General features: G+C 68.9%; 108 protein-coding genes, 1 tRNA gene, 2 pseudogenes and 1 riboswitch (1 of these 112 cut by a window edge). Of the genes and pseudogenes, 56 read left to right on the top strand and 55 right to left on the bottom strand.

Annotated elements, in window-relative coordinates; translation table 11 throughout:
* Positions 1–784 carry the 3' portion of a methionine synthase gene (metH, locus tag HNR51_RS00550; protein WP_182553669.1) on the top strand. It extends 2,969 nt beyond the left edge of the window, so the window shows 784 of its 3,753 coding nt (coding positions 2,970–3,753); its start codon lies beyond the left edge, outside the window; it ends in the stop codon at positions 782–784.
* 146 nt (positions 785–930) lie between these two features.
* Positions 931–1,146, top strand: a complete 216-nt coding sequence (locus HNR51_RS00545) for a hypothetical protein (protein ID WP_141951029.1) — start codon at positions 931–933, stop codon at positions 1,144–1,146.
* A gap of 231 nt (positions 1,147–1,377) precedes the next feature.
* On the opposite strand, the gene HNR51_RS00540 is transcribed toward HNR51_RS00545, so the two are convergent.
* Complete coding sequence (locus HNR51_RS00540; protein WP_182553668.1) at positions 1,378–2,571, bottom strand: GNAT family N-acetyltransferase; 1,194 nt, start codon at positions 2,569–2,571, stop codon at positions 1,378–1,380.
* 202 nt (positions 2,572–2,773) lie between these two features.
* Here HNR51_RS00540 and HNR51_RS00535 point away from each other — a divergent pair, with 202 nt between their 5' ends.
* Positions 2,774–3,826 (top strand): polysaccharide deacetylase family protein, encoded by a 1,053-nt coding sequence (locus HNR51_RS00535; protein WP_182553667.1) that lies wholly within the window; start codon positions 2,774–2,776, stop codon positions 3,824–3,826.
* 15 nt (positions 3,827–3,841) lie between these two features.
* Here HNR51_RS00535 and HNR51_RS00530 read toward each other — a convergent pair whose 3' ends face one another.
* Complete coding sequence (locus HNR51_RS00530; RefSeq protein WP_182553666.1) at positions 3,842–4,291, bottom strand: hypothetical protein; 450 nt, start codon at positions 4,289–4,291, stop codon at positions 3,842–3,844.
* Between the two features lie 117 nt (positions 4,292–4,408).
* Positions 4,409–4,615, bottom strand: a complete 207-nt coding sequence (locus tag HNR51_RS00525; RefSeq protein WP_012453544.1) for a DUF2842 domain-containing protein — start codon at positions 4,613–4,615, stop codon at positions 4,409–4,411.
* A 232-nt stretch (positions 4,616–4,847) separates the two neighbouring features.
* Between HNR51_RS00525 and HNR51_RS00520 the strand changes: the two genes are divergently transcribed.
* Complete coding sequence (locus tag HNR51_RS00520) at positions 4,848–5,993, top strand: COX15/CtaA family protein (protein ID WP_182553665.1); 1,146 nt, start codon at positions 4,848–4,850, stop codon at positions 5,991–5,993.
* A gap of 267 nt (positions 5,994–6,260) precedes the next feature.
* A complete protein-coding gene (gene trhA / locus HNR51_RS00515) occupies positions 6,261–6,941 on the top strand; it encodes a PAQR family membrane homeostasis protein TrhA (protein ID WP_012453542.1) in 681 nt (226 codons plus the stop codon).
* A gap of 140 nt (positions 6,942–7,081) precedes the next feature.
* Here the strand turns inward: trhA and HNR51_RS00510 are convergent, their stop codons facing one another.
* Positions 7,082–7,342, bottom strand: a complete 261-nt coding sequence (locus HNR51_RS00510; protein WP_012453541.1) for a hypothetical protein — start codon at positions 7,340–7,342, stop codon at positions 7,082–7,084.
* Between HNR51_RS00510 and HNR51_RS00505 the strand changes: the two genes are divergently transcribed.
* From HNR51_RS00505 to HNR51_RS00485, 5 genes are all read left to right on the top strand, one after another.
* Entirely contained in the window at positions 7,323–7,508 is a 186-nt protein-coding gene (locus tag HNR51_RS00505) for a hypothetical protein (protein WP_141951024.1), read from the top strand. The genes HNR51_RS00510 and HNR51_RS00505 overlap by 20 nt on opposite strands.
* Positions 7,509–7,600: 92 nt before the next feature.
* Positions 7,601–7,705: riboswitch (TPP riboswitch) on the top strand.
* Positions 7,706–7,778: 73 nt separating this feature from the next.
* Positions 7,779–9,671 carry a phosphomethylpyrimidine synthase ThiC gene (thiC, locus tag HNR51_RS00500; protein WP_182553664.1) on the top strand — a complete coding sequence of 631 codons (1,893 nt, stop codon included), beginning with the start codon at positions 7,779–7,781 and terminating at the stop codon, positions 9,669–9,671.
* Between the two features lie 97 nt (positions 9,672–9,768).
* The gene (locus HNR51_RS00495) at positions 9,769–10,101 is read left to right on the top strand and encodes a hypothetical protein (protein WP_182553663.1); all 333 of its coding nucleotides are present in this window, start codon (positions 9,769–9,771) and stop codon (positions 10,099–10,101) included.
* Entirely contained in the window at positions 10,080–10,709 is a 630-nt protein-coding gene (locus HNR51_RS00490; protein WP_012453538.1) for a nucleotidyl transferase AbiEii/AbiGii toxin family protein, read from the top strand. Before HNR51_RS00495 ends, HNR51_RS00490 begins: the two co-directional genes overlap by 22 nt.
* Before the next feature lie 165 nt (positions 10,710–10,874).
* Positions 10,875–11,222, top strand: coding sequence for a flagellar protein FlaG (locus HNR51_RS00485; protein WP_012453537.1), 348 nt, complete (start codon positions 10,875–10,877; stop codon positions 11,220–11,222).
* 138 nt (positions 11,223–11,360) lie between these two features.
* Here HNR51_RS00485 and flaF read toward each other — a convergent pair whose 3' ends face one another.
* Positions 11,361–11,735 carry a flagellar biosynthesis regulator FlaF gene (gene flaF / locus HNR51_RS00480; protein ID WP_141954766.1) on the bottom strand — a complete coding sequence of 125 codons (375 nt, stop codon included), beginning with the start codon at positions 11,733–11,735 and terminating at the stop codon, positions 11,361–11,363.
* Positions 11,736–11,912: 177 nt separating this feature from the next.
* Between flaF and HNR51_RS00475 the strand changes: the two genes are divergently transcribed.
* A complete protein-coding gene (locus HNR51_RS00475) occupies positions 11,913–12,152 on the top strand; it encodes a hypothetical protein (protein WP_012453535.1) in 240 nt (79 codons plus the stop codon).
* 37 nt (positions 12,153–12,189) lie between these two features.
* Here the strand turns inward: HNR51_RS00475 and HNR51_RS00470 are convergent, their stop codons facing one another.
* The 7 genes and pseudogenes from HNR51_RS00470 to HNR51_RS00440 all read right to left on the bottom strand — a co-directional run bounded on the left by HNR51_RS00470 (position 12,190) and on the right by HNR51_RS00440 (position 16,745).
* Positions 12,190–12,330 (bottom strand): hypothetical protein, encoded by a 141-nt coding sequence (locus HNR51_RS00470; RefSeq protein WP_012453534.1) that lies wholly within the window; start codon positions 12,328–12,330, stop codon positions 12,190–12,192.
* A gap of 191 nt (positions 12,331–12,521) precedes the next feature.
* Positions 12,522–12,848 carry a hypothetical protein gene (locus HNR51_RS00465; protein WP_141951022.1) on the bottom strand — a complete coding sequence of 109 codons (327 nt, stop codon included), beginning with the start codon at positions 12,846–12,848 and terminating at the stop codon, positions 12,522–12,524.
* A gap of 221 nt (positions 12,849–13,069) precedes the next feature.
* Positions 13,070–13,603: pseudogene (locus HNR51_RS00460) on the bottom strand (metallophosphoesterase family protein); the annotation flags it as partial.
* Positions 13,604–13,708: 105 nt separating this feature from the next.
* A complete protein-coding gene (locus HNR51_RS00455) occupies positions 13,709–14,869 on the bottom strand; it encodes an energy transducer TonB family protein (protein ID WP_182554002.1) in 1,161 nt (386 codons plus the stop codon).
* A gap of 52 nt (positions 14,870–14,921) precedes the next feature.
* Positions 14,922–15,383: a protein TolR gene (gene tolR / locus HNR51_RS00450; RefSeq protein WP_012453530.1), complete on the bottom strand. Its 462-nt coding sequence runs from the start codon at positions 15,381–15,383 to the stop codon at positions 14,922–14,924.
* Positions 15,384–15,469: 86 nt separating this feature from the next.
* Positions 15,470–16,171, bottom strand: coding sequence for a MotA/TolQ/ExbB proton channel family protein (locus HNR51_RS00445; RefSeq protein ID WP_141951019.1), 702 nt, complete (start codon positions 16,169–16,171; stop codon positions 15,470–15,472).
* 70 nt (positions 16,172–16,241) lie between these two features.
* Positions 16,242–16,745: a Tat pathway signal protein gene (locus HNR51_RS00440; protein WP_141951018.1), complete on the bottom strand. Its 504-nt coding sequence runs from the start codon at positions 16,743–16,745 to the stop codon at positions 16,242–16,244.
* Positions 16,746–17,380: 635 nt separating this feature from the next.
* On the opposite strand from HNR51_RS00440, the gene HNR51_RS00435 reads away from it, so the two are divergent.
* Together HNR51_RS00435 and HNR51_RS00430 are read left to right on the top strand one after the other, a co-directional pair.
* Positions 17,381–17,812 (top strand): Hsp20 family protein, encoded by a 432-nt coding sequence (locus tag HNR51_RS00435; protein WP_012453527.1) that lies wholly within the window; start codon positions 17,381–17,383, stop codon positions 17,810–17,812.
* Positions 17,813–17,967: 155 nt separating this feature from the next.
* The gene (locus HNR51_RS00430; RefSeq protein ID WP_052300104.1) at positions 17,968–18,252 is read left to right on the top strand and encodes a BQ00720 family protein; all 285 of its coding nucleotides are present in this window, start codon (positions 17,968–17,970) and stop codon (positions 18,250–18,252) included.
* A 44-nt stretch (positions 18,253–18,296) separates the two neighbouring features.
* Here the strand turns inward: HNR51_RS00430 and HNR51_RS00425 are convergent, their stop codons facing one another.
* Positions 18,297–19,094, bottom strand: coding sequence for an alpha/beta hydrolase (locus tag HNR51_RS00425; protein ID WP_182553661.1), 798 nt, complete (start codon positions 19,092–19,094; stop codon positions 18,297–18,299).
* Between the two features lie 125 nt (positions 19,095–19,219).
* Between HNR51_RS00425 and HNR51_RS00420 the strand changes: the two genes are divergently transcribed.
* Positions 19,220–20,449 (top strand): glycosyltransferase family 4 protein, encoded by a 1,230-nt coding sequence (locus HNR51_RS00420; protein ID WP_182553660.1) that lies wholly within the window; start codon positions 19,220–19,222, stop codon positions 20,447–20,449.
* 177 nt (positions 20,450–20,626) lie between these two features.
* A complete protein-coding gene (infC, locus tag HNR51_RS00415) occupies positions 20,627–21,148 on the top strand; it encodes a translation initiation factor IF-3 (protein WP_012453523.1) in 522 nt (173 codons plus the stop codon).
* Between the two features lie 144 nt (positions 21,149–21,292).
* On the opposite strand, the gene HNR51_RS00410 is transcribed toward infC, so the two are convergent.
* Positions 21,293–23,629, bottom strand: coding sequence for an amylo-alpha-1,6-glucosidase (locus HNR51_RS00410; RefSeq protein ID WP_182553659.1), 2,337 nt, complete (start codon positions 23,627–23,629; stop codon positions 21,293–21,295).
* 159 nt (positions 23,630–23,788) lie between these two features.
* On the bottom strand, positions 23,789–24,922 hold the full coding sequence (locus HNR51_RS00405; protein WP_012453521.1) for a glycosyltransferase family 4 protein: 1,134 nt from the start codon (positions 24,920–24,922) through the stop codon (positions 23,789–23,791).
* 438 nt (positions 24,923–25,360) lie between these two features.
* Here HNR51_RS00405 and rpmI point away from each other — a divergent pair, with 438 nt between their 5' ends.
* From rpmI to HNR51_RS00370, 7 genes are all read left to right on the top strand, one after another.
* Positions 25,361–25,564 carry a 50S ribosomal protein L35 gene (rpmI, locus tag HNR51_RS00400; protein ID WP_009863555.1) on the top strand — a complete coding sequence of 68 codons (204 nt, stop codon included), beginning with the start codon at positions 25,361–25,363 and terminating at the stop codon, positions 25,562–25,564.
* A gap of 53 nt (positions 25,565–25,617) precedes the next feature.
* On the top strand, positions 25,618–25,983 hold the full coding sequence (gene rplT, locus HNR51_RS00395; protein WP_012453520.1) for a 50S ribosomal protein L20: 366 nt from the start codon (positions 25,618–25,620) through the stop codon (positions 25,981–25,983).
* 191 nt (positions 25,984–26,174) lie between these two features.
* Entirely contained in the window at positions 26,175–27,254 is a 1,080-nt protein-coding gene (pheS, locus tag HNR51_RS00390; protein WP_182553658.1) for a phenylalanine--tRNA ligase subunit alpha, read from the top strand.
* A 20-nt stretch (positions 27,255–27,274) separates the two neighbouring features.
* On the top strand, positions 27,275–27,592 hold the full coding sequence (locus HNR51_RS00385) for a hypothetical protein (RefSeq protein ID WP_012453518.1): 318 nt from the start codon (positions 27,275–27,277) through the stop codon (positions 27,590–27,592).
* Complete coding sequence (locus HNR51_RS00380) at positions 27,589–28,095, top strand: hypothetical protein (protein ID WP_012453517.1); 507 nt, start codon at positions 27,589–27,591, stop codon at positions 28,093–28,095. Before HNR51_RS00385 ends, HNR51_RS00380 begins: the two co-directional genes overlap by 4 nt.
* A 24-nt stretch (positions 28,096–28,119) precedes the next feature.
* Positions 28,120–30,543 (top strand): phenylalanine--tRNA ligase subunit beta, encoded by a 2,424-nt coding sequence (gene pheT, locus HNR51_RS00375; protein WP_182553657.1) that lies wholly within the window; start codon positions 28,120–28,122, stop codon positions 30,541–30,543.
* A 17-nt stretch (positions 30,544–30,560) separates the two neighbouring features.
* Positions 30,561–31,436: a DUF1186 domain-containing protein gene (locus HNR51_RS00370; protein WP_182553656.1), complete on the top strand. Its 876-nt coding sequence runs from the start codon at positions 30,561–30,563 to the stop codon at positions 31,434–31,436.
* Here the strand turns inward: HNR51_RS00370 and HNR51_RS00365 are convergent.
* Complete coding sequence (locus tag HNR51_RS00365; protein WP_182554001.1) at positions 31,384–32,208, bottom strand: HesA/MoeB/ThiF family protein; 825 nt, start codon at positions 32,206–32,208, stop codon at positions 31,384–31,386. The two genes, HNR51_RS00370 and HNR51_RS00365, sit on opposite strands and share 53 nt — an antisense overlap.
* Positions 32,209–32,472: 264 nt before the next feature.
* Between HNR51_RS00365 and dapE the strand changes: the two genes are divergently transcribed.
* On the top strand, positions 32,473–33,636 hold the full coding sequence (gene dapE / locus HNR51_RS00360) for a succinyl-diaminopimelate desuccinylase (protein ID WP_182553655.1): 1,164 nt from the start codon (positions 32,473–32,475) through the stop codon (positions 33,634–33,636).
* Here the strand turns inward: dapE and truA are convergent.
* From truA to recR, 7 genes are all read right to left on the bottom strand, one after another.
* Positions 33,621–34,379, bottom strand: coding sequence for a tRNA pseudouridine(38-40) synthase TruA (truA, locus tag HNR51_RS00355; protein WP_182553654.1), 759 nt, complete (start codon positions 34,377–34,379; stop codon positions 33,621–33,623). The two genes, dapE and truA, sit on opposite strands and share 16 nt — an antisense overlap.
* A gap of 13 nt (positions 34,380–34,392) precedes the next feature.
* Positions 34,393–35,322 carry a methionyl-tRNA formyltransferase gene (gene fmt, locus HNR51_RS00350; RefSeq protein WP_182553653.1) on the bottom strand — a complete coding sequence of 310 codons (930 nt, stop codon included), beginning with the start codon at positions 35,320–35,322 and terminating at the stop codon, positions 34,393–34,395.
* Positions 35,323–35,331: 9 nt separating this feature from the next.
* Positions 35,332–35,847 (bottom strand): peptide deformylase, encoded by a 516-nt coding sequence (locus tag HNR51_RS00345; protein ID WP_182553652.1) that lies wholly within the window; start codon positions 35,845–35,847, stop codon positions 35,332–35,334.
* Between the two features lie 116 nt (positions 35,848–35,963).
* Positions 35,964–36,701, bottom strand: coding sequence for an SDR family oxidoreductase (locus tag HNR51_RS00340; protein WP_182553651.1), 738 nt, complete (start codon positions 36,699–36,701; stop codon positions 35,964–35,966).
* On the bottom strand, positions 36,701–37,978 hold the full coding sequence (locus HNR51_RS00335; protein ID WP_239681653.1) for an FAD-binding oxidoreductase: 1,278 nt from the start codon (positions 37,976–37,978) through the stop codon (positions 36,701–36,703). The genes HNR51_RS00340 and HNR51_RS00335 overlap by 1 nt, the downstream gene beginning before the upstream one ends.
* A gap of 138 nt (positions 37,979–38,116) precedes the next feature.
* Positions 38,117–39,307, bottom strand: coding sequence for a glycosyltransferase family 87 protein (locus HNR51_RS00330; protein ID WP_182553649.1), 1,191 nt, complete (start codon positions 39,305–39,307; stop codon positions 38,117–38,119).
* Between the two features lie 245 nt (positions 39,308–39,552).
* Positions 39,553–40,158, bottom strand: a complete 606-nt coding sequence (recR, locus tag HNR51_RS00325) for a recombination mediator RecR (RefSeq protein ID WP_012453506.1) — start codon at positions 40,156–40,158, stop codon at positions 39,553–39,555.
* A 313-nt stretch (positions 40,159–40,471) separates the two neighbouring features.
* Here recR and HNR51_RS00320 point away from each other — a divergent pair, with 313 nt between their 5' ends.
* Positions 40,472–42,091, top strand: coding sequence for a phosphoenolpyruvate carboxykinase (locus tag HNR51_RS00320; protein ID WP_182553648.1), 1,620 nt, complete (start codon positions 40,472–40,474; stop codon positions 42,089–42,091).
* Positions 42,092–42,136: 45 nt separating this feature from the next.
* Here the strand turns inward: HNR51_RS00320 and rlmN are convergent, their stop codons facing one another.
* Positions 42,137–43,414, bottom strand: a complete 1,278-nt coding sequence (rlmN, locus tag HNR51_RS00315) for a dual-specificity RNA methyltransferase RlmN (protein ID WP_182553647.1) — start codon at positions 43,412–43,414, stop codon at positions 42,137–42,139.
* Between the two features lie 116 nt (positions 43,415–43,530).
* On the bottom strand, positions 43,531–45,270 hold the full coding sequence (aroB, locus tag HNR51_RS00310) for a 3-dehydroquinate synthase (protein WP_182553646.1): 1,740 nt from the start codon (positions 45,268–45,270) through the stop codon (positions 43,531–43,533).
* Between the two features lie 251 nt (positions 45,271–45,521).
* Here aroB and HNR51_RS00305 point away from each other — a divergent pair, with 251 nt between their 5' ends.
* From HNR51_RS00305 to HNR51_RS00265, 9 genes are all read left to right on the top strand, one after another.
* A complete protein-coding gene (locus tag HNR51_RS00305) occupies positions 45,522–46,253 on the top strand; it encodes a TetR family transcriptional regulator (protein ID WP_012453500.1) in 732 nt (243 codons plus the stop codon).
* Positions 46,254–46,604: 351 nt separating this feature from the next.
* On the top strand, positions 46,605–47,567 hold the full coding sequence (gene mdh / locus HNR51_RS00300; RefSeq protein WP_012453499.1) for a malate dehydrogenase: 963 nt from the start codon (positions 46,605–46,607) through the stop codon (positions 47,565–47,567).
* A 135-nt stretch (positions 47,568–47,702) separates the two neighbouring features.
* Complete coding sequence (gene sucC, locus HNR51_RS00295; RefSeq protein ID WP_012453498.1) at positions 47,703–48,899, top strand: ADP-forming succinate--CoA ligase subunit beta; 1,197 nt, start codon at positions 47,703–47,705, stop codon at positions 48,897–48,899.
* A gap of 8 nt (positions 48,900–48,907) precedes the next feature.
* Complete coding sequence (gene sucD / locus HNR51_RS00290; protein WP_141951001.1) at positions 48,908–49,792, top strand: succinate--CoA ligase subunit alpha; 885 nt, start codon at positions 48,908–48,910, stop codon at positions 49,790–49,792.
* 242 nt (positions 49,793–50,034) lie between these two features.
* Positions 50,035–53,025 (top strand): 2-oxoglutarate dehydrogenase E1 component, encoded by a 2,991-nt coding sequence (locus HNR51_RS00285; protein WP_041371183.1) that lies wholly within the window; start codon positions 50,035–50,037, stop codon positions 53,023–53,025.
* 83 nt (positions 53,026–53,108) lie between these two features.
* Positions 53,109–54,446: a 2-oxoglutarate dehydrogenase complex dihydrolipoyllysine-residue succinyltransferase gene (gene odhB, locus HNR51_RS00280; RefSeq protein WP_182553645.1), complete on the top strand. Its 1,338-nt coding sequence runs from the start codon at positions 53,109–53,111 to the stop codon at positions 54,444–54,446.
* Between the two features lie 82 nt (positions 54,447–54,528).
* Entirely contained in the window at positions 54,529–55,731 is a 1,203-nt protein-coding gene (locus tag HNR51_RS00275; RefSeq protein WP_182553644.1) for a DUF4241 domain-containing protein, read from the top strand.
* Entirely contained in the window at positions 55,728–57,131 is a 1,404-nt protein-coding gene (gene lpdA / locus HNR51_RS00270) for a dihydrolipoyl dehydrogenase (RefSeq protein ID WP_182553643.1), read from the top strand. Before HNR51_RS00275 ends, lpdA begins: the two co-directional genes overlap by 4 nt.
* A gap of 223 nt (positions 57,132–57,354) precedes the next feature.
* A complete protein-coding gene (locus tag HNR51_RS00265) occupies positions 57,355–58,980 on the top strand; it encodes a hybrid sensor histidine kinase/response regulator (RefSeq protein WP_012453493.1) in 1,626 nt (541 codons plus the stop codon).
* A gap of 17 nt (positions 58,981–58,997) precedes the next feature.
* Here HNR51_RS00265 and HNR51_RS00260 read toward each other — a convergent pair whose 3' ends face one another.
* The 4 genes from HNR51_RS00260 to HNR51_RS00245 all read right to left on the bottom strand — a co-directional run bounded on the left by HNR51_RS00260 (position 58,998) and on the right by HNR51_RS00245 (position 64,298).
* Entirely contained in the window at positions 58,998–59,627 is a 630-nt protein-coding gene (locus tag HNR51_RS00260; protein ID WP_182553642.1) for a sarcosine oxidase subunit gamma, read from the bottom strand.
* Positions 59,620–62,649, bottom strand: a complete 3,030-nt coding sequence (locus HNR51_RS00255; RefSeq protein ID WP_182553641.1) for a sarcosine oxidase subunit alpha family protein — start codon at positions 62,647–62,649, stop codon at positions 59,620–59,622. The genes HNR51_RS00260 and HNR51_RS00255 overlap by 8 nt, the downstream gene beginning before the upstream one ends.
* Complete coding sequence (locus HNR51_RS00250; protein WP_182553640.1) at positions 62,646–62,933, bottom strand: sarcosine oxidase subunit delta; 288 nt, start codon at positions 62,931–62,933, stop codon at positions 62,646–62,648. The genes HNR51_RS00255 and HNR51_RS00250 overlap by 4 nt, the downstream gene beginning before the upstream one ends.
* A 114-nt stretch (positions 62,934–63,047) precedes the next feature.
* Entirely contained in the window at positions 63,048–64,298 is a 1,251-nt protein-coding gene (locus tag HNR51_RS00245) for a sarcosine oxidase subunit beta family protein (protein ID WP_141950995.1), read from the bottom strand.
* Positions 64,299–64,407: 109 nt separating this feature from the next.
* Here HNR51_RS00245 and HNR51_RS00240 point away from each other — a divergent pair, with 109 nt between their 5' ends.
* The 7 genes from HNR51_RS00240 to HNR51_RS00210 all read left to right on the top strand — a co-directional run bounded on the left by HNR51_RS00240 (position 64,408) and on the right by HNR51_RS00210 (position 71,041).
* Entirely contained in the window at positions 64,408–65,403 is a 996-nt protein-coding gene (locus HNR51_RS00240; protein WP_152276489.1) for a GlxA family transcriptional regulator, read from the top strand.
* 224 nt (positions 65,404–65,627) lie between these two features.
* The gene (locus HNR51_RS00235; protein ID WP_152276488.1) at positions 65,628–66,578 is read left to right on the top strand and encodes a class II glutamine amidotransferase; all 951 of its coding nucleotides are present in this window, start codon (positions 65,628–65,630) and stop codon (positions 66,576–66,578) included.
* Entirely contained in the window at positions 66,578–67,267 is a 690-nt protein-coding gene (locus HNR51_RS00230; RefSeq protein WP_182553639.1) for a GltB/FmdC/FwdC-like GXGXG domain-containing protein, read from the top strand. Before HNR51_RS00235 ends, HNR51_RS00230 begins: the two co-directional genes overlap by 1 nt.
* Positions 67,267–68,613 carry an FMN-binding glutamate synthase family protein gene (locus tag HNR51_RS00225; RefSeq protein ID WP_182553638.1) on the top strand — a complete coding sequence of 449 codons (1,347 nt, stop codon included), beginning with the start codon at positions 67,267–67,269 and terminating at the stop codon, positions 68,611–68,613. The genes HNR51_RS00230 and HNR51_RS00225 overlap by 1 nt, the downstream gene beginning before the upstream one ends.
* A gap of 118 nt (positions 68,614–68,731) precedes the next feature.
* Positions 68,732–70,030: a type III glutamate--ammonia ligase gene (gene glnT, locus HNR51_RS00220; protein WP_012453484.1), complete on the top strand. Its 1,299-nt coding sequence runs from the start codon at positions 68,732–68,734 to the stop codon at positions 70,028–70,030.
* Between the two features lie 285 nt (positions 70,031–70,315).
* Positions 70,316–70,822 (top strand): hypothetical protein, encoded by a 507-nt coding sequence (locus HNR51_RS00215; protein WP_012453483.1) that lies wholly within the window; start codon positions 70,316–70,318, stop codon positions 70,820–70,822.
* A 144-nt stretch (positions 70,823–70,966) separates the two neighbouring features.
* Positions 70,967–71,041, top strand: a tRNA-Gly gene (locus HNR51_RS00210).
* Positions 71,042–71,114: 73 nt separating this feature from the next.
* Here the strand turns inward: HNR51_RS00210 and HNR51_RS00205 are convergent.
* The gene (locus HNR51_RS00205; protein ID WP_182553637.1) at positions 71,115–71,801 is read right to left on the bottom strand and encodes a YehS family protein; all 687 of its coding nucleotides are present in this window, start codon (positions 71,799–71,801) and stop codon (positions 71,115–71,117) included.
* A gap of 21 nt (positions 71,802–71,822) precedes the next feature.
* Positions 71,823–72,263 (bottom strand): hypothetical protein, encoded by a 441-nt coding sequence (locus tag HNR51_RS00200; protein ID WP_182553636.1) that lies wholly within the window; start codon positions 72,261–72,263, stop codon positions 71,823–71,825.
* 302 nt (positions 72,264–72,565) lie between these two features.
* On the opposite strand from HNR51_RS00200, the gene HNR51_RS00195 reads away from it, so the two are divergent.
* Positions 72,566–72,781, top strand: a complete 216-nt coding sequence (locus HNR51_RS00195; RefSeq protein WP_182553635.1) for a hypothetical protein — start codon at positions 72,566–72,568, stop codon at positions 72,779–72,781.
* Here the strand turns inward: HNR51_RS00195 and HNR51_RS00190 are convergent.
* The 3 genes from HNR51_RS00190 to HNR51_RS00180 form a co-directional block, all read right to left on the bottom strand.
* Positions 72,778–73,029, bottom strand: a complete 252-nt coding sequence (locus HNR51_RS00190; RefSeq protein ID WP_182553634.1) for a hypothetical protein — start codon at positions 73,027–73,029, stop codon at positions 72,778–72,780. The two genes, HNR51_RS00195 and HNR51_RS00190, sit on opposite strands and share 4 nt — an antisense overlap.
* A gap of 111 nt (positions 73,030–73,140) precedes the next feature.
* A complete protein-coding gene (locus tag HNR51_RS00185; RefSeq protein ID WP_182553633.1) occupies positions 73,141–73,338 on the bottom strand; it encodes a hypothetical protein in 198 nt (65 codons plus the stop codon).
* A gap of 70 nt (positions 73,339–73,408) precedes the next feature.
* A complete protein-coding gene (locus HNR51_RS00180; RefSeq protein WP_239681654.1) occupies positions 73,409–73,810 on the bottom strand; it encodes a hypothetical protein in 402 nt (133 codons plus the stop codon).
* A gap of 370 nt (positions 73,811–74,180) precedes the next feature.
* Here HNR51_RS00180 and HNR51_RS00175 point away from each other — a divergent pair, with 370 nt between their 5' ends.
* The 7 genes from HNR51_RS00175 to HNR51_RS00145 all read left to right on the top strand — a co-directional run bounded on the left by HNR51_RS00175 (position 74,181) and on the right by HNR51_RS00145 (position 78,455).
* Positions 74,181–74,783: a hypothetical protein gene (locus HNR51_RS00175; protein WP_239681656.1), complete on the top strand. Its 603-nt coding sequence runs from the start codon at positions 74,181–74,183 to the stop codon at positions 74,781–74,783.
* A 69-nt stretch (positions 74,784–74,852) separates the two neighbouring features.
* Positions 74,853–76,463, top strand: a complete 1,611-nt coding sequence (locus HNR51_RS00170) for an AAA family ATPase (RefSeq protein ID WP_182553631.1) — start codon at positions 74,853–74,855, stop codon at positions 76,461–76,463.
* A gap of 14 nt (positions 76,464–76,477) precedes the next feature.
* Positions 76,478–76,708, top strand: a complete 231-nt coding sequence (locus tag HNR51_RS00165; protein ID WP_182553630.1) for a hypothetical protein — start codon at positions 76,478–76,480, stop codon at positions 76,706–76,708.
* Positions 76,695–76,916, top strand: coding sequence for a hypothetical protein (locus HNR51_RS00160; RefSeq protein ID WP_182553629.1), 222 nt, complete (start codon positions 76,695–76,697; stop codon positions 76,914–76,916). Before HNR51_RS00165 ends, HNR51_RS00160 begins: the two co-directional genes overlap by 14 nt.
* Positions 76,913–77,248 carry a L5-gp82 domain-containing phage-derived protein gene (locus HNR51_RS00155; RefSeq protein ID WP_182553628.1) on the top strand — a complete coding sequence of 112 codons (336 nt, stop codon included), beginning with the start codon at positions 76,913–76,915 and terminating at the stop codon, positions 77,246–77,248. Before HNR51_RS00160 ends, HNR51_RS00155 begins: the two co-directional genes overlap by 4 nt.
* Positions 77,249–77,270: 22 nt before the next feature.
* Complete coding sequence (locus HNR51_RS00150; protein ID WP_182553627.1) at positions 77,271–78,089, top strand: metallophosphoesterase; 819 nt, start codon at positions 77,271–77,273, stop codon at positions 78,087–78,089.
* Between the two features lie 108 nt (positions 78,090–78,197).
* A complete protein-coding gene (locus tag HNR51_RS00145; protein ID WP_239681655.1) occupies positions 78,198–78,455 on the top strand; it encodes a hypothetical protein in 258 nt (85 codons plus the stop codon).
* 58 nt (positions 78,456–78,513) lie between these two features.
* Here the strand turns inward: HNR51_RS00145 and HNR51_RS00140 are convergent, their stop codons facing one another.
* Positions 78,514–79,194: a hypothetical protein gene (locus HNR51_RS00140; protein ID WP_182553626.1), complete on the bottom strand. Its 681-nt coding sequence runs from the start codon at positions 79,192–79,194 to the stop codon at positions 78,514–78,516.
* A gap of 564 nt (positions 79,195–79,758) precedes the next feature.
* Here HNR51_RS00140 and HNR51_RS00135 point away from each other — a divergent pair.
* The 3 genes from HNR51_RS00135 (at position 79,759) to HNR51_RS26905 (ending at position 86,350) form a co-directional block, all read left to right on the top strand.
* Positions 79,759–81,750, top strand: a complete 1,992-nt coding sequence (locus HNR51_RS00135; protein WP_182553625.1) for a helix-turn-helix domain-containing protein — start codon at positions 79,759–79,761, stop codon at positions 81,748–81,750.
* A gap of 144 nt (positions 81,751–81,894) precedes the next feature.
* A complete protein-coding gene (locus HNR51_RS00130; protein WP_182553624.1) occupies positions 81,895–82,230 on the top strand; it encodes a hypothetical protein in 336 nt (111 codons plus the stop codon).
* 913 nt (positions 82,231–83,143) lie between these two features.
* Positions 83,144–86,350, top strand: coding sequence for a DEAD/DEAH box helicase (locus tag HNR51_RS26905; protein WP_182553623.1), 3,207 nt, complete (start codon positions 83,144–83,146; stop codon positions 86,348–86,350).
* Positions 86,351–86,387: 37 nt separating this feature from the next.
* Here HNR51_RS26905 and HNR51_RS00120 read toward each other — a convergent pair whose 3' ends face one another.
* The 6 genes from HNR51_RS00120 to HNR51_RS00095 form a co-directional block, all read right to left on the bottom strand.
* Entirely contained in the window at positions 86,388–86,591 is a 204-nt protein-coding gene (locus tag HNR51_RS00120; protein WP_182553622.1) for a hypothetical protein, read from the bottom strand.
* A 19-nt stretch (positions 86,592–86,610) separates the two neighbouring features.
* Positions 86,611–87,624: a CBASS cGAMP-activated phospholipase gene (locus HNR51_RS00115; protein ID WP_182553621.1), complete on the bottom strand. Its 1,014-nt coding sequence runs from the start codon at positions 87,622–87,624 to the stop codon at positions 86,611–86,613.
* Positions 87,624–88,121 carry a type II CBASS E2 protein gene (locus tag HNR51_RS00110; RefSeq protein ID WP_182553620.1) on the bottom strand — a complete coding sequence of 166 codons (498 nt, stop codon included), beginning with the start codon at positions 88,119–88,121 and terminating at the stop codon, positions 87,624–87,626. Before HNR51_RS00110 ends, HNR51_RS00115 begins: the two co-directional genes overlap by 1 nt.
* The gene (locus HNR51_RS00105) at positions 88,118–89,317 is read right to left on the bottom strand and encodes a nucleotidyltransferase domain-containing protein (RefSeq protein WP_182553619.1); all 1,200 of its coding nucleotides are present in this window, start codon (positions 89,315–89,317) and stop codon (positions 88,118–88,120) included. Before HNR51_RS00105 ends, HNR51_RS00110 begins: the two co-directional genes overlap by 4 nt.
* A gap of 108 nt (positions 89,318–89,425) precedes the next feature.
* On the bottom strand, positions 89,426–89,959 hold the full coding sequence (locus tag HNR51_RS00100; protein ID WP_182553618.1) for a hypothetical protein: 534 nt from the start codon (positions 89,957–89,959) through the stop codon (positions 89,426–89,428).
* A 45-nt stretch (positions 89,960–90,004) separates the two neighbouring features.
* Positions 90,005–90,781: a hypothetical protein gene (locus tag HNR51_RS00095; protein ID WP_182553617.1), complete on the bottom strand. Its 777-nt coding sequence runs from the start codon at positions 90,779–90,781 to the stop codon at positions 90,005–90,007.
* A 250-nt stretch (positions 90,782–91,031) separates the two neighbouring features.
* Between HNR51_RS00095 and HNR51_RS26615 the strand changes: the two genes are divergently transcribed.
* Together HNR51_RS26615 and HNR51_RS26610 are read left to right on the top strand one after the other, a co-directional pair.
* Positions 91,032–91,619, top strand: coding sequence for a hypothetical protein (locus tag HNR51_RS26615; protein WP_239681693.1), 588 nt, complete (start codon positions 91,032–91,034; stop codon positions 91,617–91,619).
* A gap of 12 nt (positions 91,620–91,631) precedes the next feature.
* Positions 91,632–91,964 carry a protein NO VEIN domain-containing protein gene (locus HNR51_RS26610; protein ID WP_306424272.1) on the top strand — a complete coding sequence of 111 codons (333 nt, stop codon included), beginning with the start codon at positions 91,632–91,634 and terminating at the stop codon, positions 91,962–91,964.
* Positions 91,965–92,272: 308 nt separating this feature from the next.
* On the opposite strand, the gene HNR51_RS00085 is transcribed toward HNR51_RS26610, so the two are convergent.
* The 7 genes and pseudogenes from HNR51_RS00085 to HNR51_RS00055 form a co-directional block, all read right to left on the bottom strand.
* Positions 92,273–93,301, bottom strand: a complete 1,029-nt coding sequence (locus HNR51_RS00085) for an IS110-like element ISMmg2 family transposase (protein ID WP_009867220.1) — start codon at positions 93,299–93,301, stop codon at positions 92,273–92,275.
* A 225-nt stretch (positions 93,302–93,526) separates the two neighbouring features.
* A complete protein-coding gene (locus HNR51_RS00080; protein WP_182553616.1) occupies positions 93,527–94,222 on the bottom strand; it encodes a VIT1/CCC1 transporter family protein in 696 nt (231 codons plus the stop codon).
* 5 nt (positions 94,223–94,227) lie between these two features.
* Positions 94,228–94,782, bottom strand: coding sequence for a cytochrome b (locus tag HNR51_RS00075; RefSeq protein ID WP_182553615.1), 555 nt, complete (start codon positions 94,780–94,782; stop codon positions 94,228–94,230).
* A gap of 64 nt (positions 94,783–94,846) precedes the next feature.
* Positions 94,847–95,650 (bottom strand): Dps family protein, encoded by an 804-nt coding sequence (locus tag HNR51_RS00070; RefSeq protein ID WP_182553614.1) that lies wholly within the window; start codon positions 95,648–95,650, stop codon positions 94,847–94,849.
* 204 nt (positions 95,651–95,854) lie between these two features.
* A pseudogene (locus HNR51_RS26900) lies at positions 95,855–96,612 on the bottom strand (peroxidase family protein); the annotation flags it as partial.
* A 504-nt stretch (positions 96,613–97,116) separates the two neighbouring features.
* Positions 97,117–98,499: a sensor histidine kinase gene (locus HNR51_RS00060; protein ID WP_182553613.1), complete on the bottom strand. Its 1,383-nt coding sequence runs from the start codon at positions 98,497–98,499 to the stop codon at positions 97,117–97,119.
* Positions 98,492–99,169, bottom strand: a complete 678-nt coding sequence (locus HNR51_RS00055; protein WP_182553612.1) for a response regulator transcription factor — start codon at positions 99,167–99,169, stop codon at positions 98,492–98,494. Before HNR51_RS00055 ends, HNR51_RS00060 begins: the two co-directional genes overlap by 8 nt.
* A 317-nt stretch (positions 99,170–99,486) precedes the next feature.
* On the opposite strand from HNR51_RS00055, the gene HNR51_RS00050 reads away from it, so the two are divergent.
* The 3 genes from HNR51_RS00050 to HNR51_RS00040 all read left to right on the top strand — a co-directional run bounded on the left by HNR51_RS00050 (position 99,487) and on the right by HNR51_RS00040 (position 104,207).
* Complete coding sequence (locus HNR51_RS00050) at positions 99,487–100,725, top strand: efflux RND transporter periplasmic adaptor subunit (RefSeq protein WP_239681638.1); 1,239 nt, start codon at positions 99,487–99,489, stop codon at positions 100,723–100,725.
* 7 nt (positions 100,726–100,732) lie between these two features.
* Positions 100,733–103,873, top strand: a complete 3,141-nt coding sequence (locus HNR51_RS00045) for an efflux RND transporter permease subunit (RefSeq protein ID WP_182553610.1) — start codon at positions 100,733–100,735, stop codon at positions 103,871–103,873.
* Between the two features lie 118 nt (positions 103,874–103,991).
* Positions 103,992–104,207, top strand: a complete 216-nt coding sequence (locus tag HNR51_RS00040) for a hypothetical protein (RefSeq protein WP_182554026.1) — start codon at positions 103,992–103,994, stop codon at positions 104,205–104,207.
* Positions 104,208–104,270: 63 nt separating this feature from the next.
* On the opposite strand, the gene HNR51_RS00035 is transcribed toward HNR51_RS00040, so the two are convergent.
* The 7 genes from HNR51_RS00035 to HNR51_RS00005 all read right to left on the bottom strand — a co-directional run bounded on the left by HNR51_RS00035 (position 104,271) and on the right by HNR51_RS00005 (position 111,407).
* Complete coding sequence (locus HNR51_RS00035; protein WP_182553609.1) at positions 104,271–104,972, bottom strand: sigma-70 family RNA polymerase sigma factor; 702 nt, start codon at positions 104,970–104,972, stop codon at positions 104,271–104,273.
* A gap of 539 nt (positions 104,973–105,511) precedes the next feature.
* On the bottom strand, positions 105,512–106,381 hold the full coding sequence (locus HNR51_RS00030) for a LysR family transcriptional regulator (RefSeq protein ID WP_182553608.1): 870 nt from the start codon (positions 106,379–106,381) through the stop codon (positions 105,512–105,514).
* Positions 106,382–106,406: 25 nt separating this feature from the next.
* Entirely contained in the window at positions 106,407–107,426 is a 1,020-nt protein-coding gene (locus tag HNR51_RS00025; RefSeq protein ID WP_182553607.1) for a phosphonate dehydrogenase, read from the bottom strand.
* An 8-nt stretch (positions 107,427–107,434) separates the two neighbouring features.
* Complete coding sequence (gene phnE, locus HNR51_RS00020) at positions 107,435–108,268, bottom strand: phosphonate ABC transporter, permease protein PhnE (RefSeq protein WP_182553606.1); 834 nt, start codon at positions 108,266–108,268, stop codon at positions 107,435–107,437.
* Between the two features lie 3 nt (positions 108,269–108,271).
* Complete coding sequence (phnD, locus tag HNR51_RS00015; RefSeq protein WP_182553605.1) at positions 108,272–109,144, bottom strand: phosphate/phosphite/phosphonate ABC transporter substrate-binding protein; 873 nt, start codon at positions 109,142–109,144, stop codon at positions 108,272–108,274.
* Positions 109,145–109,156: 12 nt separating this feature from the next.
* Positions 109,157–109,966 (bottom strand): phosphonate ABC transporter ATP-binding protein, encoded by an 810-nt coding sequence (phnC, locus tag HNR51_RS00010; protein WP_182553604.1) that lies wholly within the window; start codon positions 109,964–109,966, stop codon positions 109,157–109,159.
* A gap of 412 nt (positions 109,967–110,378) precedes the next feature.
* Entirely contained in the window at positions 110,379–111,407 is a 1,029-nt protein-coding gene (locus HNR51_RS00005) for an IS110-like element ISMmg2 family transposase (RefSeq protein ID WP_009867220.1), read from the bottom strand.
* Between the last annotated feature and the right edge of the window lie 365 nt (positions 111,408–111,772).

Genomic DNA, 111,772 nt, shown 5'->3' with positions numbered 1-111,772 from the left:
GTTCGAGGATGCGCAGGTGATGCTCAAGCAGATCGTGGAGGAGCGCTGGTTCAACCCGAAGGCGGTGATCGGCTTCTGGCCGGCCAACAGCGTCGGCGACGACATCCGGCTCTTCACCGGCGAGAGCCGGCAGGAGACGCTCGCGACCTTCCACGGCCTGCGCCAGCAGCTGTCGAAGCGCGATGGGCGCGCCAACACCTGCATCTCCGACTTCGTGGCGCCGACGGAGACCGGCATCGCCGATTATGTCGGTGCCTTCGTAGTGACCGCGGGGCTCGAAGAGGTGCGTATCGCCGAGCGCTTCGAGCGGGCGAACGACGATTACCGCTCGATCCTCGTCAAGGCGCTGGCCGACCGCATCGCCGAGGCCTTCGCCGAGCGCATGCACGAGCGCGTCCGCAAGGAGTTCTGGGGCTACGCGCCCGACGAGAGCTTCACCGCGGACGAACTGGTCCACGAGAAGTATGACGGCATCCGGCCCGCGCCGGGCTACCCGGCCCAGCCCGACCACACGGAAAAGGTCACGCTGTTCGATCTGCTCAAGGCAGAGAGCCGCATCGGCGTGAAGCTCACCGAGTCCTACGCCATGTGGCCGGGCTCCTCGGTGTCGGGCCTCTACCTCGCCCACCCGGAGGCGCACTATTTCGGCGTCGCCAAGGTCGAGCGCGATCAGGTCGAGGATTACGCCCTGCGCAAGGGCATGGACATCACGGAAGTCGAGCGCTGGCTCGGGCCGATCCTCAACTACGACCCGGCCCGCTACCTCAAGGCCGCGGCCGAGTAGTCGGGCCGAATCGGTTACGCCGAATAGGTCACACCCGGCGCGGGAACGCTCCCGCGCCGCCACTTTTCCCTTGCCGAGGGATGGCGGGGCACGGCACGCCTGCCGTCCGACCCGCGGGGCTGCCCCGCCTTCGACAGGAAGTCCCGATGCGCCCCACGCTCCTCGTCCTCGCCGCCGCGCTCCTCGCCAGCGGGCTGTCGGCCTGCAACAGCACCGATTCCGGCGGCCCCGGCCTGGCCTCGGCCTTCGAGACCAGCAACTACCGCCACTCGTCCGATACCAACGGCACCCAGACCCGCCGGGACGTGAACCGCGCCTACACCCAGCCCTCGCTGCCTTCGATCGCCAACCGCGGCTTCTGATTTCGAGCGCATCGTCCCGAAAGGCGGTTGCCGGCTTTCGGAGAAAGATGATGCGAAAACAGAGCGCTAGAGCATCGTCCCGAAAGGTGGCTGCCGGCTTTCGGAGAAAGATGATGCGAAAACAGAGCGCTAGAGCATCGTCCCGAGAGGTGGCTGCCGGCTTTCGGAAAAAGACGATGCAAAAACAAGAACCTAGAGCATCGTCCCGGATCCGATATCCGGGACGATGCTCTAGCGCAGCCGCCGCAGGTTCTGGGCCGCCGCCCAGAGCCGCGGCGAGCGCTTGATCCGGTGCTTGAGCCGCACCGCGACCCGTGAGGCGAGGACGAGGGCGTGGCTCGCTGGGCTCACCGGCACGGTCTGCTCCACGAGTTCGATGGTTTCGTCGCAGGTCTTGGCCTTGTAGCCCGCCTCGCCGACGCCGAGGTCGAGGGCACGCCGCCCCTGCGCCGCCTGATGGCCGACGAGCCGGTGCAGCAGGATCTCGCCGGGGCTGAACCGGCCGAGATCCGGGTCGGTGTCGAACGACGTCCACATCCCGCAGAAACGGGCACCGTCCACCGCGCCGCCGAAGGTCGCCAGGATGCGCCCGCTCTCGCTCGCCACCAGGGCGTGGACCTCGATCGCCGGGCGGCCCGTCGCATCCGGCGCGGTCGCGGCGGCGATGAAGCGGCGGACCGCCCCGTCGGCGTAAGGGTCGGCAATGCCGAGACCGGCGAAGCGCGCCGCCTTCTGCGCGTAGAACGCCGCCTGGATTTCGGCCGCCGCCTCCGCTGTCCCGGCGACGCGGTGCTCGACCGGCCCTAGGAACTCCACGAGCTTGCGCTCCTTGGCCCGCAGCTTCTTGCGGGTGTCGCCGCTGAACACCCGGCGCAGGGTGGCTTCGGCATCGGGGCCGAGCAGCATGCCGTAGGCGTCGCTCGGCGCCGGCAGGCCGCCCGCGGCCAGAGGGTTCGGGGTTCCGTCCCAGAAGCGCGGCTGGTTGCGGAACGTGAAGGCGTCGATCCCCGCCGCGCGGCCGGCCTCGACCAGGGCCGCGGTCAGATCCTCGGCCGGCATCGCCGCCGCCTCGCGGGAGGCGAAGAGCGGCATGTGGAAGTTGGCGTGCCGGTCGCCGACCACCCGCGCCACCCGCAAGGGGCCGCGGCGCCCGATCGTGAGCGGGAGAAGCACCCGCGCCCGCCCATGCGCGTCGCGCAGCACGAGGATGCGGATCGCCTCGCCCGCATCGATCCCGGCGCCGCGATAGGCGGAAACCCAGTCGAAGCGCTGGTAGGGCGTCATCAGCACGGCCGGATCGGCCTCCAGCCCCCGCCACAGCCCCTCGACCGCGGCAAGCTCCGAAAACACCTCCGCGGTGAGGCCGTCGCGGCCCCGCGAAACCGCCTGTGCGGCGCGCCCCAGATCCTCGGCGAGAACCGCCATGCCCGTCTCCCCCGGCGCGGGCGCCCGCCACGGGCGAGCCGGCCGCGCGAAAATCGCTGCGGGCGATCCTCGCCGCCGCGTCCTCAAGCTCCGGTTGACGCGGGGGGCCCGACCTTCGGGGATGGGTAACGAAAGCTTTTCGCGTCCGCCGCTAGTCTCCGCCCCGGCCGGGGCCGCCCGGTGCTTCGAGCCGAGACGGGTCATGCTGTCGCCCCGCACCCGACACCGCCTGTTCCGCGCCGGCTTCCGAGTCGTCGCCGCCACGGGCGCCGACCGCTGGCTCGCCCCCGCCACCCGCGGGCGCGGGGTGATCCTCACCTTCCACCACGTGCGTCCCGAGCCGGTGCCGGCCTTCGCGCCGAACGCCCTGCTGACGATCACCCCGGCCTTCCTCGAGCGGACGCTGGCGGGGCTGGCCGCCCGCGGCTTCGAACTCATCGGCCTCGACCGCGTGCCCGAGCGGCTCGCGGCCCCGGCGAGCGGGAAACCCTTCGCGGTCCTGACCTTCGACGACGGCTACCGCGACAATGTCGAGCACGCCCGCCCGGTGCTCGCCCGGCACGGCGCGCCCTGGACGCTGTTCGTGACCAGCGACTTCGCCGACGGGCGCGGGCGGCTGTGGTGGCTCGAACTGGAGCGGGCGATCGCGCGGCTCGACGCGGTGCGGCTCGGCTCAGGACCCCTCCTGCCGGCCCGCACCGACGCGGAGAAGACCGCCGCCTTCGAGACCGTCTACCGCATCCTGCGCGCCGGCCCGGAGGCGGTGCTACTGGAAGCCATTGCCCGGCTGTGCCGCGAGGCCGGGTTCGAGCCGGGCGGGATCGTCCGCGAGCTGTGCCTGACCTGGGACGGCTTGCGCGACCTCGTCCGCGACCCGGCCGTCACCATCGGCGCGCACACGCTCACGCACCCGATGCTCGCCAAGCACGACCCCGCCTTCGCGGAACGGGAGATCGCCGGGAGCCGCGCGCGGATCGAATCGGAGCTGGGCCGCCCGGTGCGCCACCTGTCCTATCCGGTCGGCGACCCGACCTCGGCGGGACCGCGCGAGTTCGAACTCGCAAAGAAACTCGGCTTCGCCACCGCGGTGACGACCCGGCCGGGCCACCTCTTCGCGGAGCATGCGCAGCATGCCCACGCCCTGCCGCGGGTCTCGGTGAACGGACTGCACCAGACCGATGCGGCGCTGGCGAGCTTTCTCTCGGGCGTGCCGTTCCTGGCCTGGAACCGCGGGCGGCGCCTCAACGTGGCATGAGCGGCAGTTGCCGCTTCAGCGGCGCCGGCGGCGCGCGCGCGACGAGCCGCCCTCCGATTCACCCGCACCGGTCTCGGCGCTGCCGACATCGAAGCTGGCGCTCGCCCGTCCGCGGCGGCCGGAGCGGCGGCCCCGGCGCCGCACCGGCTCGACATCGGGCTCCTCGACCGAGGGGATGCCCGGAATCGTCGCGGTCGAGGCGACGGAGGCGGTGCTGGAGGCCGCATCGTTGCCGCCGCTCACGTAGCCGCCGCCGCTGGCGACGTTGCGGGCCGGCGGGCCGAACATCGCGAGGCACTGATTGTAGGCGAGGTCGTTCTTCAGCCGCTCGCACTCGGCCATCGAGCGCGGCGTCCCCTGGGCGGCGGCCGTCCGGGCGGCGAAGGGCGCGGCGAGCATCAGCGAGACGGCAAGGAGGAGGTGCGGCCGGAACGGAGTCGCGGGACGGCACAAGGGTGGGCGCATGGGCGGCGGGCGACCTTCGGAACGAACCTTGAGCATAGGATGTCCCGCCTTCTCGCCGGGGAGTGCGGCGAAAAAAGGGGCCTTGCATGTCCAGGCGGTTCGGCCGTGCCCGAATGCCTAATCGTCCGCCCGGTCCATCCAGCGGATCAGCGGCATCAGCGGGAAGATCCAGGCGATGCCGAGGATGGAGTAGATCACCGTCTGCACCGCCGGATGGGTTTCCGAGATGCGGCTGTCGGCCAGCGCCATGGCGAGCGGCGCGTAGACGATGACGAACGCCAGGATGCCGAAGGTTCCGAGCAGGGTGCGCGTGCGGCGGCGCATGGACCGGGATCTCTCGTGACGGGACGGGCGTGAGGGGGCGCCGCTTCGACGCCGAAACAGGCTCGTACCGATCCGTTCCCCCGCCCGCAACGCGGTGGACCTGCGTCATACGCCGCGTTGCGTGCAGGCTACCGCTTCCCGTAAGCCAGCCTCGATCTTTTCCGCGATCTTTCCGGCCGCCGCACACGGCACCGGGCGATCCCGGCACTCAGAGACCTTGGCACGCGAGACCATGAGACTGTCGAAAGCCCCGCCCGCCGACCGCTTCGATGCCGTCCCGGCGGCGCCCGACCGCCCCGGCCGCGGCGCCGTGCGCGCGTGGCTCTACCTCCTGGCCGTGCTCGTGGTCGCGATGGTCGCGGTCGGCGGCGCGACCCGGCTCACCGGGTCGGGATTGTCGATCACCGAGTGGCGGCCGGTGACCGGCGTGGTGCCGCCGCTCAACGCCGCCGACTGGGCGGTGGAGTTCGACAAGTACCGCGACACGCCGCAATACCGCATCCTCAACCAGGGCATCGGGCTCGACGGCTTCAAGACCCTCTACTGGTGGGAATGGGGCCACCGCCTGCTCGGGCGGATCGTCGGCCTCGTGTTCTTCCTGCCCTTCGCGTGGTTCTGGTGGCGGGGCTGGCTCGGGCGGCGCCTCCTGCTCGGGCTGCTCGGCCTCGGCCTGCTCGGCGGGCTCCAGGGCGCGATCGGCTGGATCATGGTCGCCTCGGGCCTCCAGCCCGGCATGACGGCGGTGGCGCCGCTCAAGCTGGCGCTCCACCTCACCACCGCGAGCCTGATCCTCGCCGGCCTCGTCTGGCTCGCCGCCGGCACCCGCGCCCTGGCGCTCGCCCCGGCGCCCGAGCCGGTGCGGCGCGTGGCCGGCCTGCTGCCGGTGCTGGTGCTGATCCAGATCTGGCTCGGCGGCCTCGTCGCCGGCTCGAAGGCCGGCCTCCTCTACAACACCTGGCCCGACATGGACGGCATGCTCGTGCCGCCGGCCCGGATGCTGTTCGACAAGGTGCCCTTCATCGAGAACTTCGTCGACAACCTCGCCCTGGTGCAGTTCAACCACCGCCTCTTCGCCTATCTTGTCGTGCTGGTGGCGCTGGCCCACGCGGTCCAGGCCGTCCGCATGGCGCCGGGCGCCGCCGCCGGCCGGGCCATGGGCGTGGCGGCGCTGGCGCTGGCGCAGATGGGCCTCGGCATCGTCACCCTGCTGCTGCAGGTGCCGCTCTGGGCGGGGCTCGCGCATCAGGTCTTCGCCATGGCGGTGCTGATCATGGCGACCGTCCACGCCCGCCTCAGCGTCGGCGTGCCGGCGGCCTCCGCGCCGACCGGTGCGGCGGTGCCGATCGGCCTGGAAGCGCTCGCCGGCCGCGGGGTCTGACCCCTCGGCCCCCTCCCGCCCGACTGGCGTGAAACCTGCCTCGCTTGCGGGGCAGGGTCACGAAACCGTCGCCATCCGTCCTATGCTGGGAATGGCACCTTGGCCGACGGCGGTGCAGCATAAAATTGGGCTTATCTTGCGGCGCAATCGATGGAGGCCAGTCGTCGCAGAGGCAATTTCGGTGGAAGACCCTTCGCTCCGTAGTTCGACGATGGAACGACTCGCCGCTCTATAGAATTAAATACCTCGCCAACACAGGGGCAGAGGATGTTTCTGGCCGAGGACGGACGCCCGCTTGCGCTGACCTGGAACTACACGCCGCGGGAGTTGCGGGCGGACGGCGCGGTCCACATCGCGGGCTTGATCCTCGGGGTTTTCGGCGCGGTCTGCTTGGTCGTGACCGCCACTTTGACGCATCTCGGCTGGATCGAGCGCGCCTCTCTGCTAGTCTACGCCACCGCGATGCTGGCGATGCTCGGCGCGTCGGCGGCCTACAACATGTGGCCGGTGAGCCCGCGCAAGTGGATCCTGCGCCGGTTCGACCACGCCTTCATCTACCTGATGATCGCGGGCACCTACACGCCGGTGGTGGCGCTGGTGGGATCGGGCCCCGTCGCCTGGACCCTGCTCGCCCTGATCTGGACCGTGGCGCTGGCCGGCATCGCCATCAAGATCCTGATGCCGGGCCGCTGGGACCGGGTCTCGATCGTGCTCTACCTGATGCTGGGCTGGAGCGGCGTGCTCGCATACGAGTCGGTGATTTCGGGGCTTACCCCCTCAGCCCTCGGCTTCCTCGCCGTCGGCGGCCTGCTCTACTCGGGGGGCGTGGTGTTCCACGTCTGGCGCAGCCTGCCGTTCCAAAACGCCATCTGGCACGCCTTCGTCCTGGCCGCGACCGCCTGTCATTACGGGACGATCATGGCGAGCGTGCTGCACGCCGGGGGGTGAGCCCCCGGGGCCGCCATTCCGGACCCGCGCCGCGGAATCCGGAAACCCTTCGTGATGCACGGCTCTGTGAGAGGTCGCGCTTGGACGTGGATTGCGGGCTCGCCTCCGGCGCTCCGGAATGACGATCCCCGCCGCTCGCCTCAGGCCGGCTCGGAGATGCTGCTGCCCTCGCCCAGGGTGTCCGAGGCGCGCTCGACGGCGCTGATCGCGTCGAGCAGGTGTTGCACGCTGCGCTCCACCTCGATCCGCGGCCGGTCCATGCTGGCCGCCCGCGCCACCAGCCCTTCGAGCTGGTCGAGCACGACCAGGAGGTCGCCCGCGACGGCCGCCACGTCGCAGCCGGTGCGGGCCGGCGTCGCGGGGGCAGGGCGGCGGAAAGGGATGATCGTGCTCATCGCCATCGTGTGTCGCGAAAAGGCGGGCGCATGGCCACCCGCCGACCGGGCGTCATCCACACCCAAGCCGCACCTCGCGGTCGCCAAAGGGGAGTTCGTGCCGCAATTGGTGAGTTTTTCGTCGAAAGCGTGGCTCGCATCCGCGGCAAACGGTCAAGCTTTCCCGCCGTGAGGGCCGAATCCGTACGAATCGGAAAAATCTCTCCTGCGAATCCACCCGTTCCGGCAATGGATTGACAAGGCGTGCGCCGAGGCAGAGGTTGGAATCGTTCCGAGGGGGGCCCCGTGTGGGGCTGAGAGTGGGCAGGCGCCCTGACCCTTGAACCTGATCCGGCTCGTACCGGCGGAGGGACGGGAACCAGTGGCCACTGCTCACGGGCAGTCTGGCCTTCCGCACCATCGTCGGGACCACGGGTCGCCTCCCATGTCAGGAGCGACAGCGATGAACGCACCCGTCCGTCCCAAAGATCTCCCCAACGGCAACCCTGCCAGCGTCACCACCGGCCCCGTCCAAGGCTCGCGGAAAGTCTACGCTGAGGCCCCCGGCCGCCCCGACATCCGCGTGCCCTACCGTGAGATCGCCCTGTCCGATCCGAAGGAGGAGGCGGTGCGGGTCTACGACCCGTCCGGCCCCTATACCGAGACGGATGCGGCGATCGACCTCGAAAAGGGCCTCAGCCCCGTCCGCGAGCCCTGGATCGTCGGCCGCGGCTATGCGGCGGTGAAGCCCCGTGACGTGAAGCCCGAAGACAACGGCTTCGCCTCCGCCGACAAGCTCGTCGCGCCCTGCCCGGCCGAGCGCACGATCCGCCGGGCCGAGGCCGGGCAGATGGTCACGCAGTACGAGTTCGCCCGCGCCGGGATCATCACCGAAGAGATGATCTACGTCGCGCATCGCGAGAATGCCTGCCGCGCGCAGATGCTGGAGCGCGCGGACGCCGCGCTGGCCGACGGTCAGAGCTTCGGCGCGGCGGTGCCGCCCTTCATCACCCCCGAATTCGTGCGCGAGGAGGTGGCTAGGGGCCGCGCCATCATCCCGGCCAACATCAACCACCTCGAACTCGAGCCGATGGCGATCGGCCGCAACTTCCTGGTGAAGATCAACGCCAATATCGGCAACTCGGCCGTGACCTCCTCGGCGGCGGAAGAGGTGGAGAAGCTGGTCTGGTCGATCCGCTGGGGCGCGGACACGGTCATGGACCTCTCCACGGGGCGCAACATCCACAACATCCGCTCCTGGATCGTGCGCAACTCCCCCGTTCCGATCGGCACCGTGCCGATCTACCAGGCGCTCGAGAAGGTCGGCGGCGACCCGCTGAAGCTCGACTGGGAGGTGTTCAAGGACACCCTGATCGAGCAGGCCGAGCAGGGGATCGACTACTTCACGATCCATGCCGGCGTGCGGCTCGCCCACGTGCCGCTCACCGCGCGGCGCACCACCGGCATCGTCTCGCGCGGCGGCTCGATCATGGCGCGCTGGTGCCTCGCCGGGCACCGCGAATCGTTCCTCTACGAGCGGTTCGACGAGATCTGCGACATCATGCGGGCCTACGACGTGTCGTTCTCACTCGGCGACGGCCTGCGTCCCGGCTCGATCGCCGACGCCAACGACGCGGCCCAGTTCGCCGAGCTGGAGACGCTCGGCGAACTCACCAAGATCGCCTGGGACAAGGGCTGCCAAGTGATGATCGAGGGCCCCGGCCACGTGCCGATGCACAAGATCAAGGTCAACATGGAGAAGCAGCTGCGCGAATGCGGCGAGGCGCCGTTCTACACGCTCGGCCCGCTGACCACCGACATCGCCCCGGGCTACGATCACATCACGTCGGGCATCGGCGCGGCGATGATCGGCTGGTTCGGCACGGCGATGCTCTGCTACGTCACGCCGAAGGAGCATCTCGGCCTGCCGAACCGCGACGACGTGAAGACGGGCGTCATCACCTACAAGATCGCCGCGCATGCCGCCGACCTCGCCAAGGGCCACCCCGCCGCGCAGCTGCGCGACGACGCCCTCAGCCGCGCCCGGTTCGACTTCCGCTGGGAGGACCAGTTCAACCTCTCGCTCGATCCCGACACGGCGCGCAGCTACCACGACGAGACCCTGCCGAAGGACGCGCACAAGGTCGCGCACTTCTGCTCGATGTGCGGCCCGAAATTCTGCTCGATGAAGATCACGCAGGATCTGCGCGCCGACGTGCTCGCCATGGAGGAGGCCGGCGTGGTGCTGGGCCAAGCCAAGCCCCTCTCCGAGGAGGAGCGCAACGCCGGCATGGCGGCCAAATCGCAGGAGTTCCTGGCGGAGGGCGGCAAGCTCTACGTCGACGCGGCGGAGTAGCGCGCGGCAATGGCACGCCCTTCGAGCGTGCCCCCACGTGACGCGAGCGGGGCAGTGCGCGAGGCACTGCCCCGCCTCATGCCTGCACGGCGCGTTGATGCCGATCACCGGATATGCGTATGACTCCGTCTCAGATCGAGCGGAGGACGCGATGCAGCGGAGAACGGCGCTGGAATCCGCCGCGGCCCATGGCGGGGTCAGCTACGGCTCGCTGCCGGCGCAGCGCCTGCGCGCGGTCCTCCTCGGCGATGAACCCTCGGACGCCGAGCGGGCGCGGATCCATCAAGCGCTATCCGAAACCCCCCTTGATCGGCTAGCCACGCTCGCCCGGGAGATCGGGCTCCCCTTCGCGGCTCTCGACAAACGATTTTCCGACCTGTTCGGAAGCAGCTTGGAGGATGCGCAGCAGTGGAAGCTTGGCGGTCATTGATACGCCGCGCCGTTGCCCGCCTTCAGGCGATCGGACTCGACACTCGCGATTGGACGTGGGGCGGGGGGACGGTCCTGATGCTTCGGTATCAGCACCGGCAGAGCCGCGACGTCGATATCTTCATCAACGACGTTCAGTATCTTTCCTATCTCTCGCCCCGCCTCGATGACCGCGAGACGGACGATCTGTTGGAGTATCACGAGCAGGCCAACCACCTGCGTCTCGAATATCCTGAAGGCGAGGTGGATTTTCTAACCGTCGCGCCGGTGTTTCCCGGCCTGAATCCGCAGACGATGAGCCTGGAAGGTCTGCCGGGGGACATCCAACTCATGCAGGACAAGGAGATCCTGGGCCAGAAGCTCCATTATCGGGCAGCGGGCTTCACCGGCCGCGACCTCTACGACTTCGTGGCGGTGACGCGAGGCGACCCGGATCTTCTGCGCGATCGAGAGTTGCAACACATCGCCGAACGGCGCCGGGATGCTCTGGAAGTGGCCCTCGCCTCCCCGAATTGCGAGAGAGGTTATGACGGCATCGACCAGCCGTCGTTGAACATTCCCTTTTCCGCGGCTCGCTCCACCCTGCTCGATTGGATCGGATCCCGCTGAACCGGTCTCCGGACACGATTCGCGAAAACCCTTCAGGCAATCTTTACGGATCGGTGAGGCTGGCGGCCGTTCCCGGGGGACAAGACCCGACGGTTAAGACTCCGGTAGCGACGCGCGCAATTTCCTGGAGTCCGGCCTCGTGCCGGAACCCGAAGGAATGCAGCCATGGACCCGATCAGGGCCGCGGCCCCGACGCCGCCCGTCTCGACCTCTCCCGTCACGCCCATCCGCCCGGTGGCCGAGCCCGTCCGCAGCGAGGCTCCGGCCTCCCGCGCGCTCGACCCCGCCGTCTCCGTCGAGGTGAAGCCCGAGGCTGCGGAGGCGAAGCCGCGGGAGCCGGAACGCCGCGCCTATATGCGCGACGCGGACACTCAGAGCCTCGTCTTCCGGGTCACCGACCCGCAGACCGGCGACGTGGTCATGCAGATCCCTGACGAGGTGATCCTCAAGGCGCGGGCCTATGCCCGGGAAGCGGCCCCGCCGCCTGGCGAGCGCGTCGCTAAAACCGCTTGATCGAAGAGGCTGAGCCTCCCTCCGGCAGAGGCTTCGTCCGAAAGCCTCGGCCCGTCTTCGCGCGCCCCATGACTTGAGCGGCGGCGCGGCCGAAGGGGCGCGGCCAACGATCGGCGATGTCGTGCGTGAAGCCGGCGCCTACGCGCCGGGCCCCGCATCGCCCTGAAGGCCCGCGGCGATGTGGTTGTTGAGCGAGACCAGGGACTCGATCTTCTCCCGGGTCGGCTCGATCATCGTGTCCATGATCGTGTGGAACACGTAGGCCGAGAGCTGGGCCATGCCGTGGCGCACCTCGACGGGAAGCGGGTTGGCGGGATCGGTGGCGGCGGAAGCCAGGATCGTCCAGACCCGCTGATTGAAGCCCAGGGCCTCGTTGAGGGCCGGCCCCGCCTCGACCCCGGTACCGAGGGCCTGGAGACGGCCGGCGGCCTTCAGGAGAACGGCGGCCTCGGCCTCCCGGGGAGAGAGCGCCACGCGCGCGACTTTCGCGTAGGCATTGGCCGCATACTGCATCGTCGGAACTCTCCCTGCGCCGTCCTCGGCCGGACGCAGGCGAATCATGCATTGGCTTTGTTAATAGCGGGTATGCGAAGGTTCTGCCGCATTGGCGCCCCGAAAAGGGGGGAGTGCTTCGCCGTGGCCGGCCCTTGTCGCCAATCCGCGCCGCACCGGGTTCGGAACCCGCCTCAGATGACGAACTTCTTCCTCGGATTGATGGCCGGCTGCATCATCGCCGGCGTCGTTACCATCACCGCTGCGCGGCATCCGGCGGTGCAGTTGCGGCTCGGTCTCGTGCCGCAGGCCCAGGCGGCGGTCGCTCCGCCTTCCCGTCCCGAGATACCCCGCTGCCCGGAGCCGAAGACGGCGGCCCAGGTGGGCAGGCCGGAAATGCTGTTCTCGCGCAATCGCCTCTGGTCGGTCGCGCCTTGACGAGACGTGCCGAAGCGACGTCGCGTTCTACGCCGCGTCAGACGCTGCTGCTGAGCAGGAACATCACCATCGTCGTCGCGACCGTGCTGCCGAGAAACCCGCAGAGGGCGGCAGCGAAGGACGGACCGGTCCGCATCTCGGCGGCGGGCTGACGGAGGGCGGTGTCGGTGGAGATCATGGCAGGACCCTGAGCGAGAGGTTTTTCCGGCGCGAAGCGGTTGGTTTCGTTGCGATGAACGTGCGCCTCACGGCGACGCTTGGCGGTGCGGGACCACACCCCGTCCCCGGGACGGTTTCCCGCTTTCGCCGCATCGGGTTAGGCGGTGCCATACCGACTGAGGCGGCACCGCGTTCGGATCCGGTTTCGGATCAGTCGCAGCGGTTGACGTGCTTGGCGACGCGCAGGGAGCGGAGTTCGCTGCGCAGGTCGATCGAGACGATGTCGGCTCCGCAATCCTCGAACGCGTCCTGCGCCTCGTGGTAGCGGTCGCCGATCTCGTCGAGGGTATCGCAGACGCGGTCGTGGTTGCCGAGCCGCGCCTCCTGACGAGCCTGATACCGCAGGGCGCTGGCCTCCTGGATCTTGCGGCGGCCGTCGATGCAGCCGGGCGCGGCGAGTGCCGAGGAGACGAGCGAGATGCCGACGAGGGAGGCCGTGAGGCCGGCGAGAGCGGTGTGTCGCATGAAGTGACGCATGGGCAGACCGACGCTGATTTGACCGAAGTCATGAAAAGGTTAAGGAGCGCTCGATGCGCGGGGCTCACAGTGCCGTCACTGCTCATGCCCTTGCATCGTCGTCCGTGTCGGTCTTTTGAACGGTGACGCTAAGCCGTTGGTTCCGACAACCCTTGAGCGGATCTGCGCCGTTTCTTGGCTGAACCTTCGGCAGGACCGGATTCGATCACCTCGCCCTGCGCCTCTGCCGCCTCCGCCCGCCCGAGAGCTTTTCCGACGCGGCGGCGTGAAACCAAGATCTCATCGAGGGTGACCGGCGCGAGGCCCTGCGCATCGACGCCGACATCGTACTGGCGTGGAATCGGCTTGAGCCGGCCGTGCGAATGGCCGTGCAGGTTGATCGCACCCCGGCCGAGGCCGTTCCAGGTCCGGAAGGCGTAGTGGCAAAGAACGAGCCGACGGCCCTCGACCTCGGTCTCGGCGTAATGCGCCACCGAAGTCCAGCCGGGCGCCGCCAGGGTGGCGGGACCGTCATTGTTGCCGACGATGAGGTGCTTGTGGCCGCGCAGGTCGCCGAGCAGGGCGGCGACGCACTCCGGCGGGGGCCCGAGGGCGAAATCGCCGAGATGCCAGACGGTGTCGTCCGGCCCGACGACCGCGTTCCAGGCCGCGACCAGCGCCGCGTCGTGCGACGGCAGGTCCGGGAAGGGGCGCCGGTCGATCCGGAGGATCCGGGGATCCCCGAAATGCGTGTCGCTCGTGAAGAAGACCGTCATCCGCCGCGCCGTCCGCTTGTGAGCGGGACAACGCGGCGGACGGGAGAATGATGCGGGCTTCGGCGCCCGCATTCAACGTTCGCGTTCAGCGCCCGTCAGCGCTCGTCATCGTCCCGGGCTGAAGCGCAGCGGGACGGTGACCGCGAGGCTCGACTGCGTCACCCCGGCCGGGGCCGGCGGCAGGCTGCCGCGCACCGCGGCGAGCGCGGCGCCGTCGATGGCGCCGACCCCGCTGCTGCCGACCAGAGCCGCGCCGCTCACCGCACCGGAGCGGCTCACGGTGAACCGCACGGTGGCCACACCGCCGCTGGTGCCAGCGGCGGCCTCGCGGTTCATGCGGCCGCGGATCGTCGAGGCGATGGAGCCCTTCCAGGCGGCCATGGCGTTGGGGTCGCTGGCCGAAGCGGCCGATCCCGTCGCGCTCTGGCGCGAGGTGGCGGCGGAGCTGCGCTGCGAATTGCCGGCCTGCGCGGCCTGGGCGCGCCGGGCGGCGTCACGCTCCGCCTTGGCCTTGGCCGCCTTGATCCGCGCCTCCTTCTGCGCCTCCTCGCGCTTCTTCTCCAGGATCTCCTTGCGGCGCGCCTCGCGCTCGGCCTCGCGCCTCTTCTCCAGCGCGGCCTTGCGGCGCTCCTCGATCTTCGGATCGGGCTTGGGCGGCTCGGGCGCCTTCGCCACCACCGGCGGGGGCGGCGCCAGCGGCTCCGCCTCCTGCGCCTGCGAGGTGATGATCTGCTCCTCCGGCGGCGGGGGCGGCGTGTCGGGCGGGACCTCGGTGACGGCCTCCGGCGGCGGAGGCGGCGGCTGCACCTCCTCCGGGGTGACCTCGGTCATCTCGGTGGGCGGGGGCGGCTGCACCTCCTCGGGCGCCACCTGCGTCATCTCGGGCGGGGGCGGAGGCTGGACCTCCTGCGGCGTCTCGACCGGCTGGGCCGTCTCCGGCTCGCCCTCGGGCTTGGCCTCCTCGGGGATCGCCTCGGAGCGCTGCGTCTCGGCGGGGGCCTGGGTCTCGGCCTCCATCATCTGCGGGGCGAGATCGATCGTGATCTCCTGGTCGCCCGGGGGAGCGGGCGGCGTCAGATGCAGATAGGTGATGCCGATCAGCCCGGCGGCGTGCAGGGCGAGCGCCAGGACGAAGGCCGCCGCGAGGCGCCCCTGGCCGCCGCCCTCGGACGCGCCCGAGGGAAGCCCCGACCCGGCCTGCCCGCGCAAGGAAGCGGGCAAGGGGGCAGGCTGGGGGGCAGGCATCGAAGCCGGCGTCGGCGGCATGGACGCTGGCATGGGTGCGGGCCTCGGAACGGGCTTGGGAGCGGCCATCGGCTTACCGGGGCGTCCCTGCGGCCGGCGCGCCGCCCGCCGACTGGGCGATCAGCGAGACCTTGGTGAAGCCCGCCTGACCGACGAGGCCCATGACTTCCATGATCTTGCCGTAGGGCACGTCGCGGTCGCCGCGCACGAGCACGACCTGATCCGGGTTCTCCGCCTTGAGCTGACGCAGCCGCGGCAGGATCGTCTCCGGCGTGAAGCCGTCCTTGGCGATGAACGGATTGCCGTCCTTGTCGATGGAGACTTCGAGCGGCTTCTGCGACTGCGCCACCTTGGCGGCGGTCGTCTTCGGCAGCTGCACCGGCACGCCCGTCGTCATCAGCGGCGCGGCCACCATGAAGATGATGAGCAGCACCAGCATCACGTCGACCATCGGCGTGACGTTGATCTCGGACATCGGCGTGGCGTCGAGGCCGTCCTCGTCGTCGCTCGCCGAACGAACGGTTCCCATGGCCATGGCTTCGCCCTCCCGGGTGTCGGCGGCGGCCTGCCGGGCTTTCAGCAGGCGCCGCGAATGGTTTCAGGGTTCAGCGAAGGACGGGGCTACTCGGCCGCCGCAGCCCGGGCATGGGGACCGCGGTCGCGGGCGAGGCGGTTGCCGAGCACGGAGATGCAGGAGACGAAGCTCGACTGGATGCGGGCGACGTCGCCGGAAAGCTTGTTGTAGGCCATCACCGCCGGGATCGCGACGACGAGGCCGATGGCGGTGGCGAACAGCGCCTCCGCGATGCCGGGGGCAACCACCGCGAGGCTGGTGTCCTGGCTCTTCGCGATCGACGAGAACGAGTTCATGATGCCCCACACCGTGCCGAACAGGCCGACGAAGGGGGCGGTGGAGCCGGAGGTGGCCAGAAGCGGCAGGCCGCCCTGGAGGCGCTTCACCTCCAGGCCGAGGGCGCCCTTCATGGCCCGCTCGATCCGCTCGCGGCGCTCGGCCCGGCTCTCGCTCGGATCCTGGTCGCGCCACGCGTCGAGCCCGGCCTTCACCACGTGCCCGGCGATGCCCTTCTGCCCCGTGTCGATGGTGCCCTCCGAGCGCACCATCGCGTCGAAGGCCTTGGCCTGACGCTTGGCGGCGGAGAGGCGGACGATCTTCTCGAACACGACGGTCCAGCAGGCGAGCGAGGCCACCACGAGAAGGATCATCACGCTTTTGACGATCGGGTCGGCCTGAAGGAACAGGCCGATGAACGACATGTCGTGGGCTGCAGCGACCGCCTCGGCGGGCACGGACGTCGGATCCATGTGTGACTCCTCGTGGCTCCAGGGATCGTCCGTCGCGGCGGTCAGGCCGGCGGGACGGACGTGGCCGGCCTCAGCGATCGAAGGCGGCCGAGGTCTTGGTGGCGGGTTCGATCCGCTCCAGGCAGGTCTCGCGGGTGGCGTCCCCGCCCTCGCAGGCGAGCACGTCGTTGAGCAGCAGGCGGCCGATCTTCGGGCAGGCGAGGCCGGCGAAATCGAACAGCCGCACCACGGTCTTCTTCTCCTGGACCGGCCCGAGCTCGACGGCGAGGCGCTTCTGGGCCACGCCCTCGGTGTCGAAGGCGAAGAGATCGACCTTGAGCGACTTCAGCGCGGGGCCGCGGCTGTTGTCGACGAGCATGTAGGTGCGGCAGGCCTCGCCCGCGGGTTCGAGCCGGTTCAGTTCGATCTTCAGGGGCGGGACATCCGATTTCGCCGCCGGCGCGGCGTCCTTGGCCGCCGGCGTGGCATCCTGGGCCATCGCGGCCGGGAGCGAGACGGTCAGAGCCACGGCGAAGGTCAGGCCCGCGAGGAGGCGCCCTCCGATTCCGCTGCGCCCCGGCATTGCACGCTCCATTCCCCAGCCTCCCTGAATCACGACGATCTCATCTCCCCAATCTCGCGCCGCCCCGGGGATCCGGAGCGGGCCGCTTGACCCGAAGGCCGAAGGACTGCCGCCGCGCCGCCAGGGGTGCCACGGCGCCGGTGGGCGCCGTCCTCCGGCCCGGATCACCGCGGCGCAATCTCCGGCCGCAGGGCGATGTGCGGATACAGCAAAGGTCACGCCCGGCGCTCCCCACAGCACCGTGTACGTTTCCGGGCGTGCCTATCCGACAAGCAGGGTCATAATCAAGGTTTGATAAGAACTTCAGAGCAATTCCAAACTATTGAGGAGAGCTGAGCCCCACCCTTAAATTTGCCTGTTTATCCCGGCCAAATTTCCGTTTTATCCCGGATGTTTGCCTGCCTTGGGCCAGCCCCATGGCTGTCCCCGTGCCCGCTCGCGCCGCGCCGGGAGCGCCGCGGGCCGGCGGTGCGCCCCCTCTGTTCGTGGACGCGTTCCCCTCTCGGTGGCCACCCTTGATCGGCACCCGTCCGCTTTCCATATCCCGCATCAAGAGCGCTGCCGTGAGGCGGGCTCGAGACCGCGAGGTGCCGCCAAGGGTCCGACGCCGTTCGGATTCGAGGGCCTTGCCGGAGGTTTGAGTGACGATGACGCGGCCGTCCCCGTTCGGATATCCGTTCCTGCTCGGCTTCGACGAGATCGAGCAGGCGCTCGATCGCGTCTCGAAGGCCGCCAGCGACGGCTACCCGCCCTACAACATCGAACGTGTCACCCGCAGCGAGCGCGAGCCGGAACGCTTGCGTATCACGCTGGCGGTCGCCGGCTTTACGCAGGATCAGCTCGACGTCTCCCTGGAGGAGAATCAACTGGTCGTGCGCGGTCGGCAGGTCGACGACAAGTCCCGCCAGTTCCTGCACCGTGGTATCGCCGCGCGGCAGTTCCAGCGGGCCTTCCTTCTCGCCGACGGCATGGAGGTGCTGGGGGCGGAACTGTCGAACGGCCTGCTCGCGATCGATCTCGCGCGCCCGGAGCCGGAGCGCATCGTGCGCAAGATCGCCATCGCCGCCAAAGATCCGTGAGTCGGATCGGGACGGGGCCGCGCGGGCACGACCGCGTCGATGCATCGCAGGCCGCGCCCGCCCGTTGCCCGGGCCTCCACCCCAACCCGGATTTGTCGCCGCCGACCCACGGGACCATATCCGGTTCAACGCTCTGCCTCGGAAGGAGGGCATCCATGACCGACGTCACGACGACCGACCTGACCATCGACACGACCGCCACCCCCGCCATCGATCCGGCGGAGTTCGCCGCGCTCGGCGAGGGGCACATCGCCTATGTCCGCCCGATCCGCTCGGACGAGGTGCGCAGCCTGTTCCCGCAGGCGCCCGAGATGAGCCCCGGCCTCGACCTGTTCGCCCTGCTCTCGGCGAGCGGCGCGCCGATCCTCCTCACGGATTCCCGCGAGGTCGCGGTCGCGAACGCCATGGCCCACCAGCTCTACCCGGTGAGCCTGCACTGAGCCTGCCCTCGAGCCGTCTCCCGCCTTGAGGGCGGGGACGCCTCTCAGGCCATCGCCGCGACCGTGCGCACGAGGAGGTCGATATCCTCGGGCCGCGACAGGCGGTGGTCGCCATCCTTGATCAACGTCAGCCTCGATCCGTGCGCCGGCAGGCGCTCGAGAATGCGCAGGGCGTGGGTGTAGGGCACGTCCGGATCGGCCATGCCTTGGAGGATGTGGACCGGACAGCCCGGCTCCAGGGGGGCGTCCAGCAGAAGGTGGCGCCGCCCGTCCTCGATCAGGCTCATACGGATCGGGTCAGGCTCCGGGGCGTAGGGCGTCGCGCGATACCAGACGCCGTCGCGCTCCAGGGTTTGCCGGACCTCCGGCGGGAAGGCCTCCCACATCAGCGCCTCGGTGAAGTCGAGGGCGGGCGCGATCAGCACCATCCCGCCGACGCGGGCCCCGCGCCGCGCCCGCTCGCGGGCGGCGAGGCAGGCGATCCAGCCGCCCATGGACGAGCCGACGAGGATCGGCGCCTCGTCGGCGTGGCGGTCGATGACGGCACAGGCGTCGTCGAGCCAGTGGGAGATGGAGCCGTCCTCGAAGCGTCCCTCCGACTCGCCGTGCCCGGAATAGTCGAACCGCACCATCCGCCGTCCGTTGCCCGCGGCCCAGGAATCGAGGGCGGCGGCCTTCGTCGCCCGCATGTCGGAGCGGAAGCCGCCGAGCCAGACCACGGGCGGTCCCTCGCCCGCGCGGACCCGCACCGCGAGCCGGCGCCGGGACGGACCTTCGACGTCGAGGGTCAGGACCGGCAGGTCGCCCTGCGAGGGGTCGGATTGAGGCACGAACTGAGTCACGGGCGCGCAAAATCCTGTGATTCTGAAACAAGCCGACGACGCTTCGTTTACCGAACCGTAAAGCCGCAAGACGATCCTTACGCCATGACCCAGTCTCAAGCGACCGTCCCGCCGCGGGTGACGCGATGAACGGAGGCAGCCCGTCCGGCGGCCCGGTGCAGTTGTCCGAAACCTCGCCGCTGGCGGGCGTCACGGTGCTGCAGATCATCCCGGCCCTGGAGGCGGGCGGCGCCGAGCGCACCACCGTCGATGTCGCGGCGGCGCTCGCCGAGGCCGGGGCCCGGCCGCTGGTGGCGACCGAGGGCGGCCGGCTCGTCGGCGAATTGCAGGCCAAGGGCGGAATCTGGGTGCCGTTCCCGGCCAACACCAAGAACCCCTTCGCCATGGCGCTCAACGTCGAGCGCCTCGCCCGGCTCTGCCGCCGGGAGGGCGTGCAGATCCTCCACGCCCGCTCCCGTGCCCCGGCCTGGGTCGCGCTCGGCGCGGCGCGGCGGCTGAAGCTGCCCTTCGTGACGACCTATCACGGCAGCTATTCGGGCCGGACCAGCGTCAAGGTGCTCTACAATTCGGTGATGGCACGGGGCGACGTCGTGATCGCCAACTCGCACTACACCGCCGAGCTGATCCGCCGGACCCATCCCGACCAGGCCGGCGGCCGGATCACCGTGATCCACCGCGGGACCGATCTGGCCGCGTTCACGCCCTCGGCGGTCTCGGCCGCCCGGGTCGAGAGCCTGCGCCGGGCCTGGAACGTGGCGCCGCACGAGCGGGTCGTGCTGCTCGCCGCCCGGCTCACCGCCTGGAAGGGCCAGCGCGTCCTGATCGAGGCCGCCGCCCGCCTGCGCGACCTCGGCGTGACGGACATCGCCGTGGTGCTCGCGGGCGATCCGCAGGGACGCACCGCCTACGAGCGCGAACTCGACGCGCTGATCGAGGCGCGCAGCCTGACGGGGATCGTGCGCCGGGTGGGACACTGCGCCGACATGCCGGCGGCCTTCCGCGCGGCCTCGGTCGTCGCGGTGCCCTCGGTGGAGCCGGAGGCCTTCGGGCGCTCGGCGGTGGAGGCGCAGGCGCTCGGCATCCCCGTCGTCGTCTCCGATCTCGGCGCCGTGCCGGAGACGGTGCTGGCGCCCCCCGACGTCGAGCCCGGCCAGCGCACCGGCTGGCGGGTGCCGCCGGGCGACGCGGCGGCGCTCGCCGACGCCGTGAAGGAGGCTTTGTCGATGGGCGCCAGCGCCCGCGACGCCCTTGCGCGGCGGGCACAGGCCCATGTCGAGGCGAATTTCTCGCTCGACCGAATGATCGAGGGCACCCTGAGCGTCTACGCGGATCTTCTGAACCGGACGAAAACGTGACAGGGATGAACCGAAATCAGTCCCACGAGTTGACTCGGCAAGAAGATTTGCCAAGTTAGTGCCGTCCGGCCGAGCCGGATCAATCGGTGGCCGGGGCTCGCCAGACGCGGTGGCTCTCAGGCTGCCGTTTTGTCGTTGATACAGGAGAACTGAGCCATTCGCAGACCAATGAGAGCCATGCCGGCCCCGCAGAAGGACGGGCCGCGCGCAAACCGGGACATCCGCGGTGTCCGCGACGTCCAGCTCATCGACCAGGACGGACAGAACCGGGGTGTCGTGCCCTTCTTCGACGCGCTGGCCATGGCTGAGGAGGTCGGGCTCGATCTCGTCGAAATCGCGCCGAACTCGGTCCCTCCCGTCTGCAAGTTCCTCGATTACGGGCGCTTCCGCTTCAACGAACAGAAGAAGCAGAACGAGGCCCGCAAGCGGCAGAAGACGGTCGAGGTGAAGGAGATCAAGCTCCGCCCCGGCATCGACAAGCACGACTACGACGTGAAGATGAAGGCCGTACAACGGTTCTTCGAGGAAGGCGACAAGGTCAAGGTCACCCTCCGCTTCCGTGGTCGCGAGATCGCCCACCAGGATATCGGTCTGCGCCTTCTGGAACGGGTGAAGCAGGAGACCCAGGAGGTCGCCAAGGTCGAGAGCGAACCGATGCTCGAAGGCCGCCAGATGATCATGATCCTGGCGCCGCGCTAGAACCCGTCCGCCGTCCTCCCGGAGGACAAGGCTCGTTTTGCAAATGCGCTGCCCCCTCGCGGGGGCGGCGCATTTTCGTTTTCGCCGCGAGGCGGTCGCCGACGGCCTCGAAGGGAGGAGGCCGCCGGGTCGCGCGCGAAGAGTCTATTTCAGCATCGAGATCTGCATGTCGCCGACGCGCCGGGTCACCGCGACCGTCACGTCGTGGCCGTGCCGGTGCAGACGGATATCGGCCCGGGAGTCGCCGAGCTTGAGGTTGAACAGTTCCACCGCTTCGAGGAAGCGCGGCAGGACCGGATTGCGGAAGCGGATGCGGTTGCGGGCGTGGTCGAGTTCGAGCCCGAGACAGGCCGCGAGGAAGGCGAAGGGCGCCGCCGCCGCCCAGGCCTGCGGCGAGCAGGCGACGGGGTAGCTCACCGGCCCGCGCTGGCGCCGCCGCATGAAGCCGCAGAACAGCTCCGGCAGGCGCTTCTGGTCGTAATACAGGCTCGTGTCGAACATACCCTCGAACACCTGCGCCGCCTCGTCCTTGAGGCCGTAGCGGGCCAGCCCCAGGGCGCAGATCGCGTTGTCGTGCGGCCAGATCGAGCCGTTGTGGTAGGACATCGGGTTGTAGCGCGCCTCGCCCTTGGCGATGGTGCGGATGCCCCAGCCGTTGAAGCCGTCGTTGGACAGGAGCTGCGCCGCGACCTTCGGGGCCCGCTCCGGCAGGGCGATGTCGGTGAACAGGGCATGGCCGGTATTGGAGGAGCGCACGGCGCATTGCCGCTTGGCCCCGTCGAGGGCCAGCGCGTAGGTGCCGATTTCCTCGCACCAGAACGCCTTGTCGAAGTTCTCGCGAAGGGTGTTGGCGGCGGCCGAGAGCCGGACCGACAGGTCGTCCTCGCCGAGCAGGCTCGCGAGCCGCGCCGCACCGCGCTTGGCCGCGTAGACGTAGCCCTGGACCTCACACAGGGCGATCGGCCCCTTGGCCATGGCGCCGTCGGCGTGGAAGATCGAGTCGTGGCTGTCCTTCCAGCCCTGGTTGGCCAGACCCTGCTCGGTCTCGCGGGCATATTCGACGAAGCCGTCACCGTCGCGGTCGCCGTAGATGTCGATCCAGTCGAGCGCCAGCTTGAGCTGCGGCCAGATCGCCCGGATCGTGTCGAGGTCGCCCGTCACCTCGTGATACTGCGCCGCCAGCATCAGGAAGAGCGGCGTGCCGTCGATGGTGCCGTAATAGTGGCGGAACGGCACCTCGCCGAGCATCGCCATCTCGCCGCGGCGGGTTTCGTGGAGGACCTTGCCGGGCTGGGCATCGGCGGCCGGATCGACCTCCTTGGCCTGGGTCGCGGCGAGGAAGCGCAGCACGCCCTTGCCGAAATTCGGATCGATCCAGAGCGCCATCATCGCCGTGATGATGCCGTCGCGGCCGAACACCGTGGAGTACCAGGGGATGCCGGCGAAGGGGTAGATCCCCTCCTGCGTCCGGGTCGCCAGCATGTAGAGATCGGCGGTCGCCCGGCAGAGCCCCTCGTTGAACTGGTCGTTCGAGGAGATGATCGTGGTGATGCCCGCCGTGATCTGGCGCTGGTCGCGGCGGTTGTCGCGATAGGCCCGGGCGAAGATGCGGCCCTCGCTCAAGCGCCGGTCCGGCTGCTCGGCGAGGCTGCCCGCCGCCCGCGACAGGGCCGCCGCGGCCGCCTCGCCGGCCTTCTCGGGCCCCGGCGCACTGGTATAGGCGCGGTGCGACTGGCAGAGCACGCGGATGAATAGCGAGGTGTTGGCGCCGGGCGCCAGGTCGACCACGAATTCGGCCTTGCCCGGCTCCAGCGTGTGCGGCTTCGGCCCGAAATGCAGCGAGGTGGTGCGCACGATCTCGTCGAGGCCGGCGTAGCGGAACTGCACCTCGGTGTCGCTTCGGCGCTCCACCGTGCGCTTGCCGCGGTTGGTCCGGTCGGAGCCGCGCACCTCGAACAGGTCGCGGTAATCGGCGTCGAAGGTGACGCCGATGCGCAGGCGACGGCGACGGGTGTCGTAGTTGCGCAGGCCGATACGGTCGTAGCAGGCGCCCTTGAACAAGAACTTGGTGCGCTCGATGGCGATCAGCTCGCGGGGGATCGCGGTCTCGTCGCCCGCATCGAGCCGGATGTCGGGGGTGGTGAGATCGACGCTGAGCGCCCCGTTATCGTCCTGGATCGCCGAGGACAGCATCATCGGCCGCTCGTCCTCGATCGTCAGCGCAAGGCGCGAGAGGTAGCGCGTGTCCTGGAAGTAGAGGCCCTCCGGCCCCGGATACCAGCCGATGTCCCCGTAGCTGTCGAGGACGGCGAAGGCCTCGCCGTATTTGAGGGCGCGTAAGGGGCGCTCCACCAGGGAGGCCTGGGCCTCGATATGGTATTGCGGCAGGTTCTCGTCGGCATCGAGCAGGCCGAATTTCGAGGCCGTCCGCTCCTCGGACGTATCGGCGTGGAGATGGGCTGCGTCGTCCTGTGCCGCCATGCGAAGCGCCTTTTTGCCGTTGATCCGATGCGGGCGAGGTCACCCTCGCAAATCGAAGGCCGCCGGCTGCCCCGAGGCAACCGGCGGCCCTGTCGGACCCGTTCAGTTAGGCGCTCTGTCGGCCCCGGCGAGGGGCCGAGAAAGATTCCCTTAAGCCTTTCAGGCCGGCATCGCGGCGACGTGGATCGGGCCGTGGGCGGAGCCGTTCAGCTCACCGTACTGCGGCGAGAAGGCGCCGGCGGCGGGCATCTTGATCACGTTTCCCTGGCCGGCCAGGAGCTGCTCGTAGGCCGAGACGTACTTGCGGACCATGACCTCGGCCGTGAAACGGCTCTCGAAATGGGCGCGGACGCCGGCGCGCGGCAGATCCTTGGCCCGGCGGCAGGCCTCGACCGCCTCGTCCATCGTCTTGACGATGAAGCCCGAGACGCCGTCCTTGATGACTTCCGGCACCGAGCCGTTGCCGAAGGCGATCACCGGCGTACCGGCCGACATCGCCTCGATCATCACGAGGCCGAAGGGTTCCGGCCAGTCGATCGGGAAGGCGAGCGCCAGGGCGTTGCCGAGGAAGTCCTTCTTCTGCTCCTCGTTGATCTCGCCGATATACTCGACCAGCGGATGATGGATCATCGGCTCGATCGTCTCGTCCCAGTATTCCTGGTCGGCCTTGTCGACCTTGGCGGCGATCTTCAGCGGGATGCCGGAACGGATCGCCATCTCGATCGCGCGGTCGGGGCGCTTCTCGGGCGAGATGCGGCCGAGGAAGGCGAGATAGCCGCCCTTGGCCTCCGGGTAGTACGGGCAGTTCTCCTTCGGCAGACCGTGATGGATCGTGGCCAGCCAGTTGGAGTTCTCGGGCATCGGCTCGCGCTGGTTGTCCGAGATCGAGACCAGGGGCATGCCCGTGAAGGTGTTGTAGACCGGCATGAAGTCCGGCACGTCCAGGCGACCGTGCATGGTCGTCAGGCACTTGTGATACAGATCCTCGAACATCGGATACTGCAGAAGATCGATGTGGAAGTGGATCACATCGAACTCGTGCGCCCGGCGATGCACGTGGTGCAGCATGGCGAGGTGGCCCGCGGTGTGGTCGCGGTAGCCGAGAAGGCGCAGGCCCTCCGGATGGCAGGCGGCGAGCTTCGCCGAAGTCTGGGAATCACCGCTCGCGAACAGGGTCACGTCGTGACCCTGACGGACGAGTTCTTCCGTGATCCACGAAACGACACGCTCGGTGCCGCCATAGAACTTCGGCGGCACGGCTTCCGCGAGCGGGGCAACCTGGGCAATGCGCACGAAGACGTCTCCTGTGACAGGAAATAGGGATGTTGGAGAGACTAATGGGGGACGCGGCCTGAGCGGGACATGAACGAAACAGACAGCCAAGGTTTATGGTTCCGCCCGGCGACTGGGGCGAGCGGCAATCTTTGCAACCCCACGCAATACCGGTTTTCCACATATGTTGGCCGGCCATGTCGGCTCCGGGGCCTCTCGCCTTGACGGTGGCCCGCACGCAATGACCGTGCCCCGGACGCGCCCTCCCTCCGACCAAACGGCATCCGCAGCTTCGCCGAGAGCAGGTCGATTGAAACCGCGAAAGGTTTCTGCCATAAGCCGCCCGCGTTGAACCGCCCGGCCGATCGGGCTGCCGTGGCGGTTCCCGTTGCTCCAGCAGCATTCAAGCGCGAAGTGCCGGCCGCCGGTCGGATCGCTGTCGCGTTTCAGGAGAGCCAAATGCCCAAGCTGAAGACGAAGTCGGGCGCCAAGAAGCGCTTCAAGGTTACCGGCACCGGCAAGGTGGTCTACGCCCAGGCCGGCAAGCGCCACGGGATGATCAAGCGGACCAACAAGCAGATCCGCAACCTGCGCGGCACCACGACCCTGTTCGAGGGCGATGCCGCCAACGTGAAGAAGTACTTCCTGCCGAACCAGCGGTAAGTCCTTCCAACCCCCGCGATCTGTTTTTGTCTTAACGTTCCAGGAGATCTCCCATGGCCCGCGTCAAGCGCGGCGTGACCAGTCACGCGAAGCACAAGAAGGTTCTGAAGGCCGCCAAGGGCTATTACGGCCGGCGCAAGAATACGATCCGCATCGCCAAGCAGGCGGTGGAGAAGGGTCTGCAATACGCCTACCGCGACCGCAAGAACAAGAAGCGCACCTTCCGCGCCCTCTGGATCCAGCGGCTCAACGCGGCGGTGCGCGAGCACGGCCTGACCTATTCCCGCTTCATCAATGCCCTCGCCAAGTCGGGCATCGAGGTGGACCGCAAGGCCCTTTCCGAGCTCGCCATCCACGAGCCGGCCGCCTTCGCGGCGGTGGTCGAGAAGGCGAAGTCGGCCCTGCCGAAGGCCGCCTGATCGTTTCGCCCCACGGCGGACCGACGTTTTGACAAGGCGCGGCGCGGCAAGCGCCGCGCCTTTTTCATTTGGGCCGGAGTGATTCGCTCAACGGTCTCAATTCGTCACGTTTGCGCGCTTGCAGGAATGCAAATGGGATGCAAACGACGCTGCGAATGCAGCCTGCGAACGACTGGCCAAGGACAGCGGTGATGGATCTCGACGCTCTCGAACGCGATCTTCTCGGACAGGTCGAGCGGACCGGGGACGAGGCGGGCCTCGAGGCCCTGCGCGTGGCGGCGCTCGGCAAGAAGGGCAGCGTCTCGGAGCTGCTCAAGACGCTGGGCACGATGACGCCCGACGAGCGGCGTGAGCGCGGTCCTCTCATCAACGGCCTGCGCGACCGGGTGCAGAGCGCAATTTCCCAGAAGCGCGAGGCGCTGGCCGAGGCCGCCCTCGACGCGCGGCTTTCCGCCGAGCGGATCGACGTGACGCTGCCCTTGCGCGAGGCGCCGGAGATCCGCGGCCGCATCCACCCGATCAGCCAGGTCATCGAGGAGATCACCGCGATCTTCGCCGATCTCGGCTTCTCGGTGGCGGAAGGGCCGGACATCGAGACGGACGAGCTGAACTTCACCGCGTTGAACTTCCCCGAAGGCCACCCGGCGCGGGAGATGCACGACACGTTCTTCCTTCCCCCCGACCATCTCGGACGGCGCAAGCTCCTGCGCACCCACACCTCGCCGGTTCAGGTGCGCACCATGCGCGCCAAGCAGCCGCCGATCCGCGTGATCATGCCCGGCCGCACCTACCGGCACGATTCCGACCAGACCCACACGCCGATGTTCCATCAGGTCGAAGGCCTCGTCATCGACCGTTCGGCCAACATCGCCAACCTGAAATGGGTGCTGGAATCGTTCTGCCGCGCCTTCTTCGAGGTCGAGGCGGTGACCATGCGCTTCCGCCCCTCGTTCTTCCCCTTCACCGAGCCGTCGGCGGAAGTGGACATCCAGTGCTCGCGGAAAGGCGGGGAGCTGCGCTTCGGCGAGGGCACCGACTGGCTGGAGATTCTCGGCTGCGGCATGGTCCACCCGAACGTGCTGCGCAGCGGCGGGCTCGACCCGGATCAGGTCCAGGGCTTCGCCTTCGGCATGGGCATCGACCGCCTCGCCATGCTCAAATACGGCATGCCGGACCTGCGACCCTTCTTCGAGGCCGACGTGCGCTGGCTGGAGCATTACGGCTTCCGGCCGATCGACGTGCCGAGCCTGGTCGGCGGGCTGACGGGGTGATGTCGCGGGAGACGCGGACGATGCTGAAGGAAGTGGACGTTCAGGCCCTTGCCGCCCAGATCTTCGCGGCGAAGCTCGGGCCGCTCGGTTTCGATCATGTCGAGGTGTCGTCAGGCATCGATCAGGACGGAGAACAGTCCTTCTTTCTCGACGCCTTCTTTCGACCGGGGACAGAGATCAAGGCTGTTCGTGCCCTCGTGGATGCACAAACGGAGCTGCATGACAGCCTCATCTCCAAGGGTGAGGAAAGGCCTCCCTACGTCTCGTTCCGCCTGCCCGATGACGGCGAGCCGCTCTCCGACGACCTCGATGATGAGGCGCAATCGGCCCGGCCATGAGCACGCTGCCGGCCTCCAGACCGCGAACCATCAGGCATCGTCTCGTTCGTGCCTTGCTCGATGTGGCTCAGGAGCGTCTGGCGCAGGAAGCGGGGCGGCCGAGGCAGACCGTCCTCCGGCGCTGCACGAGCGATGCCTATTACGGCGTGTTCCACGGCCTCTGCTATCTCGCCGCGGACGGCACGGTCGGCTGGAACGTGCCCTGGGACCGCTTCGAACCGATCTACCGTTCCATCGACCATCAGGAGACGAAGCGGCGCCTCGAAGCGAACGAGATCCGCAACCTTCATCCCGACGTGAAGCGGATCTCGGAGATTTTCCGCACGCTCATGAAGGAGCGGCACACGGCCGACTACGACCCACGCCCCTTCACGCGGTCGAAATCCGAAGCGGCACTGCTGGTTGCCCTCGCGGGGGAGGCGATTGATCTGATCGAAAGCCTCCCCGAAGAAACCTACCGAACCCTGGCGGTGCTTCTGGTCGCCAAGCCTCGTCGCACCTGACCGACAACGGAATTCCCGTCCCCGATGAAATTCACCCTCTCCTGGCTCAAGGACCACCTCGACACCGAGGCCTCCCTCGACGCGATCAGCGAGACGCTCACGCGGATCGGTCTCGAGGTCGAAGGCATCGAGGACAAGGCCGCGGCCTTGCGCCCCTACGTCATCGCCCGCGTCATCTCGGCCGAGCAGCACCCCAACGCCGACCGCCTGCGGGTCTGTCAGGTCGATCCCGGTGACGGACAGCCGCTCCAGGTCGTGTGCGGCGCCCCCAACGCGCGCACCGGGATGCTCTCGGTCTTCGCGCCCCCCGGCACCTACGTGCCGGGCAAGGCCATCACCCTCTCGGTCGGCACGATCCGCGGCGTCGAGAGCCGCGGCATGCTCTGCTCCGGTGCGGAACTCGGCCTCAGCGAGGATCACGACGGCATCCTCGATCTGCCCGCCGACGCGCCGGTCGGCACGCCCTACGCCGTCTGGGCCGGGCTCGACGATCCGGTGATCGAGATCAACCTGACGCCGAACCGCTCGGACTGCGCCTCGATCCACGGCATCGCCCGCGATCTCGCCGCCACCGGCATCGGCACCCTGAAGCGCGAGCCGATGCCGCCGGTCCGCGGCGAGGGCGCCTGCCCGACCCCTGTCACGCTGCAGTTCGACACGCACGACAAGGGTCTCTGCCCGCTCTTCGCCCTGCGTCTCGTGCGCGGCGTGAAGAACGGCCCCTCGCCCGAATGGATGCAGAAGCGCCTGCGGGCGATCGGCCTGCGCCCGATCAACGCGCTCGTCGACATCACCAACTACCTGACCTTCGACCGCGGAAGGCCGCTGCACGTCTTCGACGCGAAGAAGGTCGCGGGCGGGCTCACCGTGCGCCGCGCCGAGGACGGCGAGAGCCTCGTCGCCCTCGACGGCAAGACCTACCGGCTCGATTCCGACACGGTGGTGATCGCCGATGCTAACGGCGTCGAGTCGATCGGCGGCATCATGGGCGGCGAAGCCTCGGGCTGCGACGAGACCACCACCGACGTGCTGATCGAATCCGCGCTCTGGGATCCGCGCAACATCGCCCGCACCGGCCGGCGCCTCGGCATCATCACCGACGCGCGCTACCGCTTCGAGCGCGGCGTCGATCCGGCCTTCGCCCTGCCGGGGCTCGACCTCGCCACCCGCCTCGTGATCGATCTCTGCGGCGGCAGCCCGAGCCAAGCCACCATCGCCGGCGAGGTGCCGGAACTCTCCCACGTCATCGACTTCCCCTGGACCGAGGTGCGGCGGCTCGCCGGCATCGAGCTGTCGCGGGCCGAGATGAAGGTGACGCTGGAATCGCTCGGCTTCCACATCTCGGGCTCCGGCGACCGCGTGAAGGTGCTGCCGCCCTCCTGGCGGCCGGATGTCGAGGGCAAGGCCGACCTCGTCGAGGAGATCGTGCGCATCGCCGGTCTCGACCGGATCGAGCCGAAGCCGCTGCCGCGGATCGAGACCGTCGCGGTCGAGCCGATGCTCACCGTGCTGCAGCGGCGCGGGCGCCTCGCCAAGCGGGCGCTGGCCAGCCGCGGCATGCTGGAAGCCGTGACCTACTCCTTCATCCCGCACGCGGATGCGCGGCTGTTCGGCGGCGGCAAGCCGGACCTGGCGCTCGCCAACCCCATCGCCGCCGATCTCTCCGACATGCGCCCGAGCCTCGTGCCCGGCCTGTTGCGGGCAGCGCAAGCCAATGCCGACCGCGGTTTCCCGGATACCGCCCTGTTCGAGGTCGGCCAGTGCTTCGCCAGCGACGAGCCGGAGGGCCAGTCCCTGCGCGCCACCGGCCTGCGCCGCGGCACCGCCCGGCACAGCGGCGCCGGCCGCCACTGGAGCGGGGCGGCGGACGTCGTCGATGCGTTCGAGGCCAAGGCCGACGCGCTGGCGCTGCTCGCCGCGCTCGGCGTGCCGACCGGCGGGCTCCAGATCGTGGCCGGCGGCCCCGACTGGCTGCATCCCGGCCGCTCGGGCACCCTCCAATTCGGCCCCAAGAATGTCGTCGGCCATTTCGGCGAGCTGCATCCGCGCCTCCTGAAGGCGATGGACCTCAAGGGCACGCTGGTGGCCTTCGAGATCACCCTCGACGCCCTGCCGCTGCCGCGCCACCGCCCGACCAAGGCGAAGCCCGCGCTGGCGCTGTCGGACCTCCAGGCGATCTCCCGCGACTTCGCCTTCGTCGTCCCCCGCGACGTGCCGGCCGCCGACATCCTGAAGGCGGCGCAGGGCGCCGAGCGCAAGATGATCACCGGGATCGAGGTGTTCGACCTCTACGAGGGCACCGGCATCCCGGAGGGCGCGAAGTCGGTCGCCGTCGCGGTGCGGCTGCAGCCCTCCGAGCGCACGCTCACCGACGCCGAGATCGAGGCGGTGAGCGCCAAGATCGTCGCCGAGGTGGGCAAGAAGACCGGGGCGACGCTCCGTTCGTGATCGCGGGAGGCAAGGCCATGGACGCGGATCTCGTCGCCGTTCTCACGCAGGAGACGCATCTCCCGGCCGAGGCGCTGAAGCGGGCCGTCCAGGCTCCCGAGACGATCGCCGAGCCGGTGCTCGCTCTCCTCGAGCGGGCGGCGGAGGATGCCGATGCGATCGAGGACGAGGAGACCAACCTCCTGTTCTGGGGCCTGCACGCCCTGGCGGCGGCGCGCGACACGCGGGTCTTCCCGCCGCTGATGCGCCTGATGCGCCAGGACGGCGAGGCGGTCGACGGCCTTCTCGGCGATGCCGCGACCGAGACCCTGCCGGCGGTGATCGCCTCGACCTTCGACGGCGACACGGCGGCGCTCGCCCGGCTGATCCTCGACAGCACCGCCGACGATTTCCTGCGAAACTCGGCTTTCAACGCGCTGGGCTTCCTGACGCGACAGGGGCGAATCCCGCTCGAAGAAGCCGAGGCGCTGCTGGTGCGCTTCGACGAGGCACGCGCGGCGGTGGAGGAAGCCCCGGCCTGGATCGGCTGGGAGGAGGCGATCGCTTATCTCGGCCTGACCGGCCTCGCCCCGCGGGTGGAGGCGGCGCGGCGCGATGGCCGCATCACCGACGAGTTCAGCGACCTGCCGTGGTTCCGCAAGGCGTTGCGCCATGCGAGCGCCGAGCCGCCGGATCTCGGCGCCTTCGACGCCCACCGCTACACCTATCTCGACGATCCGGTGGGCGCCCTGGCCTGGACCGCGGAATCCTACGGCCAGCCGGTCACGAACCCGTTCAAGGATGTCGGCCGCAACGATCCCTGCCCCTGCGGCTCGGGCAAGAAGTACAAGAAGTGCTGCCTCAACGCGGCCGAGGCGGGAGCGCCGCCGGCTCGGCTGCCGGGTCTGTCCTGACCCCGGCCCCGTTCAGCGGGTTCTCCGGATCCCAGGCATAGGCCAGCGTCTCGAACCGCATCGAGCGGGCATCGACCATCAGCAGGCGCCCGACCAGGGGCTCGCCGAAGCCGGCGACCGCCCGGATCACCTCCATCGCCATCAGCGAGCCCATGACGCCCGCGAGCGCCCCGAGCACCCCGGCCTCGGCGCAGGGGGCGACACTGCCGGGCGGCGGCGGGCTCGGGAACAGGCAGCGATAGGTCGGGTTCGGCTCGCCCGTCGGACCGGTCTCGTGGGCGCGGATCGTGGTGAGCGAGCCGTCGAAGGCTCCGAGCGCCGCCGTCACCAGCGGCTTTTTCGCGTGGAAGCAGGCGTCCGAGACGGCGTAGCGGGTCGAAAAGTTGTCGGAGCCATCGGCGATGAGATCGTAGCCCGCGAGGAGGGCGGGCGCGTTCTCCGGATTCAGCCGGAGGGCATGGGTCTCGACCCGCACATGCGGGTTGAGCCGATTGACGGCGTCCGCCGCGCTCTCGACCTTCGGGCGGCCGACATCCGGCGTGCCGTGGATGACCTGCCGCTGCAGATTCGACAGCGAGACGGTGTCGTCGTCGACGATGCCGATGGTGCCGATGCCGGCGGCGGCGAGATACTGGATCAGCGGCGCCCCGAGCCCGCCCGCACCGATCACCAGCACGCGCCCGGCCTTCAGCCGGGCCTGTCCCGGGCCGCCCACCTCGCGCAGGACGAGGTGGCGGGCGTAGCGTTCGATCTCTTCGGAGGTGAGGGCCATGCCGGCCATGTAAGCGCCTCGGGCGGACAGCGGAAGCGGTTCAGGGCTTGCTGCGCGCAGGGCGGGTGCGTGCTACGGCTGGCCCACCAATGAAGAGTCACTGTTTCCCACCGGAATTCCTCATCCTGAGGTGCCGGAGCGGAGCGGAGGCCTCGAAGGATCCTCCAGGGATCGCGCGGCAACTGGACGATCCTTCGAGGCCCGCTGGCGCGGGCACCTCAGGATGAGGGACAGGGTGGGAGAAGCGAGCCACCGGGACCGCCCTTGTCCGACCAATCCCCCCTCGCCCTCGCCCAGGCGCTGATCCGCTGCCCCTCCGTCACCCCGGAGGAGGGCGGCGCACTGTCGTTCCTGGCGGAAAGGCTGACCGAGGCGGGCTTTTCCGTCGAGCGCCCGGTCTTTTCGGAGGCCGGCACGCCGGACATCGAGAACCTGTATGCCCGCATCGGCATAGCGGGGCCGGTCCTCGTCTTTGCCGGCCATACCGACGTGGTGCCTCCGGGCGACGCGGCCTCCTGGACGCACGGGCCGTTCTCCGGCGAGATCACCGACGGCTTCCTCTACGGCCGCGGCGCGGTGGACATGAAGGGCGGCATCGCCTGCATGCTTGCCGCGACGCTGGATTTCCTCGACCGCCATGGGCCGGATTTCGGCGGCTCCATCGCCTTCCTCATCACCGGCGACGAGGAGGGGCCGGCGGTCAACGGCACGGTGAAGCTGCTCGACTGGGCGAAGGCCAGGGGCGAGCGCTTCGACCATTGCCTGCTCGGCGAGCCGACCAACCCCGACAGCCTCGGCGAGATGATCAAGATCGGCCGGCGCGGCTCGCTCACGGGGCGCATCACCGTGCACGGGCGCCAGGGCCACGTGGCCTATCCGCACCGGGCCGAGAACCCGATCCCCGGCCTGCTGCGCCTCGCCTCGGCGCTGATCGCCGAACCGCTCGACGGCGGCACCGCGCATTTCGACGCCTCGAACCTCGAATTCACGACGATCGACGTCGGCAACCCCGCCACCAACGTGATCCCGGCCTCGGCCAAGGCCGTCTTCAACGTGCGCTTCAACGACGACTGGACCGCCGAGACGCTCGGCGCCGAAATCCGCAAGCGCCTGGAGGCGGCGGCCGGCAACGCCGTGCGCTTCAGCCTCGACCTTCAGCCCTCGAACTCGCCGGCCTTCCTGACCCAGCCCGACGCCTTCGTCGATCTCGTGGCGGATGCGATTGCAGCCGAGACCGGACGGCGCCCGGCCCTCTCCACGACGGGCGGCACCTCGGATGCGCGCTTCATCAAGGATGCCTGCCCGGTGATCGAGTTCGGCCTGGTCGGGCGGACCATGCACGAGACCGACGAGCGGGTGGCGGTGGCGGATCTCGACCGGCTCACCGCGATCTACGGGCGGGTGCTGGAGCGTTATTTCTCGTCGTAATCGACGCCGACGAAGGTCAGCCCGCAGGCCGGGGCCAGCGGCCCGCAGCGGTGCTTGGCCTTGGTGGCCAGAATCTCCGCCACGTCGTCGGCGGAGAGGCGGCGGCAGCCGGCGAGCATCAGCGTACCGGCCATGGCGCGCACCTGATGGTGCAGGAAGGAGCGGGCCGAGGTCGCGATCACGATCTCCTCGAACAGGCCCATCCGCTGGCGCGTCACGTCGAGCTGTTCGAGTGTGCGCACCGGGCTCGCCGCTTGGCACTCCGCGGCCCGGAAGGCGGAAAAATCGTGGCGGCCGAGCAGGCGCTGCGCGGCGGCGTGCATCAGGTCGGCGTCGAGCGGCCAGGGCACGTGCCAGACATGGGCGCGGGTCAGCGCGGCGGGGCTGCGCCGGTTGAGAATGCGGTAGCGGTAGTGCCGCCGGATCGCCGAGTGCCGGGCGTCGAAGTCGTGTGTCACCACCTCGGCCGAGACGATGGCGATCGGCTGCGGGCGCAGATGCGCGTTGAGGGCGTCGCGCACGGTGTCGGTGCGCCAGTCCCTGGCGAGGTCGAGATGGGCGACCTGATGGATCGCGTGCACGCCCGCATCGGTCCGGCCGGCGCAGGTGAGCCGCGCGGCCTCGCCGGAGAAGCGGGTGACGGCGGTCTCGATGGCGGCCTGCACGGTCGGATCGTCGGCCTGCCTTTGCCAGCCGCAGAACGGTCCGCCGTCATACTCGATGACGAGCTTGTAGCGGGGCATCAGACTTGCGCGCTCACGCGAAGGAGGCTCCCGCCGCCAGCCGCGCCCCGCGCAGGAACTCTTCGCCGCTGGCGACACCGCCCTTGCCGGCCCGGCGCAGTTCGAGGAGCCGCACCGCGCCCGTGCCGCAGGCGACCGTGCCGGCGGCGTCGAGCAGCGTGCCCGGCGTGCCGGAGCCGTCATGGGCCAGCGCCCGCAGCACCTTCACCCGCTCCGGTCCCTTCCCGAGATCCGCCTCGAAATAGGCGCCCGGAAACGGCGACAGGCCGTTGATGTGGCGCGCGACCTCTTCGGCCTGCCGCGACCAGTCGATCCGCGCCTCTTCGTTGGTGATCTTGTGGGCGTAGACGACGCCTTCCGTCGCCTGCGGCGCGAAGGTCAGGCCCTCCCGCTCCAGCGCCTGGATCGCCCGCCCCATCAGGTCGGCGCCAAGCGGCATCAGCCTGTCGTGCAGTTCGCCCGCGGTCATCCCTTCGGTGATCGCAAGGCGCGCTTCCATCGCTACCGGCCCGGTATCGAGCCCGGCCTCCATCCGCATCACGCCGACACCGCTCTCCGCGTCGCCCGCCATCACCGCCCGCTGGATCGGCGCAGCCCCGCGCCAGCGCGGCAGCAGCGAGCCGTGCAGGTTGAGGCAGCCGAAGCGCGGGACGTCGAGGATCTTTTGCGGGAGCAGCATGCCGTAGGCGACGACGACCGCCACGTCCGCCCCATGCCCGGCGAAGGTCTCGAAAGCCTCCTCGCTCTTGAGGGTCGAGGGCGTCAGCACGGGGAGGCCCAAAGCCTCGGCACGGGCATGGACCGGCGAGGGCTTGAGCGCCATGCCGCGGCCGGCCTTGGCCGGGGCGCGGGTGTAGATGGCGACGATGTCGTGGCCGTCGGCGTGGAGACGGTCCAGGGTGGGCACCGCGAAGTCCGGCGTCCCCATGAAGACGATGCGCATCGGAACCCGTCAGGCGGCGTCGCGCTTGGCGGCCTTGGTGAACTTCTTCATCACCCGGTCGCGCTTGAGCTTCGACAGGTGGTCGATGAACAGCACGCCGTTGAGGTGGTCGATCTCGTGCTGGAGGCAGGTGGCGAGCAGGCCGTCGGCCTCCTGCTCCACCGTCTCGCCGTCGAGGGTCATGTAGCGCACCCGGACGCGGTCCGGCCGCTCGACCTCGCCGTAGAATTCGGGGATCGACAGGCAGCCCTCGTCGTAGACCCGCTTCTCCTCAGACGACCAGACGATCTCCGGGTTGAGATAGACGGTCGGGTTCTTCGCGTTCTCGTCCTTCGAGGTGTCGATGGTGACGACGCGCTTGGCCACCCCGATCTGGATCGCGGCGAGGCCGACGCCGGGGGCGTCGTACATCGTTTCGATCATGTCGCGGGCGAGCGTGCGGATCTCCTCGGTGACGGCGCTCACCGGCTCGGAGATGAGGCGCAGCTGCGCATCGGGCAGGATGACGAGGGGACGGACGGTCATGGCTTCCGGGCCGGGATGGGCGATGGGGAATGCGAACGCGCGCGAAAACGCGTTCCCTCACCCGGAGATAGGCGGCGGCGCGGGGGTGGTCAAATGTCTGGCCGGGTGGGCCGCGGTCACAGGCTCAGGCGCTTGAAGACCGGCTCGGGAATCGCGCCGATCACGGCCATGACGAGGCGCCAGACCTTGCGCACGTAGACGACATCGCCCCCGCGCCCTTCCGCGGCGGCGTAGACCGCCCGCCCGACCTCGGACGGTTCGGCGGTCAGGAGCGGCGGCAGGCGCAGGCCGCGGGTCATCCGGGTCCGTACGAAGCCCGGCTTCACCGTCACCACCCGGACGCCGCTCTTGGCCAAGCGGTTGCGCAGGCCGGAGAGGAAGGCGGTGAAGCCGGCCTTGCCGGCGCCGTAGACGTAATTCGAGCCGCGCCCGCGGTCGCCCGCCACCGAGCTGATGCCGACGATCGCGCCGCTTCCGCGCGCGGCGAAGCGCTCGGCGACGAGGCCGAGCAACAGGGAGGGCCCCAGGAAGTTCGTCCGCATCACCCCCTCGGCATGGGCGAGGTCGCCCTCGGCCCTGGCTTGGTCGCCGAGTTCGCCGACCGCGCAGACCACCGTGTCGGGCAGCGCCGGGAGCCCGTCGAGCCATCGGGCGAAGTCGCCCGTCGCCAGGATGTCGAGGCGCAGCAGCGCGACCTCGGCCCGGTAGCGGGCGGCGAGGTCGTCGGCGTTGCGCTGCGCCCGCTCGGGATCGCGGGCGGCGAGCAGGATGCGCCAGCCGGCCTCGGCGTAGCGCGCGGCCACGGCGTGGCCGATATCGGAGGTGGCCCCGACGAGGAGCAGGGTTCCGGCCATCACAATCCCAGGCGTGCGGAGAGGCGGGAGGCGAGCATGCCGTCGGCGCCGAGTTGCCGGCGCAGGTCACGGAAGGCGGGCAGCTCGGGATAGCCCGCCTCGAAGGTGTCGCGGGTCTGGCGCGCATCCTTGGCGAGGTAGAGGCGCCCCCCGGCCGCGACCACGCGGCGGTCGAGCGCGTCGAGCAGCGCGAAGGTCGCGGCATTCGCCGGCAGGTCGAGGGCCAGCGTGTAGCCGTCCATCGGGAAGGACAGCCCGCGCCCGCAAACCCCGAGGCGCTTGAGCACCGCCAGCGGCGAGGCGGTGCCGAGACGGGCGACCCGGTCGAGGATCTCGGCCAGCACCGCCCCGGCGCCGTGCCGGGGCACGACGCATTGATGCTGCACGAAGCCGCGGCTGCCGTAGAGGCGGTTCCAGGCCCTCAGCCCGTCGAGGGGAAAGAAGTAGCTGTGCCACGGGACGAGGCCGGGGCTGCCGGCCGCGGCCCCGCGCCGGAAGTACAGCGCGTTGAAGGCCGTGACCGAGGCGCGGTTCAGGGTCCAGGCCGGCCAGCCCGGCGGCACCGTGAGCCGGCCGGGGGGCGGGCTCGGGAACAGGTCGCGCCCGGCGGCCCGGCACAGGTCTCCGGAGGCGTGCTCGCCGCGATAGACCAGGCCCCGCCCGAGGGCGGATCCGCGGGCGAGGCCGTCGATCCAGGCCACCGAGTAGGTCGCGTCGCCGTCCTGCTCCAGAGCCTCCAGCATCGCCGCGAGGTCGGTCGCGATCCGGGTCCTCTGGACGATCCAGCCGCTCTCCACCGGCCGCAGGCGGAAGGTCGCGTCGAGGATCGTGCCGGTCAGCCCCATCCCACCGAGCGTCATGGCGAAAAGATCGGGATTCTGCTCGCGCGAGCAGAAGCGCGGGACGCCGTCGGGCGTCAGCAGGGTCAGCGCCTCGACATGGGCGCCGAAGCCGCCCTCGCGGTGGTGGTTCTTGCCGTGGACGTCGGAGGCGATCATCCCGCCCAGCGTCACGAACTGCGTGCCGGGCACGACCAGCGGGAAGAAGCCCCCCGGCAGGAAGGTCCGGACGATGTCGGCCAGCGTGACGCCGGCCTCGGCCCGCAGTCGCCCGGTGGCGGGATCGAAGCCGCGGATCCGGTCAAGGGCGCCGGTCAGGACGGTGGTGCGCAGGCCGACGGCGGCGTCGCCGTAGGCGCGCCCGCCGCCGCGGGCGATCACCCCGCGCCGGCCGCGCAGGAGCGCGGGCAGGGTCTCGGGCGCATCCGCTGCCAGCATCTCGCTGGCCGCACGGGGATAACCCCCCCAGCCGGAGACCGGCCGCAAGAGAGGGGTCGCCGGAGGGGTTGCCGGAGGGGCCGTCAGAGGGGCCGCCGGCGCGGCGGCGAGGGCTGCGTTCACGGGCATGACCGGCCCTCAGGCAGGAACCGGAGCCGCCGGCCCGGCCTTGCCTCCGATCGCAGCGGTCGCAGCCTGCTCCCGGCGCAGGATGCGCCAGACCAGGGCGACCAGGAGGAGGAACGGCAGGGCGGCCAGCGAGATCTCGGCCGAGGCGGTGATCTCCGTTCCGAGCCGGGCCTCGTACAGGCCGCCGGCCGTCAGGCCGTAGCCGCCCACCATCCAGCCGAGTGCGAGCAGGGCGAGTTCCTCCCGCCGGCTCGCCCGCCCGAGAAGATCCGGCAGGAGCAGGGCGAGGGCGACGCCGTAGAGCGTCAGGTCGTAATCGTAGGCGTAGGGGCTGACGAACAGGCTTGCCAGGGCGGCGAGGCCGACGACCTGCCGCCGCGGCAGGTTCCGCCACAGGGCGAGCGGGATCAGGCCGAGGACCGCAGCGGCCGTCGCCACCTGAACGGCCAGTGCGACGAAGGCCGGCAGATCGAGGCTGCGCAGGCAGGCATAGACCGAGACCATCCGAAACAGCGGGTAGGCGCCCGCGGCCAGGAACGTCTTGGCCTCGTCCACGCCGCCGAGGAAGGCCGGCCAGATCGCAGGGCCGAGCACGACGGTGGAGAAGACGAGGGCCAGTGCGGCCGTCGCGGCAGCGATGGCGAGACAGTGCCAGCGGCGCGAGACGAGGGCGCAGACCGCGAGTCCGACCGCGAGATGCGGCTTGATCACCATCAGGCCGAGCGGCAGGCCGGCAAGCGCCCGCCCGCTCAGAAGGCCGAGGCAGGTCAGACCGATCAGCGTGCCCGTGAGAAAGCCGTTCTGGCCGCCGGCCACCCCGACGACGAGAACCGGTGCGAGCGCGACGACGACCGGCGCGAACTGCGCGCCGGCGATCCGGCGCAGGACGAGCAGATACGCCACGAGGGTCGAGCCGACGAAGACGAGGTAGGCGAGGCCGATCGGCAGGGGGGCGAGCGCCGCCACCACGAGGTCGAAGGGCGGGGGGTAGGTCCAGGGCAGAAAGGCCTGTTCGCCCGTGAGGGCCTGCTGGACCGTCAGGAGCGCCGGGAGGTGGTAGGCCTGCACGATGTCCCCGCGCCACACCATCCGGCCGGCGATGTGGAAGGCGTCGAAATCCGTGATGCCCTGAGCGGGCAGCAGCCCGGCATAGCGCAAAGCCTTGCTGAGCATGACCGCGGCAAGGCTCAGGAGGAGCATCCGCACCACGAAGGGCGTGGCCAGCCTCTCGTGAAGTCTCGGTGCGCGGCCCGGTTCCTGTTCCGGTCGAAGATCCATCATGGTCGGGCCGGGGCGGTCGGTGCGGGAAAGACTGTCTTCGGCACAGCCGCGCCGGTCCGCGACCAGACTTGTCACGGCGCGATTTAAGAAGCCGTTACGGGTTCTTTCCGGGCGAGCGCGCCCGGCCTCGCGAAAGGCCGGCTCCGTTCCCGAGACGATCGTCCTCAGAACGCGGTGCGGCTGCGGATCGCCGCCGTGAGCGTGCCCTCGTCGAGATAGTCGAGTTCGCCGCCCACCGGCACGCCATGGGCGAGGCGGGTGATCGTCAGCCCGAGAGGCTTGAGCGATTCGGTGACGTAGTGGGCCGTGGTCTGGCCGTCGACCGTGGCGTTGAGTGCCAGGATGATCTCCTTCACCCCCGGCGCGCTCGCCCGCTCCACGAGAAGGGCGATGGTGAGGTGCTCGGGCCGCACCCCGTCGAGCGCCGAGAGCACGCCGCCGAGCACGTGGTAGCGCGCCTTGACCGCGCCGGACCGCTCCAGCGCCCAGAGGTCGGAGACGTCCTCCACTACGACGAGGGTGGTCGGGTCGCGGGTCTCGTCCCGGCAGATGGTGCAGGGATCGCTGGTATCGACGTTGCCGCAGGCGTGGCACACGACGATGCGATCGGCGGCGATGCGCATCGCGTCGGCCAGGGGCGCGAGCAGGGTCTCGCGCTTCTTGATGAGCTGGAGCGCGGCCCGGCGGGCGGAGCGGGGCCCGAGGCCCGGCATGCGCCCGAGAAGCTGGATCAGGCGCTCGATCTCGGGGCCGGCGACGGCTTGGGGCATGCGGATTTCGGGCAGCTATGGACGGGAGGGAGCGGCGGGCGCCCTCCCTCACATAAGCCTTCCGCCGCGATTTTGCCCGTTCCGGATTGCGACGGCTCGACCGTTGGATGAGGCGCCGGCGCGCAAATTTAATTTGAACCCATACCAAGGATTAGTTGACGGCCAAGCCGGAGCCCGATCCATTGAGCCGGCGGGGCGGAGAACCTGCGTGCGGCGGCCCTGACCGACCGCGCGGACGCATCGCCAGAGAACGCGAAAAGCCGGACCGACCGGCGCGACGGCGCGATCAGGGGCCGTGAGGGAGGAGACACCTGTGAAGACGATCGGCGAATTCAACGCGGCCCACGGACCGGAGGCGATCGGCCTGACCGATCTGACCGCGGTGCACTGGAACCTCGAAGCCCCCCGCCTCTACGAAGAGGCCTTGCGCCGCGGCGAGGCGCAGCTCGCCCGCGGCGGCGCGCTGGTGGCCACCACCGGCAGCCATACCGGCCGCTCGCCCAAGGACAAGTATGTGGTGCGGGACGCGAGCACCGAGAACGAGATCTGGTGGGACAACAACGGCTCGATCACTCCGGACCAATTCGCGACCCTGCTCGCCGATTTCCGCGCCCATGCGCGGGGCAAGGAGCTGTTCGCGCAGGATCTCTACGGCGGCGCCGACCCGGCCCACCGGGTGCGGGCGCGGGTCTATACCGAACTCGCCTGGCACTCCCTGTTCATCCGCAACCTGCTGATCCGCCCCGAGCGCGGCGAACTCGCCGCCTACGTGCCGGAGTTGACGATCATCGACCTGCCGAGCTTCCAGGCCGACCCGGTTCGGCACGGCTGCCGCTCCAAGACCGTGATCGCCATCGATTTCGCGCAGAAGATCGTGCTGATCGGCGGCTCGGCCTATGCCGGCGAGATGAAGAAGTCGGTCTTCACCTACCTCAATTACGTGCTTCCCAATGCTGGCGTGATGCCGATGCACTGCTCGGCCAACGCCGCACTCGATGAGACCGGCGACTCGGCCCTGTTCTTCGGCCTGTCGGGCACCGGGAAGACGACCCTGTCGAACGACTCGTCGCGAAAACTCATCGGCGACGACGAGCATGGCTGGAGCCGGGACGGCATCTTCAACTTCGAGGGCGGCTGCTACGCCAAGACCATCCGGCTCTCGCGCAACGCCGAGCCGGAGATCTACGCCACCACCGAGCGCTTCGGCACGGTGATGGAGAACGTCGTCGTCGATCCGCTCACCCGCGTGCCGGACTTCGACGACGCGACGCTCACCGAGAACACCCGCTGCGCCTATCCGCTCGACTTCATCGCGAATGCGAGCGCCACCGGCCGGGCCGGGCATCCGAAGAACATCGTGATGCTGACCTGCGACGCCTTCGGCGTGATGCCGCCGATCGCCCGGCTGACGGGCGCGGAGGCGATGTATCACTTCCTCTCGGGTTACACCGCCAAGGTGGCCGGCACCGAGCGCGGGTTGACGGCGCCGGAGGCGACCTTCTCGACCTGCTTCGGCGCGCCGTTCATGCCGCGCCACCCGAGCGTCTACGGCAACCTGCTCCGGGCGCTGATGGCCGAGCACGGCGTCGATTGCTGGCTCGTCAATACCGGTTGGACCGGCGGCGGGGTCGGCACCGGGCGGCGCATGCCGATCCGCGTCACCCGCCGGCTGCTCTCGGCGGCGCTCGACGGCTCGCTGGCGCAGACCGAGTTCCGGCGCGACCCGTATTTCGGCTTCTCGGTGCCGGTCGAGGTGCCCGGCGTCGAGACGCAGGTGCTCTCGCCGGTCGAGACCTGGACCAACAAGGCGGCGTTCGCCGAGACCGCCACGCGCCTCGTCACGATGTTCCGCGAGAACTTCAAGCGCTTCGAGAGCCACGTCGATGCCGACGTGCGCGCCGCCGAGCCGGTGGCCGCGCCGATCGCGGCCTGAGTGATCACGTCCCCTCCCTGCGCGAGCGGGGAGGGGACGAGCACCTCAATCGACCTGATCGGCGTAGACGGCCTCCGCGCCCATGCCCTCTTCGAGCATCATCCGGGCGCGGGCGCGCAGCTTTTCGGTCTCGCTCTTGAGCTGGCCGCAGGCCGCCAGGATGTCGCGGCCGCGCGGGGTGCGCACCGGCGAGGCGTAGCCGGCGTTGAACACGAACTCGGAGAACCGCTCGATCCGCTCCCAGTCCGAGCACTCGTATTTCGAGCCGGGCCAGGGGTTGAACGGGATCAGGTTGATCTTGGCCGGGATGCCCTTGAGCAGCCGCACCAGGGCGCGGGCATCGGCGTCCGAATCGTTGACGCCCTTCAGCATCACGTATTCGAAGGTGATGCGCCGGGCGTTGCTGAGGCCCGGATAGTTCCGGCACGCCTCGAGCAACTGCGCGATCGGATATTTGCGGTTCAGCGGCACCAGTTCGTCGCGCAGCTCGTCACGCACGGCGTGCAGCGAGATCGCCAGCATGGCGTTGGCTTCCAGCCCCAGCCGCTCGATCTGCGGCACCACGCCGGAGGTCGAGACGGTGATGCGCCGCCGCGAGAGGGCGAGGCCCTCCTGATCCGACATCACCGCGATGGCGTAGATCACCGCGTCGAGATTGTAGAGCGGCTCGCCCATGCCCATGAACACGATGTTGGTGACGAGCCGGCCAACCTCGCCGCCATCCTTGCCCGGCATCTGGCCGGTGAAGTCGCCGAGCGCGTCGCGGGCGACGACGAGCTGCGAGACGATCTCGGCCGTCGAGAGATTGCGCACGAGGCGCTGCGTGCCGGTGTGGCAGAACGAGCAGGTCAGCGTACAGCCGACCTGGGACGAGACGCAGAGCGTGCCGCGGTCGTCGCCGGGGATGTAGACGCACTCGATCTCGGCGCCGCGGTTGTGGTCGTGCGCGCCGGTGGGCGCCATGCGCAGGAGCCACTTGCGGGTGCCGTCGCGCGAAACCTGCTCGGTGACGACCTCCGGCCGGTCGAGGGTGAAATGCTCGGCGAGCTGCGCCTTCAGCCCCTTGCCGACATTGGTCATCTCCGAGAACTCGCGGGCGCCGCGCACGTAGAGCCAGTGCCAGATCTGGCTCACGCGCATCCGCGTCTCGCGCTCGGGCACGCCAATGCCGATCAGCGCCTGCTTCAGGCCCTCGCGGGTGAGGCCGACCAGGGAGGCCTTGCGGCCGGGCAGGGTCGAGAGGGCGGTGACCTCGGGGGCCTTCTCGATTGCGGGGAGGGCGCGCGATGCGCCCGGGGCGGAGTCGAACGACGCCGTCGCCATGGCTCAAGACCTTAGGAAGCTGGAACGGCTCTCATATAGGCGCATTCGGGCGGGAACGCGACTGCGCCCCGTTCCGGTCTCCCACGCATCTCTCCCGCACATCGCGCCGGGGCCGTTCAGCCCTGCAGTTCCGCCTCCAGGAAGCCGCGCACCTCGGCCGCCGCGATCCCCGGCGCAATGAAGCTCTGGCCGATGCCGTGGGCGAGGATGAAGGTGAGCTGCCCGTCGCGGACCTTCTTGTCCTGGGCCATGGCGTCGAGGAGCGCGTCCGGGTCGCCGGCCCCGCCCGGCACCTGCTGCAGGCGGGTCGGCAGGCCTGCGAGCGCGAGGTGGTTGGCCACGCGCCCCGCATCCTGGCCGGAGCACAGGCCCAGCCGGGCCGAGAAGCGGAAGGCCAGCGCTAGCCCGATCGCGACGCCCTCGCCGTGGACGAGGCGGGCGGCGTCGTAGCCGGTCAGCCGCTCCAGGGCGTGGCCGAAGGTGTGGCCGAGATTGAGCAGGGCGCGCTCGCCGTCCTCCCGCTCGTCGCGGGTGACGACCCCGGCCTTGGCGCGGCAGCAGGCGGCCACCGCCTCGTCGCGCTCCGGCCCGCCGGAGAAGATGCCGGCCCAGTTCGCCTCGCACCATTCGAAGAAGTCGGCATCGCCGATCAGGCCGTACTTGGCGACCTCGGCGTAGCCCGCCCGCATCTCGCGCTCCGAGAGCGTGTCGAGAGTCGCGGTGTCGGCCAGCACCAGGCGCGGCTGGTGGAAGGCGCCGATCAGGTTCTTGCCGTGGGGCGAGTTGATGCCGGTCTTGCCGCCGACCGAGGAATCAACCTGAGCGAGCAGGGTTGTGGGCACTTGGACGAAGCGGACGCCGCGCCGCAGGGAGGCCGCCGCGAAGCCGGCGAGATCGCCGACCACGCCGCCGCCGAGGGCCACGACGAGGTCACCGCGCTCGATCTTCTGGCTCAAAAGCCCGTCGCAGACGCGGGCAAACTGCGAATAACTCTTCGAGGCTTCGCCCGGCGGCACGGCGATGATCCCGCAGCGCAGACCGGCGGCCTCCAGGCTCGCCCGGACGCGCGCGCCGTAGAGACCGGCGACGGTCTCGTCGGTGACGATGCCGGCGGCCCGGGCGCCGAGATCCCGTGCCTCCGCGCCCACCGCGTCGATGAGGCCGCGGCCGATCCGGATATCGTATTCGCGTCCGCCCGAGAGGGGAACGTTTACACGCGAGGGTTGCTGCTTCATGAACGATGTCAAATGTTGTATCTGGGTCGCGCGGGACGGGTTGATGTGAAGGTCGAGAGCTTCCATCACGTCCTCCACCACACGATCGTGTGACACCTCGCGGGAGAGCACCGTGACGTCGGCCTGGGCATAGACCGGATGACGCACCTCCATCAGCGCGCGCATGGTCGCCTCCGGATCCTCGGTCTGGAGCAGGGGCCGGGTGTTGCGCTTGCGGACGCGGCGCATCAGCACATCGAGGTCGGCCTTGAGCCAGACCGAGATGCCGCCATCGGCGATCCGCGCCCGCGTGGCCTCGCGCATGAAGGCTCCGCCGCCGGTGGCCAGCACCATCGGGCCCTCGCGCAGCAGCCGCGCGATCACGCGCTCCTCGCCCTCGCGAAAGCTCGCCTCGCCGTAGATGGCGAAGATGTCGGCAATGGTGAGCTTGGCCGCCGCCTCGATCTCGTGGTCGGCATCCTTGAACATCAGCCCGAGGCGGCTGGCGAGGCGGCGCCCGACGGTGCTCTTGCCCGCCCCCATCAGACCGACGAGCACGATCGACCGGGCTCCAAGGCCGCGGCGCAGGCGTGCTTCGATCGGTTCGCCGGGCGATGCCGCCGGCGGCAGGGGGACGGTCATCGGGCGGTCATAGACGGTTTTGCGGATGCGGCGAAGGGTCGGGTATCGCTGTCCGCACCGAGTCGAAAGCCCCTCAATCGCGTCCTGCGTGCAATCCAAACGGGATCGGCACAAAAAGCGGGGGTCAGAGGGGTTGCAAAGTGTCGCGCGGGCAGGAAGGCTCGTACGCGAGCGCGTGGGACGGCACCGCTCTCGATCCGGCTCGCCTGGTCGAGTGCCCCCACGCTTGTTGTCTCTGTGCCAGGAAAGTCATGTTGCCGTACGGATCTCTCTCCCTTCCCGTCACCCTGACCGACAGCGAGAGGGAGGCGAGCGACCCGGTTTCCGATCCGCGCGCCGGCCCCGCTCGCCCGCAGCGCCTCAGCGGTCCGGCCGCCCGTGCCAGACCCACGCCGGTCTCGACGGATGCGCGATTGCTGGCCATCGCCACGGAGCACCTGACCCGGCTCGGCCCCAAACGCGTCACGGTCGTGGCGGTCGCGGCGGAGGCGGGCATGACCCATGCCAACGTCTACCGCTACTTCCCCTCCAAGGACGCCCTGCTCGACGCCGTCGCCGGACGCTGGCTGCGCGACCTCGAGACGGAACTCGCGGGCATCGCCGACGCGCCCGACCCCGCCGACGACAAGATCGAGCGCTTCATCAGCGCGCTCGCCAGCGCGCAGAGCGAGATGCTGACCCGCGAGCCCAACCTGTTCGCCGTGCATCTCGACGCCACCGTCGCCTCCCGCCCGATCGCCCGCCGTCACCGCGTGCGGCTGCGCGCCCTCGTCGAGCGCGTGGTGGAGGAAGGGATCGGCACCGGCGTCTTCGCCGCCCGCGACCGCGAGCGGGCGATCGCCGTCATCTTCGACGCCAGCTACCGCTTCACCCATCCGGTCGCGATCCAGCACGACGCGGACGTCCCCCGCGACCTGCTCGACGCCCGCCTCGGCGCGGTGATCCAGTCGATTCAGCGGGCGCTGCGCACCGGCACTTTCTGAATACGGAATAGGATCCCGCCGCTGCAATGCGGCGCAGCCGGAATAACGTATAATGACAGATTACAAAACCTGTCACCAACCTCCTGCCGACGGTCCCTCGCCATCCGAGAAACGCACAAATCCCTGATTTTCATAGGATTTATCCGGAAAGACGCCGCCCCCAAATCGCTCTCGGCCTCGATCTCACCCCGTTTGCTTGGACCTTCTTCGGGTTGAAGCCCTGTGGCTTTTCCGCCAAACACCGCCCCATCAGAATTGATCGGCGAAGGTTCGGCCGCAGCGCACCATCCGCGACATCGCTGACACGTTTTTCCGAACCGTCGCGAATTCCGACCGGAGGCTAGACCATCCATGGCACGCAGCAAGATCGCGCTCATCGGAGCCGGGCAGATCGGCGGGACGCTCGCCCATCTCGCGGGCCTCAAGGAACTCGGTGACGTGGTGCTGTTCGACATCGTCGACGGCGTGCCGCAGGGCAAGGCGCTCGACATCGCCGAATCCGCGCCCGTGGACGGCTTCGACGCCAAGTATTCCGGTGCCAGCGACTATTCGGCGATCGCCGGGGCCGACGTGGTGATCGTGACGGCGGGCGTGCCGCGCAAGCCCGGCATGAGCCGCGACGATTTGATCGGCATCAACCTGAAGGTGATGGAAGCGGTCGGCGCCGGCATCAAGGAGCACGCTCCGAACGCCTTCGTGATCTGCATCACCAACCCGCTCGACGCGATGGTGTGGGCGCTGCAGAAGTTTTCCGGACTGCCGACCAACAAGGTGGTGGGCATGGCCGGCGTGCTGGACTCGGCGCGGTTCCGCCACTTCCTCGCGGAAGAATTCGGAGTCTCGGTCGAGGACGTGACCGCCTTCGTGCTGGGCGGCCACGGCGACGACATGGTGCCGCTGACCCGCTACTCGACGGTGGCCGGCGTGCCGCTGACCGATCTGGTCAAGCTCGGCTGGACCACCCAGGAGAAGCTCGACGCCATGGTCGAGCGCACCCGCAAGGGCGGCGGCGAGATCGTCAACCTCTTGAAGACCGGCTCCGCCTTCTACGCGCCCGCCTCGTCGGCCATCGCCATGGCCGAGAGCTACCTGCGCGACAAGAAGCGGGTGCTGCCCTGCGCCGCCTACCTCGCGGGCGAGTACGGCGTCGACGGCCTCTATGTCGGCGTGCCGGTGGTGATCGGCGAGAACGGCGTCGAGCGCGTCCTCGAAGTGACGTTCAACGAAGACGAGAAGGCGATGTTCGAGAAGTCGGTCGGCGCCGTGAAGGGCCTGATCGCGGCCTGCCAGGGCATCAACGACAAGCTCGCCTAAAGCTCCGTCAGGCTCGGCGGCGGGCTGGAGCGCTTTTTCGACGAAGTGGACGCCGGTTCGGCGGAAAGCGCGTCACATCAAAGCCCCGGAGCCGCCGGCCCAGCCCTCTCTCCTTGCCCGTCCGACGAGGTCTCGATGAACATCCACGAATACCAGGCGAAGGCTGTCCTCAAGGAATTCGGTCTGCCGGTTTCCCGCGGCGTGGCGATCTTCAAGCCGGAGGAAGCCGCCGCGGCGGCCGACGAACTCGGCGGCCCGGTCTGGGTGGTGAAGTCGCAGATCCATGCCGGCGGGCGTGGCAAGGGCACCTTCAAGGGTGCGCCCGCGGGCGCCAAGGGCGGCGTGCGCGTCACCAAGTCGAAGGACGAGGTGGTGCAGTTCGCCCGCGAGATGCTCGGGCAGACCCTGGTGACGGTGCAGACCGGCGAGGCCGGCAAGCAGGTCAACCGTCTCTATATCGAGGAAGGCGCCTCGATCGCCTCCGAGTTCTACCTGTCGATGCTGGTCGATCGCGAGACCGGCCGCGTCGCCTTCGTCGTCTCGACGGAAGGCGGCATGGACATCGAGCAGGTCGCCCACGACACGCCTGAGAAGATCGTCACTTTCTCGGTCGATCCGGCCACCGGCATCATGCCCCATCACGGCCGTGCGGTCGCCAAGGCGCTGGGCCTGTCCGGCCCGCAGGCCAAGGAAGCCGGCGCGCTGACGGAAAAGCTCTACGCGGCCTTTACGGCCAAGGACATGAGCATGCTGGAGATCAACCCGCTGGTGCTCACCGGCGACGGTCATCTCAAGTGCCTCGATGCCAAGATCTCCTTCGATTCGAACGCCCTCTACCGGCATCCCGAGATCGTGGCGCTCCGCGACGAGACCGAGGAGGACGCCAAGGAGATCGAGGCCTCGAAATACGACCTCGCCTACATCGCGCTGGACGGCACCATCGGCTGCATGGTGAACGGCGCGGGGCTCGCCATGGCCACCCTCGACATCATCAAGCTCTACGGTGAGGAGCCGGCGAACTTTTTGGACGTCGGCGGCGGCGCCTCCGAGGAGAAGGTGACGGCGGCGTTCAAGATCATCACCGCCGATCCGCAGGTGAAGGGCATCCTCGTCAACATCTTCGGCGGGATCATGAAGTGCGACGTCATCGCCCGCGGCGTGATCGCGGCAGTGAAGGCGGTCGGCCTCGAAGTGCCGCTGGTCGTGCGGCTCGAGGGCACCAACGTCGAGGAGGGCAAGGAGATCATCCGCACCTCCGGTCTCAACGTGATCCCCGCGGACGATCTGGATGATGCCGCGCAGAAGATCGTCGCCGCGGTGAAGAAGGGTTGAGCTGACCGATGTCCATCCTGATCGACAAGAACACGAAGGTCATCTGCCAGGGCTTCACCGGCAAGAACGGCACCTTCCATTCCGAGCAGGCCATCGCCTACGGCACCAAGATGGTCGGCGGCACTTCGCCGGGTAAGGGCGGCTCGCAGCATCTCGGCCTGCCGGTGTTCGACACCGTCGCCGAGGCCCGTGAGGCCACCGGCGCCGACGCCTCGGTCGTCTACGTGCCGCCGCCCGGCGCCGCGGACGCGATCTGCGAGGCGATCCAGGCCGAGATCCCGCTGATCGTCTGCATCACGGAAGGAATTCCCGTGCTCGACATGGTGCGGGTCAAGCGCGCGCTGGAGGGCTCGAAGTCGCGCCTGATCGGGCCGAACTGCCCCGGCGTCGTCACCGCGGGCGAGTCCAAGATCGGCATCATGCCGGCCAACATCTTCAAGCCGGGCTCGGTCGGCATCGTCTCGCGCTCCGGCACGCTCACCTACGAGGCGGTGTTCCAGACCACCGTCGAGGGTCTGGGCCAGACCACGGCGGTCGGCATCGGCGGCGACCCGGTCAAGGGCACCGAGTTCATCTCCATGCTGGAGCTGTTCCTGGCCGACGAGAAGACCCAGTCGATCGTGATGATCGGCGAGATCGGCGGCTCGGCCGAGGAAGAGGCGGCGCAGTTCCTGGCCGACGAGGCCAAGCGCGGGCGCAAGAAGCCCATGGTCGGCTTCATCGCCGGACGCACGGCGCCTCCCGGCCGCCGCATGGGACATGCCGGCGCCATCATCTCCGGCGGCAAGGGCGGCGCCGAGGACAAGATCGCGGCGATGGAGGCGGCGGGCATCCGCGTCTCGCCCTCGCCGGCCCGCCTCGGCCGCACCCTGGTCGAGGTGCTGAAGGGGTGAGAGGTTCTCGTTCCTGTCACTCCTTCGGATGGAACGATGTCGTGCGCGGCCGTATTGCAGCGCACACATGGAGTCCCGTCCCATATGGGATGGTGCGGGGTGCACTCACCCCGGTGAGTCTCGGAGGCGCGTGAGGGGACCTTTTCGCGAAGGCCCCGGAGTTCGGGCGCGCCGGTTTGAATGAACGACGCGGCGGTTCGCTCATGCACGAGCGGACCGTCCGAGCGGTGGAACAGGCAGCCATGGCACGCCAGGACGCGAACGAAGCCCTTCTCCAAACCTCCTTCCTCTACGGCGCCAACGCCGCCTGGATCGAGGAACTGCAGGCGGCCTACGCCCGCGACCCGAACTCGGTCGATCCCGAGTGGCAGCAATTCTTCAAGGAACTGGGCGAGGACGACGCCCTGGTGAAGAAGAACGCCGAGGGCGCCTCCTGGGCCAAGCCGAACTGGCCGGTGCCGCTCAACGGCGAGATCGTCTCGGCGCTCGACGGCAATTGGGGCGCACTGGAAAAGGCGATCGGCGAGAAGATCCAGGCCAAGGCCCAGCCCGGCAAGCCCGGAGATTCGGCCAAGGGCGCGGCCATCGTCGCGGCGACCGGCGTCTCGGTCGAGCAGGCCACCAAGGATTCCGTGCGCGCGATCATGCTGATCCGCGCCTACCGCATGCGCGGCCACCTGCACGCCAAGCTCGACCCGATCGGGCTCGCCCCGCGCGGCGACCACGAGGAGCTGCATCCGCAGCATTACGGCTTCCAGGAGAGCGACTGGGACCGCAAGATCTTCCTCGACAACGTGCTCGGCATGGAATTCTCGACGATCCGCGAGATCGTCGGCATCCTGGAGCGCACCTACTGCCAGACGCTCGGCGTCGAGTTCATGCACATCTCCGATCCCGAGGAGAAGGCGTGGATCCAGGAGCGCATCGAGGGCAAGGACAAGGAGATCTCGTTCACGCCGGAAGGCCGTCGCGCGATCCTGAACAAGCTGATCGAGGCCGAGGGCTTCGAGAAGTTCCTCGACCTGAAATACACCGGCACCAAGCGCTTCGGCCTCGACGGCGGTGAGTCGATGGTCCCGGCCCTGGAGCAGATCATCAAGCGCGGCGGCGCGCTCGGCGTCGAGGAGATCGTCCTCGGCATGGCCCATCGCGGCCGGCTGAACGTGCTCACCAACGTGATGGCCAAGCCCTTCCGCGCGGTGTTCCACGAGTTCAAGGGCGGCTCGGCCTCCCCCGCCGAGGTCGAGGGCTCGGGCGACGTGAAGTACCATCTCGGCGCGTCCTCCGACCGCGCCTTCGACGACAACACCGTCCACCTCTCGCTGACCGCCAACCCGTCCCACCTCGAGATCGTCGATCCGGTGGTGCTCGGAAAGGTGCGCGCCAAGCAGGACCAGAAGGCCAAGCCGAATGTCGAGCGCCGCAAGGTGCTGCCGCTCCTGATCCACGGCGACGCGGCCTTTGCCGGCCAGGGCGTGGTGGCGGAGTGCTTCGGCCTGTCGGGCCTGAAGGGGCACCGCACCGGCGGCTCGATCCACTTCATCATCAACAACCAGATCGGCTTCACCACCGACCCGCGCTTCTCGCGGTCCTCGCCCTACCCCTCGGACGTCGCCAAGATGGTGGAAGCGCCGATCTTCCACTGCAACGGCGACGACCCCGAGGCGGTGACCTTCGCCGCGAAGGTCGCGACGGAGTATCGGCAAAAGTTCGGCAAGCCGGTCGTGATCGACATGCTGTGCTACCGCCGCTTCGGCCATAACGAGGGCGACGAGCCGGCCTTCACCCAGCCGAAGATGTACCAGCGGATCCGCAAGCATCCGACCGCGCTGGAGACCTACGGCAAGAAGCTCGTGGAGCAGGGCGACCTGACCCAGGAGCAGCTCGACGCGCGCAAGGCCGAGTTCCGCTCGATGCTGGAGAGCGAGCTCGACGTCGCCGGCGGCTACAAGCCGAACAAGGCCGACTGGCTCGACGGGCGCTGGTCCGGCTTCAAGGCGGTGCGTGAGGACGTGGACGATCCCCGCCGCGGCCGCACCGGCGTGCCGGTCGAGACCCTGCGGGACCTCGCCACGCGCATCACCACGCCCCCGCCCGGCTTCCACCTGCACCGCACGATCCAGCGCTTCTTCGACAACCGCGCCAAGGCGGTCGAGACGGGCGTCGGCATCGACTGGGCGACCGCCGAGGCTCTGGCCTTCGGCTCGCTGCTGATCGAGGGTCACCGGGTCCGGCTGTCGGGCCAGGACGTCGAGCGCGGCACCTTCTCGCAGCGCCACGCCGTGGTGATCGATCAGGAGAACGAGCAGCGCTACACGCCGCTCAACTCCGTGCGCGAGGGTCAGGCCAGCCTGGAGGTCATCAACTCCATGCTCTCCGAGGAGGCGGTGCTCGGCTTCGAGTACGGCTACTCGCTGGCCGAGCCGAACTCCCTGGTGCTGTGGGAGGCGCAGTTCGGCGACTTCGCCAACGGCGCGCAGGTCGTGATCGACCAGTTCATCTCGTCCGGCGAGCGCAAGTGGCTGCGCATGTCCGGCCTCGTGATGCTGCTGCCCCACGGCTACGAGGGCCAGGGACCGGAGCACTCCTCCGCCCGTCTGGAGCGCTATCTCCAGATGTGCGCCGAGGACAACATGCAGGTCGCCAACTGCTCGACGCCGTCGAACTACTTCCACATCCTGCGCCGCCAGCTGAAGCGCGACTTCCGCAAGCCGCTGATCCTGATGACGCCGAAATCGCTGCTGCGCCACAAGCGGGCGGTCTCGAAGATCGAGGACATCGCCGAGGGTTCGACCTTCCACCGCATCCTGTGGGACGACGCCGAGCAGGACGAGAACGGCGTGAAGCTCGTGCGCGACGACAAGATCCGCCGCGTCGTGCTGTGCTCGGGCAAGGTCTACTACGACCTCTACGAGGAGCGGGAGAAGCGCGGCGTCAACGACGTCTACCTGATGCGCGTCGAGCAGCTCTATCCGTTCCCGCTCAAGGCGCTCGCCACCGAGATGACCCGCTTCCGCAACGCGGAGGTGGTGTGGTGCCAGGAGGAGCCCAAGAACATGGGCTCGTGGTCCTTCGTCGAGCCCTATCTCGACTGGGTGCTCGGCCAAGCCGGCTCCGCCTCGAAGCGGCCGCGCTATGTCGGCCGCCCGGCCTCGGCCTCGACCGCGGTCGGCCTGATGTCGAAGCACCTCGCCCAGCTCCAGGCCTTCCTCAACGAGGCGCTGGCGGTCTGATCCGCCCGTCCCCTCCCGACCGATCCACCAACCGGGGCCGCGCCCGCCCGATGCGCGCCCCGAAACTCCGGTGAAGACAGATCATGGCGACCGATATCCTCGTCCCCACGCTCGGCGAATCCGTCAGTGAGGCCACGATCGGCCGCTGGTTCAAGAAGCCCGGCGACACGGTGGCCGCCGACGAGCCCCTGGTCGAACTCGAGACCGACAAGGTCACCCTCGAAGTGAACGCCCCCGCCGCGGGCGAGCTCGGCGAGATCCTCGTCAAGGACGGCGAGACGGTCGAGCCCGGCGCGGTGCTCGGCTCGATCGTCGAGGGCGGCAAAGGCGCCGACAAGGGCGCGGCCAAGTCCGAGTCCAAGTCCGATTCCAAGCCGGCGCCGAAGAGCGCCGAACCGGCCGAGACCAAGAGCGAGAGCCGCGAGGAGAAGGGCGGCAAGTCCAAGGACGGCCCGGCCCAGGAATCGTCCGCTTCCTACGGCAGCCACGGCGATGCCCCGCCGGCCGGCGGCGGGCGCGGCGCCGACGAGAGCGGTCCGGCGGTGGCCAAGCTCGCCCGCGAATCCGGCGTCGATCCGGCAAGCCTCAACGGCAGCGGCAAGGACGGCCGCGTGACCAAGGGCGACATGCTCGCTGCGATCGACAAGGGCGGCGCGAAAGCGCCGGCTCAGGAGACCAAGGCTCCGGCTCCGCCGCGTGCGCCCTCTGCCCCGGACGACGCCGCGCGCGAGGAGCGCGTGCGGATGACCAAGCTGCGCCAGACCATCGCCCGGCGCCTCAAGAGCGCCCAGGACACGGCGGCGATGCTGACCACGTTCAACGACGTGGACATGGGTGCGGTGATGGCGCTGCGCGCGCAGTACAAGGACATCTTCGAGAAGAAGCACGGGACGAAGCTCGGCTTCATGGGCTTCTTCACCAAGGCGGTGATCGGCGCGCTCAAGGACGTGCCGGCGGTCAATGCCGAGATCGACGGGCAGGATCTCGTCTACAAGAACTACTACCACATCGGCATCGCCGTCGGCACCGATAAGGGCCTCGTCGTGCCGGTGGTGCGCGATGCCGACGACCTGTCGATCGCCGGCATCGAGAAGAAGATCGCCGGCTTCGGCAAGAAGGCGCGCGAGGGCAAGCTCTCCATCGACGAGATGCAGGGCGGCACCTTCACCATCACCAACGGCGGCATCTACGGCTCGCTGATGTCGACCCCGATCCTCAACGCGCCGCAATCGGGCATCCTCGGCATGCACCGCATCGAGGAGCGGCCGGTGGTGCGCGGGGGCAAGATCGAGGCGCGGCCGATGATGTATCTGGCGCTCTCCTACGATCACCGCATCGTCGACGGGAAGGAGGCCGTGACCTTCCTCGTCCGCGTCAAGGAGGCGCTGGAGGATCCGGCCCGCCTCGTGCTGGATCTCTGATCCGAAGCGGTCGCGTGCCGTGCCCGCGCCTGCCCGCCGGCTTCCGGTCCGGGCGCGCGAATCCGGCCACGCGACCGGCTGAATGACCATGCCTCGATTGTCCGAACCGAGCCGGCGCGCCCTCCTCGGTCTCGCCGCAGCGGCGGTCGGGGCCGGGCTCGCGGCGTCGCTCGCCAAGCTCTTCCCGTGGCAGCGGGCAGGTCGCGACGGAGACCGACCGGTGGCCGACAAGCCTTACGACGCGAGAGAGAACGACGCCAACCTGTCGGTGACCGGACTGACGGAGGACGAGTTGCGGGAGCGGGGCATCACCCGCATGACGCTCGGCAGGCTGCCCTTGCCGAGCGGCGCGGTGATCGCGGCCGACCCCCTGGTGCAGCCCGAGCGCCCGGCCTTCACCCGCACGGTTCCGCCCGGTGACTATCCCGTCACGCTCTACCGCGCGCAAGACCGCGTCGCCCTGGCGGAACTGCGCATCGCCGACGGGACGCCGGAGCACTGGGACCTCGCTCTCGTGCCAGGTCAGGACATCGCCACCCTGAAGGCGGGCGAGATCTTCGGCTACCCCGTCGATGCCGGCCTCGGCTGCTTCATGGACCCGGTCGCTCGCGATGCCATGCAGCGCCGCGATGCGCAGGAGCAGAAGCGGAACGCGAGATACAGCAACTACTACGACGACGTGCTCGCGGACGAGCTCAAGGACTCGGATCTGAACTGGGTGATGCACCGGCCGCTGCCCGAGGAGCCGGCCCAGGTCGCGGTCTTCGCCAGCGGCTGGGGCGACGGCGTCTACGCCTCCTACTGGGGCCTCGACGCGGGCGGGCGGATGCTCCGGCTCGTCACGGATTTCGGTGTGATCGAGAACGGGGAAGGGCGCGATCCCCGGAAGGTCGCCGTCACTGCGGCTCTGGCCGCGCTGAGCCCGGCGCAGCGGCGTGACAGCGCGCGCGGCTACGAGGCCCTGAGGTGCGACGACCACGCGGCTTTCGCGGCGCTTCTGGATGCGGGGCGGATCGCGCCCGAAACGCCGATCGAAGAGACGCAAGGCACCTTCACCTTCGAAGCGATCCGCCTCGACAAGCCGGCAGCGCTGGAACGCCTCGTCCGGCACGGCGCACCGCTCCTGATGCCGCCCTACCTGCAGATCGGCGACGAGCGGAAGACCTATCCCGCTTACGCCCGCGACCTCACCGCATCCCGTTCGCCGCAACTCCTCGCCGTCATCGAGGCCTGGGAGCGCGCCGGCTCAATCGACACGCCATCACGAGGACAGACCCTTCCATGAGCTACGATCTCGTCGTCATCGGCACCGGCCCCGGCGGCTATGTCTGCGCCATCCGGGCGGCCCAGCTCGGGCTGAAGACCGCGGTGGTCGAGAAGCGGGCGACCCACGGCGGCACCTGCCTCAATGTCGGCTGCATCCCGTCCAAGGCGCTGCTGCACGCCTCGGAAGCCTTCGAGGAGGCCAACAAGCACTTCTCGGAATTGGGCATCGACGTCGGCACGCCGAAGCTCGACCTGAAGAAGATGCAGGCGTTCAAGCAGGGCGGCGTCGACGGCAACACCAAGGGCGTCGAGTTCCTGCTCAAGAAGAACAAGGTCGATGCCTATCACGGCCGCGGCCGCATCGCCGGAGCCGGCCGCGTCGAGGTGATCTCGGACGACGGCGGCAACCAGATGCTGGAGACCAAGAACATCGTCATCGCCACCGGCTCCGACGTGACGCGGCTGCCCGGCGTCGAGATCGACGAGAAGACGGTGGTCTCCTCCACCGGCGCCCTCGAACTCGCCGAGGTGCCGAAGCGGCTCGTGGTGATCGGCGCCGGCGTGATCGGGCTCGAACTCGGCTCGGTCTGGCGCCGGCTCGGCGCCGAGGTGACGGTGATCGAGTATCTCGACCGCGTGCTGCCGGGCATGGACGGCGAGGTCGGCAAGCAGTTCCAGCGCATCCTGGCCAAGCAGGGCATGGTCTTCAAGCTTTCGACCAAGGTGACGGGGGTCGAGGTGGCCGAGAAGGGCGGCGCGACCGTCACCGTCGAGCCGGCTCAGGGCGGCGAGGCGGAGACAATCGAGGCCGACGTGGTGCTCGTGGCCATCGGCCGCGTGCCCTTCACGGAAGGGCTCGGGCTGGAGACGGTGGGGGTGGCCACCGACAACAAGGGCCGCATCGAGACCGACAGCCACTACGCCACCAATGTCACCGGCATCTACGCCATCGGCGACGTGATCGCCGGGCCGATGCTCGCCCATAAGGCGGAGGACGAGGGCGTCGCGGTCGCCGAGATCCTGGCCGGGCAGGCGGGGCACGTGAATTACGGCGTGATCCCGAACGTCGTCTACACCTTCCCGGAGGTCGCCTCGGTCGGCAAGACCGAGGAGGAACTGAAGAAGGACGGCATCGGCTACAAGGTCGGCAAGTTCCCCTTCACGGCCAACGGCCGGGCCAAGGCCAACGGCACCACCGACGGCTTCGTGAAGATCCTCGCCGACGAGAAGACGGATCGCGTGCTCGGCGTGCACATCGTCGGCGCGGATGCCGGCAACCTCATCGCCGAGGTCGCGGTAGCGATGGAGTTCGCGGCCTCCGCCGAGGACATCGCCCGCACCTGCCACGCCCATCCGACGCTGACGGAGGCGGTCAAGGAAGCCGCGCTCGCCGTCGACAAGCGGGCGATTCACGTCTGAGTCGGCATCGTTCGATGCGGATCCGCGGGCTCGGCTTCCGGCCGGGTCCGCTTGTCCTTCGGAAGCATTCGGCCGAACCTTGGGTGGCTTGAAAGGCCACGCTGCGACCTTGTGTCGTTCACGAAGTGTTCAACCGGCCGAATTGGCTATGGAACGGTCACGCGTAACATCGGATTGTTAGGCGCAATCCGGCCCAGTGGGTCGCACCCGCTGGAACACGCCCATGCCCTCCTCGCCCGAGAAGCCGAGCGCGCCCGGCCCCAATACGCCGGTCTCGGGCAGCGGCGCGGCGGGCGTCATCGATCAGCATCACGATATCTTCTTCGCGGCCGTCGAACGGACGCGGATGCCGATGATCGTCACCGATCCGCGCCAGCCGGACAACCCGATCATCTTCGCCAACCGCGCCTTCATCCGCATGACCGGCTACACGGTCGATGAGCTGATCGGGAACAACTGCCGCTTCCTCCAGGGACCGGACACCGACCGCGACACCGTCTCGGACGTCCGCGACGCGATTCGCGAGCATCGGGAATTCGCCACCGAGATCCTGAACTACCGCAAGGACGGCTCCTCGTTCTGGAACGCGCTGTTCGTCAGCCCGGTCTTCAACCGCTCGGGCGACCTCGTCTACTTCTTCGGCTCGCAGCTCGACGTGTCGCGCCGCCGCGACGCGGAGGAATCGCTGCATCAGTCTCAGAAGATGGAGAGTCTTGGGCAGCTGACCGGCGGCATCGCCCACGACTTCAACAACCTGCTGCAGGTCGTCTCGGGCCACAACGAGGTGCTGCTGGCGCTGCTCGAGCATCCCAGCCTCGACGTCGCGCGGATGCGCCGCGCGGGGGAGGCGGTGCGGGCGGCGACCGACCGCGCCGCCAAGCTCACCCATCAACTCCTGGCCTTCTCGCGCAAGCAGCGGCTCGAAGGGCGGCTGCTCAATCTCAATGGCCTCGTCGAGAGCATGGGCGAGATGGCGGGGCGGACGCTCGGCGACGACATCGTCCTGAAATCCGTGCTCGCGCCCGATCTCTGGACGACCCGCATCGACCCGACCCAGGCCGAGGTGGCCCTGCTCAACGTGCTCCTCAACGCCCGCGACGCGATGCCCGACGGCGGCACGGTGACGGTGCGGACCGAGAACCTGCTGATCGAGGACGAGGACACCGCCCTCTACAAGACGGTGCCGCCCGGCGCCTATGTGGTGATCTCCGTTACCGATACCGGCCTCGGCATGCCCTCCGAGATCCTGTCGCGGGTGATGGAGCCGTTCTTCACCACCAAGGGGGAGGGCAAGGGCACGGGGCTCGGCCTCGCCATGGTCTACGGCTTCGCCAAGCAGTCCGGCGGGTCGGTGAAGATCTATTCCGAGGTCGGGCACGGGACAACGGTGCGGCTGCTCTTCCCCGCCTCGGACCAGAAGGTCGAGGACGAGATCAAGCCCACGACCCGTGCCGCCGACCGGCACGGCACCGAGACGGTGCTGGTCGTGGACGACCGGCCCGACGTGGCCGCGACCGCCGGCACCATCCTGGAGGATTTCGGCTACACGGTCCTCGTGGTCGACAACCCCGTGGCGGCGCTGGACATCCTGGACGGCGAGGGGCGCATCGACCTGCTGTTCACCGACCTCATCATGCCCGGCGGCATGAACGGTGTGATGCTGGCCCGCGCCGCGCGGGAGCGCCAGCCCAGGATCAGGGTGCTGCTGACCACCGGCTACGCCGAGGCCTCGATGGAGCGCACCGACGCGGGCGGCACCGAGTTCGAGATCATCAACAAGCCCTACAAGCGGATGGAGCTGGCCCGCCGGGTGCGGCGGGTCATCGACGGACCGACGGGGGTGGGATAGGGCGCGGGCCTCGGGGGTCAGCCCTGGACGGTGGCGACCTCGTAGCCGAACTCGGCCGCGGCATGCTCCAGCCATGCCCAGAAACTGCCGGCGAAGCTGCGGGCGACCGCGATGTCGTAGCTCGGGCCCGCATCGCGCTGCCAGAGCTGCACGCCGATATGGGCGATGCTCGTCACCGCCGCCCGGCCCGGCCCGAAGGCGCGGGGATGCAGATCGACCGCCACGCCCTTGGCAAGCAGGGCACGGGCCTGCGGTCCCGAGACTCGCACCAGGGCGCGCCCGTCGCTCTGGTCGGTGACGGCGGCGAGACCGCGCAGGGCCTCGGGCAGATCCCGGAGGGCGTGGGGCGAGGGCGCCACCGCGAGCCACTGGCCGGGCGCGGACCAGACCAGACCGCGCTCGCCCTCGAAGGCGGCTCCGCCCGCTTCCGGTGCGGACAGCCCGAAGCGCTCGGCCAACACGGTCTGTAGGCCGGCTTCGTTTCCCTCGGTCGCGACGAGCGTGGCGAGGCCGCGCCCTTCGAGCAGGGTCAGGCGGATGCCGGCCTGCCCTGGCGCACCGTGCCGCCCGGCACGCGGTGCACCGCCCCAGGCGCTGCGAGGCTGCCAGAGAGAGGCGGACGCTTGGATCGTTGCCGGCTCAGACACGCAGCTTCTCCTCTTTCGGGTCGACGAAGACCGGCGAACAGATCTCGACCTCGATGTCGGCGCCGCGCACCGGATCGTAGGCGCGCACCCGCTCGCCGTGGCGCTCCGGTCCGCGCCGGATCAGGCCGATGCCGATCCACGTCCTCAGGCTCGGCGAGTAGGCCACCGAGGTCATCACGCCCTCGTCCGCCTCCAAACTCGGCGCCGCATCGCGCGCGAGAAAATGCGCGCCCGCCCGCAGCCGCGCGCTCGGATCGACCGGACGGAAGCCCGCCAGAACCGGCCGGTCCGGATCGGTGAAGGCCGGGCGCTCCTTCATCAGGCGGCCGATATAGTCCTTCTTCTTGGCAAGCATCCCGCCAAGGCCGAGGTCGCGGGCGGTGGTCTGGCCGTTGATCTCGGCGCCCGCCGCATGACCCTTCTCGATGCGCATCACCGAGAGCGCCTCCGAGCCGTAGGCGGTGATGCCGTAGGGCAGGCCCGCCTGCATGATCGCCCGCCACGCGGCGTCGCCGTAGGCCGCCGGCACCGCGAGTTCATAGGCGAGTTCGCCCGAGAACGAGATGCGGAACAGCCGCGCCGGGATGCCGCCGCCGACGGTGACGTCGGCACAGGCGAGGAACGGGAAGGCGTCGTTCGAAATATCGAAGCCGGGATCGACGATCCGGCGGAGCGTATCGCGGGCGCGGGGGCCGGCGACCGCGTATTGCGCCCATTGCTCGCTCACCGAGGCGAGCTGCACGTCGAGCTCCAGCCATAACCATTGCCGGCAAAATTCGAGGTGCTGCATCACCTTGGCGGCGTTCGCCGTCGAGGCGGTCATGACGTAGTGCGTCTCGCCCATCCGCGCGATGGTGCCGTCGTCGAGGATGAGACCGTCCTCACGCAGGAGGACGGCGTAGCGGGCCTTGCCGACGGGCAGCGTGCCGAACGGGTTGGCGCAGACCCGTTCGATGAAGGCGAGCGCGTCGCGGCCCTGGATGTCGATCTTGCCGAGCGTGGTGACGTCGCAGACCCCGACGCGGGCGCGCACGGTCTCGACCTCGCGCACCACGGTGTCGAGCCAATCGGTCTCGCCGGCCCTTGGGAAGTAGGCGGGACGCAGCCACAGGCCGGTCTCGACGAAGACGCAGCCGTTCTCCTCGGCCCAGGCGTGCGAGGGGACGTGGCGGGTCGCGCGAAAATCCTTGCCGCGGTGGTGGCCGGCGAAGGCGCCGATGGCGACGGGCGTGAAGGGCGGGCGGAACACCGTGGTGCCGACGCTCGGGATGTCCTTGCCGGTCAGCTCGGCCATGATCGAGAGGCCGGCGAGGTTCGAGGTCTTGCCCTGGTCCGTCGCCATGCCGAGCGTGGTGTAGCGCTTCAGAAGCTCCACAGCCCGGAACCCCTCGCGGTGGGCGAGTTCGACGTCGGAGGCAGCCACGTCGTTCTGGAAATCGACGAAGGCCTTTCCGAGAGGCTTCGGCACCCGCCAGAGCGGCGTGTGATCCAGGCTCTCCGGATCGGTCTGCGGGGTCGCCTCGGTCGTGGCGGTGAAGCCGCAGGCGGTCGCGGCCTCGGCGCCGGCCCGGGCGCCGCTCTCCAGGCACTCGGCGAGGGTGAAGCGCCCGGCGGCGGCGCCGACGGCCTGCATGCCGGAGGGGAGGGTGCCCGGTACGAAGGCGTGGATCGCCTCGTCCCAGACCGGCCGGCGCGACAGGTGCGAGTCGAGATGCACCACCGGGTTCCAGCCATTGGCCATGGCGAGGCCATCACAGGCGATCGTCTCCACGCTGTGATAGCCGTCCACGACCTGGATCGCGCTCAGACCCAGATGGCCCTTGGTGCCGGCGACGTATCCGCCCGTCACCACCCGCGCCCCGGCGGCTTCCGCCATGCGGCGCAGAGCGGGGGGAACGGAGGGCCGGGTGTCGATCACCGCCGCGAGTTCGCCGCCCGCGGCGAGCACGTCGGCGGCGGTGCGCCAGCCGTCGTCGCTCGACGTGAACACGGCCAAGCGGCGGCCCGGCAGTACGCCGTAGCGGTTGAGATAGGTCCGCACGGCGCCGGCCAGCATCACGCCGGGCCGGTCGTTGCCGCCGAAGACGTGCGGGCGCTCGATGGCGCCGGCCGCGAGCACCGCGCGCTTAGCCACGATCCGCCACAGCCTCTGGCGCGGGGCGTGCGCCGCCGGCACGGCGAGGTGGTCGGAGACGCGCTCGACCGCGCCGTAGGCGCCGTGATCGTAGACGCCGAACAGGGTGGTGCGCGACAGGATGCGCACCTCGGGCAGGCTCTCCAGCTCGGCCAGCGCGCGGGCGGCCCAGTCGGCCCCGCTCGCGCCGCCGATCTCGCGCCGCTCGGCCAGGAGGCGGCCGCCGGTGGCGAAATCCTCGTCGACCAGAATCACCCGCGCGCCGGAGCGGCCGGCAGCGAGCGCCGCCGACAGGCCGGCCGGGCCGCCGCCGATGACGAGCACGTCGCAATGGGCGTAGGCGTGGTCATAGATGTCCGGGTCGGGGGCGTCGGCGGCGCGGCCGAGGCCCGCGGCGCGCCGGATCATCGGCTCGTAGAGCTTCTCCCAGAAGGCCGCCGGCCACATGAAGGTCTTGTAGTAGAAGCCCGCCGCGAAGACCGGCGAGAGCAGCGCGTTGACCGAGAGCGCATCGACCGCGAGCGTCGGCCAGCGGTTCTGGCTCGTCGCCTCCAGCCCCTCGTAGAGTTCGGCCATGGTGGCGCGGGTGTTGGGCTCGCGCCGGGCGCCGGAGCGGAGTTCGACCAGCGCGTTCGGCTCCTCCGAACCGGCCGAGAGGATGCCGCGGGGCCGGTGATACTTGAACGAGCGGCCGACGAGGCGCACGCCGTTGGCGAGCAGCGCCGAGGCCAGCGTATCGCCGTGGCAGCCGGTGAGGCGGCGCCCGTCGAAGGTGAAGTCGCGCGGCCGGTTCCGGTCGATCAGGCCGCCGGCAGCGGTGCGGAAGGGCTGGTCGGCCGAGGTCGCGGAGACGGGTGCCTCCGCGCGCTGAAGGGCGAGCGTGGTCATGCGGCCTCTCCCGAGCGGCGCGCCCGCGCGACGTCGCGCGCCGGCTCGACCGATTCGATGGCGTGGGTGCGGGTGTCGCGGGTCACGACCAGCCAGGAGCGGCAGCCGGCGGCGTGATACCAGAGCTCGCGGATCGTCCCGGCGGGGTTGTCGCGGAGATACACGTAGTCGTGCATGGCTTGCGCCGAGGCCTCGAGCCCGTCGGGGCGCCGGGGCGCGGCGTCGCCGAGATAGCTGAACTCCCCGTTGTCGCGCTCGCCGCAGAAGGGGCATCGGATGCGCATGGCGTGTCGTCCTCTTAGAGATCGGTGCCCGCTGGAGCGGGCATCGCAAGCGCGACTGCGCGTCGCCGCCCGTGCGGCGGATGCGTCGGCAGAGCCGGCGCCGCCAGTGAAGCCTCAGTGCAGGTTGGGCTGGGCGCCCATGCCCTTCTCGTCGATGAGGTGGCCGGTGGCGAAGCGGTCGAGGCGGTAGGCGCTCGCATCCGCATGGGGTTCGTCGCGGGCGATCAGGTGGGCGAAGCAGAAGCCGGCCGCCGGCGTCGCCTTGAAGCCGCCGTAGCACCAGCCGGCGTTGAGATAGAGGCCGCCGATCTCGGTGCGGTCGATGATCGGGCTTCCGTCCATCGACATGTCCATGATGCCGCCCCAGTGGCGCAGCAGCCGCAGGCGGCCGAGGCCCGGCCAGAGCGCCATGCCGCCCTCCATCACGTCCTCGATGGTGTGGAGATTGCCGCGCTGGGCATACGAGTTGTAGCCGTCGATGTCGCCGCCGAAGACGAGGCCGCCCTTGTCCGACTGGCTGACGTAGAAGTGGCCGGCTCCGAACGTCATGACGCAGTCGATCAGGGGCTTCACGCCCTCGCTGACGAAGGCCTGGAGCACGTGGCTCTCGATCGGCAGGCGCATGTCGACCATGCCGGCGAGGAGCGACGAGGAGCCGGCCACCGACAGGGCGACCTTCCCCGCGCGGATGAAGCCGCGGCTGGTCTCGACCCCGGTGACGCGCCCGTTCTCGCGGCGGATGCCGGTGACGGCGCAGTTCTGGACGATGTCGACACCCCGGTCGCTCGCCGCGCGGGCATAGCCCCAGGCCACCGCATCGTGGCGCACGGTGCCGCCGCGGCGCTGGATGAGGCCGCCCTTCACCGGAAAGCGGGCGTTGTCGAAATCGATGAACGGCACCATCGCCCGAACGCCCTCGCGGTCGAGCAGCTCGGCATCGATCCCGGCCAGCCGCATGGCGTTGCCGCGGCGGGCGTAAGCATCGCGCTGGGCGTCCGAGTGGTACAGGTTCAGCACCCCGCGCTGGCTGACCATGGCGTTGTAGTTGATGTCCTGCTCCAGCCCCTCCCAGAGCTTCATCGACCGCTCGTAGAACGGGATGTTGCCGGGCAGGCCGTAGTTCGAGCGCACGATGGTGGTGTTGCGCCCGACATTGCCGGAGCCGATATGGCTCTTCTCCAGCACGGCGACGTTGGTGATCCCGTGCTCCTTGGCGAGGTAGTAGGCGGTGGCGAGCCCGTGCCCGCCGCCGCCGACGATCACCACGTCGTAGGCCTCCTGCGGAGCCGCATCGCGCCATTGCGGAGTCCAGTCGCGCTGACCGCGCAGGGCCTGTCCCAGGACACTGAAGAGAGAATAGCGCATGCGGTGATCCGCTGGTCGTCGGCGTTTCGTCGTCTGCCCTCAGCATTAGCCGACATCGTCCGCCGCCCGACTTGCATTTCGCGACACGATTCCGGCAAATCGCGTAGAAATGCGAGACGAGCCCGAAACCCGTACCCGGCCGGGGCGGAAGTCGCCGCGGGCGGAAAACCCCGCGGCCCTGACGGTCGGCTTCGTGCTGGTGCCGGACTTCCCGCTGATGGCCTACACGGCGGCGGTCGAGCCGCTGCGGGCGGCCAACACCCTGTCGGGCTGCGAACTGTACCGCTGGTGGCACGCGGCGCCCGGCGGCGGGGTGGTGCAGGCCTCGAACGGGCTCGGCATCCTCACCGACGTCGCCATCGGCTCAGGAGACATCGCCGCCGACCGCGTCTTCGTCTGCGCGGGCGGAAACCCGGCCGAGTTCGACGACCCGCCGCTTTTCGCGTGGTTGCGGAGCTTGGCACGGCACGGGGCGACGCTCGGCGGCATCTCCGGCGGTCCCTACCTGCTGGCCCGCGCCGGTCTGCTCGCCGGCCGCCGCTGCACGCTGCACTGGGAGCACGTGCCGGCCTTCGAGGAGCGCTATCCCGAGATCGACGTGGTCCGCTCGCTGTTCGAGATCCAGGGCGACCGGATCACCTGCTCCGGCGGCATCGCCGCGCTCGACCTGATGCTCGACCTGATCGGCCGCGACCACGGCGCCGGGCTCGCGGCCGGGGTCAGCGACTGGTTCCTGCACAACCAGATCCGCGAGGGTCTGAGCCCGCAGCGGATGGACCTGCGCCAACGATTCGGCGTGCGTGACCCGCGCCTGCTGCGGGTGCTCGCGGCGATGGAGGCGAATGTCGAGGCGCCGCTTGCGCGCGAAGCCCTGGCCGATCTCGCCCGCGTCTCGGTGCGGCAGTTGGAGCGGCTGTTTCGCGACGGGCTCGGATACGGCGTCCACCGCCATTACCTGCATTTGCGGCTCGACCGGGCGCACCAGCTCGGCCGGGAAAGTGCGCTCAGCCGTGCCGAGATCGCCACCGCGACGGGTTTTGCGAGTGCGGACGAGCTGTCCCGGGCCGAGCGGCGGCGCAGGCGGCAGGCGCAAGCGGCCGATTGAGGCGGCAGACCGAGGGGGAATGCCCCGTCCGGACCGGACCGCAACCGGCCTGCGGACGCGCCGCGATCGCGAGATGCGGGGTCAGCCTCGAATGCGAGGCGACCGGTCGGACCGTCACGACCCGCATCAGTTTCATGAGAGGAAATTTTCGTGCTTGTTAGTTGACGCGACCGCAACACCATGCGATCAAACTCGACAGTGATCGAAAGGACGGGGCGACGCCGATGTGCGGTATTGTCGGACTATTTCTCAAGAATCCGAAGCTTGAACCGCAACTCGGCGCGATGCTGTCCAAGATGCTGGAAACGATGACCGATCGCGGTCCCGACAGCGCGGGCTTCGCGGTCTACGGCTCGGACGGCGTCTCGGATGCCGGCAGCGTGAAGCTGACCCTGCGCGGCCCCGGTCCGGAGGCGCTGCGCAGCGCGGTCGCGAAGATGGAACAGGCGCTGGCCCTCTCGGCGCCGGCCACCGAGCGCGACACCCACACCGTCCTCACGGTCCCCGCCGAGCGGGGGGCGGAGATCCGGGCGTGGCTCGCCGCCCATGCCCCCGGCATCGACGTGGTGAGCGCGGGCAAGCGGATGGAGATCTACAAGGAGGTCGGACTGCCGGCTTCCGTCGCCGAGCGCTTCGCCCTGGAGAACATGTCCGGCACCCACGGCATCGGCCACACCCGCATGGCCACCGAGAGCGCGGTGACGACGAACGGCGCCCACCCCTTCTCCACCGGCACCGACGAGTGCCTCGTCCACAACGGCTCGCTGTCGAACCACAACGACCTGCGCCGCCGCCTCCGGCACGAGGGCCTGAGCTTCGCCACCCAGAACGACACCGAGGTCGCCGCCGGCTACCTCAGCTGGCGCATGCGCGAGGGCGCCTCGCTGGAGCAGGCGCTCGAATCGAGCCTGACCGACCTCGACGGCTTCTTCACCTTCGTGGTCGGCACCGAGACGGGGTTTGCCGTGGTGCGCGACCCCATCGCCTGCAAGCCCGCGGTGATGGCCGAGACCGACGACTACGTCGCCTTCGGCTCCGAGTACCGGGCGCTGGTCGGCCTGCCCGGCATCGACACCGCCCGGGTGTTCGAGCCCGAGCCCGCCAAGGTCTACGCGTGGGAGCGCCAAGTCGAGAGATCGATGGGCGCCGATCACGCCTCCGGGGAGCGCCTGTGATGCCGAACTTCGATCTGCGGACCGCGCCGCTGCGCGACCTGAACCGGACCCTGCACGCCCTGCGGCCCGACACCAACGAGACCCACTGGACCGTCACCGGTCCGGACGGGCGCCACGCCATCGCCGCCGGGCTCGATGCGCCGATCAGCGTCGAGATCGAGGGCAATGTCGGCTATTATTGCGCCGGCATGAACAAGCTCGCGACCGTTCTCGTCAACGGCAATGCGGGTGTGGGCGTGGCCGAGAACATGATCTCCGGCCTCGTCCACGTGCGGGGCGATGCGAGCCAGTCGGCCGGCGCCACGGCGCATGGCGGCATGCTCATCATCGACGGCAATGCGGGCGCCCGCTGCGGCATCTCGATGAAGGGCGTCGACATCGTCGTGAAGGGCTCGATCGGCCACATGTCGGCCTTCATGGCCCAGGCCGGTACCCTGACCGTGCTCGGTGACGCGGGCGAGGCGCTCGGCGACTCGCTCTACGAGGCCAAGCTCTACGTCCGCGGCTCGGTGAAGAGCCTCGGCGCCGACTGCGTCGAGAAGCCCATGCGCGACGAGCATCTGAAGCAGCTGGCCGACAAGCTCGCCGCCGCTGGCCTCACCGGGGAGGTGAGCCCGAGCGAATTCCGCCGCTACGGCTCGGCCCGCACCCTCTACCACTTCCACGTCGACAACGCCGGAGCCTACTGATGACGGATCACCGCAAGGATTCCGGGGCCGCTCCGCGCACGAAACCGCGCCTGTCGGCGACCTTCACCCCCGACGTGATGTCCGAGATCCGCCGTGCGGCGGCGACCGGCATCTACGACATCCGCGGCGCGGGCGCGAAGCGGGCGCTGCCCCATTTCGACGACCTGCTGTTCCTCGGCGCCTCGATCAGCCGCTATCCGCTGGAGGGCTACCGCGAGCGCTGCGGCACCGAGGTGGTGCTGGGCTCGCGCTTCGCCTCGAAGCCGATCCACCTGAAGACGCCGGTGACCATCGCCGGCATGAGCTTCGGCTCGCTCTCGGCCAACGCCAAGGAGGCGCTCGGGCGCGGTGCCACCATCGCCGGCACCTCGACCACCACGGGCGACGGCGGCATGACGCCGGAGGAGCGCGGCCACTCCAAGACCCTGGTCTACCAGTACCTGCCGTCCCGCTACGGCATGAACCCGGACGACCTGCGCAAGGCCGACGCCATCGAGGTGGTGATCGGCCAGGGCGCCAAGCCCGGCGGCGGCGGCATGCTGCTCGGCCAGAAGATCACCGAGCGCGTCGCCGGCATGCGCTGCCTGCCGCCGGGCGTCGATCAGCGCTCCGCCTGCCGCCACCCGGACTGGACCGGGCCGGACGACCTCGCGATCAAGATCGAGGAGCTGCGCGAGATCACCGACTGGGAGAAGCCGATCTACGTCAAGGTCGGCGCCTCGCGGCCCTATTACGACACCGCGCTCGCGGCCAAATCCGGTGCCGACGTGGTGGTGCTCGACGGCATGCAGGGCGGCACCGCCGCGACGCAGGACGTGTTCATCGAGCATGTCGGCATCCCGACGCTCGCCGCGATCCGCCCCGCCGTGCAGGCGCTCCAGGATCTCGGACTCCACCGCAAGGTGCAGCTCGTGGTCTCCGGCGGCATCCGCTCCGGCGCGGACGTGGCCAAGGTGCTGGCGCTCGGCGCCGACGCGGTCGCCATCGGCACCGCCGCCCTGATCGCGCTGGGCGACAACGACCCGCGCTGGCAGGCGGAGTACGAGGCGCTCGGCACCACGGCCGGCGCCTACGACGACTGGCACGAGGGCCGCGACCCCGCCGGCATCACCACGCAGGACCCGGAACTCGCCAAGCGCCTCGATCCGGAACTCGCCGGCCGCCGTCTCGCCAACTACCTCGCGGTGATGACGCTGGAAGCCCAGACGATCGCGCGGGCCTGCGGCAAGAGCCACCTGCACAATCTCGAGCCCGAGGATCTGGTGGCGCTCACCATCGAGGCCGCGGCCATGGCGCAGGTGCCGCTCGCCGGCACCGGCTGGATCCCCGGCAAGGCCGGCCTCTGACCTGCGAGGGCCGCCCCGAACGCTTCGAGGCGGCCCTTCTTCTTGAATGGGCTTCTTGTTGAATGGGCTTCTTGGGTGGGACCAACGTGGGTCCGATGACACCGGGAGATTTCTTGCAATGACGCACGAACTCGAAGTCGCCGCCCGCGAACGCGGCATCAAGTATTTCCTGGTGTCCTACACCGACCTGTTCGGCACCCAGCGCGCCAAGCTGGTGCCGGCCGCCGCGATCGCCAGCACCTGCCGCAACGGCGCGGGGTTTGCCGGCTTCGCCACCTGGCTCGACATGAGCCCGGCGGACGCCGACCTTCTCGCCATGCCCGACCCCGAAGGGCTGATCCAGCTGCCGTGGAAGCCGGAGGTCGGCTGGCTGCCCGCCGACCTCGTCATGAACGGCGAGGCGGTGGAGCAGGGCCCGCGCAACATCCTCAAGCGCCTGATCAAGGAGGCAGCCCAGGAAGGGCTGCAGATGAAGACCGGCGTCGAGTGCGAGTTCTTCCTGATCACGCCCTGCGGCTCGGAACCCGCCGACACCGCCGACAAGCAGACCAAGCCCTGCTACGACCAGTCCGCCCTGATGCGCCGCTACGAGGTCATCACCGAGATCTGCGACGCGATGCTGGCACTCGGCTGGAAGCCCTACCAGAACGACCACGAGGACGCGAACGGCCAGTTCGAGATGAACTGGGACTATGACGACGCGCTGATCACCGCCGACCGGCACGCCTTCTTCAAGTACATGACCCGCTCGATCGCCGAGAAGCACGGCTTCCGCGCGACCTTCATGCCCAAGCCGTTCATGGATCTCACGGGTTCGGGCTGCCACGCCCACGTCTCGCTCTGGCGCGAGGGCCAGAACGTCTTCTCCGACCGCTCCGACGAGATCGGCCTGTCTCAGCTCGGCTACCACTTCATCGGCGGCCTGATCCACTCCGCCGACGCGCTCGCCGCCCTCACCAACCCGTGCGTGAACTCCTACAAGCGCATCAACGCGCCGCGCACGACCTCCGGCGCGACCTGGGCGCCGAACACGGTGACCTATACGGGCAACAACCGCACCCACATGATCCGCATCCCCGATGGCGGGCGCTTCGAGTTCCGCCTCGCGGATGGGGCGGCCAACCCCTACCTGCTCCAGGCGGGTATCCTCGCCGCCGGTCTCGACGGCATCCGTGAGCGGCGCGATCCCGGCAAGCGCCTCGACATCAACATGTACACGGACGGGCATACGGTCGAGGGCGTCAAGCGCCTGCCGCTCAACCTGCTCGACGCACTGCGCGCGCTCGAGGCGAGTTCGGTCCTCAACGAGTCGCTCGGCGCCTTCGTACCGAGCTACCTCAAGCTCAAACGCCAGGAATGGGACGATTACTGCCGCCACCTGACGCAGTGGGAACGCGACACCACGCTCGACTGCTGAGCCCCGTCGAATCCCGGGCGACCGGGACGGTCAGGGCACGGGAGCCCTTTCGAGGAAGCGAACCGAGCCGGGCATGCCGCGCCGCGAGGCCGCTTCCAAGCCCTGCGTTCCCATGCGGTCGGCCTCACCGGGCGATCGGCCTCACCGGGATCGAGGCGACGTGGCGGGCATTCAAGGCCTGGACCGGCACGATCGCCACCGGCGGCTTGCCCGGCCCGGCTCGGACGACATATCGCTCGCTCCGTCCCGCCGGCCGACGGTGCGGGGCAAGGATCCGACCTTCCGATGCGGCTGCTGGGACGCCTCCTGCTCGCGGCCTTCGCCCTGGTGATGGCGGTACCCGCCGGAACGCTGGCGCTCGCGGCCGGCGTGTTCCTCGACCCGTCCTTCCGCGAGGCCTTCGGCCGGCTTGGCCTCGTCGGGCTGATGGCTGGCCTGACGGACCTCGCCGACGGCATTCCGCCGGAGGTGGCGGTGATGGCGGCGTTCGGCCTCGCCCAGGCGCTCGGCCTCCTGCTGATCCTGCCACCGACGCTCGCCGCACTGTTCGGCGAGACCCTCGGGCTGCGCTCTCCGATCTGGTACGCCGCCGCCTCGGGCGGCCTGACGGCACTCCTGCCCTGGCTCGCCCGCGGCGGCGCAGCCCCACCCTCCGGCTCGGAGGCCGCGGCGGCCGAGGCCCGGTTCGCCGCGATCCTGCTTCTCGCCGGCGCGGTTTCGGGCCTCGTCTACTGGCTGATCGCCGGCCGCAGCGCCGGAATCCGGTCCCGCGACGAGACCGGATCCGCCTGATCGCAGCGGATCCGACAGCGCGCGCATTTTTGGGGTGGACAGGCGCCGGCCATCGCTTATGAAAATGACAGCCTCCCGATGTCTCCGGCTTCGGAAGGCATCGTCCGGCTCAAAGAGGCGCCAGCGCCTCCTGAGCGGCCGGATGCGGGCGTAGTTCAGTGGTAGAACGTCAGCTTCCCAAGCTGAATGTCGTCGGTTCGATCCCGATCGCCCGCTCCAACAATTATAGGCACATAGCCTAGTTCGGTGGTATCCCTCTATCTGACGGATACCACCGGGATACCACGCTCCCCTACGTTCCGACCGCTTCGACCGACCGCCCGACGAGGTCGAGGACCTTGTCGATGCGCCGGACTTCGGCCTCGTCGCCGGCATCGAGGGCCTCGACGCGGCGTAGGCCGAGCACGCGGACCTCCTCCATCCTCTCGGCGACGGCGGCCGCCGTGGAGGCCTCCGCCCGCGTGGTGGCCTCGTCGGCCCAGTCATCGGCCTGCGTGTCGAGGCGGCGGCCTCCGTCGGCGCCGGCGACAATGCGGGCCCGGATGGCCAACTTGCACCGGCGTCCGTCCCGTCCCTGCAGGGGCACGAACGCCCAGCCGGGCAGGACGAGGAACGCCACCGTGCCGAACGCCAGAGTGACCGGCTCGCCGGCCTCGACGCGGGCGAGGACCTCGTCCTGCCCGGCTGCCCACAGGGCGCCGCCGAGCCCGACCTGCAGGTCGATGGCCATGGCACGGACGCGGGCGACGGTGACGCCCAGGACGTCGGCCGCCTCGGACGCCGTCGCGCAGATCGGATCCCCGGCTCCGTGCTCGATGACGGCGAGCACCACGTCCGGGCAGACGCGGTGGCTCTTACTGGTCTCGGGCTTGAGCCACGAATCGACGGTGGCATCGCTGGCGCGGGCGATGCGGGCGACGTCGCCCTTCGAGAGGGCGAGGCGCTCCATGAGGGAGACGAGGCGAGCGCGGTTGGACATGGGGGCGGGCTCCTGGGAGGCTCAGGCGAACAGGGCGGTGAAGGCGGCCTTGTCGGCCAGCTCCCCGAGGGCGCCGTCACGGACGACGTAGTAGCCGTAGGAGTTGTCCTCGAACGCTGCGCCCTCGACGAGCTCGATGTCGAACCGGACCTTGTTGCCGTTGTCCCAGAACTCCTGGCCGCGCAGGAACTGGCGGGCGAACCCGAAGCGGGCATCCGTGCCGGTGACCCTGGCGAGCCAGGCGCGGTCGCGGCGGCCCTTGCCGGTATGGAACGTGAGCATGGCGGTCTTGGGAGCGGTGGGGGCGGCCGCCTCGGCGCGGGCCTGCGCCCAGGCCTTGCGGAGGGCCGCGCCGAAGAATTGGCGGGCGCACTCGGGTGTGAGGTCGAGGTCCATCGCCGTGTGGCGGACGATGCTCCAGGCGTTCCGGAAGAGATTGGCCTTGTCGATCTGCTTGTTCATGGCTGCCTCCTGTCTGGTAGGAGACATAGGGTACTTTGTACCCTTATACAACCATATGATGGTACAAAGTACCGTTCACACGCTCGGGTGAATTCCCCCGCGCGGACCCGGCATTCCCTCGCTCGTATGAAATCAGAAGGGGTCCTCGAACGCGCGTTCGGGGACCACTCTCATGCCGTGGCAAGCTCCCCCCGGCCGGGGCGCGGCCGCCGTGCACGGGGACCGCGCGGCCGGAGTGTGGGATTTGGACCGCTTCGTCACCCCGATTGCCGGCGGCCGCGGCCCCAGCGATCATCGCCGCCATGAGCGACGCCCCCCTCTATCCCGTCGAGGACGGCCCCGGCGCCGGCGCCATCGTCGAGATCACCGTGCGGGTGATGGTCGGCCCGGAGCGCAGCACGGTCGTCGTCCGCCGAGGACGGGCGTCTGCGCTGGTCCATGAGGTCCGCGAGCACGGACGCGAGACCGAAGGCCTGGGCGCGGCGGTCGAGGCGGCCGTGCTCGCGGGGCTGCGCTAGGCGGCCGGCTCTCCCTTGAGGATGGCCAGGGCCTCCCTTGCGTCGTCCAAGACGCAGTCGAGCACCGGCCAGCCGGCGACGGCTTCCTCCAACTTGGAGACCGCCGCGGCGATCCGGCCCGGCGGCAGGACAGGCTCGACCAGGCGCACGCCACGCTCGGCGAGGTCCATGGCGTAGTCCGACCTGATCTCGGAGATCTGGGCCGGGCGCCCTTCCCGATACTCGATGCGGGCCGGCTCAAGCGGCATGCCCTCGGCCCACTCGATCCACCAGAACTCGTCGGGGCGGTTCGCCGGGGGCGGCGGGGGGCTCCCAAGGCTGCAGGGTGAAGCCGCCCATCGTGGCGGTGATGCGGACGCTCACGCTCCCCTCCTCGCGTCGTCGGCCCGCTCGTAGACCACGACTTCTCCGCCGGCATCGAGCGCCAACTGCAGGCAGACCAGTTCCATCAGGTTCGGACCGCACAGCCGCCGGCGCTCCTCCTCGCTGAGGATTCTGACGGTGCACCCCGGCGTCCACGCGTCGAGGATGCCCTGCTGGTAGCAGTGGAGGCGCAAGTGGTTCTCCCGGCCGTCAGGCGCCCGCAGGGTGAGGTTCTCCTCGCACTAGGTCACGACGTCTTTGGGCTCAGCCATGGAAGGACCCCACAGCAGGCAGGTCGGCGTCGCGGGTGCGGGCCGGCGGATCCAATGGGATGACGTAGGCGGTCGGGTTGCCCTCGGCGTCGAACTGCATCCCGGACGCCGGCGGCGTGGCGGCCTCCCAGGCCGGCAGCGCGATGAGTTCGAGCGGCTCGAAGCTGGGCAGCCTCGGGATCCTCGGGCGGATGTCGCTGTCGATGAACGGGTCGTAGGGACGGGTGCGGGCGGACGTCGGGATGCGCACGATGCCGAACCTCGCCAGCGCGTCGAGGTCCACGGCCACCCTGTCGGCGATGGCCTCGACCTGGCGGCGGGCCGCAAGCGTGCGGGCCTGCCGGGCACGGCGGGCGGCGAGCGCCCGGCAGCGGATGGGATGCGCCTTCTTCATGCCCCTCAGGCTACCCTCGGCGCGGCCCCGGAACAGGGGGTCCTGCCGCCGGTTGCGGTAACCATGTTGACGGCGGCGGGGGCCTGGATGAACTCGTAAATGAGTTATCCGGGCCCCCGGGGCCCCCGACACAAGCTATATGAGTTGCCCGGCGGCCGGTGTCGGCGACCGCGTTAACCATGCGGTTCCGACAGTGGCCTCTATACGCGACATCCGGACCGCCCCGCCCCCGAGATGTCGCGTATACGAACCATTCGGCCTGCGGCGTCGGCGACCGCGTTAACCCTGGCCTGTGGCGGCTCGCGGTGGCAGGAACGTCGGGAGCGCGGATCCTCGCGCCCTCCTCAGGACCGTCCGTTCAGTGCGCATCATGCTCCACCCGATCCCCGACGGCGTGCCGGTCGTGGGTACGCCCGTCGGGCTCGTGAACCCGACCCGGCTCAAGGAACTGGGCGCAGTCATCACCGCCCGGAACGTGGGCTCGGTGCTGTCCTACGACGGGCGCCAGGCCCTGATCGACGGGCAGCCCGTGGAGCATGACGCCATCGCCGAGCCCCTCTGGGAGGCCATCGACACCGCGGCGCGGCGGCTGTTCGGGCCGCGAGAGTGGACCAGCGACCTCTCGGCCATCACCGGCATGAACACGCGCTCGATGATGCGCGGGCGGATCCTCTCGCACGGCCTGCCGCCGGCCATCCTGTCGCTGCTTGGCCGCGCCGCGGCGAGCCGGTCTCCCCGCGCCCTCGGCCACCTGATGCTCGCCGTCGCGTGGATGTGGGACGAGGCCGTGAAGGATGCCGCGCGCGAGGGGGACGAGGAGGTCTCGCTGGCGCCGGGCGGCCGCCTGTCGCCGCAGGGCCAGGATCTCCTCCAGGAGCGGCTGGACGGCATGCTGGCGCGCGCCTTGGAGCTCGTCAGCGGGATGCAGGCAGACTCCGCCGCGGCCCGGGCCCGGCGCGAAACGAAGCCTTAACCCGGCGCTGCTACGGTCAACGTCCCTTATCAGGCCTTCCGCGGGAAGGCTGTCAGTGGGAGTAGACCAATGACAGACGAGATCCGGCGCGCGGAGCGCGCCCGGGCGCTGCGCCACGCGTACACGCCCCCCGACACCGTCACCGCCCCCGCGACCCTGCGTCAGCTCCGCTACGGCTGGCCCCTGCTCTGGGGGCACCCCGGCCCGGACCTGCTCGCGTGGTCCCGCTCGATCCCGCTCGACGGGCTGCCGCGCGGCGTGCTCGACGCCCTGGCCGCCCTCGACGAGGGCACCGTCACCGTGGCGGTGGCATCCACGCTAACGGAGGCCTTCGCGGATGCCGCCGCCGACACCCGGCTCACCTCGGACGTGCGCGACGACTGCCAGGAGTACGCCTCCCGCTGCCGGTTCTCCACCGCCTGGCTCGGGGACTACGCGAACTCCGTCCTCGCCATGCACGAGACCGACGTCTACCTCGGCGGCACGTTCGACGACTGCGAGCGGCGGGCCCTGATGGTCACGCGCACGGAGTTCTCCTACCTCGGCCATCAGATCCTGCAGGGCGGGCACGACCCCAAGCACCCCGTCCCCCGCGCCCAGATGCGCGAGCGGGCGTGGCAGGATCTCCTCTCCGAGAGCGAGGTCGTGCGGTTCTGCGCGGCGCTCGACCAGGGCGAGACCCGCTCCGCCATCCGCGCCGTCGTCCGGCGGGGGCCGGTCCGCGACGACACGGGCACGGACCCGCGCGACCCGGATTTCGACCCGCTCGACCTCGGAGACGAGGTTGCCGGCCCGCCGCCGGACACGCTCCTCGCCCTTCCGAGGCTCGGCGCGGGGCTGAAGCCGGACGCGCTCAAGGAGCTCAAGGCGGCCGTCGGCGCCATCGTCGGGAAGCACCTGCCCCTCGTGACCGTGCCCGCGAGCTGGGCGGGGTTCGTGGCGGCGCTGGACGCGGAGTTCCCGCAGTTCGCGGACGTGACGCGGGCCATCGTGCGCCTGCAGGGCGGCCGCCGGACCTGGGGCGGGCTGCGCGTCATCCTCACGGGGCCGCCCGGCGCCGGGAAGACGCGGTACGTCCGGAGGCTCTGCGAGCTCGCCGGGCTGCACCTCGCCCGCATCCCGTGCGACGCGTCCGCCGACAACTCCTCCGTGGCGGCGACGCCGCGCCGTTGGCAGACCGGGCATCCGTGCCGGGCGCTGGCCGAGATGGTCGCGAGCATGACGGCGAACCCCGCCATGCTCCTCGACGAGCTCGGCCGGGCCTCCGGCACGCAGCAGTCGAACGGGGGCCGCCTCTATGACGCGCTCGTCGGCATGACCGATCCGGAGAACGCCTCCGCCTACCACGACCAGTTTGTGGAGGCGCAGGCAGATCTCAGCCACGTGCCCTGGATCGCGACGGCGAACGACGTCGCCTCCGTCCCGGCCGCGCTGCTCGACCGATTCGTGCAGCTCGACTGCGCCCTGCCGGGGCCGGAGCACCTCCGCATTCTCGCGCCCCAGGTCTCGCGCGAGGCCTGCCGCCAACGCGGTCTCGACGAGGCTTGGGGCACGCTGGACGAGACCGACCTCTCGCTACTGGCCCAGCACTGGAGGGGGGGCTCGATGCGCCGGCTCGCCCGGCTGGTGGACGTCCTCATGGCGGTGCGCCTCGATCCCTCGTCCGGGCCGCGGCACTGAGGGGAGGACAGGCCATGCACGCTCCCGTCCTCGACTACCTCCTCTCGTCCCTGCGCGCCCACCGGTCGGCGGGGACGGCCCACCCTGAGGCGGCCCTCGGCATGGAGGCGTACATCCTCCACGTTATCCGCCTCGCGGATCAGCGGGCGCTCTCGGGACCCGAAGCCCTGGTGGCGGCGAACCGGGCCTACAACTCGGCCCTCGGCCTGCCCTCGCTCCCGGAGGCGCGCCGTGAGCCCCGGTGATCCCGTCGCCGCGGCGGTCGCGCGGATCCAGGCGGCGTGGGAGGGCGGGCGCATCTGCCGGCTCTCCGGCGCCGGCCTGCGGGCCCGGGCGCTGGAAGCGGGGCGCCTGCGCGACGCCGGCGTCCTGAGCCCCGAGGCGGCCGCCGGCGTCGCCGCCGCGGCGGAGAACGTCGCGCTGGCGTTCGAGCCCCTCGGGGCCCGGCGGTGACCGACGTCTACCGCAACCTCACGCGCCAAGTCTGGTCGGTGCGCGAGGGCGGCCGCGTCGTCGCGCACCTGCACGAGCTCGCGCTCCGGGACGTGCGCCTCGTCGTCCAGCCGGGCGGCCGCGCGGCCTGCCTGCGCACCGGACAGCGCTCGGCTCAGGCGGTCGCGCGCGGCACCCGCACCGATTTCGCCGGCGTCCCCGAGGGCGCCGTCGAGATCGGGTACAGCCCGTGGATGGCACCGTATTTCACCTTCCGGCCAGGGTTTCGGAAAGCTTTGGCCTGTAGGGTCGCAGTATTCACAAGCAACGGCACGGCCTGGGCGCTCCTCTGAGCGCGGCCGGAGGATTCCCGCCATGACCGCCCGCCTCTGGGTCCTCTCGGACCTGCATCTCGACGTGCACCCGCTCGATCTCGACCCGCCCGAGCACGACGTCGCCGTCATCGCCGGGGACGTGTGCGAGCACCTGTGCGACCGCGTCCTGCCGTGGCTGCGGGGGCTCGCCGGCCCCGTCGTCTACGTGCCCGGCAACCACGACTTCTGGAAAACGACGTACCAGAAGGAGGTCGCCGAGGCGCGCGAGCTGGCGGCGGCCGCCGGGATCCACCTCCTGATCGAGGGCGAGGTCGCCGAGATCGCGGGGGTCCGGTTCATCGGCGCGACGCTCTGGACGGACTGGTCTCTCCGCCTGGACGAGCAGGCCCGCGCGATGTCGGAGGGGGCCGCGCGCGAGGGCGGCATGCGGGACGTGCGGCGGATCAAGTGGCGCAGGGGGCCGCAGGACTACAGCAAATTCCTGCCCCGCTTCTCCGCCGACCTGCACCGCGAGCAACGCCAGCGCATCGAGGCCGCGCTGGCGGAGCCGTACGCGGGCCCGACGGTCGTCGTCACGCACCATGCCCCGCACGAGCGGAGCCTGCGCGGCGGTGGCTGGCGGACGCCGCTGGACGCCGCCTACGCCTCCGACCTCTCCGCGGTGTTGGAGGGGCCGACGGCGCCGGCGGTCTGGATCCACGGGCACATCCACGAGTGCCGGGACTACACGGTCGGGGCCACGCGGGTCGTGGCGAACCCGCGAGGCTACGTGACGGAGCGGCTAGCATCCCGCCTCCGGCCGGCGACGCGGGAGGTCGAGAACCCGGCTTTCGACCCGGCCCTGATCCTGGAGGTCTGAGCATGCGCGCGATCCTCATCGCGGTCGCCCTCGTGGCGGCCCCTCCCGCCGTCGCGGGCGTCATGGTAGGCCCGCTGGTCCGCCGGGGCGGTCGAGCTCCGCGGCCCCGTGACCGTGACGACGGGTCTGGATTTCGTCCGGACCGGTCCCGGCGAGTGGCGCGTGCGGGTGCGGTGCGAGACACGCGACACCCGGACGGGGCGCTGGACGGCGCGCACGGAATCCGGCGTAGCGGTCCAGAGCATGGAGATGGTGATGATCGACGTCGGGCGCCTGGGCCGGATGGTCCTGTTCCCGAACGGCGAGCTCGCCTCCAACACGGCCGCCTGCGCCTCAGGGACCGCCGACCTCGGGACCGGCGACTAAGCGATCGTTTCGTTTTGCCCCTGGCTCCCCGAAAACGAAACGATCGCTTAGTCCGACCTCAGCCCCACTTGTGCTCGCTCAGGCCACGGCCCGTCAGGAACATGAGGAAGTCCTTCCCGAGCGGGGTGAGCGCGGCCCGAGTATCGTCGTCTACGGGTTGCCGCTCGACCGCCACCAGACCCCGCGTGAGCAGGTAGTCGCCCCACGCCTCGAACGTCTCTGGCTTGAAGATGTCGGGGTAATTCCGCAGGGCGGTGAGGGCGTATATTTCCTTGGCCTGCGCGACAGTTATGGGCCCGCGGACGTTCAACTCCTTCAGGGCTGTGATCTGGCTCCCGAATATCAGCCTGTAGGTTTGCTCGTGATCTCGCTCGACTTGAGCGGCGACGGCGATCCGAACCGCCCACGCCATCTGGACGTCGAGGCCGCCCGGCACGACCGTCTCGATGCGGTGGCGCAGTTCGGTCTCCAGCGGACCGTACACGGGGCTGGGCGGTGGGAGTTCCGGAAGCCGCTCGCCGGGTTCGGGTGTCGGGACGGGGAGCCGCTCGGTTTCTGGCGCGTGTTTCTGGGCCTCGATCTGAGCGGCCGCCTCGCCGCCGGTCAGGTCGGCTGATCCTCCCGGGAACGTGAGGGCTCGCAGGTCGCCGAGTTTCTTCCTGACCTCGGGGCGGAAAAGCCCTGCGAAGGCGAGGAGGCCGGTGACGATGACGAGGGCGAGCTGGGCGTTCGGATCCATGGTTAATGAGCCTGGGACGGCCTCGCCCAAACGCAAGCGGCCCGGGAGAGTTATCCCTGGGCCGCTGCGTAGCTAACTGGTGTTCGGTTCTCTTTACTGACGCGGGTAGCCGAGGCGGAGCTCACCCTGGATCCTGGCGCGCTTGGCCTCGCGCTCCTCCACGCGGAGGTGGGCGGCCCAGCGGGGCCAGAGCCACACACCGCCACAAAACAACATGATTTCAATGGGGGTGATCCCCCACTCAGTGCCGCATGCAACCGGCAGCCGCCGGCCGTGCTGCGGTGCCGCGAGGGATTGCCCAAGATTTTTTCGAGGCTCCTGGATGCCCGTCAGGGGGTCAGGATCGCATCGCCGGTCCTTCCCCTACCGGCCGGTGCGCGCGGCATGGCGTGGCGGCGACCCAGGGGCCTGGACGGGGTGTGTATCAGGGTCTCTCGCGGGAAGGTTTCGGGCCGTTAACCTCCGACCCTCGGGGCCGAACTGCCCCGCTTGTGGAAGGGCGCGACGCGACCCACACTGTGCAGGTTCGCGGGTGTGGTGCCCTGCGACGACCCGCAGAGCCCGATGCCACTCACCCCTCGCCAGGCCTACGCTGTCCCGCCGGTCCCGTCCGTCCTGATGGACCGGGCCGACGTCGCGACGCTGCTGCGCGAGCAGGAGGAGCGCACCGCCCTCCAGGCCAAGCTCGCCCACCTCCGCACCGTCCACGCCCCCCGCGCCCGCGGCAACGCCACGGTCATCGTCGATAGCCGGTTCGCCGAAGGCGTCCAGCTCCGCACCCGCGAGCTCGCCAGGGACCCGGCCGCGCACGCCGCATCCCACGTCTCGCTCCAGCGACACTACGAAGCCCGCGGCGCCCACGCCCTCGCGCGCGTGAATGCCCTGATGTGGGCGGACTGCGAGATCAAGCCGGGCAGCCCCTTCTTCGGTATGCCGCCCCAGGAGATCGCGGGCATCCTGCTCGCCCGCATGGATGCCGCTGGGATCCCGCGGCCGAGCTATATCCTGTTTTCCGGCCGCGGCCTGTGGTGCGTGTGGCTGTCCCGCCGCCCCCTCCGTGCCTGCGTCCAGGCCCGCGTGCGGCGCCTGATCCGCTGCCTGTGGGGCGAGGCCGTCCAGACCGGCGCCGCCAACGCCGAGCGCGTCCGGGCCAAGGCCGCCGCCAACGCTGCCGTGTGGGCCGGCATGGACCTCGACTGGAGCGTGGGCGACATGGCCCGCGTCCACCGCGTCGCCGGCAGCGTCAACGAGAAGAGCCAGGAGCGCGTCCGCCTCCTCTGGCCCGAGAGCTGGGAGGACGTGCAGCGCCACGACCTCGACACGCTCGCCGACGCCGTGCTCCCGTTCTCCCGGTCCGAGACCGCGCTGTACCGCGAGGAGCGCGACGCCCGCCGGGCCTCCCGCAAGGCGCAGGCCCTGGCCGAGGGCGGTCCGGTCGCGCCCCCGCGCCTGCGCACGCATTCCCGGGGACTGTGGGGCGCCGTCGAGGCCGAGCTCCTCCGCGTCCTGTCCCTCGGTCCCGACCGTCTCGCCCGGCTGGAGAAGCGCGACCTAGTGTGCTTCCACCTCGCCGTCGCCCGGGCGCGGACCGGCGTGGGCGGCGACGCCGATTCCTGGGCGATGGAGCTCGGCCCCTACGTCGTCGGCGACGGCCTCACGCAGGAGAACCTGCGCGCCTACCTCGGGTCGGTCGCGAGGCGCCTGCGCCAGCACAAGGCCGGCGAGGTGCGGATGCACAAGGGCAAGGCCGTCACCCCGCTCTACACCCCGAAGCTGGACAAGGTCCGGTCCGACCTGAACCTGCCCGCCGACCTCTGCGACGAGCTCGGCCTGACCCTGCTTCGCCCCGACGCGCCGACCCAGACGGCCACGGAGCGGTCCGCCGCCCGGCGCCAGCGTGAGGGGGCCACGAGCCGCGCCGCCCACGCCCAGACCCTCGCCGAGGTCGCCCGGCTGGCCCGCGAGTTCCAGGCCGCCGCGGACCTGCCGGTGACCGAGATCGCCCGCATCCTCGACTGCTCGCGCGCCACCGTCTACCGCGCCCTCGATGCCCACCCGGCCGAAACGGTGGTCGAGTCCGTCCCGTCGGAGGAGACCGTCTCGGAGAGTGTCGCAGTTCCGGCACGTAATCTAAAGGGTGGCTACGCCAGCCCTGCCTGCCCCGCCCCGCCCGAGACCCCGGCACCGGCCGCCCCCGCCGCCAAGGCCCCTGAGGCCCGCCCCAGCCGCCGCAAGTCCAAGGCCGCGCCCCAGCCCCAGACCCAGCCCTGGCTCATCCACGGCCCCCTGCAGCGCCTCCTGGCCCTGTACGAGTACTACCGTGCCCGCACCCTGGAGGCGGAGCGCGACGGCCAGAGGCAGGGCTGGTGCTCGCCGTGGGACAACATGATGTGCGCGGCCTCGACGCTGCAGATCGAGATGGCGGATGGCCGCCCGCATCACTCCGCCCCCCTCGAGCCCTGGAACGAGGCGAAGCTCCTCTCTCACCTCGCGCGCGTCGGTATAGATCCCTACCTCTACCTGCCTTGTCCGTCGCCTGAGGCGCGTCTACATTGAGGCCTGGGATCGAGAGATCTCTGCCGGGTCTACTTTGCACCACATCGTCGACCAGACCTTCGCCCGCCCGGTGACCCCGCGGCGGGCGTTGTCGTTCCAGGCCCCCTGGTCACTTGCCAGGGCCGTAGGCAGGATCGGGAAGCCATGATGCTCTCCCCTCCCGCCATGCCCCATCCCCCGACCGTCTCCGCCCGTGCCCGGCGCGAGGCCGACCGCGACCGCAAGCGCGCTGAACGCCAGGCACGCCGGGATGCGGGCGCGCCGGATCCGCGGGCCCTCGACGCCGCCATCGTCGATGCCCTCCGGGATGCCCTGCAGACGGGCTCAGGGACGGGTGGGCTCCACCCCTCCGTCCGGCTCGACGACGTGCTCCGGCGCGCCCTGGGGCACCTGCAGAGGCGCACGAACGGTGGCGCTCCCTTGCAGCGCGAAGCCGTCCACCAAGCCGTCGCGAACCGGTTGGCACCGCCCCCCGCCTGAGGCCCTGGGAACCCGCCAGGCAGGTCCGTTCCCCGGCACCGACCCGTCCCCATCGAGGCCCGCCCGGACTGGCGTTCGAGGATCCCACCTTCCGGACCGCCCAGGGCCGCAACGGCATGGTGGACTACCGCCGGATCAGGACGGGTCCCCGTTCCCGGGATAGGATCGAGCCGGGCGAGGTGCTCGCGATGCACCGGGCGACCCGAGCCTTTATCGAGGACGAGCTCGCCCGACCTTACGATGGCCCGACGGTGGTCGTGACACATCACGCCCCGCATCCGGCCAGCCTGCAAGACCCGCACGCGGACCTCGCGTGGAGCTACGCGTCCGATCTCACCGACATGATCATGGACAGGGGACCGGACATATGGATCCACGGGCACGTGCATCATGCGGCCGACTATCGGATCGGGCGCACGCGGGTAGTCTGCAATCCACGGGGCACCATGACGAACAGTCGGGCTTTGTACCTTCCGTCGTTGTCGCCTTGTAGTTGCATAGCTAGACGGTGTGTCTGGACAAGGGACCGCCACGATAGGAAACTTGGCCGTACGATTCCTGGTCAATTTCGATGTCCCGTCCCCACCTCAGCGCTAGCATCGTCGAGCTGGAGCGCATCTTCTCGGCAGCCGAGGGCGACCCGAAGGTCCTCAAGAGCCTTCTTGCCGAACTCGGTCAGCGCTCGACGGAGAGAGCCGGGCGCCTCAAGGCCAAGGTGACCGCGGCTCTGGAAGGTGCCGAACCGTCCAAGGCGCCTCCGCGCGCGCCGACGATTCCTGCGCAACCGTCGAAGCCTCCGTGGCCTCCCCGACCCACCGCCCCCAAGGCGCCGCCTTCCGAACCGAAGCCTGAGGCAAAGCCCTCATCGCCGCCGCCATGGCTGGACCGAGGCCCGCGCAAGGCGCCTCCGCCGGTGAGGAATCGGCCTGAGGACGTGCTCTCGGCGTGGACGGCGCTGGAGGTGCTGTCGCCTGTCACCTACCGCAAGCCCGCGGACATGGCCGACGGCGACACACGCCGGATCGCCGCCCTCGACGGGGGCCTGCCGTGGCGGCAGCCCGGGGAGAAGGCCAGGCAGAACAAGCAGCTCTTCTACCAGGTCGTCCTCGGCGCCGTGCGCATGGACGAGGCCACCAACGCCCTGCTGTCCGTCTTCGTGGACAAGCACCAGGACCGGCCCGTCGCGCGGGGCATGGCGGCAATCGCGACCGTCACCGTCGACAAGACCGGCGTGCTGGTCGAGGAAGGCGCGGCCACGGCGTTGTCGAGCTTCGCCTGGGGCCTGCCGCTTGCCCTCAAGCAGGATCTCGTCGGTCTGGGCTGCTGGCCCGAGGCCGAGACCAAGCTGAACGAGGATCTCGACCGTCGGCTCCGTCGGGTCGACGACGAGGGCAAGCCGTTGCCGCTGGACGCCGACGCGGTCCGTGGCGCCTACGACTGGCTCGTCGGGACTCTGGGGCTCCATCCCAGCCTCGTCGAGGGACCGACCTTCGCGATCCGCGTCTACCACTACTGGAAGGCCCAGGATCCGCCCGACGCACCGTTGATGGGCAGCTTCTTCCTTGAGGACATGGCCGCGGTCAGGAAGCTCGTGACGGCGGGGACGGTCCCCACCGCGCTCCGGTCCTATCTCGGGATCACCAAGCGCGCCGAGCGGAAGGACGTCCTCGCAGGCGAGGCGGTGATGGCCGCGTCGGTGACTCCCGGGCGCTTCCCGCCGGGACGCTGGCCCGCGCCGGGCCGCCATCCCCTCGTCCTGCTGCAGCAGGGCGCGGTCAACGTGGCGATGTCGGACCTGCCGGGCATCGACCTGTTCCCGGTCAACGGGCCGCCCGGGACCGGGAAGACCACTCTGCTCCGGGACATGGTCGCCGCGCTCGTCGTCCGCCGCGCCGAGGCTATGTGCGCCTTCGACGTGCCCGAGAAGGCGTTCACGGCTTCCGGCGCCAAGCCCAAGGTCGGGACGGCGACCGTTCCCATCCACCGGGTGGACGAACGGCTGCGCGGTTTTGAGATGCTCGTGGCCTCGTCGAACAACAAGGCGGTCGAGAACGTCAGCCGCGAGCTCCCTGCCCTGAAGGCCATCGCGGACGACGCCGGTAGCCTGCGCTACTTCAAGACGGTGGCCGATAAGGTCGGCGGCGGGGTCGAGGCCTGGGGCCTGATCGCGGCCGTGCTCGGCAATGCCTCGAACCGCTTCGCCTTCCGCGAGGCGGCGTGGGTCGATCCCGATCATGGGCTTCGGACCTACCTCGCCGAGGTGGCGGGCAGCCCGCAATGGATCGAGGAGCCCGATCCGAGCGCACCTGGCAAGGTCCGCAAGCGCCGCCCCCTCGTCGTCGACAGGGAGAGCCCGCCTCGCAACCGGACCGAGGCCCTGAAGAAGTGGCAGGAAGCCCGGGCTGAGTTCCAGGCCGAGGTGGCGAAAGTCCGGAATTTCCTGGTCGAGATCGAGGCCGCCCGGGAAGAGGTCGGCACGCTGCCTGAACTTCGGTCGGCGGCCGCGAGGGCAGCCCGTGCCGCGGATGCCGCTGAGGAAGCGACCGCCACGGCGAAGCAGGATCACCAGGAATCGGTGGCGGAGGCATCTCGGGCGAAGCAGGTGCGGGAGCGGGCGCAGCAGGCCCTGGACGCGCACCAGGCCCGTCGGCCCGGCTTCTTCGCGCGGATGTTCTGGACGAGGCCGGCGAGGGACTGGTCCACGAGCAATGACCAGCTTGGAGCCGTCCTGGAGCGCGCCGACCGTGAGGCCGGCGATGCCGCCGCTCGCTCCGCATCCGCTCAGGGCCAGCATGGCGCTGCCGAGAAGGCGAGGAAGGCCGCCGCCAGGGAATTCCAGCAGGCGGTCGCGATCCGGGATCAGGCAGAGGAGCGGGTGGCCGTGATGCGCCGCAGATGCGGCGCGCGGGCGGTCGATGCCGCCTTCTTCGCTCGGGACAGGGAGGTCCTTCACCTCGCCGCTCCGTGGCTCGACGCCGCCGCCCACCGGGAGCGGGACCGAGTCTTCGAGCTCGCCCTCGCGGTCCACAAGGCCTTCATTGATGCCGCCGCGGTGCCGGTCCGGAGCAACCTCGAAAACCTGTTCAAAGCGCTGATCGGCCGGAACGCGTGGCAGCTGAAGACGCGACCGCACATGCCCGACCTGTGGGCGACCCTGTTCCTCGTCGTGCCGGTGATCTCGACGACCTTCGCCTCCGTCACGCGCATGCTCGGGTACCTGCCGCCGGAGACGCTGGGGTGGCTGCTCGTGGACGAGGCGGGACAAGCCGTGCCCCAGGCCGTGGTCGGCGCGATGATGCGTACAAAGCGGTCCGTAGTGGTCGGCGACCCCCTCCAGATCGAGCCCGTGACGTCTCTGCCCACCGAGTTGGCCGAGACGATCTGCGCGGACTTCGGGCTCGACCCGGAGAGCTGGAATGCGCCGAAGGCGTCCGTCCAGGCGGTCGCCGACGCCTCGGCGACCTTCGTGGCCGAGTTCCAGCAGACCGTGGGCTCGGTGCAGGTCGGCTTCCCCCTACTGGTCCACCGGCGCTGCGCCGACCCGATGTTCAGCCTCTCGAACTCGGTCGCCTACTCGAACCTGATGGTGCACGCGACACCGTCTCGGGCCTCCGGTATCCGGGACGTACTCGGCCCTTCCCGCTGGGTCGACGTCGTGGGCGGGCGCACCGAGGACAAGTGGTCGGACGCGGAGGGAGCCGCAGTGGTGGCCCTGCTGCGCCGCCTCTCGGAAGCGGGCGTGGCCGAGCCCGACCTCTACATCGTGAGCCCGTTCGTCATCGTGGCCCAACGGCTCCGCGAGCGTGTGTCAGCCTCCGGCCTGCTGCAGCGATGGACCTCCGACCCCTACGCGTGGACCCGGGACCGGATCGGCACGGTGCACACCGTGCAGGGTCGCGAGGCGGACACCGTCATCCTCGTGCTCGGGGCCTCGCTGCCGACGCAGCGCGGCGCTCGGGGATGGGCCGGGGGCTACCCGAACCTCCTCAACGTGGCCGTGACCCGTGCCAAGGAGAACCTCTATGTCGTTGGCGCCCAGGACGCTTGGCGCGAGGCTGGGGTGTTCCGGCATCTCGCCACGCGTCTGCCCGCGTTGGCCGAGACGCTGGAACCGATATAGCCCTCCGCCGGAAGCCGGGCTCGTCCCGCCGTAAACGCTACTTCCGCCGGTTATAGGGGCTCTGGTTGACCGGCTTGAGGGAAACGCCGAGCTCGACAGCCTTCGACTGAACCGCCGTCGGCGTGCGCTTGAGCTTCAGGGCCATCACGCGCGTCGGCGTGTTCTCGTCGGCCAGCTTGCGCAGGGCCCGCGTGTCTCCGGGCGTCCAGGGCTGTCCGGAATTCGACGGTGTCTTCGCCATCATGCTCTCCTGCGGTTACTTACGCCGCGGCCTTCACAGCCGGCAGCCGGTGGAAGGGCTCGAACGCCGGGGCGACCTCCCCGAAGAAGTGACGGCGCAGGTCGGGAAGCTGCTCGCGCGCCTCGACCACGGCCCGGTTCTTCATTTCGGCGATGCGCGAGACGTCATCGAGCGTGTAGCGGTCCAGCGGGACGGTCTGGTCGATCCGCCAGATCGCCTTGCGGTCGTGCACGTCGCCCGTGATGATCTTCGCGGCGCCGAGGGCGCTATGGGACTGACCTGCCATGAAGAGCCGGGCGAGGTTCGGCGCCGCACCGAGCTTGCCTCCGATCCGGCTGGGCGCCTTCACGTCGTTGGTCGTTCCGATGCTCAGGATCTTGAGCCCGTTGCCCGGCCACTGCAGCACGCCCACCGCCTCGACCGCCGCCACGCCGATGGGATTGTTTGCCCATACGCCGCCGTCGACCAGTTCGATTTCCTCCTTCGTGAGGTAAGGGTCGAGGAAGGTCGGCGCCGCCGCGCTCGCCATTGCGGCATCGACCGCCGGCTGAAGGTAGTCGGTCTCGAAACGCGGGTGATGGGCGGTCTTGTAGAGATAGACGCGCTCTAGGATCGGATGCCAGGCCGGGATGACGAGGCGGGTCTGGCTCTCGCCGATCAGGCGACCGCCGATCACCTCGTCCAGCGCCTCCCGAAGGCTCGTGTTGGAATATTTCGTGCCCATCCAGTGGCGAGCCGACCGCGCCTGCCTCGTGATCCAGTTCGCGATGGGGCCGCGATGTTGGTCGAAGATGGCGGGGCCCTTCTCCTCGTAGAAGCGGAGGATCTCCCCGGCGGTGAGGCCAAGGCTCAGTCCAGCCGCAATGATTGCGCCGGTGGACGTGCCGACGATCAGGTCGAAGTAGCGGCCGATGGGCTCGTCGAGATGCTCTTCGAGCTTGGCGAGGAAGGCGGCCGGAAAGACCCCGCGGATGCCGCCGCCGTCGAGGGTGAGGATCTTACGGAATTCGGGAGCGTCGATGTTAGCTTCCATCACGCGGCCTCCTTTTCGGGCTGAAGGACCTCGATGAGGCCGGGGTTGTTGGCGATGATCTCGGCCTCGACGTCGGGGGAGACATGGACGCCTCCGCCACGCCACTCTCCGGTCGCCAGCCAGTCCTCGAAGTACCAGAGCCAGAGGACCGCCCAGGGCACGATGGTGCGGTCCAGCAGCATCGAGGGCCGCCACTCGTAGGCGCTGGGAAGGTACAGGCAGAGCCGCGGGGGCCGCTCGGAGTAGAGGTGAGGAATCCTCGCCCCGTTCGCGAGCAAGGTCAGGTCGGGCTGATCGACGAAGGTGACCGGCACCCCATTGACCCGATACGTCAGGCGTAGATCGTACGTGCGCGAGATCGGGGACGGCGAGGCCTGGAACCGCCACGTCAGCGCGCCACCCGCGATGCCGCCATCACCCCGGGTGATGGGGCTGGCTTTGAGGTTGACGTGCTGCTGGGCGAGCGTGAGGCGCCGCGGACGGAAGGGGGGGCTCATCCGCAGTCCCGCCCGTAGAAGGTGTTGCTCCTGACGGGGACAGCAGCCGCGACGGCCGGCGTGGCCGTTAGTCCGACGAGCGGCGCCATCCTCAGCAGGCCGGAGCGGCGGGCGCTGGCGATCTCGTTGTCCAGCGCGGTGAAGGCGGCGCCGACCGGCCGGGGCCCGAACGATTCGTCCATCCGCTTCCGCACCAGGTCGGTGCCATCGACGCGCGCGAGGTTCTCCATGTCGGCCACCGCCTTGGCGTGCCAGGTAAAGAAGGCCTCCGCCTTGTCCGGGTCGTCGTTCCACCGCTCCGCGAAGTTCTCGTCGATGGTGGTCTCGTTCGGGATGTACCAGCCCGGGGACCCGTCCGGCAGCGTCCGGCGGATGAAGGCCGGCATGCCGCGCAGCACGGCGATCATGAGGTCGAACTCGGTGTCGTAGACCCCCGCCTTGACGCAGCGCTCGTAGCTCCACGCGATCAGCGTGGTGAGGATGACCGAGATCGGCCAGAGGGCGAGGTCCTGCCCCTCGAAGTGGACGTCGCGGTGCCGCTTGGCGACTTGCACGAAGTTGCAGAGGATGCTGCGGCCGCTGGAGGCGACGGGGAACGGCTCGATGTCGGCGCGGCTCTTGATTTCCTCGTCCAATGCTTTCGTGAGCTTGATGACCGGCACCAGCGCCGCACGCGCCTCGAACGCCTTGCGGTAACCGCGCGGGTTGCTGCCCTTCCACTCACGCAGGCTCTTATCGGGGACGAGTTCACCCTGGTTGCGGCAGGCAAGGTTCAGGATCGCCGGCGTGATGTCGAGGTGGAACTCGTTCGCGTAGACGAGCCGCCAGCACCGGATCTTCTCCTCCAGCAGCCTGGCGTAGGTCGCGTGCGCCTTGAGGCGGTCGCCGATCACCTTCTTGATGTAGGCCGGCGTCCACACGGTGGTCCCCGAGGGCATGAACGCGACGAGGTCGACGTCATGCTCGTTTTTGCCGATGGGGCGCACCGACGTCCCGAGGGCCGTGGAGCCCTGCAGGTAGATGGAGAGATCGTGCAGCAGGAAATGCTCGCCGGCGGCAAGCCACCGGGCGACGCCCTCGTAGCGCTCCTTAGCCTGCTGGAACCGGCTCTCTGTGATGTCGAGCTCGGCGCACATGCGCGCCAGTAGGTTGATCAGGTAGGCCTTGCGGTGGGCCAAGCGGTGATCGACGAACATGCCTCATCTCCATCGAGATAGGCAGCGCGCCAATCTCCATAAGTGAAGCCATTTATGGGGGTGTGACCGAACGTCGTCAAGGTCCCGTTCACCACGAACCTCGATGGCCTACGCGATGCGCTGGTAGACGAATTCGACGCCGCCCGTGTCAGCGACGCTTTCCCGCCGCAGCAGGAAGCCGCTGGACCAGAGCTGCTTGAGCTTCATGGAGGCGTTCGCCACCGTGACGTGAATGGCGTCAGCAATTTCGGAGGCACGTGCGTGCGACCGTGCAACGACGAAATCGAGTGCCGCCTTCGATCCGGCACTAGGTTCGAAACCGATGAACCGATGGCCCTTCGCATCGGCAATCACCAACGGCTGCTCGACACGTCGGGCGGCCGCGTCGATGTTTTCCTCGATGTAGGGAGTGGCGATTTCGAACAAGTAGAAGCCCTTCTCGCCCTTATAGCGGCGGGCGAGTTGAACGATTGTCTCGGACGCGAAGGAATAGTCGACCTGCTTCACGCCCTTGAAGGAGATCGGGAAGATCGTCTGGTCGGGGTTGCGCTCGACATGCTCGACGAGCTTCGAGAAAACCGGTCGTCCCATCTCCCGTCCCCAGCCCTCGGACTTGGGCATCATATCGCGAAGCACGATCATCGAAGCACCTGGTTCATGTCCGTCATTTAAGCGGTGATGATGGCGTCAGACAAGAGACAGCTCGAAAGCGATGTGAGTTCCAGCGAGCTCCGGTAACTCCGATGAGAGGATGGCGGTGTTCGGAAGGTACGCCTCCCCCGATGGCACCAGCGTCACCGCTTGCGACCTCAGCCGCACATCGAGTGTGGCTCGATATTTGATCGCCTTAGTCGCACACCCCTTCAGGCCATTTCCGTGGGAGGGGTCGTCGAATCGCGACAGGCCATCGCGGAACATCTCCACGAGCAGGTCTATGTCCCGGATGTCGCGATAGCTCGGGTCCCTAGCTTCCAAGGCGGGCCGAATGGTCTGCATCAGCCCACGCCCATTATCGGAGACCACGACGCGCGCCTTGTTGGAGGCGGGGTACGATTGGAAGGCCGCATGCCCGGTCGCACCGTCGCCACCGTGCAGGTACACGTTTCCGATGAGTTCCGAGAGGATCGTCGACATCGCATCCTCGAATTGCGGAAAATCGGTCCGGGCCCCGCAGGTCGCGCCAATGGTCTCCTTGAGCTTGGAGATTAGGTCGTGGGCATCCATCCCCGGGCGGATGGCACAGATTTCCACGAGGCCCCGATTGTTGCCGCCGAACACATGCGCGCCCGACACGGCCGGACGATCCGGCGACACCTCAACCTCAGGCGCGAGGTGATCGAAAAAGCCCATTCGGTCGAGATACCCCATCGCAGGGCCGTCTTCGAATACGAGCCGGACCGGAATGTCTTGCGCGATGATCTGGTTCGAATAGGCAAGGAGGCGGACGCAAGCGTCGAGCAGCATCTTGGTCCGGCTCGTCACCTGGAAGGTGACCGGCACGGGCGAGGCGAAGGGGTTTCCTCCCGCCCGTACCGCCCTGTCGACATCACTCGCCCTGAGCCAATTCCCCCCCAGTCGGATCAACATGCTCGAAGGCGCTCTCAGAAACGAATCGGGGATAATGCCTGGGCGGCCAGGATACTCGCCTCCCGCACCACTCCGCAGCTACAACCGCCCAAGAGCGTCGGCCGGGCCGGTTCAGGAGGGTCATTTCGTGGAAAGCGAGCTGCCAAATCCAGCTCAAAGTGGCACGGATTGGTCCTTAGAGGAGGTCGCCGCGGTCGTCACGGACTACTTCGCCATGTTCGCGGACGAGGTTGCCGGGCGCCCCTACAACAAGCGGGAACACAACCGCGCTCTCCAGGCGGTCACAGGCCGCTCGGCCGGCTCCATTGAGTTCAAGCACCAAAACATCAGTGCGGTCCTGGCCGAGCTCGGGCTGCCGTGGCTGCGGGGCCATAAGCCCCGCTTCAACTATCAGGACGCCTTGGCCGCGGAGATCGAAGGATACTTGGCTGGCATACCTGACCTAGACGCCGCGCCCGCGTCGCCACCAATAGCTGTCCGTACGCTGTTCGTGCCGCCGCCGGCGCGTCAGACTGGTCCTCGCAACGCCGCCATGGAGCGCCTCGTTCGCAAGTTCGATCCAGCCGGACGGGACGAACGTAACCGTGCGCTGGGCTTTGCTGGCGAGGAGTTCGTGGTCGAGGTTGAGAAGCGTCGTCTCCATGCAGCCGGACGCTCTGACCTGACCAAGAAGGTCGTCTGGGTCGCCCGCGACGAGGGTGACGGTGTGGGTTAAGACGTCAGTTCGATTGATCTGGCGACCGGCCAGAAGCTCCTCATCGAAGTGAAGACGACCCGGGGCGCGAAGACAACGCCGTTTTTCGTGACGCGGAATGAGGAGGCGGTATCCAGGGAGCGGCCGGAAGAGTGGCGGCTATACCGCGTGTTCGAGTTCGCCGCGGCCCCGCGGATCTTCGTTCTGGATCCCCCGCTGAGCCATGGGCGCAACCGTATCGGCGAGGTGCGGCCAAGGTCAACTTTATGTGGCATGACGTTAGGACGTTCTGGCTGCGGGACCGACCATTGCATCGCAACGGTAGCTGTGTGGCTACAAGCGGCCGTTTCAGTGGTTTCGGCCTAAGGTCCGCTGATGACCCGTTGCAGACCTTTCTCCTTGCGTGTGCGGATGTCCTGTGTGGATGGCTCCCGCATTGCAAGTGGCGAATCGAGCTTCTGGCGCGTTGGTCGGGTGCAGTCTTGTGTCCGGCCTGTTGATGCAGTCGTGCATGTTGACTGCTGGCCCTGATGGTATCCGCGAGCTGGGTCCCACTCTGCTTAGCGGGCTATGACGCCCTGGACATTCGGCGGGGTGTCCCGGCTCCCGGTCTGACCGGTTCGCCATCAACTCTCATCGTCCTCGCAACCTGGCAAAGTCTCCTCGCCGTGCTGTCAGGCGGCCATGGCCGCTGGTGCGCGGTAGGTGCCACCGCGGGTCATGATCGCCCAGGCGACCCGCGCCGTGCGATTGGCCGCCGCAACAGTCACCACGCGCACCGGCTTGCGCTGCAGCAGCGCCGGCAGCCGCGGGTCGACCGAAGTCGGCGTCGCCTTCGCGCGCCGGATCAGAGAGGTCATGCCGACCACGAGCAGGCGGCGCAGGTAACGGTCGCCCATGCGCGAGATCCGACCCAGGCGCTCCTTGCCGCCGCTGCAGTTCTGCAGCGGTGTCAGACCCAACGAGGCCGCGAACTGCCGACCGGAGCGGAAGCGCTCGGGCTCGCTCACCGAGGCGGCCAGCGCGGTCGCCGAGACGATGCCGACACCCGGGATCGTCGCCAGGCGCTGTGACAGGTCGCAGTCCCGATGCCAGGCCAGCAACTCCTTCTCCAGCCGGGTGAGCTGGATCTGCACGGCGCCGATCTGATCGGCCAGCCCATTCACTACGCGCTGGGCCAGGGGCGGCACCTCGGCCGCGTCTCCGGCTGAGAGCCGAGCTGCCAGTTCGAGCGCATGGCGCAGGCCCCGCGCCATCTCGATCCCGAACTCGGCGAGCAGACCGCGGATCATGTTCACCAGCTGCGTGCGTTGCTTGACCAGCAGGTCGCGCGTCCGGTGCAGGGCCAGCGCCGCCTGCTGCTCGGTCGACTTCACCGGCACGAAGCGCATGCTCGGGCGTGTCACCGCCTCGCAGATGGCAGCGGCATCATTCGCATCGGTTTTGCCGCGCTTGACGTACGGCTTCACGTAAGCTGGCGGCATCAGCCGCACGTCATGGCCGAGCCTCATGAGTTCCCGGGCCCAATGGTGCGCTGTGCCGCACGCCTCCATGCCGACCAGGCAGCGCGGCAGCTTGGCGAAGAACGGCACGACCTGCGCCCGCCTCAGAGCCTTGCGAACGACGACGTGCCCAGCTGCGTCGACGGCGTGAACCTGGAAGATGCTCTTGGCTAGATCGATGCCGACGGTGATGATCTCCATGGGGATGGCTCCTGCATCTGCGTGGCTGCTTCGACAGCAACCACATCCTGGCACTCAGATGCCGTCAGTCGGAGCGGGAGCCATCCACCCCATCTGCTTTGAAATCAAAAGCGGCGGCCGTCACATCAGGGTACGCCGGCCCGCCGACGCTACTGCGGAAGATGCTAGCCGAAGCGTAATGAGGCGGCGCGCATCGCGCCATCCCAGCATAGGAACGTCGCTTCCCTATACGGCTTTGCCGACGAGGTGGCCGATGCCGGCCGTGACAGCCATCGCGGCGGCGCCCCAGAAGGCCACCCGTGCGGTCGCCCGCGGGATGGCGGCGCCCCCAGCCTTGGCCCCAAGCGCGCCGAGCACCGCCAGGAACACTAGCGAAGCGGCGGATACCGAGTAGACGACGATGTTAGCCGGTGAGACCGCGGCCACGAGCAGCGGCAGAGCCGCCCCGGCCGAGAACGTCGCCGCCGACGTCAGAGCCGCTTGGATCGGGCGCGCCGTGGTAAATTCGGAGATGCCGAGCTCGTCCCGGGCATGGGCGCCGAGCGCGTCCTTCGCCATGAGTTGGTCCGCAACCCTGAGGGCAAGGTCGTGGTCGAGACCGCGGGCGACGTAGATTCCTGCAAGTTCCTCACGCTCTGCCGAAGGGTCCTCAGCGAGCTCGCGTCGTTCCCTTGCGAGATCGGCTTGTTCGGTATCGGATTGCGAACTCACCGAGACGTACTCGCCGGCCGCCATCGACATCGCCCCGGCGACTAGACCGGCCGTCCCGGCGATGAGGATCTCCCCGGAGGCTGCGGCGGACGCGGCGACGCCGACGATGAGGCTCGCCGTCGAGACGAGGCCGTCGTTGGCGCCGAGGACAGCGGCACGCAGCCAGCCCACACGGTCGATGAGGTGGTTTTCCTTATGGGACGCAAGCATCGTTCCTAGAATCTCTCGTATGGGGCGGAAGAAGCGCGTCCCGGGAGGATGCGGCGCAAAACGGTGTCGTGCCAGAGGTAATGATGGATCAGGGCGGCCGCGGTGTGGAAGGCGGCGACCACCATCAGGACGTTGGCAGCGAGACCGTGCCAATGGGTTAGCAGCCGGCGCCATTCCGGGTCGCCGAGGGCCGGCAGAGCGAGCGGGCCGATTAACGTGACACCGCGCACGAAGGCATTTGCGATCCCAAGGCCCGCGATGACCAGGAGCAACAGGTAGAGCGCAAGATGGGTCGCCTTGGCGAGAACATGCAGGGGGCCTGAATTATCGACCGGAAGCTTACGCCCTTTCGTTTGCCGCCAGATCAGCAACATGGCGATGACACCGGTGAACGCAAATCCTAGGACGAAGTGGGCGGACCAGATCCCGGACCGGAGAGCGCCCTTGGGCACGAGGTCTTCCAGGAAGGTGCCGATGAGCCATAGGACCAGCACCAGGCCGCCCGTGAGCCAGTGCAGGGCGATAGTGGTTCCGTCGTAGGACGTCTCTCGTGAGGTCATGTCGTATCCGATCTCGAAGGGCGCACGCCCCTACCTCGGAGGGTACGGACGTGTGCCCGGTGCATCAGGGCTTCGAAGGCGCCTGCGGTGCAAGGTCGATGGGCTTGTTGTCGTTGAGGTCCCAGCCCGTGTTCGGATCGGACTTGGTGCGCTGGACCTGGGCGCGCATCTGCCACTGGTACTTGGCGATGCCGTGCTCGACCTCCTGAAGCAGGTTGGACGTCGTCGGGTCGACCTTCTCCGTGGCCTTGATGGCCGCGTTCACCTCCTCGCCGACCCTTTTGTAGGCGTTCATGAACCACGACAGGATCTGGGCGTCATCGAGGAAGCCGCCGGGAATCTCTGGAACGCCGGAGGTCTTCACGATGGTGTTGGCGCGGCCGTCGGCCGACGATCCGACGGCGAGCAGGCGCTCGGCGATGGTGTCGGCGTATTTGGACAGGCCCTCGTAGTGCTCCTGCAGAAGCAGGTGCAGCGGGTAATACAGCGTGCCGGAGGCGTTCCAGTGCGCCTGCTTAGTCTGGAGTTGGAGCTGCTGCAGCTCGGTCAGGGTCTGCTGGAGGGCTGCGACATCCTTCTTGATCGCATCGGCGTCGCCGTCGAGGCTGATAATCGGAAGCGTCGTCATCTCGTTGGTCGGGAAGGCGCCGACCGGCTGCGGGCTGGTCATCTTGGTCTGCGAGGCGCCGCGGACATCGTCGGTGCTTTTGGCGGTCTGCTGATCCGCCTGGGCAAAGTCGATCCGCGACAGGACCTTCACCGCGCTCGGGGGCGGCGGCGCGAGGGTTGGCGTTCCGTTGGCGAGGACGGGAAGCGGCAGGGCCGTCCCGACAAGGAGCATGGCTGAGAGGAAACGGGCATTCTTCATGGGGTGTCGATCTGATCTTGGTGCGTGCACCGCCTTGGTGGGCGATGAGGACCTGGAAAACGAACGCAGTTTGGAAGCGTTCGAAAATGACATCGAATTTAGGATTTCGCCGCATGCCCCGCGGACATGAGAATGGCGGAGCATCCTACCCTGAATGCCCCGCCATTCACTCCTCAAGGGATGCCTTTTTTTAGCCTAAATCGATCAGGATCGGACGTCGTAGCGGTCAGGCATCATGACCTTGTCCCAGACCTTGGCGAAATTCTCTGCGAACCGGGTTACACCGTCGCTGCCGGCATAGACCTCGGCCACAGAGCGGAGCTGGGCATTCGACCCGAACACCAGAACGCAGCGCGTCGCGGTGAACTTCGCCGCGCCGCTGGCCCGGTCGACGAGCTCGAAGGCCATACCCGTCTCGTCGGTCTTGCGTCATTCGAGGTCAACGCTGGTCGGGTTCACGAAGAAGTTGTTCGACAGCACGCCGACCCGGTCGGTGAAGAGGCCGTGCTTCGAGCCGTCGTGGTTGGCCCCGCGGGCCCGCTGGCCGCCGACCAAGGCAACTCACTCGGGGGCGGTGAGAGACAGGAGATATGCCTTGTCAAGGAAGAGCTCTTCCGGCGAGACGCGTCCCGACGTGATGGGCGCATAACCGTCGGCCACGTAGTTCCGGAAGCCGTCCACGACGGGCTTGAGCCACGTGAACATCTCGATGTTGATCAGCTCCTGCCGGGTGTCGACGCGACCCGGGGTGAAGGGCACCGTCGCGGGATGGCCACCGTCGGCGAGCGCCTTCTCGATGGCGGCGCAGCCGTCGAGCACGATGAGATCGGCGAAGGACAGCTTCCTGGCGCCCCCCGTCGGTTGAACGTGTCGGCGATTTGCCGGAGCGCGGCCACCACCGGCACGGTGCGCCGGTTGATCGCCTAGTCCTACTGGGGCGCGAGCGCCAGCCGACCGCTATTAGTCATCGAGGTCCCGACGCGAAGCGGGTCATGCCGTTGGCGCCGGAAGAACCCATGGCGCCCAAGCCTTGGCCATTCCCATCTGGAGGCCTTCAGTCCTTGCCGCCATGGCATTCCATTGCCGGCGGGGCTGTCGAGCAGTTCAACTTGCAAGTCTGGTCCGCCCTGCAATACCATTGCAGTGACCCCCGACTGATGCAGGAACCCCCACAGTGCTTGTGGGGAACACCGACCGGCTCGGAGAAGGACAATGGAGGGTCGTTTCGGACTGGGTTGGAACCCGCCGTCCCGGACGTTTGCATCGACGCGAACGCAAGGATCGCGCAGGCCCACTTCCGGGCCGCATAAGAATGCTTCGACATCATCCGAGCGATCTCGCACCCAAATGCAGATTAGAACAATTCTTAAAATTATATTCATTTTTCGTTGCGCGTCTTGACGGATTGCGCCCGGTGATACGCCTCCCCCGACGCCATGCCTGTTCTCCGACGACAGGCTCGACGTTCAGCCTGTCACCGAGGCATGACGTTCCAACGCCGGGCATGCCATCTCGAAGCGACATCCCCCGTGGGGACCATCACCTACGCTGAGCGGAAATCCGTGCAGCTTGGCGATGGCTGCAACGAGGCCAAGGCCGAGCCCGTTGCCTTGCGTCTGCCTGGCACGTTCCGCACGATAGAACCGCTTGAAGACATGGTTGCGTTCGTCGGCGGGAATGCCCGGACCCGTGTCTTCCACGGACACCACGGGAACGCCGTCGCGCCGAGCGAGGCCGATCCCGACACGGCCTCCGGTCGGGGTGAACTTGATCGCGTTGTCGAGGAGGTTCGAGATCGCCTCGAAGATGAGGCTGCGGTCGCCCCGAACGGCGGACGCTTCCCCCTCGATGCGGACGCCGAGGGCGATTCCCTTCTCGTCGGCCAAGGGTTCGAACAACTCCGCGGCCTCGCTCACAACGAGCCGTAGGTCGACCGGGCCGAAGGCGGCGCAGCGCCGTCCGTGCTCGATCTCGCCGATGCGCAGGACCGCCGTTACCATCTCCAACGTCTGGTCGATCCAGACGAGGCCCTGGTCCACCGCCTGGCGCAGTTCCTCGATGTCACGGGCTTGGTCCCGGCCCCGCTCAAGACGCAGCCGTAAGCGGGTGAGCGGCGTTCGAAGATCGTGCGCGACGGCGTCGCCCACCCCGCGCACCTCCTCAACGAGGCGCTCGATCTCGGCGAGCATGCCGTTGACGTCGCGCGCCAAGCGGTCGAATTCGTCTCCCGCCTCGCCGACCGGCAGGCGCTGGCGCAAGTCGCCCCGCATCACCTGTGCGACCGCCGCTTCCGTGGATGCCAGACGTCGCCGGGCGCGTCCGGCGAGCAGGACGCCGCCGAGGATCGAGAAGGCCATCGTCGGGACGAGGGCGAGGCCCAGCGCTCGGATCACCGTTGCCTTGGCGCGGTCGATCTCGTCGGTGTCGTGGGCCACGACCACGATGCTGCCGTCGTTCAAGGCCACGGCCGCCGACCAGAGTTCCTCGTTCAGGCGCCGTCCCGCGATGGCGACCTGCGCCCCGATCCGGTGGACCTCGCCATCCACCGGCAGGCTTGGCGGCCGCGCATCGAGGTTTCCTGCGAGCCTGCTACCATCGGCCCCGAACAGACCGGCGAAGTGGACGCTGTGTAGGTCCTCGCTGATCCATGTCTCGATGCGGTTGACCGCTTTCGCGGGCTCGCGGGCGGCATAGTGCGCCTCGTGGCGCAGGACCTGGGCGAGCTCGTCCTGCATGAACGCGGCGGTCTGCCAGTACACGAAGGCGAACAGCAGCAACGACAGCAGGGTCGACCATAGGGCGATGGCGAGCGCCCAGCGGAATGCGAAGGAACTGACGAGCCTAGACATCGGGGGACAGGGTAAAGCCCTCTCCCCGGACGTTATGGATGAGCATCGGCTCGCCTTCGGTCTCAAGCTTCTTGCGCAGGCGTCCGAGATGCACGTCGATGAGGTTGGATTTGGGAGTGAACCGGTAGTTCCACACCTCCTCGAACATCATTGCCCGGGTCACGACCTGCCCGGGCCGTCGCATAAGGTATTCGAGCAGCTTGAGCTCGCGCGGCAGCAGGTCGAGGTCGCGCTGGCCCCTGCGACCGGTGCGGGCGATGAGGTCGAGCTCCAGCGTCCCCACCCTGAGGACCGTCTCGCGAATGTCGGTCGGACGCCGTAGCAAGGCCTCGATCCTGGCCGCGAGTTCGGCGAGGACGAAGGGCTTGCCGAGATAGTCGTCGCCCCCGGCGCGCAGGCCCCGGATACGCTCGTCGACATCGCCGAGCGCGCTCAGGACAAGGGCGGGTGTGCGGTCCCCGGCGCCCCGGAGGTCCCGCAGCAGGGTAAGTCCGTCCAGGCCCGGAAGCATGCGGTCGAGGATGATGGCGTTCCACCCGCCCGAACGGGCTGCGACCGCACCGTCCGGGCCGGTGGCCGCCCATGCAACCTCATGCCCACGCCCATGCAGGTCGCCGAGAATTTCCTCGGCCGTCGCGGCATCGTCCTCGATCAGAAGCAGCTTGGCCAACCCGGTCCACTCCCGGGCTCAACGCCCCCGTCCCGGTGCCTGATGTGGTTCGGGACAACGCTCATGACCACGAGTGTGAACGCGAATTTAATGGTGTGGGTGTCGCCCCGTCCTATGTCTTGGAATGAATCTAATCGACGGAAGATAACGTGCTGCTGGAGGCGGAGACGGACGTGCTTGGGAGCGGCGAGGGAGGGATCGCCGGTCGTGGCCAGGCGTGCGAGCGCTCGGACTTCGAGGGATCGAGCGCGGCAGGAGTGTCCGTCGGGTACGCCCCATCCGTTCAGACCCCTAGGGGGATGAGGCCTCGGTCCTTGTTGGCCGTATTCGCTTGCCTGATCGCGGCCGCATCGGCAGGCTGGTGGTATCGCGAGGCCGCCAAGCCCTACTTCGAACCCGTGCTGGGCCTCATCGGTCTTGCCCCCGCCGCACCTGACACTGTGCCGAGCCCGAATGGGGCCGCTTCCGAACAGCCGACCGAGGACAACGTCGTCCGCCTCGATGCCGATGGGCAACGCCGCCTCGGACTGGCCTTCGGGCAATCCGAGACCCGCCGGATCATCCTGCCCGTGCGGACCCCCGGCATGGTCGCCTTTGATGAGCGCCGGGTGACCCGCCTCAAGCCGCGCACCGCGGGCCGGGTGCTGAGCTTGTCCGTGCAACCCGGCGACCGGGTGAAGGCCGGCCAGACGCTGGCGACCCTCGATGCCTCCGGCGTCCTCGACGCTCGCAGCGGCCTGGCCGCCGCCCAGGCCAGCCTCGGAGAGGCCCAGGCGACGGAAAAGGTCGCCGAGACCAACCTCAAGCGCGGCAGCGACCTCGTGAAGATGGGCGGGGTCGCCCAGGCCGAGGTCGACCGGCGCCAAGTCGATCTCGCGAAAGCGCATGCGGCCACCCTCTCGGCGCATGCGCAGGTCGACCTCTACCGGGCGCAGTACGAGCGTCTGGCACCCGCGCCTGGACAGGCCCCCGGCACCAGCGCCATCGTCTCGCCGATTGACGGCGTGGTCACGGCCGCCGGCATTACCCTGGGCGAAGTCGTCGACACGAACCGCGACGCCTTCACTGTGGCGGACCCATCGCAGATCCAGGTCCTGGCCAACCTCTACGGGCACGACATTGCCACCGTGAAGGAAGGCGACCGAGCGACCATCGAGGCTCCTGTCGCGGCGCATCCGCGCTTCGAGGGCCGTGTGCGTTCGGTCAATGCGGCCATCGACCCGATGACCAATACCGCCCCGGCCCGGATCGAGATCGCCAATCCTGACGGGAGCCTGCGCGCTAACATGTTCGTGTCCGTGGAGATCGCCGCCGATCTCGGGCGCGACGGCCTCACGGTGCCGGCCGCTGCGATCCAGCAGACGGAGGGTGGTCCCATCGCCTTCGTGCGCATCGGCGACGACCGTTTCGAGAAACGGGACGTCACGCTCGGGGTCCAGCGGACCGACTGGGTCGAGGTGAGATCCGGAATCCAGTTCGGCGAAACGGTGGCGACGCAGGGCAGCTTCGGGCTTAAGGCGATCCTGATGCGCGCGCTGCTAGGCTCGACGGATTGAGGGCCCGATGAACGCCTGGTTCGCCCTCCTCATCCGCCGCCGCTGGCTCGTCCTGGTCCTGGCCTTGGCCGGGGCCGTCGGCGGCATCGTCAATCTCGAAGGCCTGTCCATCGACGCGGTCCCGGACGTCTCCCCGAAGCAGGTAATGGTCCTGACCCTGTCGCCGGGCCTCGGCCCCCTGGAGGTCGAGCGGCTGGTCAGCTTTCCGGTCGAGAACGCCATGGCCGGTGCCCCGGGACTGACCGGTATCCGGTCGACCTCGCGCTACGGCGTCTCGGCCGTCTACGTCACCTTCGACGATTCCATGTCGATCACCGAGGCGCGCGCGCAGGTGTTCCAGCGCCTGCCTCTGGCGAAGACCATGATGCCGGCCGGCGTCGGCGATCCCGAGATGGGGCCGATGGCGACGGGTCTTGGCGAAATCTACCAGTTCGAGGTGCGCGGCCCGGGCTACTCGCCGATGGCGCTTAAGCGCATCCTGCAATGGACCATCGCGCCAAAGCTCAAGCTCACGCCCGGGATCGCCGACGTGAACATTTACGGCGGACAGATGCCGACCTACGAAGTCCGCATCGCCGCCGAGAGCCTGCACCGCTACGGCGTAACGATGGGCCAAGTCTACACGGCGCTGTCCGAGAACAACGCCGCGCGGGGCGGCGCCTACATCGAGCACAACGACCAGCAGGAGGTGATCCGCGGCCTCGGCTTGGCTAAGGACACGAAAGATCTTGCCAACATCGTCGTGACGACAGGCCCCGGCGGCGTGCCGGTGACGGTCGCCACCTTGGGCGAGGTGGTCGAGGCGCCCAAGGTTCGCCTCGGGGCGGTGACGCATGACGCCGCCGGTGAGACTGTGGTCGGCATCGCCATGATGCAGCAGGGTGAGAACGCCAGCGCCGCGGTCGTGGCCGTGAAGCAGACCATCGAGGCCTTGCGTCCGCAACTGCCGCCGGGCGTCGAGATCGTGCCGTACTACGACCGCAGCACCCTGGTGGCGCGAACCATCCGCACCGTCGAGCACAACCTCATGGAGGGGGCGGTGCTCGTCATCGTCGTGCTGCTGCTCCTTCTCGGCAACCTTCGTGCCGGCCTCGTGGTGGCGGCCGCGATACCGCTGTCGATGCTCATGGCCTTCGCGGGCATGCGGCTGTTCGGGCTCTCCGGCAACCTGATGAGTCTGGGCGCCATCGACTTCGGCCTCATCGTCGACGGCGCCGTGGTGATGATCGAGAACGTCCTGCGCGCCCGGGGCGAGCACCCCGAACGCCCGGCCGAGGAAGTGATCCGCAAGGCGACCGTGGAGGTGGCACGTCCGATCCTGTTCGCGGTCGCCATCATCATCATGGTCTACCTGCCCATCCTCGCCCTCGAAGGGGTCGCCGGCAAGATGTTCCGGCCGATGGCACTGACCGTCATCCTGGCGCTCGCCGGCTCGCTCGTGCTGACGATGACGCTGATGCCGGCGCTGGCCGCCATCGTACTGGCCGGCCCCGGCATCGGCGAGCGCGAGACCCGCCTCGTCCACTGGGTACGCGGCGCCTACACCCCGGTCCTGCGGCTCGCCGAGCGCCGCACCGGCCTGACCGTCCTCGTGACCCTCGGTCTCTTCGTCGGGAGTTGCTGGCTGGCGACGCGGCTCGGCGGCGAGTTCCTGCCCAAGCTCTCGGAGGGCTCCATCGTCATCACCTCGGAGAAGCTGCCGGGCATCAACCTCGACGCCTCCCTCAAGGTCATGCACCGCATCGAGGAGACCCTGAAGTCATTCCCGGAGGTGAAGCGCGTCGTCTCGCTGACCGGCAGCGCCGAGATCCCCACCGACCCGATGGGCGTCGAGTCCACCGACAGCTTCATCACGCTCTCCGACCCCTCGACCTGGACCACGGCAACCACCCAGGAGGGACTCGTGGCCGCCCTCGACAAGCGTCTGCGCGCGGAGGTGCCGGGGGTGTCCTACGCGTTCTCGCAGCCGATCCAGATGCGGATGGACGACCTGCTGGAGGGCGTGCGGGGCGACGTCGCGATCAGCCTCTACGGCGACGACCTCGCGGTTCTCAAGGACAAGGCCGACGCCATCGTGCGGGCGGTCTCGGGCGTCTCGGGGGCGGCCGACGTGAAGGCCGAGGCGCAGGCCGGCATGCCCGCGCTCTCCATCCAGGTCGACCGGGCGGCAGCCGCTCGCTACGGCGTCAACGTCAGCGACGTCCTCGACGTGGTGGAGAGCATCGGCGGCCGCACCGCCGGCATGATCTACGGCGACGACAACTCCATCACCGATATAGTGGTCCGGCTGAAATCTGGGGACCGCAGCGACATCGAACGCATCCGCGACCTGCCGATCGGCCGCAACGGCAAGGCACTGGTGCCCCTGTCGTTGGTCGCCTCGGTGGAGGTGGCGACGGGTCCCGCCCAGATCAGCCGCGAGAAGCTCCAGCGGCGCATCTCCGTCCAGGCCAACGTGCGCGGGCGCGACGTCCAGAGCTTCGTGACTGACGCGCAGGCCGCGGTTAAAGCGCAGGTCACTCTGCCGCCGCGCTACTCCCTGCAGTGGAGCGGCCAGTTCCAGAACCTGCAGGAGGCCACAGCCCGGCTCTCGGTCGTCGTTCCGGCCGCGATGGCGGCGATCCTGGTGCTGCTCGTCGTGATGTTCGGCGACGTCCGCCTCGCCGGGCTGATCTTCCTCAACGTGCCCGTGGCTGCCACCGGCGGCATCGTCGCCCTATACCTGCGCGACCTGCCATTCTCGATCTCGGCGGCCATCGGATTCATCGCCACCTTCGGCATCGCCATCCTGAACGGCGTGGTGCTGACGAGCTACATCCGCGACCTCGAACGGGTCGGCCTCGATGCGCGAGAGGCGGCGACCCGAGCCGCCGAGATGCGCCTGCGCCCGGTCCTGATGACGGCGCTGGTGGCGGCGCTGGGGTTCCTGCCGATGGCGCTCTCGACGAGTGCCGGCGCCGAGGTGCAGCGTCCCCTGGCCACGGTGGTGATCGGCGGCCTCATCACCGCAACCCTGCTCACGCTCGTCGTGCTTCCCGCCGTCTATCCCTACCTGGCGCATCTTCGGCTCCCCTGGCGCCGTCGCGACCAGGACGAGCCATCCGGCCTGGGAGCGAAAGGCGGCCAGCGCGCGGACGTCGATGGCTAGAGGCCTTCGGACCGGCAACGGGCCTACCGTCCTCGTGGGGGTCCTAATCCTGGCTGCTGGCGCCCGACCCGCGCCCGCTGCGGATTTCGATTGCGCAGGATTCCTCAGGATGCACGGGATGCTCCGCAAGGCGTCGGCAGCCTGCGGTTTCGCGTCCTACAATCCCACCATCGTGGATCGGGCACGCACCTGCTTCGATGCGCTTGGTAGCCGGCGCGGCGCCGAGGCGATGCATACGGGCGCGGCCGAGTTCGAGCGCTGGCAGTTCATACGCAACTACGACGCCCTCTGCGGAACCCTGGCCGCCAAGTTTCCGATGGTCGTCAAGCCGTAGGCCGGGAGTCGCAAGTTCGACGGCTACCTGATTTGACCCCAGGGCAGCCTGGCGGATCTTGGATCAAGCAAGCGCATCGGTAGACGCCGCATCCCCAAGTCCGAGGACCTCGGAGAGGTAGGCGCGGGCCCGACTGACCCGGCTCTTCACCGTGCCGACCTTGCACTTGAGCACCTCAGCGGCCTCCTCGTAGGTGTAGCCCTCTGCTCCCACCATCATCAGGGCGATCCGCTGGGCCTCGGGAATGCCGGCGAGCCGATCCTGGAGGCCCCTCAGGCTCACCACCCCTTCCTGCTCGGGCGGGGCGACGAGCGTCCCGGCATGGGTGCCGTCCGCATCCTCGACTTCACGCCTGGCCTTGCGCTTGTCGCTGTAGAACTGGTTGCGAAGGATTGTGAACAGCCACGCGTTCATGTTCGTGCCCGGCCTGAAACGATTCCGGTTGGCCCAGCCCTTCGCCAGCGTCTCCTGTACCAGGTCGTCGGCCCTGGACGCATCGCCGACAAGAGAGAACGCGAAGCCCCGCAGGGCCGGCAGCGCGCCGATCAGGGCATCCCTGAACACGTCGTCCGGACGGGTTTTCAGGGTCTCGATCCCGTCATCGAACCGTTCGACGAGGTATGCGAGCCGCTGCGGAAGCTCCGCTCCCGCCGGCAGTACGAAATAGGACTGCAATACGGTCCCGAGGTGCTTGCGGACCTGCACCCCAATGTCGACGACGTCTTCTTCGACATCCGAGCTGGTTGCGGGAAAGCTCTCATCCATCGGTCTCGCCCCTCCAAATGCGAGCCTCCTTAGAGTCGCTTAAATCTGAACGTTCGCGAAACTGGATACTAAATTCGAGTTTAATGTCCTTCGCCCGGGTCGCGTATAAGGTACCAAGGGGGGCGATAAAGTCGGCGCACCCAGACGGTTCAGTCGCTGCCGATCCCCCACAGGTACGGATCACGCCTTTCCGAAGCGCAAGCTCTGGATGTGAGTCAGAGCCAAAGTTGCACGCTGAAACACACCCAGACGGGCAGGATGCGTTCGCGACCAGCACCGTCGCGTTCGACACCAGCCTTGGCGCCGGGATCTGCCGTTCCATGCCAATGGCAGCTTTCGGAGGCTAAGCGGCTATTCCCGCAGATCTGTTCGAAGGGCCGCTTGTGGCGCACAGCCGAACAAAAGGCATGCGAACTTCTGACCTAGACCGGACTGTGGGACCGTCATCCATGAAGATGCCGATTGGCCGCGAAGCGGAATGAATAATCATGGCCCCAGCTGCCAGTCTGCGTTTTGCACCCAAATCGCCTCCGACCGGCTCAGCAGACCCAACGAGCGGTCAGGACTTCGAGGAAGCTGCTTGCCCGCGCGGTTTCAGGCAGCGGATCGCGATAAGCCGCAAAAAGATTTTTGCTGAGTTCGATGCCTTCCACAGGCAATGCGGCCAGCACTCCGTTCCGCACTTCATCTTGAACCGAGCAAGCCATGACAATCGAGATCCCCAGTCTCGCCCGCACTGCGCGCTTAACTGCTTCCGTGCTGCCGAGCTGTCGGTCGATACGGAAGCCTGCGCCGACCCCACCGAGGGCTTCGCGAAGAACACGTCCTGTCCCGCTTCCGGGTTCGCCTCCGAGCAGCGATGCGCCAGTCAGATCCTGCGGCGTCAGATGCGCCCGTCCGGCCCACTGGTGATCGGGATCCACGATGACAACGAGCGGTTCGCGACGCCATACGTGGGCATCCAGCCCGGTTCGCGCCTCCCACCATTCCAGCAGTGCAACGTCGATCTCGCCAGCTTCGAGGCGGGCAATAAGGTGAGGGTTGGTGGCAATTTCCGCGTCCGCGGTAGCAGCGTACGTTTCCTCGTACCGCCGCAGAATCTCCGGCATCAGGAAGGTGCCGATGTTGCCTGAGGCGCCGATCGCGAGCCGGCTTCCCGCAACCGCCTCCTCCGCTCGCCGGCTGACGCGGATCAACGCCTCAGCATGAGGGAGCAGGGCACGCCCCTGAGGTGTCGGACGGCACCCCGCTGGATTGCGCTCGACGAGCGTCGCACACAACGCCGTCTCCAGTTTCCGCACGTGCTGGGAGACCGTCGGCTGGGACAGGTTGAGGTGGCGGCTAGCCGCGTGGAAGCTACCCGTCGACAGGACCGCCAGGAACGTCTCCACATATTGGAGGTTCAGCACCGGCGTCCTGCCGCCCTGTCCGCGCTCAATCCTCCGCATCGAACCCGCGCAGGCGCTTGGGATCGTTTATCGCGTCCGTGGGCACTCGACCCTCCAGCGCGGCCAGAAGGTTATGTGCCGCCGCTTCCTCGATCTGGCGGCGCGTGTCGACGACACCCGAGCCGAGGTGCGGCGTGAACAGCGTTCGATCCTCGTCCGCGAGCAGTCCGGGTGCGATGCGCCGCGGGCGGTCATCCAGCGCCCAATCTTCCATCTCGAATACATCGGCAGCGTAGCCGGCGACCCGCCCCTCCGCGAGCGCGTCGGCCACAGCTGCTTCGTCCACGACCGAGCCACGACCCGCATTGACGATCCGCAGTCCGGGACTGGCGGCGGCGAGTGTGGCGGCATCAAGCATGTGGCGCGTGTCGGGTGTGAGGGGAAGCGCCAGGATCAACACGTCGCTTCGACCTACCAACGCTTCCCAAGATACCCGGCGAGCGCTGAGCTCCGCCTCTAAGGAAGCCGGAAGCGCCTGCTGATCGAAGTAGAGGAGTTCCCGCGCGCCGAAGCCCTTCAACCTTCGCGTGATGGCCCGGCCCACCTTCCCCATTCCGGCGACGCCGAGGACGCTGCCGTACAGGCCGCTGCCGTACAGCCTCGGTCGCCAGCCGTCGAAGCTGGCACGTACCGCGCGGTCGCCTGCCAGCACGTTGCGACAAAGGCCGATGGCCAAGCCAACTGCCAATTCCGCCGTCGGCTCGGTCAGGAGGTCGGGAACAGCGGTGAGCCACACGCCGGCCCGCGTGCAGGCTTCGACATCGAAATTGTCCCAGCCCTTTAGCGCGCAGGCGACCACCTTCAGGCGGGGGCAGGCCTCGAGGAAGCCTGCATCTACGCTGTCCGTCATGAAGGCGAGCAAGGCGTCCGCGTCCGAGCAGCGGCGGCGCACTTCCATCGCGGGCCAGGGCTCAGGACTTGGGTTGATGTCGACGTCGCAGTGCTTTCTTAGAAGTTCGATTGTCTCGGGGAAAACGGGGTTCGTGACGACGACCTTGAAACGCATGGAGTTTCTCACTTGAGACGGCGGCGCAGAACACCGCCCAAGGCGTCGACGAGAGTGACGGCAGCCAGGATGCACAGCATGATGGCCGCGACTTGGTCGTATTGGAGGAGGCGCAGGGAAGCGATGAGCTCGAAGCCGATGCCACCTGCGCCAACGACGCCTAGCACAGTTGAGGCCCGGAAGTTGTACTCCCAGCGATAGAGCGTCGTGTCGGTGAGTTGCGGCAGAACCTGGGGCAGCACGGCATGCGTGATGACCTGGAGGGGTGAGGCGCCGGCCGCGCGTGCCGCCTCGATCGGCTTGTGGTCAACGTGCTCGATCGCCTCGGCGAAGAACTTGCCGACCATTCCCGTGGAATGCAGTCCTAGCGCTAGAACGCCCGGCAGTGCGCCGAATCCAACGGCCGCGACGAAGAAGATGCCCATGATCAATTCGGGGACTGACCGGAGCGCGTTTAGCAGCAGCCGGAATGCGCGGTAGACGAGTGGGTGTGGGCTTGTGTTTGGGGCAGCCAGCAGCCCGAGCGGCAGGGACAATGTCACGGCGAGCACCGTGCCGGCCACACTCATCGCAAGCGTGTCGATAATGGGTCCCACCCAGGAGCGCCACCGCGTGAAGTCGGGCGGGGTCATCTCACTGAGAAGTTGCGCCATCGCGGGCGCGCCTTCGGCGAGGCGCTCTGGATCAAGGAGCCCCACCTTCCAGAGGCAGGCGAGGACGGCGGCAGTAGCCGGTAGTGCGACCAGGAGCCGTCGGATCGCCGCGCCCCGGACGCGTCCGAGAATGATGTCATAACCGTCAGCGACGTCGACCGCCGACGCACGTGAGTGCGCTTGAGCCATCGCTCAGCCCTTAACCTTCGTCAGGTCGATGTTCAGGAGCTTGGCCGTCTCTCGAAGCACGTCGTAGTCCGCGTCCGTGATGGGTGCGAAGGACTCGGCCTTGAACGGCTTCAGGATGGCCGGATCCTTCATTTCAAGAAAGGCGGCCTTGATCTTCTCCTTGAGGTTCAGCGCGAGGTCGCCGCGCACCGTCCAGGGATAGTTCGGGATCGGTCGGCTCTCCGCCACGACCTTGATCTTGGCCGGATCGATGCTCTTCTTCTCGACAAGAGAGGTGAAAATAGGCTTGCTGAGACCTCCAGCCTGCACGTGACCTGCCTGCACGGCCCGTGCGACGGCATCATGAGTGCCGAGATGCTGAAAGCTGTAGTCCTGACCGGCTTCGAGGCCGGCGTTTTTGAGCAGGGCCCGAGGGATGAGGTGGCTTGACGTGGAGGCCGTGTCGCCGAAGCCGACTGTCTTGCCCTTCACGTCCTCCGGTCGCGCAATGCCTGCCGCCACGTTGGCGATCAGATAGCTGGTGTAGGTCGGCTTCCCGCCGGACACGAGTGCCGCGAACGGTTCGATTTCCGGCGAACGGCTCTTGGCGAGCACGTAGGAGAGCGGCCCGAAGTAGGCGAGATCGATGCGCTTGAAGCGCATGGCCTCGATCATGGACGAGTAGTCGGTCGTGACCACAAGTTCGATGCGCTTGCCGAGCCCCTGTTCGAGGTAAGTCTTCAGGCCTTGGTTGTTCTGAATGATCGTCGACGCACTCTCGTCGGGCAGCAGCGCGACCTTAAGCGTGTCGGGATCCGCGCCCTGAGCCAGCGACTGTCCGGCACGCAGGAAGGCGCTCAGCGCCAGGCCGGCGCCGAAGGTACGTCTCGAAATCATGTTGGCTTTCCTTCAGGCTGTTCGTAAGGCGTAGATCGCGCCCTGCCGCGTACGAGGAGCTTCATCGACGGCGGCCAGGACCTCAGCAGGTTGTGCGTCGTAGATCCGCGACAGGTCTCCATCCGAGAGACGGGCCGGCGCACCGTCGAAGACCACTTCGCCTCCACGGACCCCGACGACTCGGTCGGCGAACTGCCGGGCCAGATCGACTTGGTGCAGGCTCACCACGGCCGAGATACCATCCGTCCGACAGATGGTGCGGAGGAGATCAAGGACTCGCGTCGCAGTGGCCGGATCCAGGCTGGCCACCGGTTCATCGGCGAGGATGAGGCGCGGCCGCTGCGCAACTGCGCGCGCGATGCCCACCCGCTGCTGCTGCCCGCCGGAGAGTAGGTCTACCCGGGTGAGGGCCCGGTCGAGGAGATCCACGCGCTCTAGCGCCTCCAATCCCAAGCGTTGATCGCACCGCGATGAGGGCCAGAGTGAGCGCAGGGTGTTCTGATGGCCAAGCCGGCCCATAAGGACGTTCGCAAGCGCGGTCATGCGGCCGATCAATTGGTGGTGCTGGAAGACCATCCCGGTTGCTGCCCGGTGGCGGCGTAGGACGGCGCGGCTCGCGGCGATGTCTCCCACCCCGGGGACGGAAACTCGGCCGTTCGTTGGGCGGACGAGGCCGTTAAGGCAACGCAGGAGCGTCGACTTGCCAGCACCCGATGGCCCCAGCAGGACCGCGAACTCGCCCTCGCGAAAAGTCAGAGTTGTCGGTCGCAACGCCTTGATGCCACCAGGATAGGTGACTTCCAGGTTTTCAACAGAGAGCATCCCGCACCCATTCGAAACGCCAATCGAAACTCCCGATTGATTGCTAATCCGAGTAGCGGGGCGACATGAAGGACGGATGACACTGTGCGCGGCCGACGACGCTATGAAATGCCGCCTCGGACCAAATTCTGTGCGATGCCGGCCGCCGAGTGTCCTGTGTGGATGGCTCCCGCATTGCAAGTGGCGAATCGAGCTTCTGGCGCGTTGGTCGGGTGCAGTCTTGTGTCCGGCCTGTTGATGCAGTCGTGCATGTTGACTGCTGGCCCTGATGGTATCCGCGAGCTGGGTCCCACTCTGCTTAGCGGGCTATGACGCCCTGGACATTCGGCGGGGTGTCCCGGCTCCCGGTCTGACCGGTTCGCCATCAACTCTCATCGTCCTCGCAACCTGGCAAAGTCTCCTCGCCGTGCTGTCAGGCGGCCATGGCCGCTGGTGCGCGGTAGGTGCCACCGCGGGTCATGATCGCCCAGGCGACCCGCGCCGTGCGATTGGCCGCCGCAACAGTCACCACGCGCACCGGCTTGCGCTGCAGCAGCGCCGGCAGCCGCGGGTCGACCGAAGTCGGCGTCGCCTTCGCGCGCCGGATCAGAGAGGTCATGCCGACCACGAGCAGGCGGCGCAGGTAACGGTCGCCCATGCGCGAGATCCGACCCAGGCGCTCCTTGCCGCCGCTGCAGTTCTGCAGCGGTGTCAGACCCAACGAGGCCGCGAACTGCCGACCGGAGCGGAAGCGCTCGGGCTCGCTCACCGAGGCGGCCAGCGCGGTCGCCGAGACGATGCCGACACCCGGGATCGTCGCCAGGCGCTGTGACAGGTCGCAGTCCCGATGCCAGGCCAGCAACTCCTTCTCCAGCCGGGTGAGCTGGATCTGCACGGCGCCGATCTGATCGGCCAGCCCATTCACTACGCGCTGGGCCAGGGGCGGCACCTCGGCCGCGTCTCCGGCTGAGAGCCGAGCTGCCAGTTCGAGCGCATGGCGCAGGCCCCGCGCCATCTCGATCCCGAACTCGGCGAGCAGACCGCGGATCATGTTCACCAGCTGCGTGCGTTGCTTGACCAGCAGGTCGCGCGTCCGGTGCAGGGCCAGCGCCGCCTGCTGCTCGGTCGACTTCACCGGCACGAAGCGCATGCTCGGGCGTGTCACCGCCTCGCAGATGGCAGCGGCATCATTCGCATCGGTTTTGCCGCGCTTGACGTACGGCTTCACGTAAGCTGGCGGCATCAGCCGCACGTCATGGCCGAGCCTCATGAGTTCCCGGGCCCAATGGTGCGCTGTGCCGCACGCCTCCATGCCGACCAGGCAGCGCGGCAGCTTGGCGAAGAACGGCACGACCTGCGCCCGCCTCAGAGCCTTGCGAACGACGACGTGCCCAGCTGCGTCGACGGCGTGAACCTGGAAGATGCTCTTGGCTAGATCGATGCCGACGGTGATGATCTCCATGGGGATGGCTCCTGCATCTGCGTGGCTGCTTCGACAGCAACCACATCCTGGCACTCAGATGCCGTCAGTCGGAGCGGGAGCCATCCACCCCATCTGCTTACGGTGGCACACCGCGCCTTCGAACCGCGCTCATGAAGGGCCTGCTTGTGGCGCACAGCCGAACAAACGGCGAGCGAACTCCTGACCCATAGCTGCCCGTTCACACCACGGCCTTCATCGTCCGCTTCGAAGCAGGAAGCGGACGTCGCAGAAGTCGTAGCAGTCCTCATGTGTTGTTGCCCCCTAAAGACCGGACAAGGTCTCCTGGGTTAATCGGGCAATGAACTCGCGCGGCGAGCGGTAGCCCAGCGCGCGATGAGGGTGAA

It is taken from the genome of Methylorubrum thiocyanatum, assembly GCA_014138645.1.
GTDB classification, from domain to species: Bacteria; Pseudomonadota; Alphaproteobacteria; order Rhizobiales; family Beijerinckiaceae; genus Methylobacterium; species Methylobacterium thiocyanatum.
Note: the sequence above shows the minus strand (reverse complement) of the source record. Positions and strands in the feature narration are given on the sequence as shown.

Bases quoted from the DNA above. Each gene is read 5' to 3' on its own strand.
- HNR51_RS00545 (WP_141951029.1), top strand. From the start codon at position 931: ATGCGCCCCACGCTCCTCGTCCTCGCCGCCGCGCTCCTCGCCAGCGGG.
- HNR51_RS00540 (WP_182553668.1), bottom strand. From the start codon at position 2,571: ATGGCGGTTCTCGCCGAGGATCTGGGGCGCGCCGCACAGGCGGTTTCG.
- HNR51_RS00535 (WP_182553667.1), top strand. From the start codon at position 2,774: ATGCTGTCGCCCCGCACCCGACACCGCCTGTTCCGCGCCGGCTTCCGA.
- HNR51_RS00530 (WP_182553666.1), bottom strand. From the start codon at position 4,291: ATGCGCCCACCCTTGTGCCGTCCCGCGACTCCGTTCCGGCCGCACCTC.
- HNR51_RS00525 (WP_012453544.1), bottom strand. From the start codon at position 4,615: ATGCGCCGCCGCACGCGCACCCTGCTCGGAACCTTCGGCATCCTGGCG.
- HNR51_RS00520 (WP_182553665.1), top strand. From the start codon at position 4,848: ATGAGACTGTCGAAAGCCCCGCCCGCCGACCGCTTCGATGCCGTCCCG.
- trhA (WP_012453542.1), top strand. From the start codon at position 6,261: ATGTTTCTGGCCGAGGACGGACGCCCGCTTGCGCTGACCTGGAACTAC.
- HNR51_RS00505 (WP_141951024.1), top strand. From the start codon at position 7,323: ATGATCGTGCTCATCGCCATCGTGTGTCGCGAAAAGGCGGGCGCATGG.
- HNR51_RS00510 (WP_012453541.1), bottom strand. From the start codon at position 7,342: ATGGCGATGAGCACGATCATCCCTTTCCGCCGCCCTGCCCCCGCGACG.
- thiC (WP_182553664.1), top strand. From the start codon at position 7,779: ATGAACGCACCCGTCCGTCCCAAAGATCTCCCCAACGGCAACCCTGCC.
- HNR51_RS00495 (WP_182553663.1), top strand. From the start codon at position 9,769: ATGCCGATCACCGGATATGCGTATGACTCCGTCTCAGATCGAGCGGAG.
- HNR51_RS00485 (WP_012453537.1), top strand. From the start codon at position 10,875: ATGGACCCGATCAGGGCCGCGGCCCCGACGCCGCCCGTCTCGACCTCT.
- flaF (WP_141954766.1), bottom strand. From the start codon at position 11,735: ATGCAGTATGCGGCCAATGCCTACGCGAAAGTCGCGCGCGTGGCGCTC.
- HNR51_RS00475 (WP_012453535.1), top strand. From the start codon at position 11,913: ATGACGAACTTCTTCCTCGGATTGATGGCCGGCTGCATCATCGCCGGC.
- HNR51_RS00470 (WP_012453534.1), bottom strand. From the start codon at position 12,330: ATGATCTCCACCGACACCGCCCTCCGTCAGCCCGCCGCCGAGATGCGG.
- HNR51_RS00465 (WP_141951022.1), bottom strand. From the start codon at position 12,848: ATGCGTCACTTCATGCGACACACCGCTCTCGCCGGCCTCACGGCCTCC.
- HNR51_RS00455 (WP_182554002.1), bottom strand. From the start codon at position 14,869: ATGCCGCCGACGCCGGCTTCGATGCCTGCCCCCCAGCCTGCCCCCTTG.
- tolR (WP_012453530.1), bottom strand. From the start codon at position 15,383: ATGGCCATGGGAACCGTTCGTTCGGCGAGCGACGACGAGGACGGCCTC.
- HNR51_RS00445 (WP_141951019.1), bottom strand. From the start codon at position 16,171: ATGGATCCGACGTCCGTGCCCGCCGAGGCGGTCGCTGCAGCCCACGAC.
- HNR51_RS00440 (WP_141951018.1), bottom strand. From the start codon at position 16,745: ATGGAGCGTGCAATGCCGGGGCGCAGCGGAATCGGAGGGCGCCTCCTC.
- HNR51_RS00435 (WP_012453527.1), top strand. From the start codon at position 17,381: ATGACGCGGCCGTCCCCGTTCGGATATCCGTTCCTGCTCGGCTTCGAC.
- HNR51_RS00430 (WP_052300104.1), top strand. From the start codon at position 17,968: ATGACCGACGTCACGACGACCGACCTGACCATCGACACGACCGCCACC.
- HNR51_RS00420 (WP_182553660.1), top strand. From the start codon at position 19,220: ATGAACGGAGGCAGCCCGTCCGGCGGCCCGGTGCAGTTGTCCGAAACC.
- infC (WP_012453523.1), top strand. From the start codon at position 20,627: ATGCCGGCCCCGCAGAAGGACGGGCCGCGCGCAAACCGGGACATCCGC.
- HNR51_RS00410 (WP_182553659.1), bottom strand. From the start codon at position 23,629: ATGGCGGCACAGGACGACGCAGCCCATCTCCACGCCGATACGTCCGAG.
- rpmI (WP_009863555.1), top strand. From the start codon at position 25,361: ATGCCCAAGCTGAAGACGAAGTCGGGCGCCAAGAAGCGCTTCAAGGTT.
- rplT (WP_012453520.1), top strand. From the start codon at position 25,618: ATGGCCCGCGTCAAGCGCGGCGTGACCAGTCACGCGAAGCACAAGAAG.
- pheS (WP_182553658.1), top strand. From the start codon at position 26,175: ATGGATCTCGACGCTCTCGAACGCGATCTTCTCGGACAGGTCGAGCGG.
- HNR51_RS00385 (WP_012453518.1), top strand. From the start codon at position 27,275: ATGCTGAAGGAAGTGGACGTTCAGGCCCTTGCCGCCCAGATCTTCGCG.
- HNR51_RS00380 (WP_012453517.1), top strand. From the start codon at position 27,589: ATGAGCACGCTGCCGGCCTCCAGACCGCGAACCATCAGGCATCGTCTC.
- pheT (WP_182553657.1), top strand. From the start codon at position 28,120: ATGAAATTCACCCTCTCCTGGCTCAAGGACCACCTCGACACCGAGGCC.
- HNR51_RS00370 (WP_182553656.1), top strand. From the start codon at position 30,561: ATGGACGCGGATCTCGTCGCCGTTCTCACGCAGGAGACGCATCTCCCG.
- HNR51_RS00365 (WP_182554001.1), bottom strand. From the start codon at position 32,208: ATGGCCCTCACCTCCGAAGAGATCGAACGCTACGCCCGCCACCTCGTC.
- truA (WP_182553654.1), bottom strand. From the start codon at position 34,379: ATGCCCCGCTACAAGCTCGTCATCGAGTATGACGGCGGACCGTTCTGC.
- fmt (WP_182553653.1), bottom strand. From the start codon at position 35,322: ATGCGCATCGTCTTCATGGGGACGCCGGACTTCGCGGTGCCCACCCTG.
- HNR51_RS00345 (WP_182553652.1), bottom strand. From the start codon at position 35,847: ATGACCGTCCGTCCCCTCGTCATCCTGCCCGATGCGCAGCTGCGCCTC.
- HNR51_RS00340 (WP_182553651.1), bottom strand. From the start codon at position 36,701: ATGGCCGGAACCCTGCTCCTCGTCGGGGCCACCTCCGATATCGGCCAC.
- HNR51_RS00335 (WP_239681653.1), bottom strand. From the start codon at position 37,978: ATGCTGGCAGCGGATGCGCCCGAGACCCTGCCCGCGCTCCTGCGCGGC.
- HNR51_RS00330 (WP_182553649.1), bottom strand. From the start codon at position 39,307: ATGCTCCTCCTGAGCCTTGCCGCGGTCATGCTCAGCAAGGCTTTGCGC.
- recR (WP_012453506.1), bottom strand. From the start codon at position 40,158: ATGCCCCAAGCCGTCGCCGGCCCCGAGATCGAGCGCCTGATCCAGCTT.
- rlmN (WP_182553647.1), bottom strand. From the start codon at position 43,414: ATGGCGACGGCGTCGTTCGACTCCGCCCCGGGCGCATCGCGCGCCCTC.
- aroB (WP_182553646.1), bottom strand. From the start codon at position 45,270: ATGACCGTCCCCCTGCCGCCGGCGGCATCGCCCGGCGAACCGATCGAA.
- HNR51_RS00305 (WP_012453500.1), top strand. From the start codon at position 45,522: ATGTTGCCGTACGGATCTCTCTCCCTTCCCGTCACCCTGACCGACAGC.
- mdh (WP_012453499.1), top strand. From the start codon at position 46,605: ATGGCACGCAGCAAGATCGCGCTCATCGGAGCCGGGCAGATCGGCGGG.
- sucC (WP_012453498.1), top strand. From the start codon at position 47,703: ATGAACATCCACGAATACCAGGCGAAGGCTGTCCTCAAGGAATTCGGT.
- sucD (WP_141951001.1), top strand. From the start codon at position 48,908: ATGTCCATCCTGATCGACAAGAACACGAAGGTCATCTGCCAGGGCTTC.
- HNR51_RS00285 (WP_041371183.1), top strand. From the start codon at position 50,035: ATGGCACGCCAGGACGCGAACGAAGCCCTTCTCCAAACCTCCTTCCTC.
- odhB (WP_182553645.1), top strand. From the start codon at position 53,109: ATGGCGACCGATATCCTCGTCCCCACGCTCGGCGAATCCGTCAGTGAG.
- HNR51_RS00275 (WP_182553644.1), top strand. From the start codon at position 54,529: ATGACCATGCCTCGATTGTCCGAACCGAGCCGGCGCGCCCTCCTCGGT.
- lpdA (WP_182553643.1), top strand. From the start codon at position 55,728: ATGAGCTACGATCTCGTCGTCATCGGCACCGGCCCCGGCGGCTATGTC.
- HNR51_RS00265 (WP_012453493.1), top strand. From the start codon at position 57,355: ATGCCCTCCTCGCCCGAGAAGCCGAGCGCGCCCGGCCCCAATACGCCG.
- HNR51_RS00255 (WP_182553641.1), bottom strand. From the start codon at position 62,649: ATGACCACGCTCGCCCTTCAGCGCGCGGAGGCACCCGTCTCCGCGACC.
- HNR51_RS00250 (WP_182553640.1), bottom strand. From the start codon at position 62,933: ATGCGCATCCGATGCCCCTTCTGCGGCGAGCGCGACAACGGGGAGTTC.
- HNR51_RS00245 (WP_141950995.1), bottom strand. From the start codon at position 64,298: ATGCGCTATTCTCTCTTCAGTGTCCTGGGACAGGCCCTGCGCGGTCAG.
- HNR51_RS00240 (WP_152276489.1), top strand. From the start codon at position 64,408: ATGCGAGACGAGCCCGAAACCCGTACCCGGCCGGGGCGGAAGTCGCCG.
- HNR51_RS00235 (WP_152276488.1), top strand. From the start codon at position 65,628: ATGTGCGGTATTGTCGGACTATTTCTCAAGAATCCGAAGCTTGAACCG.
- HNR51_RS00230 (WP_182553639.1), top strand. From the start codon at position 66,578: ATGCCGAACTTCGATCTGCGGACCGCGCCGCTGCGCGACCTGAACCGG.
- HNR51_RS00225 (WP_182553638.1), top strand. From the start codon at position 67,267: ATGACGGATCACCGCAAGGATTCCGGGGCCGCTCCGCGCACGAAACCG.
- glnT (WP_012453484.1), top strand. From the start codon at position 68,732: ATGACGCACGAACTCGAAGTCGCCGCCCGCGAACGCGGCATCAAGTAT.
- HNR51_RS00215 (WP_012453483.1), top strand. From the start codon at position 70,316: ATGCGGCTGCTGGGACGCCTCCTGCTCGCGGCCTTCGCCCTGGTGATG.
- HNR51_RS00205 (WP_182553637.1), bottom strand. From the start codon at position 71,801: ATGTCCAACCGCGCTCGCCTCGTCTCCCTCATGGAGCGCCTCGCCCTC.
- HNR51_RS00200 (WP_182553636.1), bottom strand. From the start codon at position 72,263: ATGAACAAGCAGATCGACAAGGCCAATCTCTTCCGGAACGCCTGGAGC.
- HNR51_RS00195 (WP_182553635.1), top strand. From the start codon at position 72,566: ATGAGCGACGCCCCCCTCTATCCCGTCGAGGACGGCCCCGGCGCCGGC.
- HNR51_RS00190 (WP_182553634.1), bottom strand. From the start codon at position 73,029: ATGCCGCTTGAGCCGGCCCGCATCGAGTATCGGGAAGGGCGCCCGGCC.
- HNR51_RS00180 (WP_239681654.1), bottom strand. From the start codon at position 73,810: ATGAAGAAGGCGCATCCCATCCGCTGCCGGGCGCTCGCCGCCCGCCGT.
- HNR51_RS00175 (WP_239681656.1), top strand. From the start codon at position 74,181: ATGCTCCACCCGATCCCCGACGGCGTGCCGGTCGTGGGTACGCCCGTC.
- HNR51_RS00170 (WP_182553631.1), top strand. From the start codon at position 74,853: ATGACAGACGAGATCCGGCGCGCGGAGCGCGCCCGGGCGCTGCGCCAC.
- HNR51_RS00165 (WP_182553630.1), top strand. From the start codon at position 76,478: ATGCACGCTCCCGTCCTCGACTACCTCCTCTCGTCCCTGCGCGCCCAC.
- HNR51_RS00150 (WP_182553627.1), top strand. From the start codon at position 77,271: ATGACCGCCCGCCTCTGGGTCCTCTCGGACCTGCATCTCGACGTGCAC.
- HNR51_RS00140 (WP_182553626.1), bottom strand. From the start codon at position 79,194: ATGGATCCGAACGCCCAGCTCGCCCTCGTCATCGTCACCGGCCTCCTC.
- HNR51_RS00135 (WP_182553625.1), top strand. From the start codon at position 79,759: ATGCCACTCACCCCTCGCCAGGCCTACGCTGTCCCGCCGGTCCCGTCC.
- HNR51_RS00130 (WP_182553624.1), top strand. From the start codon at position 81,895: ATGATGCTCTCCCCTCCCGCCATGCCCCATCCCCCGACCGTCTCCGCC.
- HNR51_RS00120 (WP_182553622.1), bottom strand. From the start codon at position 86,591: ATGGCGAAGACACCGTCGAATTCCGGACAGCCCTGGACGCCCGGAGAC.
- HNR51_RS00115 (WP_182553621.1), bottom strand. From the start codon at position 87,624: ATGGAAGCTAACATCGACGCTCCCGAATTCCGTAAGATCCTCACCCTC.
- HNR51_RS00110 (WP_182553620.1), bottom strand. From the start codon at position 88,121: ATGAGCCCCCCCTTCCGTCCGCGGCGCCTCACGCTCGCCCAGCAGCAC.
- HNR51_RS00105 (WP_182553619.1), bottom strand. From the start codon at position 89,317: ATGTTCGTCGATCACCGCTTGGCCCACCGCAAGGCCTACCTGATCAAC.
- HNR51_RS00100 (WP_182553618.1), bottom strand. From the start codon at position 89,959: ATGATCGTGCTTCGCGATATGATGCCCAAGTCCGAGGGCTGGGGACGG.
- HNR51_RS00095 (WP_182553617.1), bottom strand. From the start codon at position 90,781: ATGCTGCTCGACGCTTGCGTCCGCCTCCTTGCCTATTCGAACCAGATC.
- HNR51_RS00085 (WP_009867220.1), bottom strand. From the start codon at position 93,301: ATGGAGATCATCACCGTCGGCATCGATCTAGCCAAGAGCATCTTCCAG.
- HNR51_RS00080 (WP_182553616.1), bottom strand. From the start codon at position 94,222: ATGCTTGCGTCCCATAAGGAAAACCACCTCATCGACCGTGTGGGCTGG.
- HNR51_RS00075 (WP_182553615.1), bottom strand. From the start codon at position 94,782: ATGACCTCACGAGAGACGTCCTACGACGGAACCACTATCGCCCTGCAC.
- HNR51_RS00070 (WP_182553614.1), bottom strand. From the start codon at position 95,650: ATGAAGAATGCCCGTTTCCTCTCAGCCATGCTCCTTGTCGGGACGGCC.
- HNR51_RS00060 (WP_182553613.1), bottom strand. From the start codon at position 98,499: ATGTCTAGGCTCGTCAGTTCCTTCGCATTCCGCTGGGCGCTCGCCATC.
- HNR51_RS00045 (WP_182553610.1), top strand. From the start codon at position 100,733: ATGAACGCCTGGTTCGCCCTCCTCATCCGCCGCCGCTGGCTCGTCCTG.
- HNR51_RS00040 (WP_182554026.1), top strand. From the start codon at position 103,992: ATGCTCCGCAAGGCGTCGGCAGCCTGCGGTTTCGCGTCCTACAATCCC.
- HNR51_RS00035 (WP_182553609.1), bottom strand. From the start codon at position 104,972: ATGGATGAGAGCTTTCCCGCAACCAGCTCGGATGTCGAAGAAGACGTC.
- HNR51_RS00025 (WP_182553607.1), bottom strand. From the start codon at position 107,426: ATGCGTTTCAAGGTCGTCGTCACGAACCCCGTTTTCCCCGAGACAATC.
- phnE (WP_182553606.1), bottom strand. From the start codon at position 108,268: ATGGCTCAAGCGCACTCACGTGCGTCGGCGGTCGACGTCGCTGACGGT.
- phnD (WP_182553605.1), bottom strand. From the start codon at position 109,144: ATGATTTCGAGACGTACCTTCGGCGCCGGCCTGGCGCTGAGCGCCTTC.
- phnC (WP_182553604.1), bottom strand. From the start codon at position 109,966: ATGCTCTCTGTTGAAAACCTGGAAGTCACCTATCCTGGTGGCATCAAG.
- HNR51_RS00005 (WP_009867220.1), bottom strand. From the start codon at position 111,407: ATGGAGATCATCACCGTCGGCATCGATCTAGCCAAGAGCATCTTCCAG.